General features: G+C 34.0%; 93 protein-coding genes and 1 pseudogene (2 of these 94 only partly in view). 50 read left to right on the top strand and 44 right to left on the bottom strand.

The window, feature by feature from the left end; all coding sequences use genetic code 11:
* From mgtE to DFQ09_RS03280, 6 genes are all read left to right on the top strand, one after another.
* Positions 1-500: the 3' portion of a magnesium transporter gene (gene mgtE / locus DFQ09_RS03255; protein WP_115808161.1), read on the top strand. The gene continues 874 nt to the left of window position 1, outside the view; only the last 500 of its 1,374 coding nucleotides appear in the window; the start codon falls outside the window, past its left edge; the stop codon is at positions 498-500.
* A gap of 48 nt (positions 501-548) precedes the next feature.
* A complete protein-coding gene (locus DFQ09_RS03260; protein ID WP_115808162.1) occupies positions 549-1,487 on the top strand; it encodes a 2-hydroxyacid dehydrogenase in 939 nt (312 codons plus the stop codon).
* 28 nt (positions 1,488-1,515) lie between these two features.
* The gene (locus DFQ09_RS03265) at positions 1,516-1,974 is read left to right on the top strand and encodes a DUF1801 domain-containing protein (protein WP_115808163.1); all 459 of its coding nucleotides are present in this window, start codon (positions 1,516-1,518) and stop codon (positions 1,972-1,974) included.
* A gap of 64 nt (positions 1,975-2,038) precedes the next feature.
* The gene (locus tag DFQ09_RS03270) at positions 2,039-2,425 is read left to right on the top strand and encodes a VOC family protein (RefSeq protein WP_115808164.1); all 387 of its coding nucleotides are present in this window, start codon (positions 2,039-2,041) and stop codon (positions 2,423-2,425) included.
* Positions 2,426-2,449: 24 nt separating this feature from the next.
* Positions 2,450-3,214, top strand: a complete 765-nt coding sequence (locus DFQ09_RS03275) for a sulfite exporter TauE/SafE family protein (RefSeq protein WP_115808165.1) — start codon at positions 2,450-2,452, stop codon at positions 3,212-3,214.
* A 90-nt stretch (positions 3,215-3,304) separates the two neighbouring features.
* The gene (locus DFQ09_RS03280) at positions 3,305-3,781 is read left to right on the top strand and encodes a YtxH domain-containing protein (RefSeq protein ID WP_115808167.1); all 477 of its coding nucleotides are present in this window, start codon (positions 3,305-3,307) and stop codon (positions 3,779-3,781) included.
* Between the two features lie 39 nt (positions 3,782-3,820).
* Here the strand turns inward: DFQ09_RS03280 and DFQ09_RS03285 are convergent, their stop codons facing one another.
* Genes DFQ09_RS03285 through DFQ09_RS03300 form a run of 4 tightly spaced genes read right to left on the bottom strand, consistent with a single transcriptional unit; the run spans position 3,821 to position 8,403 of the window.
* Positions 3,821-4,837 carry a carboxypeptidase-like regulatory domain-containing protein gene (locus tag DFQ09_RS03285; RefSeq protein WP_115808169.1) on the bottom strand — a complete coding sequence of 339 codons (1,017 nt, stop codon included), beginning with the start codon at positions 4,835-4,837 and terminating at the stop codon, positions 3,821-3,823.
* On the bottom strand, positions 4,824-6,656 hold the full coding sequence (locus tag DFQ09_RS03290; RefSeq protein ID WP_115808170.1) for a GNAT family N-acyltransferase: 1,833 nt from the start codon (positions 6,654-6,656) through the stop codon (positions 4,824-4,826). Before DFQ09_RS03290 ends, DFQ09_RS03285 begins: the two co-directional genes overlap by 14 nt.
* Positions 6,657-6,676: 20 nt before the next feature.
* Entirely contained in the window at positions 6,677-7,927 is a 1,251-nt protein-coding gene (locus DFQ09_RS03295) for an aspartate kinase (RefSeq protein ID WP_115808172.1), read from the bottom strand.
* The gene (locus DFQ09_RS03300) at positions 7,927-8,403 is read right to left on the bottom strand and encodes a GNAT family N-acetyltransferase (protein ID WP_115808174.1); all 477 of its coding nucleotides are present in this window, start codon (positions 8,401-8,403) and stop codon (positions 7,927-7,929) included. Before DFQ09_RS03300 ends, DFQ09_RS03295 begins: the two co-directional genes overlap by 1 nt.
* 125 nt (positions 8,404-8,528) lie before the next feature.
* Between DFQ09_RS03300 and fbp the strand changes: the two genes are divergently transcribed.
* A complete protein-coding gene (gene fbp, locus DFQ09_RS03305; RefSeq protein WP_115808176.1) occupies positions 8,529-9,539 on the top strand; it encodes a class 1 fructose-bisphosphatase in 1,011 nt (336 codons plus the stop codon).
* Positions 9,540-9,650: 111 nt separating this feature from the next.
* Here fbp and DFQ09_RS03310 read toward each other — a convergent pair whose 3' ends face one another.
* Positions 9,651-10,082 carry a tellurite resistance TerB family protein gene (locus tag DFQ09_RS03310; RefSeq protein ID WP_115808178.1) on the bottom strand — a complete coding sequence of 144 codons (432 nt, stop codon included), beginning with the start codon at positions 10,080-10,082 and terminating at the stop codon, positions 9,651-9,653.
* 116 nt (positions 10,083-10,198) lie between these two features.
* On the opposite strand from DFQ09_RS03310, the gene mfd reads away from it, so the two are divergent.
* From mfd to DFQ09_RS03335, 5 genes are all read left to right on the top strand, one after another.
* Entirely contained in the window at positions 10,199-13,528 is a 3,330-nt protein-coding gene (gene mfd, locus DFQ09_RS03315; RefSeq protein ID WP_115808180.1) for a transcription-repair coupling factor, read from the top strand.
* Positions 13,528-14,394 carry a DMT family transporter gene (locus tag DFQ09_RS03320; RefSeq protein ID WP_115808182.1) on the top strand — a complete coding sequence of 289 codons (867 nt, stop codon included), beginning with the start codon at positions 13,528-13,530 and terminating at the stop codon, positions 14,392-14,394. The genes mfd and DFQ09_RS03320 overlap by 1 nt, the downstream gene beginning before the upstream one ends.
* Positions 14,395-14,459: 65 nt before the next feature.
* Positions 14,460-15,173, top strand: coding sequence for a class I SAM-dependent methyltransferase (locus DFQ09_RS03325; RefSeq protein WP_115808184.1), 714 nt, complete (start codon positions 14,460-14,462; stop codon positions 15,171-15,173).
* Between the two features lie 22 nt (positions 15,174-15,195).
* Complete coding sequence (locus DFQ09_RS03330; RefSeq protein ID WP_115808186.1) at positions 15,196-16,497, top strand: TlpA family protein disulfide reductase; 1,302 nt, start codon at positions 15,196-15,198, stop codon at positions 16,495-16,497.
* A gap of 7 nt (positions 16,498-16,504) precedes the next feature.
* Complete coding sequence (locus tag DFQ09_RS03335; RefSeq protein ID WP_115808188.1) at positions 16,505-17,116, top strand: hypothetical protein; 612 nt, start codon at positions 16,505-16,507, stop codon at positions 17,114-17,116.
* A 143-nt stretch (positions 17,117-17,259) separates the two neighbouring features.
* Here the strand turns inward: DFQ09_RS03335 and DFQ09_RS03340 are convergent, their stop codons facing one another.
* Positions 17,260-18,204 (bottom strand): nicotinic acid mononucleotide adenyltransferase, encoded by a 945-nt coding sequence (locus DFQ09_RS03340; RefSeq protein WP_115808190.1) that lies wholly within the window; start codon positions 18,202-18,204, stop codon positions 17,260-17,262.
* A gap of 210 nt (positions 18,205-18,414) precedes the next feature.
* On the opposite strand from DFQ09_RS03340, the gene DFQ09_RS03345 reads away from it, so the two are divergent.
* Positions 18,415-19,416, top strand: coding sequence for an NAD(P)H-dependent glycerol-3-phosphate dehydrogenase (locus DFQ09_RS03345; RefSeq protein WP_115808192.1), 1,002 nt, complete (start codon positions 18,415-18,417; stop codon positions 19,414-19,416).
* A gap of 50 nt (positions 19,417-19,466) precedes the next feature.
* On the opposite strand, the gene DFQ09_RS03350 is transcribed toward DFQ09_RS03345, so the two are convergent.
* The 3 genes from DFQ09_RS03350 to DFQ09_RS03360 all read right to left on the bottom strand — a co-directional run bounded on the left by DFQ09_RS03350 (position 19,467) and on the right by DFQ09_RS03360 (position 21,312).
* Complete coding sequence (locus tag DFQ09_RS03350; RefSeq protein ID WP_115808194.1) at positions 19,467-19,862, bottom strand: hypothetical protein; 396 nt, start codon at positions 19,860-19,862, stop codon at positions 19,467-19,469.
* 3 nt (positions 19,863-19,865) lie between these two features.
* Positions 19,866-20,885, bottom strand: coding sequence for a phenylalanine--tRNA ligase subunit alpha (pheS, locus tag DFQ09_RS03355; RefSeq protein ID WP_115808196.1), 1,020 nt, complete (start codon positions 20,883-20,885; stop codon positions 19,866-19,868).
* 70 nt (positions 20,886-20,955) lie between these two features.
* Positions 20,956-21,312 carry a hypothetical protein gene (locus DFQ09_RS03360; RefSeq protein ID WP_115808410.1) on the bottom strand — a complete coding sequence of 119 codons (357 nt, stop codon included), beginning with the start codon at positions 21,310-21,312 and terminating at the stop codon, positions 20,956-20,958.
* 247 nt (positions 21,313-21,559) lie between these two features.
* Here DFQ09_RS03360 and DFQ09_RS03365 point away from each other — a divergent pair, with 247 nt between their 5' ends.
* Complete coding sequence (locus DFQ09_RS03365) at positions 21,560-22,087, top strand: CvpA family protein (protein ID WP_115808198.1); 528 nt, start codon at positions 21,560-21,562, stop codon at positions 22,085-22,087.
* A 31-nt stretch (positions 22,088-22,118) separates the two neighbouring features.
* Here DFQ09_RS03365 and DFQ09_RS03370 read toward each other — a convergent pair whose 3' ends face one another.
* The 16 genes and pseudogenes from DFQ09_RS03370 to DFQ09_RS03445 all read right to left on the bottom strand — a co-directional run bounded on the left by DFQ09_RS03370 (position 22,119) and on the right by DFQ09_RS03445 (position 39,089).
* Positions 22,119-22,745 carry a carbonic anhydrase gene (locus DFQ09_RS03370; RefSeq protein ID WP_115808200.1) on the bottom strand — a complete coding sequence of 209 codons (627 nt, stop codon included), beginning with the start codon at positions 22,743-22,745 and terminating at the stop codon, positions 22,119-22,121.
* Positions 22,746-22,756: 11 nt separating this feature from the next.
* Positions 22,757-24,622: a SulP family inorganic anion transporter gene (locus DFQ09_RS03375; RefSeq protein ID WP_115808202.1), complete on the bottom strand. Its 1,866-nt coding sequence runs from the start codon at positions 24,620-24,622 to the stop codon at positions 22,757-22,759.
* Positions 24,623-24,668: 46 nt separating this feature from the next.
* Positions 24,669-25,331 carry a DUF2490 domain-containing protein gene (locus DFQ09_RS03380; protein WP_394347260.1) on the bottom strand — a complete coding sequence of 221 codons (663 nt, stop codon included), beginning with the start codon at positions 25,329-25,331 and terminating at the stop codon, positions 24,669-24,671.
* 16 nt (positions 25,332-25,347) lie between these two features.
* Positions 25,348-25,983 (bottom strand): annotated as a pseudogene (locus DFQ09_RS03385) (carbonic anhydrase family protein); the annotation flags it as partial.
* A gap of 29 nt (positions 25,984-26,012) precedes the next feature.
* Complete coding sequence (locus DFQ09_RS03390) at positions 26,013-26,813, bottom strand: universal stress protein (protein WP_115808206.1); 801 nt, start codon at positions 26,811-26,813, stop codon at positions 26,013-26,015.
* A gap of 5 nt (positions 26,814-26,818) precedes the next feature.
* On the bottom strand, positions 26,819-28,411 hold the full coding sequence (locus tag DFQ09_RS03395; RefSeq protein ID WP_115808208.1) for a SulP family inorganic anion transporter: 1,593 nt from the start codon (positions 28,409-28,411) through the stop codon (positions 26,819-26,821).
* Between the two features lie 88 nt (positions 28,412-28,499).
* Positions 28,500-28,793 carry a hypothetical protein gene (locus tag DFQ09_RS03400; protein WP_245940297.1) on the bottom strand — a complete coding sequence of 98 codons (294 nt, stop codon included), beginning with the start codon at positions 28,791-28,793 and terminating at the stop codon, positions 28,500-28,502.
* 48 nt (positions 28,794-28,841) lie between these two features.
* Positions 28,842-29,600, bottom strand: a complete 759-nt coding sequence (locus tag DFQ09_RS03405) for a tetratricopeptide repeat protein (protein WP_115808212.1) — start codon at positions 29,598-29,600, stop codon at positions 28,842-28,844.
* Between the two features lies 1 nt (position 29,601).
* Entirely contained in the window at positions 29,602-31,371 is a 1,770-nt protein-coding gene (locus DFQ09_RS03410) for a BatD family protein (RefSeq protein WP_115808214.1), read from the bottom strand.
* Positions 31,372-31,516: 145 nt separating this feature from the next.
* Positions 31,517-32,371, bottom strand: coding sequence for an aerotolerance regulator BatC (locus DFQ09_RS03415; RefSeq protein ID WP_115808216.1), 855 nt, complete (start codon positions 32,369-32,371; stop codon positions 31,517-31,519).
* 153 nt (positions 32,372-32,524) lie between these two features.
* Positions 32,525-33,565, bottom strand: a complete 1,041-nt coding sequence (locus DFQ09_RS03420; protein ID WP_115808218.1) for a VWA domain-containing protein — start codon at positions 33,563-33,565, stop codon at positions 32,525-32,527.
* Positions 33,558-34,562, bottom strand: coding sequence for a vWA domain-containing protein (locus DFQ09_RS03425; RefSeq protein WP_115808220.1), 1,005 nt, complete (start codon positions 34,560-34,562; stop codon positions 33,558-33,560). The genes DFQ09_RS03420 and DFQ09_RS03425 overlap by 8 nt, the downstream gene beginning before the upstream one ends.
* Entirely contained in the window at positions 34,562-36,235 is a 1,674-nt protein-coding gene (locus tag DFQ09_RS03430) for a hypothetical protein (RefSeq protein ID WP_115808412.1), read from the bottom strand. Before DFQ09_RS03430 ends, DFQ09_RS03425 begins: the two co-directional genes overlap by 1 nt.
* A gap of 100 nt (positions 36,236-36,335) precedes the next feature.
* Positions 36,336-37,202 carry a DUF58 domain-containing protein gene (locus tag DFQ09_RS03435; protein WP_115808222.1) on the bottom strand — a complete coding sequence of 289 codons (867 nt, stop codon included), beginning with the start codon at positions 37,200-37,202 and terminating at the stop codon, positions 36,336-36,338.
* A 98-nt stretch (positions 37,203-37,300) separates the two neighbouring features.
* A complete protein-coding gene (locus DFQ09_RS03440) occupies positions 37,301-38,302 on the bottom strand; it encodes an AAA family ATPase (RefSeq protein ID WP_115808224.1) in 1,002 nt (333 codons plus the stop codon).
* Positions 38,303-38,522: 220 nt separating this feature from the next.
* A complete protein-coding gene (locus DFQ09_RS03445) occupies positions 38,523-39,089 on the bottom strand; it encodes a DUF4382 domain-containing protein (RefSeq protein ID WP_181897133.1) in 567 nt (188 codons plus the stop codon).
* A gap of 104 nt (positions 39,090-39,193) precedes the next feature.
* On the opposite strand from DFQ09_RS03445, the gene DFQ09_RS03450 reads away from it, so the two are divergent.
* The 4 genes from DFQ09_RS03450 (at position 39,194) to DFQ09_RS03465 (ending at position 42,522) form a co-directional block, all read left to right on the top strand.
* Positions 39,194-40,057, top strand: coding sequence for an aldo/keto reductase (locus tag DFQ09_RS03450; protein ID WP_115808227.1), 864 nt, complete (start codon positions 39,194-39,196; stop codon positions 40,055-40,057).
* 90 nt (positions 40,058-40,147) lie between these two features.
* On the top strand, positions 40,148-40,900 hold the full coding sequence (locus tag DFQ09_RS03455) for an SDR family NAD(P)-dependent oxidoreductase (RefSeq protein WP_115808229.1): 753 nt from the start codon (positions 40,148-40,150) through the stop codon (positions 40,898-40,900).
* A gap of 58 nt (positions 40,901-40,958) precedes the next feature.
* The gene (locus DFQ09_RS03460) at positions 40,959-41,348 is read left to right on the top strand and encodes a four helix bundle protein (RefSeq protein WP_115808231.1); all 390 of its coding nucleotides are present in this window, start codon (positions 40,959-40,961) and stop codon (positions 41,346-41,348) included.
* Positions 41,349-41,388: 40 nt separating this feature from the next.
* The gene (locus DFQ09_RS03465) at positions 41,389-42,522 is read left to right on the top strand and encodes an ATP-binding protein (protein WP_115808233.1); all 1,134 of its coding nucleotides are present in this window, start codon (positions 41,389-41,391) and stop codon (positions 42,520-42,522) included.
* A 214-nt stretch (positions 42,523-42,736) separates the two neighbouring features.
* Here DFQ09_RS03465 and DFQ09_RS03470 read toward each other — a convergent pair whose 3' ends face one another.
* The 3 genes from DFQ09_RS03470 to amaB all read right to left on the bottom strand — a co-directional run bounded on the left by DFQ09_RS03470 (position 42,737) and on the right by amaB (position 46,957).
* On the bottom strand, positions 42,737-43,924 hold the full coding sequence (locus DFQ09_RS03470; protein WP_115808235.1) for a DUF1501 domain-containing protein: 1,188 nt from the start codon (positions 43,922-43,924) through the stop codon (positions 42,737-42,739).
* A gap of 2 nt (positions 43,925-43,926) precedes the next feature.
* Positions 43,927-45,288: a DUF1800 domain-containing protein gene (locus DFQ09_RS03475; protein WP_115808237.1), complete on the bottom strand. Its 1,362-nt coding sequence runs from the start codon at positions 45,286-45,288 to the stop codon at positions 43,927-43,929.
* A gap of 115 nt (positions 45,289-45,403) precedes the next feature.
* Positions 45,404-46,957, bottom strand: a complete 1,554-nt coding sequence (amaB, locus tag DFQ09_RS03480; protein ID WP_020895597.1) for an L-piperidine-6-carboxylate dehydrogenase — start codon at positions 46,955-46,957, stop codon at positions 45,404-45,406.
* A 304-nt stretch (positions 46,958-47,261) separates the two neighbouring features.
* Here amaB and DFQ09_RS03485 point away from each other — a divergent pair, with 304 nt between their 5' ends.
* Positions 47,262-52,835: an Ig-like domain-containing alpha-2-macroglobulin family protein gene (locus tag DFQ09_RS03485; RefSeq protein ID WP_115808239.1), complete on the top strand. Its 5,574-nt coding sequence runs from the start codon at positions 47,262-47,264 to the stop codon at positions 52,833-52,835.
* 239 nt (positions 52,836-53,074) lie between these two features.
* A complete protein-coding gene (locus tag DFQ09_RS03490; RefSeq protein WP_115808241.1) occupies positions 53,075-53,926 on the top strand; it encodes an SH3 domain-containing protein in 852 nt (283 codons plus the stop codon).
* Positions 53,927-53,983: 57 nt separating this feature from the next.
* On the opposite strand, the gene DFQ09_RS03495 is transcribed toward DFQ09_RS03490, so the two are convergent.
* A complete protein-coding gene (locus DFQ09_RS03495) occupies positions 53,984-59,980 on the bottom strand; it encodes a T9SS type B sorting domain-containing protein (protein WP_115808243.1) in 5,997 nt (1,998 codons plus the stop codon).
* Here DFQ09_RS03495 and pbpC point away from each other — a divergent pair.
* Positions 59,979-62,330 (top strand): penicillin-binding protein 1C, encoded by a 2,352-nt coding sequence (gene pbpC, locus DFQ09_RS03500; protein ID WP_115808245.1) that lies wholly within the window; start codon positions 59,979-59,981, stop codon positions 62,328-62,330. The two genes, DFQ09_RS03495 and pbpC, sit on opposite strands and share 2 nt — an antisense overlap.
* Positions 62,331-62,346: 16 nt before the next feature.
* Here the strand turns inward: pbpC and DFQ09_RS03505 are convergent, their stop codons facing one another.
* Positions 62,347-64,344 carry a gliding motility-associated C-terminal domain-containing protein gene (locus DFQ09_RS03505; protein ID WP_181897134.1) on the bottom strand — a complete coding sequence of 666 codons (1,998 nt, stop codon included), beginning with the start codon at positions 64,342-64,344 and terminating at the stop codon, positions 62,347-62,349.
* Between the two features lie 666 nt (positions 64,345-65,010).
* Here DFQ09_RS03505 and DFQ09_RS03510 point away from each other — a divergent pair.
* Positions 65,011-65,451, top strand: a complete 441-nt coding sequence (locus DFQ09_RS03510; RefSeq protein WP_181897144.1) for a hypothetical protein — start codon at positions 65,011-65,013, stop codon at positions 65,449-65,451.
* A gap of 72 nt (positions 65,452-65,523) precedes the next feature.
* Here the strand turns inward: DFQ09_RS03510 and DFQ09_RS03515 are convergent, their stop codons facing one another.
* On the bottom strand, positions 65,524-66,576 hold the full coding sequence (locus tag DFQ09_RS03515) for an endonuclease/exonuclease/phosphatase family protein (RefSeq protein ID WP_115808251.1): 1,053 nt from the start codon (positions 66,574-66,576) through the stop codon (positions 65,524-65,526).
* A gap of 137 nt (positions 66,577-66,713) precedes the next feature.
* Here DFQ09_RS03515 and DFQ09_RS03520 point away from each other — a divergent pair, with 137 nt between their 5' ends.
* The 3 genes from DFQ09_RS03520 to DFQ09_RS03530 all read left to right on the top strand — a co-directional run bounded on the left by DFQ09_RS03520 (position 66,714) and on the right by DFQ09_RS03530 (position 71,510).
* Positions 66,714-69,494: a carboxypeptidase regulatory-like domain-containing protein gene (locus DFQ09_RS03520; protein WP_115808253.1), complete on the top strand. Its 2,781-nt coding sequence runs from the start codon at positions 66,714-66,716 to the stop codon at positions 69,492-69,494.
* Between the two features lie 78 nt (positions 69,495-69,572).
* Positions 69,573-70,976 (top strand): DUF5689 domain-containing protein, encoded by a 1,404-nt coding sequence (locus tag DFQ09_RS03525; protein WP_115808413.1) that lies wholly within the window; start codon positions 69,573-69,575, stop codon positions 70,974-70,976.
* Positions 70,977-71,147: 171 nt separating this feature from the next.
* Positions 71,148-71,510 (top strand): hypothetical protein, encoded by a 363-nt coding sequence (locus tag DFQ09_RS03530; RefSeq protein ID WP_115808255.1) that lies wholly within the window; start codon positions 71,148-71,150, stop codon positions 71,508-71,510.
* Positions 71,511-71,563: 53 nt separating this feature from the next.
* On the opposite strand, the gene DFQ09_RS03535 is transcribed toward DFQ09_RS03530, so the two are convergent.
* On the bottom strand, positions 71,564-72,079 hold the full coding sequence (locus tag DFQ09_RS03535) for a cation transporter (protein WP_115808257.1): 516 nt from the start codon (positions 72,077-72,079) through the stop codon (positions 71,564-71,566).
* Between the two features lie 73 nt (positions 72,080-72,152).
* On the opposite strand from DFQ09_RS03535, the gene DFQ09_RS03540 reads away from it, so the two are divergent.
* A complete protein-coding gene (locus DFQ09_RS03540) occupies positions 72,153-73,064 on the top strand; it encodes a DMT family transporter (protein ID WP_115808259.1) in 912 nt (303 codons plus the stop codon).
* Positions 73,065-73,121: 57 nt separating this feature from the next.
* On the opposite strand, the gene DFQ09_RS03545 is transcribed toward DFQ09_RS03540, so the two are convergent.
* On the bottom strand, positions 73,122-75,218 hold the full coding sequence (locus tag DFQ09_RS03545) for an insulinase family protein (protein ID WP_245940299.1): 2,097 nt from the start codon (positions 75,216-75,218) through the stop codon (positions 73,122-73,124).
* Position 75,219: 1 nt separating this feature from the next.
* Positions 75,220-76,539, bottom strand: a complete 1,320-nt coding sequence (locus DFQ09_RS03550) for a M16 family metallopeptidase (protein WP_115808261.1) — start codon at positions 76,537-76,539, stop codon at positions 75,220-75,222.
* A 298-nt stretch (positions 76,540-76,837) separates the two neighbouring features.
* Here DFQ09_RS03550 and rplU point away from each other — a divergent pair, with 298 nt between their 5' ends.
* Together rplU and rpmA are read left to right on the top strand one after the other, a co-directional pair.
* The gene (gene rplU, locus DFQ09_RS03555) at positions 76,838-77,491 is read left to right on the top strand and encodes a 50S ribosomal protein L21 (RefSeq protein WP_115808263.1); all 654 of its coding nucleotides are present in this window, start codon (positions 76,838-76,840) and stop codon (positions 77,489-77,491) included.
* 42 nt (positions 77,492-77,533) lie between these two features.
* Positions 77,534-77,794, top strand: a complete 261-nt coding sequence (gene rpmA, locus DFQ09_RS03560; protein WP_074936881.1) for a 50S ribosomal protein L27 — start codon at positions 77,534-77,536, stop codon at positions 77,792-77,794.
* 147 nt (positions 77,795-77,941) lie between these two features.
* Here rpmA and DFQ09_RS03565 read toward each other — a convergent pair whose 3' ends face one another.
* The 4 genes from DFQ09_RS03565 to DFQ09_RS03580 all read right to left on the bottom strand — a co-directional run bounded on the left by DFQ09_RS03565 (position 77,942) and on the right by DFQ09_RS03580 (position 83,271).
* On the bottom strand, positions 77,942-79,714 hold the full coding sequence (locus DFQ09_RS03565; RefSeq protein ID WP_115808265.1) for a MutS-related protein: 1,773 nt from the start codon (positions 79,712-79,714) through the stop codon (positions 77,942-77,944).
* Between the two features lie 100 nt (positions 79,715-79,814).
* Entirely contained in the window at positions 79,815-80,561 is a 747-nt protein-coding gene (locus tag DFQ09_RS03570) for a succinate dehydrogenase/fumarate reductase iron-sulfur subunit (protein ID WP_040757231.1), read from the bottom strand.
* A 10-nt stretch (positions 80,562-80,571) separates the two neighbouring features.
* Positions 80,572-82,584 (bottom strand): fumarate reductase/succinate dehydrogenase flavoprotein subunit, encoded by a 2,013-nt coding sequence (locus tag DFQ09_RS03575; RefSeq protein ID WP_115808267.1) that lies wholly within the window; start codon positions 82,582-82,584, stop codon positions 80,572-80,574.
* A gap of 12 nt (positions 82,585-82,596) precedes the next feature.
* Positions 82,597-83,271: a succinate dehydrogenase cytochrome b subunit gene (locus DFQ09_RS03580; RefSeq protein WP_040757229.1), complete on the bottom strand. Its 675-nt coding sequence runs from the start codon at positions 83,269-83,271 to the stop codon at positions 82,597-82,599.
* A gap of 399 nt (positions 83,272-83,670) precedes the next feature.
* Here DFQ09_RS03580 and DFQ09_RS03585 point away from each other — a divergent pair, with 399 nt between their 5' ends.
* Both DFQ09_RS03585 and DFQ09_RS03590 read left to right on the top strand, forming a co-directional pair.
* On the top strand, positions 83,671-84,963 hold the full coding sequence (locus tag DFQ09_RS03585; RefSeq protein ID WP_115808269.1) for an aminopeptidase P family protein: 1,293 nt from the start codon (positions 83,671-83,673) through the stop codon (positions 84,961-84,963).
* A 92-nt stretch (positions 84,964-85,055) separates the two neighbouring features.
* A complete protein-coding gene (locus tag DFQ09_RS03590) occupies positions 85,056-85,979 on the top strand; it encodes an EamA family transporter (RefSeq protein ID WP_115808271.1) in 924 nt (307 codons plus the stop codon).
* 67 nt (positions 85,980-86,046) lie between these two features.
* Here the strand turns inward: DFQ09_RS03590 and DFQ09_RS03595 are convergent, their stop codons facing one another.
* Genes DFQ09_RS03595 through DFQ09_RS03605 form a run of 3 tightly spaced genes read right to left on the bottom strand, consistent with a single transcriptional unit; the run spans position 86,047 to position 89,609 of the window.
* Positions 86,047-86,751, bottom strand: a complete 705-nt coding sequence (locus tag DFQ09_RS03595) for a DNA adenine methylase (RefSeq protein ID WP_115808273.1) — start codon at positions 86,749-86,751, stop codon at positions 86,047-86,049.
* Positions 86,751-88,055 (bottom strand): branched-chain amino acid transport system II carrier protein, encoded by a 1,305-nt coding sequence (locus tag DFQ09_RS03600; protein ID WP_115808275.1) that lies wholly within the window; start codon positions 88,053-88,055, stop codon positions 86,751-86,753. The genes DFQ09_RS03595 and DFQ09_RS03600 overlap by 1 nt, the downstream gene beginning before the upstream one ends.
* Complete coding sequence (locus DFQ09_RS03605; RefSeq protein ID WP_115808277.1) at positions 88,056-89,609, bottom strand: serine hydrolase; 1,554 nt, start codon at positions 89,607-89,609, stop codon at positions 88,056-88,058.
* Between the two features lie 93 nt (positions 89,610-89,702).
* Between DFQ09_RS03605 and DFQ09_RS03610 the strand changes: the two genes are divergently transcribed.
* The 3 genes from DFQ09_RS03610 to DFQ09_RS03620 all read left to right on the top strand — a co-directional run bounded on the left by DFQ09_RS03610 (position 89,703) and on the right by DFQ09_RS03620 (position 91,112).
* Positions 89,703-90,479, top strand: a complete 777-nt coding sequence (locus tag DFQ09_RS03610) for an alpha/beta fold hydrolase (protein WP_115808279.1) — start codon at positions 89,703-89,705, stop codon at positions 90,477-90,479.
* A gap of 78 nt (positions 90,480-90,557) precedes the next feature.
* Positions 90,558-90,800, top strand: a complete 243-nt coding sequence (locus DFQ09_RS03615) for a hypothetical protein (protein WP_115808280.1) — start codon at positions 90,558-90,560, stop codon at positions 90,798-90,800.
* A gap of 81 nt (positions 90,801-90,881) precedes the next feature.
* The gene (locus DFQ09_RS03620; protein WP_115808281.1) at positions 90,882-91,112 is read left to right on the top strand and encodes a hypothetical protein; all 231 of its coding nucleotides are present in this window, start codon (positions 90,882-90,884) and stop codon (positions 91,110-91,112) included.
* Here DFQ09_RS03620 and thiL read toward each other — a convergent pair.
* On the bottom strand, positions 91,096-92,148 hold the full coding sequence (gene thiL / locus DFQ09_RS03625; protein ID WP_115808282.1) for a thiamine-phosphate kinase: 1,053 nt from the start codon (positions 92,146-92,148) through the stop codon (positions 91,096-91,098). The genes DFQ09_RS03620 and thiL overlap by 17 nt on opposite strands.
* A 286-nt stretch (positions 92,149-92,434) precedes the next feature.
* Here thiL and DFQ09_RS03630 point away from each other — a divergent pair, with 286 nt between their 5' ends.
* The 14 genes from DFQ09_RS03630 to DFQ09_RS03695 all read left to right on the top strand — a co-directional run bounded on the left by DFQ09_RS03630 (position 92,435) and on the right by DFQ09_RS03695 (position 104,622).
* The gene (locus DFQ09_RS03630) at positions 92,435-92,674 is read left to right on the top strand and encodes a hypothetical protein (RefSeq protein WP_115808283.1); all 240 of its coding nucleotides are present in this window, start codon (positions 92,435-92,437) and stop codon (positions 92,672-92,674) included.
* A gap of 136 nt (positions 92,675-92,810) precedes the next feature.
* Positions 92,811-93,143, top strand: a complete 333-nt coding sequence (locus tag DFQ09_RS03635; protein WP_020897561.1) for a HesB/IscA family protein — start codon at positions 92,811-92,813, stop codon at positions 93,141-93,143.
* 14 nt (positions 93,144-93,157) lie between these two features.
* Positions 93,158-94,606, top strand: a complete 1,449-nt coding sequence (gene sufB, locus DFQ09_RS03640) for a Fe-S cluster assembly protein SufB (RefSeq protein WP_115808284.1) — start codon at positions 93,158-93,160, stop codon at positions 94,604-94,606.
* Between the two features lie 23 nt (positions 94,607-94,629).
* Positions 94,630-95,511 carry an N-acyl homoserine lactonase family protein gene (locus tag DFQ09_RS03645; protein WP_115808285.1) on the top strand — a complete coding sequence of 294 codons (882 nt, stop codon included), beginning with the start codon at positions 94,630-94,632 and terminating at the stop codon, positions 95,509-95,511.
* Positions 95,511-95,921, top strand: a complete 411-nt coding sequence (locus DFQ09_RS03650; protein ID WP_115808286.1) for a hypothetical protein — start codon at positions 95,511-95,513, stop codon at positions 95,919-95,921. The genes DFQ09_RS03645 and DFQ09_RS03650 overlap by 1 nt, the downstream gene beginning before the upstream one ends.
* Before the next feature lie 4 nt (positions 95,922-95,925).
* A complete protein-coding gene (gene sufC / locus DFQ09_RS03655) occupies positions 95,926-96,678 on the top strand; it encodes a Fe-S cluster assembly ATPase SufC (RefSeq protein ID WP_115808287.1) in 753 nt (250 codons plus the stop codon).
* A 152-nt stretch (positions 96,679-96,830) separates the two neighbouring features.
* Complete coding sequence (gene sufD / locus DFQ09_RS03660; protein WP_115808288.1) at positions 96,831-98,144, top strand: Fe-S cluster assembly protein SufD; 1,314 nt, start codon at positions 96,831-96,833, stop codon at positions 98,142-98,144.
* 118 nt (positions 98,145-98,262) lie between these two features.
* Positions 98,263-99,477: an aminotransferase class V-fold PLP-dependent enzyme gene (locus tag DFQ09_RS03665; RefSeq protein ID WP_115808289.1), complete on the top strand. Its 1,215-nt coding sequence runs from the start codon at positions 98,263-98,265 to the stop codon at positions 99,475-99,477.
* A 45-nt stretch (positions 99,478-99,522) separates the two neighbouring features.
* Positions 99,523-100,347, top strand: a complete 825-nt coding sequence (locus DFQ09_RS03670; protein WP_115808290.1) for an META domain-containing protein — start codon at positions 99,523-99,525, stop codon at positions 100,345-100,347.
* A 33-nt stretch (positions 100,348-100,380) separates the two neighbouring features.
* The gene (locus tag DFQ09_RS03675; protein WP_115808291.1) at positions 100,381-100,803 is read left to right on the top strand and encodes a SufE family protein; all 423 of its coding nucleotides are present in this window, start codon (positions 100,381-100,383) and stop codon (positions 100,801-100,803) included.
* Positions 100,804-100,875: 72 nt separating this feature from the next.
* Positions 100,876-101,202 carry a DUF59 domain-containing protein gene (locus DFQ09_RS03680; RefSeq protein WP_020897552.1) on the top strand — a complete coding sequence of 109 codons (327 nt, stop codon included), beginning with the start codon at positions 100,876-100,878 and terminating at the stop codon, positions 101,200-101,202.
* A 13-nt stretch (positions 101,203-101,215) separates the two neighbouring features.
* Positions 101,216-103,051: an ABC transporter ATP-binding protein gene (locus tag DFQ09_RS03685; protein ID WP_115808292.1), complete on the top strand. Its 1,836-nt coding sequence runs from the start codon at positions 101,216-101,218 to the stop codon at positions 103,049-103,051.
* A gap of 18 nt (positions 103,052-103,069) precedes the next feature.
* Positions 103,070-103,576: a DUF2480 family protein gene (locus DFQ09_RS03690; RefSeq protein ID WP_115808293.1), complete on the top strand. Its 507-nt coding sequence runs from the start codon at positions 103,070-103,072 to the stop codon at positions 103,574-103,576.
* Between the two features lie 116 nt (positions 103,577-103,692).
* A complete protein-coding gene (locus tag DFQ09_RS03695) occupies positions 103,693-104,622 on the top strand; it encodes a DUF3078 domain-containing protein (RefSeq protein WP_115808294.1) in 930 nt (309 codons plus the stop codon).
* 72 nt (positions 104,623-104,694) lie between these two features.
* Here the strand turns inward: DFQ09_RS03695 and DFQ09_RS03700 are convergent, their stop codons facing one another.
* Positions 104,695-106,965 (bottom strand): transglycosylase domain-containing protein, encoded by a 2,271-nt coding sequence (locus DFQ09_RS03700; RefSeq protein WP_115808295.1) that lies wholly within the window; start codon positions 106,963-106,965, stop codon positions 104,695-104,697.
* 13 nt (positions 106,966-106,978) lie between these two features.
* Positions 106,979-108,190, bottom strand: a complete 1,212-nt coding sequence (gene hflX / locus DFQ09_RS03705) for a GTPase HflX (protein WP_115808296.1) — start codon at positions 108,188-108,190, stop codon at positions 106,979-106,981.
* A 71-nt stretch (positions 108,191-108,261) separates the two neighbouring features.
* Here hflX and DFQ09_RS03710 point away from each other — a divergent pair, with 71 nt between their 5' ends.
* The 3 genes from DFQ09_RS03710 to DFQ09_RS03720 all read left to right on the top strand — a co-directional run.
* A complete protein-coding gene (locus DFQ09_RS03710) occupies positions 108,262-109,212 on the top strand; it encodes an endonuclease/exonuclease/phosphatase family protein (protein WP_115808297.1) in 951 nt (316 codons plus the stop codon).
* A gap of 222 nt (positions 109,213-109,434) precedes the next feature.
* Complete coding sequence (locus DFQ09_RS03715; protein WP_181897136.1) at positions 109,435-114,690, top strand: GEVED domain-containing protein; 5,256 nt, start codon at positions 109,435-109,437, stop codon at positions 114,688-114,690.
* Between the two features lie 45 nt (positions 114,691-114,735).
* Positions 114,736-115,343 carry the 5' portion of a PorP/SprF family type IX secretion system membrane protein gene (locus DFQ09_RS03720; RefSeq protein ID WP_115808299.1) on the top strand. It continues 301 nt past the right edge of the window, so 608 of the gene's 909 nt are visible here — the first part of the coding sequence; its start codon is at positions 114,736-114,738; its stop codon lies beyond the right edge, outside the window.

Below are 115,343 nucleotides of genomic sequence, written 5' to 3' on the forward strand. Positions count from 1 at the left end.
GACTGCCTTGGTTATTCATTGGTATGTTTGGTGGACTTGGCGCTGCTAGTATTATTGAGCAGTTTAATGACAACATGGGCAACTTTATTGTGTTGCTAAGTTTTGTACCTTTAATTCAGGCTACAGCCGGAAATGTTGGAGTACAGTCTTCAGCCATCGTTGTTCAGGGTATTGCAAATGGCACTATCGATGGTAAAATTTTAAAACGCTTATTTAAAGAGTTTTTATTAGGCTTGGTAAATGGTGTAGCGATTTCACTTGTTGCCATTCTTATTACCCACTTTATATTCGGAACACCATATATCGTATCGATAACGATAAGTATAGCCTTAGTTGCGGTAATTGTAATGGCGGCTATTATTGGGACTTTTATACCTATTTTTCTTGATAAAAGAGGTATTGATCCCGCTGTTGCAACGGGGCCATTTATTACTACAAGTAATGATGTTTTTGGTATTTTGATTTACTTCTTAATAGCAAAATTGATTTTAGGTATTTAAGAGCCTAAAAACATCTAATTATTATAACCTACGTAAACTGGTATTACCATGAAAATACTACACCTAGACTCTAACCACCCTCTACTTTTAAGTCAGCTCAACGATTTAGGATTTACCAATCACGAAGATTACATAGCCTCAAAATCTGAAATAGAAGCAAAAATTTCTGAATATGATGGTATGGTCATCCGAAGTCGATTTAGCATTGACAAATCATTTTTAGATGCGGCCACAAACCTAAAATTCATAGGTCGTGTTGGTGCCGGATTAGAAAATATAGATTGTGATTATGCCCAACAAAAAGGCATCCACCTTATTTCTGCACCAGAGGGTAATAGAAATGCCGTTGGAGAACATGCTTTAGGGATGTTGTTATCACTTTTTAATAAATTGAATAAGGCAGACAAAGAAGTAAGACAAGGAAAATGGCTACGAGAAGACAACCGTGGATTAGAATTAGACGGGAAAACTGTTGGACTCATTGGTTATGGCAATATGGGAAAAGCCTTCGCCAAAAAACTAAAAGGCTTTGATGTAGAAGTTTTATGCTATGACATAAAAACAGATGTTGGAGATGCCAACGCCAAACAAGTAATTCTTGAAGAATTAAAAGCAAAATCTGATGTTCTAAGTCTTCACATACCACAAACAGATTTGACGCTGAATATGATCAATTCAGATTTTATAAATGGGTTTAGAAATCCGTTTTGGCTTATTAATACAGCGCGTGGAAAAAGCGTGATTACAGAAGATTTGGTAAAAGGTTTAAAATCCGGTAAAATTCTAGGAGCAGGATTGGATGTTTTAGAATATGAAAAATCATCCTTTGAAAATTTATTTACTTCAAATGAAATGCCAGAAGCCTTTCAATATTTAATAGCAGCAGAGAACGTTTTACTCTCGCCACATGTTGCAGGTTGGACGGTTGAAAGCAATATTAAACTCTCACAAACTATCGTTGATAAGATAAAAGCAAAATTTTGTTAACTTAGAGCTTTACAATCTCCTTTTAAACATGACATACAAAGCCACGTCTCCGGAAGATTACATAAGCCAAGTACCGGAAGAGCGACAAAGCGCTATAAAAACTTTGAGACAAGTTATAAAAGATAATTTACCAAAGGGATTTGAAGAAGGCATACAATACAACATGATTGGTTATTATGTACCACATTCCGTTTATCCCGATGGTTATCATTGTGATCCCAAAACACCTTTACCATTTATGAGTTTTGCCTCTCAAAAAAACTCAGTCAACCTATATCATAGCGGTATTTATGCGAATCCAGAATTACATGATTGGTTTATAAAGGAGTATCCAAAGCATTGTAAACGCAAACTCGATATGGGAAAAAGCTGTATCCGATTTAAAAAAATGGATGAGATTCCGTTTGAATTAATTGGAGAACTCACTAGAAAAATGACCTGTGCCGAGTGGGTAGACATTTATGAGTCCGTTTTAAAGAAAAAGTAAAAAAAAGAGAAGTATAACTTTTAGGGTTTCAACTAATGAGATTCGGCAATAAATTCAGGATAAAATGAAAAAACGCGTCACAGGAATTGGAGGTTTATTCTTCAAAACCAAAGATCCAAAAGCAGCAAAAGATTGGTATAAAAAGCATCTCGGTTTTGATACTGATGATTATGGTTCTACCTTTTGGTGGAAAGATAAAGAAGGCAAAGATTGCTCTACACAATGGAGTCCATTTGCACAGGATTCAAAGCACTTTGAACCTTCAAAAAAAGACTTTATGTTTAACTACAGAGTTGAAAATCTAAAGGAACTATTAGAAACTTTAAAAGACGAAGGAGTTACCATTGTAGGTGATATGGAAGAATACAGTTATGGTAAATTCGGATGGATATTGGATAATGATGGCAATAAAATAGAACTTTGGGAACCGATAGACAGTGCTTTTCAATAAATTCAAATTTTTTAAAACTCATTGTTGTCGTACATAGAAATTCTTCAATCGTATAATTTAACTGCATTGCAATGGTTAGCCATTGGTTTTGCAGTTTTTTTATTAGGCATATCCAAATCAGGTATAAAAGGAGTAAGCATCATAATCGTTGTTATACTTGCCTTTGTTTTTGGCGAAAAAGCCTCTACAGGTATTTTATTACCTATGCTCATTTGTGCAGATATCTTAGCTGTTATACATTATAATAGACATGCCGATTGGGCTATTATAAAAAAGCTTATACCATGGATAATTGTTGGTGTATTAGTTGGCGTATGGGTTGGAAATGATATTTCCGAACTCATATTTAAACGATTGATGGCAGTGATAATATTGGCCTCAGTTTTAATAATGGTTTACTTAGAAAAACGAAAATCGACCAATGTCCCTAAGAATAAATTATTTTCTACAGGGATGGGTTTTTTAACTGGTTTTGCAACTATGATTGGCAATTTAGCAGGTCCTATTTCTAATATATATTTTCTAACCATGCGTTTTAAGAAAAACGAATTTATAGGCACTGCAGCATGGTTGTTCTTTATTATTAATATCATAAAACTTCCATTTCATATTTTTATTTGGGAAACCGTTAGCATAGAATCACTGGTTTTAAATTCCGTATTAATTCCTGCAGTGCTCTTAGGATTTTTACTAGGAGCATATATTGTAAAACTAATTTCTAATGTTAATTACAGGCGTTTTATTTTAATTGCAACGGCTATTGGAGGCGTCATTATGTTGTTTGGATAATGCAAAAATCACATAATTGATGCACCTAAAATAGTTAAGTGAGTTAATAATATTTCACTAACTTTAGGGTCTAACCAAAAACTAAAAAAAATGTCAGATGATAATAAAGATTTAGGCAATGATCTTAACGATATGTTAGATGATGCTAAAGATAATGCTCGTAAAGCCGGAGACAAAATAAGCCAAAAGGCTAATGAGTTTTCAGATGATGCCAAGGAATTTGGACGTGACGCAAAAAGAGCGGCTGATGATTTCGGTAACGACGCTAAAGAAGTATTTAGTGACGGTAAAAATGTTGCCATCATAGCACACATTACCTTTATTGGGTGGATTATTGCTATTGTAATGAATAGCAGTAATAAAACTGAATTTGGTTCTTTTTACATCAGACAAACGCTAGGTCTTGTGCTATTAATGTTTTTAGCATGGATTCCATTTTTAGGATGGATATTAGGACTTATAGTAATAGTAGCATGGATTATGAGTATAATTGCTGCATTAGGAGGTGAGATGAAACCAACATTTTTATTTGGTAAACAATTTCAAGAATGGTTTAAAGGCCTTTAAAAATATTAAAGCCCAGAATGTGAATTCTGGGTTTTTTATTTACTCTTTTTCACCTAATCCAAAATCTAAAGGTAAGGTGTCGCCTATTCTTTGACTTCCCATTGCTCCACTAAAATACACACCAATAACAGGCGTGTAATTACCATAGGTATCCACATAAAATTCTGGAATCTCTAGTTGAATTATAGATTGATGTTCTTTATCAAAAAGAATAGAGACTTTTTCTTTTAAAGTTATCTTTTTAAAATCTTGATTTTCTGTAGCCTCTACGGTAAAAAAAGACCATTCATCTACTCTAAATTTATCGTGAAAAATCCAATAGCCTTGCTCCTTTAAATTCTTATTATAAAGTGATTTCATAAAATGTTGCACAGAACCTTTATAAGCTCTATTTCTATGCTTTAAAGTTTTCTTATTTACAGTATCGAAACCTTTATAAAATGAGGTTCCAAAATAAGTTACAGAGTTTATTGTAAATTCTAAACCTGTAAGATCTGCATATCTAAAAATGATTTCAAAATCCATTAAATCATATGCTATTTCATACTGCAACGTTTTATTTAAAATCCTAAGTGGCACTGAAGCGCTTGCGTATAATGCTTTATTATGTTTATCGTATTTTAATATTAAGTCATCTTCATTTAATATTTTACATGACTCGCCAAACTTAGACGTTCCTAAAAATTCCTTTCGAAACAACCTTAGTTTCTGTCTCCGTGTTAAACCATCGTCATACTCTAAATGGACCTCCTCTAAAGCATTATCAGCTTCAACGAGTTCTACACTAATGTTACTTTGACTTCTATAATCTGAAATCAAAACCTTTTCAAAACCTAAATAAGAAATAACTAAAGTAGATTGTACGGCGTCGGTGTAGTCAATTGAAAATTCGCCATTACTATTTGTTGTAGTACCAATTGTGGTATTATTAAAATACACAGACACCGTTTCAACAGGTTGTTGTGTAATTTTATCAATAACTCTACCAGTAAGCGTTTGTGATACACAAAAAAAGGGTAACAAAAAGATTAAAATATATATCTTATTTGTCTTCATTGTTCTCTGTAAACTTGCGTTCTAGTTCCGCCTGAAATTCTTCCATTACAGGTCTAACGGTACTTTCTGGTAAGTCTGCAATTTTTATATACATTAAGCCATCCACTGCATTATTAAACAAAGGATCTACATTAAATGCGACAAGTCTCGCATTTTGTTTAATGTATTTTTTAAGTAAAACAGGTAATCGTAATGCGCCTGGCTCTACTTCATCTATAATTTTATCGAATTTATTTAAATCGGCTTCCGTAGCATCAAAAACAAAATCCTTATCGGCGTCTTGCAGTTTTACCTTAAACTCTTTTTTAGGATGAACGTATTGCGCTACATACGGATCGTAATAATGAGATTTCATAAACTCAATCATCAAACTTTTTGAAAAGTTAGAAAACTGATTACTTATACTCACTCCACCAATTAAATATTTGTGCTCAGGGAAACGTAAGGTGATATGTACAATACCTTTCCAAAGTAAAAACAAAGGCATTGGTTTTTGTTGGTATTCTTTTATAATAAACGCACGACCCATTTCTATGGATTGGCTCATCATTTTATGCAATTCTGGTTCAAAACGAAACAAATCTTGTAAGTAAAAACCATCGATACCAAAACGTTCAAAAATTTTAGAACCTAAGCCCATTCTGTACGCCCCTGCAATGAGGTTTTTTTCATTATCCCATAAAAACATATGGTGATAATAGGTGTCAAATTTATCTAAATCAATAGCTTCATTTGTGCCTTCTCCTACTTCTCTAAACGTAATTTCTCTAAGCCGTCCTATTTCTCTTAAAATATTAGGAATGTCATTTGCCGAAGCCAAAAACACTTCATAATTTTTACTCTCTAACAACCTACAATCGCTTACTCTAAGTTTATCTACCTCAGCAATCATTACTTTTGGTGCGATTGGAGTCACAATACGTTTTGGTATTTTTGTGACTTTTAATTGCGATTGTATATTATCTAAAATCTTAGGTTTATCTTCAAAAGTTTTAGACAACATATATGTTTTTCGCCTTAAAAACTCAGAAAATTCTGAAAGCGTTGGATGTTCATTTTGATCTTTTACCGAAATAGCCTTACCAACTCTTACTTTTATTATACGACGTTTTTGAGTTAATACTTCTGAAGGTAACTTTGCGGTTCTTAGCGTATCACTTAATCTAGAAAGTCTGTAAAACAAGCGACTATTCTTAGCATGAAAATAAATAGGAACAACAGGTACTTTCGCTTTCTGAATTAATTTCATGGCGGCAGCTTCCCATTCCTTATCAACGACTAATTTTCCGTCTTTATACGTAGAAACTTCACCAGCAGGAAACACCCCCAATGGATGTCCATCTCTTAAATGGCCAATAGCATTTTTAAAACCGGCAATACTACTTGCTGCATCCTTTCTGCCTTCAAAAGGATTTACAGGCATTATATATGGCTTAAGTGGCTCTATTCGATGTAATAAAAAGTTGGCGATAATTTTAAAATCACTACGTTGTTCTACCATTAGTTTTAATAGTAAAATACCATCAATACCACCAAGTGGATGATTAGAAATCGTAATATAAGGCCCTTCCTTCGGAAGACGTTTCATGTCTTCTTCAGGAATCTCAAACTTAATTTGAAACTCGTCTAAAATAGCATCAAGAAAATCAACATCACTAAGGTGTTTGTTGCGCAAATAGAACTTATTTATTGTAGATATCTTAAGGACTTTCATCAATGTCCAACCAAAAAAAGTACCCAAGAAACCATACTTATCAGCATTAATTGCTTTAGCGACTTCTTTTGCGGTAACTAAACCAGTATCGGATGCTTTCCCCATAAAACAAATGTAATAACTATTTATTTAGTAACTATTTGAACTGTCCCCTGAGCTAATTGCTTCAACAACACCTCTTTATCCTTCTCTAGCTCTTTTACCACAACATCATTATAGTGTCTAATCGTATAAAGGCTGACATTATTATGACAAACAACTTTAAATTTTGCTTTTAAATGTTGAAGCAATTTCTCTAAATTATCAAATAAATTATCAATACAAACAGAGAAACTAATAGCAGAATTCTGAATCACATCAACCTTCATTTTATACAAGTGTAGCAAACTAAATATTTCACTAATATTTTCTTCCATAATATATGAAAAATCTAAGGATGACAATGAAATTAAAGTCTGATTTTTCTTAACTATGAAACACGGAACCTCTGGCACTAAAGCTTTTCCTTTACTTACACATGTACCTGCTCCTTCCGGATTTAAAAATGATTTTACATACAACGGAATTTCCTTTTGTTGTAATGGCTGAAGCGTTTTAGGGTGAATTACAGAAGCTCCATAAAAAGCCAACTCTATAGCTTCTCTATAGGATATTTGATGTAATAATTGCGCGTTTTCAAAATATCTCGGATCTGCATTTAAAACACCTGGTACATCTTTCCAAATCGTAACACTATCTGCATTTAAACAATACGCAAAAATCGCAGCCGTATAATCACTACCTTCTCTACCTAAAGTTGTGGTAAAATTATTAGCATCACTACCTAAAAATCCCTGAGTAATATTGAGAATATTAGCATTTAAATGAGACGAAATGTTCTCTTGTGTTTTTTCCCAATTTACATTAGAGCGTCTGTAATAATTATCTGTTTTTACAAACTCTCTAACATCAACCCAATTATTTTTTAATCCAATTTCATTTAGGTAATGACTAATTATTGTGGTCGATATTAATTCACCGTAACCTATAACTTGGTCATACACATAATTATAATCTGGCGATTTATTGCTTTTAAAAAAGGCATTTAATTCATCAAAAAAAGACTTTACATCCGTAAAGACTTGATGACGATTATTCTCAAATAAATCGACTAAAATGTCATTGTGGCATTTAATAACATCGTGAATTGCACTTTGTAATTCCTCTTTATGTTCAAAATAATTTTTGATAACCAACTCCATTCTATTCGTTGTTTTTCCCATTGCTGAAATCACAACTAAAGTGTTATCATAACCTGTAGTTTGTAAAACTTTTGCTAAATTTTTTACACCATCTGCATCTTTCACCGATGCCCCACCAAACTTAAAAATGCGCATTATATTTTATTTAAATAATTTTCAATTCCATTTTCATCCAGATGTACCACATTCCAATCGCGTTTTACATCTGCACCTTTACTTTCGTAGAACTTTATAGCGGGTTCATTCCAATCTAAAACTTCCCAACTTACGCGTTTTACGCCTAATTGTTTCGCATGTTTTACAACGGCATCTAAAAGCTGAGTACCAACTCCTTTCCCTCTACATTTTTCACTCACAATAAGATCTTCTAAATGTAAAATTTTGCCTTTCCAAGTAGAATACCTCATATATACTAAGGCAATACCTTCAATCTTATGATCAAGCTCGCTAACAAAACAAGTAAATTTTGGATCTGCTCCAAAGCCATCATTTTCTAAATCAGATGCTGTAATTTCTACAGCATCCTCCTCTTTTTCAAACGTTGCCAATTCTTCAATAAGTTCTAAAACTCTTGGCATATCTTCGATAAGTGCTAATCTTGGTTGTTTCATTTTGCAAATAAAAGATTCAAAGATAATCTAATCTCAGTTTACAAAACAATTTTTTTAAAGTACGAAAACGTTGTAGTTTGCTAAAAAAGGCGATATTTGTGTGCTACTAATCAATATTATACTTAATGTCTAAACCAAATCAAACTTTAGGGGAATTCATAATTGAAAATCAAACGTCTTTTAAATATACCTCTGGAGAACTTTCTCGTCTATTAAATTCTATTCGTTTAGCTGCTAAGGTCGTTAATCACGAAGTTAACAAAGCTGGTTTAGTCGATATTATTGGTAATGCAGGTGATACTAATATACAAGGTGAAGATCAGCAAAAGCTAGATGTTTATGCTAATGAAAAGTTTATTCAAACGTTAACCAAAAGAAATATCGTTTGTGGTATTGCGAGTGAAGAGGAAGATGATTTTATAGCTATTAATAGCCAAGATGAAAATAACCAAAACAAGTATATTGTTTTAATTGACCCTTTAGATGGCTCTTCTAATATCGATGTTAATGTTTCTGTAGGAACCATTTTCTCAATTTACAGACGTGTTACTCCATTAGGAACACCAGTAACTTTAGAAGATTTTTTACAAAAAGGAAGCGCACAAGTTGCAGCTGGTTATGTGGTATATGGAACCTCTACGATGTTAGTATATACAACAGGAGATGGTGTTAATGGTTTTACATTAAACCCCGCAATTGGATCTTATTATTTATCGCATCCAAATATGCAATTTCCTGCAGATGGAAATATTTATTCAGTAAACGAAGGTAATTATTCTGATTTCCCTGTCGGAATTAAAAAGTATATAAAATACTGTCAGGAAGACGAAGGAGAAAGACCTTATACGAGTCGATATATTGGATCTTTAGTTTCTGATTTTCACAGAAATATGATTAAAGGAGGTATTTACATGTATCCAAAAAGTTCTAAAAATCCGAAGGGAAAATTACGTTTACTTTATGAATGTAATCCGATGGCCTTTATTGCAGAACAAGCTAATGGGAAAGCAAGTGATGGTTTTACAAGAATAATGGATATTGTACCTACAGAACTACATGAACGTGTGCCTTTTATTTGTGGTAGCGTGAATATGGTAGAAAAAGCAGAAGAATTTATGCGTAACGAGGAATTATAAATTACGCTTTTCTCTTAAGACTTCAAGTTTCACTTAACTTGAAGCAATAAAAAAGCGACTATATTTTAACGTATCGATGTTAAATATAGTCGCTTTTTATGCTATTACTATTTACTCATTCATTGACTTAATACCATCAATAAAGGTATCGAGATCTACTTTATCATGAGCCAAGGCTAAAGCCTTATCTGCTATATATTTAACGTTATTGGCACTAAATCCTAATCCAACACAAAGTTTCTCTAATAACCAATGCTGATTTGGACCTTCAATATCATCAACCCATACCATACGCGCCAAATCATAAAGACGCTCTAAACGCATATCATAAGATGTTGGTGGATTAATAGGATGACTTTTATAATCGATTAATATCTGTTTGTACTCTAACTCCGAAATATCTAATCGCGTTGCTAAACGATCTAAGAACGCTTTCTCTTTCTCTGTAATAACACCATCACTATTAGCAACTCTAACTATAGCTGCAAAATGATCTTCATTACGTTTTTTAAATCCGCTATCGAATAAATCTGAAAATGACATATATATACTTTATTTATTATCTAATTATTAATTCTGAACAAATATAATTCTATTCAAAGAATTATCATTAGTGAACACTTCAAAACTTTTATATTTGCAATTCCAAAATAAGAAACTTGAGTAAAGTATCTATTACCCAAACATTCGCACGGACTTTGCAACTGCAAAATCTGCAAACTGCTATTGCCCAACCTCAACAGAAAACACATTTAAAAGGTCTCGTCGGTTCTTCGTTTTCAATTACGGCTTCCGAAGCTTTTAAAACCGCAGACAAACCTTTTTTGCTGATTTTTGATGATAAAGAAGAAGCGGCTTTTTATCTTAATGATCTTGAACAACTGATCAACGATAAAGACGTGTTATTTTATCCAGGAAGCTACCGCAGACCGTACCAAATTGAAGAAACCAATAATGCCAATGTGCTCTTACGTGCCGAGGTTTTAAACCGAATTAATTCGCGTAAAAAACCGTGTATTATCGTGACCTATCCTGATGCGCTTTTTGAAAAGGTAGTCACCAAAAAGGAACTCGATAAGAACACCTTAAAAATCTCAGTTGGCAACGACTTAAGCATCGATTTTGTTAATGAAGTCTTATTCGAATATAAATTTAAACGTGTCGATTTTGTTACCGAACCTGGAGATTTCTCTGTAAGAGGTGGTATCGTCGATGTATTTTCATTTTCACATGATGAACCTTACCGAATAGAATTTTTTGGAGACGAAGTTGATAGTATTAGAACTTTTGATGTAGAGACGCAATTGTCTACGGAGCGTATTAAGAAAGTGAGCATCATTCCGAATGTGGCTAATAAAATGATTGCTGAACAACGCGAAAGTTTTCTAAAATACATTTCGAATAAAACGGTTATTTTTTCTAAAAATGCATCCCTTACGTTTTCAAGAATTGATGATTTTTATGGTAAAGCGGAAGAGGCTTATAATAATTTATCTAGCGAAGTTAAACATGCCTCTCCTGAAGAATTATTCTGTAATTCTGATTTATTAAAGCGTCAATTTTTAGAATACCCATTAGTTGAATTTGGAACAGAAGCTTTTTTCGCGCAGCAACTTATAGCCTTTTATACCAAGCCGCAACCAGCATTCAACAAACAATTCAATTTGTTGATTGAAGATTTAAATGAAAATAACGCTAACGGCATTACCAATTATATCGCTTGTGTAAGCGAGCAACAGGCCAAACGTTTTCATGATATTTTTGATGATGCAGAACAAACCGTTCATTATAAGACGGTGGTGCTTTCACTTTACCAAGGTTTTATAGATACCGAACATAACCTTGCCATTTATACAGACCATCAAATTTTTGATCGTTATCATAAATTTCACCTTAAAAATGGTTACGCCAAAAAGCAAGCCATCACTTTAAAGGAACTTACAAATCTCGAAATCGGAGATTACGTTACACACATTGACCATGGTATTGGTAAGTTTGGTGGCTTACAAAAAATAGATGTTGAAGGTAAAAAGCAAGAAGCCATAAAACTAGTATACGGTGAGCGCGATATTTTATACCTCAGCATTCACTCGTTACATAAAATCACTAAGTTTAACGGAAAAGATGGTAAGCCTCCAACGGTTTATAAATTAGGAAGCAAAGCTTGGGCGACGTTAAAACAAAAAACAAAATCTAGAGTTAAGGAAATTGCCTTCAACCTTATAAAACTTTATGCTAAACGAAAATTAAAGAAAGGATTTCAGTACGCTCCAGATAGCCATATGCAATTAGAGTTGGAAGCTTCTTTTATTTATGAAGATACTCCAGATCAAATCACATCTACAGCAGATATAAAAGCGGATATGGAAAGTGAACGACCAATGGATCGTCTTATTTGTGGTGACGTTGGTTTTGGTAAAACTGAAGTTGCAATTAGAGCGGCATTTAAAGCCGTAGATAACGGTAAGCAAGTTGCTGTTTTAGTACCAACAACCATTTTGGCTTATCAACACTCACGAACTTTTAAGGAACGTTTGAAGGATTTTCCGGTGACTGTAGATTATGTGAATCGTTTTAGAACAGCCAAAGAAAAACGCGAAACCTTAGAAGGATTAGAAAAAGGAAGCGTTGATATTATTATAGGAACACATCAACTGGCGAGTAAAAACGTAAAGTTTAAAGATTTAGGTTTACTGATTGTTGATGAAGAACAGAAGTTTGGTGTTGCTGTAAAAGAAAAATTAAAGACCATAAAGGAAAACGTAGATGTTTTAACGTTGACTGCAACTCCTATCCCGAGAACACTTCAGTTTAGTTTAATGGCTGCGCGAGATTTATCTGTCATTAACACGGCTCCACCAAATAGATATCCTATAGAGAGTCATGTTATTCGTTTTGGTGAAGAAATCATTAGAGATGCGGTGAGTTATGAAATTCAACGTGGAGGTCAGATTTATTTTATTCATAATAGAATCGAGAATATTAAGGAAGTTGCTGGTATGATTCAACGTTTAGTTCCTGATGCAAAAATCGGTATTGGACATGGGCAACTCGATGGTAAAAAGCTCGAAAATCTAATGCTCGCTTTTATGAATGGCGAATTTGATGTTTTAGTTGCCACCACTATTGTAGAAAGTGGCTTAGATGTACCAAATGCGAATACTATTTTTATCAATAATGCGAACAATTTTGGACTGAGTGATTTACACCAAATGCGAGGTCGTGTTGGTCGTAGTAATAAAAAAGCCTTTTGTTATTTTATTACTCCAGATTATTCTGCAATGACAGCCGATGCTAGAAAACGGATTTCGGCCTTAGAGCAGTTTACAGAATTGGGTAGCGGATTTAATATTGCTATGAAGGATTTAGAAATTCGTGGTGCAGGAGATTTACTAGGTGGCGAACAAAGTGGATTTATTAATGATATTGGATTTGATACCTATCAGAAAATATTAAATGAAGCCATAGATGAATTAAAAGAAACTGAATTTTCAGATTTATATAAAGACGATGGTAAGCCTAAACAATATGTCAAAGACATTACCATTGATACGGATTTCGAATTGTTGTTTCCAGATGATTATATAAACAACATTACCGAACGTTTAAATCTTTACACCAAACTCAACGAGATAAAAACAGAAGAAGAACTCGCTAAATTCGAAACTGAAATTATTGACCGTTTCGGTGAGTTACCAACGCAGGTTTCAGACTTATTAGACAGCGTACGCCTTAAGTGGATTGCTACAAAAATGGGGATTGAAAAACTGATTATGAAACAAGGCAAAATGATTGGTTATTTTGTACAAGATCAGCAAAGTGGATTTTATCAGAGTGACGCATTTACTAAAGTTTTACAATTTGTACAGATGAATGCTGGCAAATGTAAAATGAAAGAAAAACAAACCCGAAAAGGATTACGCTTATTAATTACGTTCGAAAAAATTAAAAACACCAAACAAGCATTAATGGCCTTAAAGGATATATAATGAATGAAAAAAGTCATTTAAATAACCTTTTATTGCTCATTATCGCCACAGTATGCCTCAGTACGTCTGGACCGTTAGGTAAATTTATAGAGATGCCAACACCGGTAATTATTTGGTGGCGTTCTATTTTAGCCGTAATTATACTTTTCTTTTTCTGCCTTTTTAAAGGGATTAATTTAAAGATCAATAATAAAAAAGACCGTTTCACTTTTTTTATTGCTGCTTTATTAATGGGAGGTCATTGGATTTTCTATTTCTATGCCTTAAAACTATCTAACGTAGCTATTGGAATGATTTCACTATTTACGTTCCCAGTGATTATAGCCCTTTTAGAACCTTTATTTTCAAAAGTAAAATTAGACCCTATCCATATTGTACTCGGGTTAATGGTACTTCTTGGCATCTATATATTAGCTCCAGATTTCGATTTAGAAAGTAGTCAGTTGCAAGGCATTCTATTTGGTGTACTTTCGGCGATCTGTTATGCCTTAAGAATCCTTATGCTAAAAGGACATATTGCGACGTATAATGGCACCATGCTGATGTTTTATCAAGTTGTGGTGTTAACGATTGTATTGGCGCCTGTTTTATATTTTATGGACACTTCTAATATCACCACACAATATCCTTATGTTTTACTATTAGCCATAGTAACTACGGCTATTGGACATACCATGTTTGTAAATAGTTTAAAATATTTTAAAGCCAGTACAGCGAGTATTATTGGCAGTACACAACCGATATTTGGAATTATAATTGCCTTCTTTTTTTTAAATGAACTACCTTCCCCTAATACATTTATCGGTGGCAGTTTAATATTGGCAACCGTAATTATTGAAAGTATAAGGTCTAAAAAGGTCAAATAGAATTATAATGGCTTAATTGTTGAAGATATTCAATGGTTGGCATTAGTTGTAAATAAGTCTTAAGTATGAAAGAAATTTACGAACCAAAATTCGTCGAAACGCTATTTGATAACATGTCTGGTTCGTATGCGTATATGAATTACATAACCTCGTTTGGATTTAGTGAACGTTGGAGAAAACGATGTGTAGAGGAACTACATATTGAAGATGGAAAAGTAGTCGTGGATTTAATGACAGGCATGGGAGAATGTTGGAAGCATGTATTCAATAAAAACACTATAAACTCACAACTTATCGCTGTAGATTTTTCAGCTGAAATGATTAAACATGCAGAGAACAACAAATTGAAATTTCCACATTCTAAAATTACAGTTTTAAAGGAGGATGTATTTCATAATTCAATAGAAAGTGAATCTGCAGATTATATTATTTCCGGATTTGGGTTAAAGACCTTTAACGCAGAACAAATAAATGCTTTAGCAAATGAAATTGACAGACTATTAAAACCAAATGGAACGTTTTCCTTAATTGATGTATCTGTTCCAAAAAATAATATTTTAAAGCCATTTTATATGTTTTACTTAAAAAAAGTCGTTCCACTATTAGGAAAGCTTTTTTTAGGAAGTCCAGAAACTTATAAAATGTTAGGTATTTATACAGAAGCATTCGGCAATTCTAAAAATGCTTTTCAAATTTTTAAAAGAGATAATTTTGAAGTCGAATATATCAATTATTTTTACGGTTGCGCCACCGGAATAAAAGGCCGAAAAATAAAGTAACAATTAGCAAACATACAATACCATGAAAAAATTATTAATCCTACTTTTGGTTTTACCCTTACTATTACAAGCTCAAAGTGTAAAAGGTACATTTTCACCAGCTGAAGATTTTAGTTATGCTTTTCTATATCATGCCACACCAGAAAGTGCTAATTATGTTAACAGAGGAGAATTAGATGGTGACGGTAATTTTGAGATTCAATTAGACTCAACTTTAACACCAGGTATTTATAAAATTGTTTATGCGACTCCACCAGAAGAAAATAATTTCGATTTTATCTACGATGGAAAAGAAACTGTAGCTTTTAATTTTAGTTACGAAAAAGGTGTTGAGTTTAAAGTTTCTGAAGAAAATAAACTTTGGAACTCTTACCTTAAAAGTATAGAAATGGTGAATCAAACCATTAGTAATTATTACTCTAAAGAGAATAATGATAAAAAAGGTTTTACTGCTATTTTTAAAACCTTAAAAGACACACAAACGGCTTATGAAGAATTAGCTAAGGATAAATTGGTTTTCAAATTCATAAAAGCCAACCGACCTTATATTCCAACACAATACGAAGGTATTACAACGTATTCTAAAAACCTTAAACAGCATTATTTAAGTCAGGTAGATTTTAGCGATTATCTACTACAAAGTTCTTCATACCTAATAGATCGCGTAACGGCTTATGTTTTTAACATGGTTGCAGATCCTAGTGAAGCCACCTACAAACAACATATCGATGATGTAGCAGCAGCTATTAGTAATGACGACTTAAGTATTAAAACGAGTCTATTAGAAATGCTTTGGCAGCGTTTTGTGGCATTAAACAATAACAATCTTGCCAATTACATTACAGATAGTTACTTATTAGAATTAGCAAAATCCACTAACAATAAAGTTTTAGAGGATATGGTTATTTCTTTTAAAAACACATCAATCGGATCTAAAGCACCCAATTTTGAAATCACTTTAGATGGCAAAAAAACAAGCTTACATCAATTAGAAAGCGCAGAAAATTACTTGCTTGTTTTTTGGAGTAGTGGTTGTAGTCATTGTCTAAGCGAATTACCACAAGTGAGAAAAATGGTAGCAAACAAACCCAATCTAAAAGTGGTTGCTTTTGGATTAGAGGATAACGCTAGAGACTGGGAAAGAGAAAAAGAGAACTTCCCGGCTTTTATTCATCAAATTGGATTAGAAAAATGGGATAACCCAATTGTAAATACTTATGGCATTTCTGCAACACCAATGTATTTTTTATTGGATGCTTCAAAACATATTATCGCTAAGCCTTATGGAATTGAGCAATTAGAAGTTTTATTGAAGGAGTTGTAAAATTTGAATGTATAGTATTGAAGAGGTAAGGAAAAACTATAAACGTTTTCCGGATGCGAAAATTGAAAATATCGCAAGAAACGAATCTAAAGGTTTAAGAAGAGAGATCCTTAATGTCTTAAAGGATGAAATTATAAGACGACAGCTAAACCTAAGTCTTATTAGTTGGATTGATGCAGAGACTAAATCATTTGAAGGTTTAGAGCGCAAAAATCTTATCCAAAAAATTCAATATCAACACTGTCCCAAATGCTTAGAAAAAACTAAATTATTTGGTTTTGAAACCCATACGGTAAAGTCATTTTTAATTGGAACTAGTTCGTCTAGGGATGAACAAATCCTTTGTGCAAGCTGTGGAAAAACAGCAAAATTAAACGCTATCGTAATCACATTTTTTGCAGGATGGTGGTCTGGAAAAGGTTTTCTATTAACACCATTTACTATTCTTAAAGACGCATTGAACTTCTTATTTATTGATAAAATTAGCGATAGAATACTTAATGCATTCGTCGATGACCGAACCGGTTCATTTAGAAGATACGGAACTGATGATAGCGTGTTAACGCGACTTATACAATGGAAAAATAATTCGGATGACAATTCATCATCGTATGAATAAGAAAACGCCCAGTAAAAACAAGTGTTTTAACTGAGCGTTTTGAAACTAAATAACCAACCAAATTTAGTTTCATATGTATAATTTTATTATTCTTTAGGGCTTAGGTGAAATTTTAAATTACATCTTGTAATTTATCTATAGCCTCAAATGCTTCGTGTACTTTCTCTAGTATTTTCTATTTTCTTTGTTTTTTGCTTACGTTTTTTATACCTATCAACTTCTGTAGTTGACTTCCCTTCTACACCTGTGCTTCTGTAATACTGTATGTATCCTCTTCCTCTAAATTCGTACAGGGTACCAGAGTTTGCATGAAACAACTCTATCGTACTATCATTAATAACGCTCAATTCGAAGTATTCATTGCTGAAGAAATCATAATCTAATGTTAATCTTTTTAAGTAACTATTTCCAGAGACATCTCTCACCTCATAGTCACCTATAAAATCCCAAAAGATATTGTTTGTGTTATAGACGTTTTGATCTTGAGAACTTCTAAATGTTGCATCATTTCCACCAGCTAAAAACTGTAAATAGTTCTCACTATCAAAATCATTTAAGGCTCCATAATTGCTTGTATACGTTTTTTCCCAAGCTTCATACTCTTGTAAGAAATAATGAATATTGTCATAAAACACATAGTCGTAATCAAAACTTGAACGCTGATAACCCTCTAAAAAATAAGAGGTATCATTAAAAGGATTGTATAATTCAATGGTATTATTATCTACTTGGTACACATCAAAACTGTCGTAACCATCAATAATATGATAGACATCTAAAATCCCGTCATAAGCGTTATAACTTCCTATTTCAACACCATAACCATTGCCTTGGCTTCCGATGCCAACTAAATTATTATTTGCGTACATACGACCATTATTAAATGAGACTGTAAATGCAACTTGTAAAAATGGTGTTTCTCCGTACCCTTGTGTCGCATTAATATCTACGTACCATAAATCATATGAATTTAGTAATTGATTTAATGAAACTGACGGTTCATCAACATAACGTGTTTCTTCTACATAACACGAGGTAAATAGTGTTGCAATAAATGCAAATCCTAATAGTAGTTTTGTCGTTTTCATAATCTAGCGTTTTAAAGGTTGTTAATTATAGCTTTTCAAAAGACGTGCCAAAAAATATTTTGACGCTATTTCAGAGCTTCCAAAGGTATGTCTATACTAATTGTTATCACATCTAAAACGCCTTTTAATATCGAAGGTTTAACATGATTTTAGCGTTAACGATTCTATAAATTTTCCGTAACTTTGAATTACAAATTTGATTAAAACACTATGAGTACTACTACAAAATATGCTGTTTTTGGTGCAGGAAGTTGGGCTACAGCCATTGTAAAAATGCTTTGCGAAAACTTAGATGAAGTTGGTTGGTATATGCGAAGCGTTTATGCCAAAGAACATATCTTAAAAGAAAAACACAACCCTAGTTATTTGAGTTCTGTAGAATTTCATACAGATCAGTTAAAACTAAGTAATGATATTAATGAAATTGCGGAATGGGCAGACGTGCTTATTTTTGTAATTCCATCGGCCTTTATTCATGGCGAACTAGAGAAACTAACTACAGATATTAGTCAAAAAACGATTGTATCTGCCGTAAAAGGTATTATGCCAGAAACAGGGAAATTAGTTGGTGAGCATTTTAATGATGAATATGCTATTCCTTTTGAAAACATTGCTATCATTGCTGGTCCTTGTCATGCCGAAGAAGTCGCTTTAGAGCGTTTATCTTATTTAACAATTGCGTGCGACGATGCTAAAAAAGCACAAGCTATTGCCGACAAATTATCGAGCGATTACATTAAAACAAAAACGAGCGATGATGTTATTGGTATAGAATACGCTGTAATGCTTAAGAACATTTATGCTATTGCAGCCGGAATGGCTCATGGATTGGGTTATGGTGATAATTTTCAGAGTGTTTTGATGAGTAACTCTATTAGAGAAATGAAACGTTTTATCAAAAAAATGCATAAGATGAAACGTAACATTAATAATTCGGCTTATTTAGGTGATTTATTAGTGACTGGTTATTCTGTTTTTTCTCGAAACCGTATGTTCGGAAACATGATAGGTAAAGGCTACACCGTAAAATCGGCACAAATGGAAATGAATATGGTGGCTGAAGGTTACTACGCCACAAAAAGTGCTTTTGAATTAAATAAAAAGAACAAAAAGAAAACACAGCTACCTATAATTAATGCTGTTTACGATATTCTTTATGACAATAAAGATCCTAAGAAAGTATTTAAGAAATTGACGGATAAGTTGGATTGACAATATAGCCTTTAGCTGTTAGCCGTTTGCTATTAGCTAAAGGCCAATAGCTACTTTACCAAAATACCACGTAATTGCATTAACGGAATAGCCTGTAAAGCCTTTTCGTTGATTGTATTTTTTCTGAATACATACGTTTTATCAAACATTTGGTTGCCTTCAAAAAACGTGATTTTAAACTCGTTGTTCAGCTCTAAAACCTTTTCTTGTAGATATTCAATTTTAGCGTAACTTCTTGCGGGTAGTTTTGCAATCGTATGGCGCATTATAGGTGTTACTTTAGTGTCACTATAACCTCTGGTAACAATAAGAACCGTATCTAAATCTTTATCGCTATTATTAATGATATAAGCATTCCAATCTTGAGTTTTATATTCCAAATGTTCTTCTTGCACCACGGCAACATGAACATCTTTTACTTCTGGTATTGTGATGTCTTTTTTCAAAGTTTATAATGCTGATTTAAACTGCTCTAAAAATCGAACGTCATTCTCACTCAACAATCTAATATCGCTAATTTGGTTTAATAACATCGCAATACGATCGATTCCCATTCCGAAAGCAAACCCAGAATAGACTTTAGAATCAATACCACAGTTTTCTAATACATTAGGATCTACCATTCCGCAGCCCATAATTTCTAACCAACCTGTACCTTTAGTAATTTTATAATCTGTTTCGGTTTCTAATCCCCAATATACATCTACCTCTGCACTTGGCTCAGTAAACGGAAAGTATGAAGGACGTAATCTAATTTTAGACTTCCCAAACATCTCTGTAGTAAAGTATTGTAAGGTTTGTTTTAAATCTGCAAAACTCACATCTTTATCAATATATAAGCCTTCCACTTGGTGAAAGAAACAATGTGAACGTGCAGAAATCGCTTCATTTCTATAAACTCTTCCTGGAGAAATTGTACGAATTGGAGGCTGATTGTTTTCCATATAACGTACTTGTACAGAACTTGTATGTGTACGTAATAAAATATCTGGATCGGTTTGAATAAAAAACGTATCCTGCATATCTCTCGCTGGGTGGTATTCTGGTAAATTCAACGCTGTAAAGTTATGCCAATCATCTTCAATTTCTGGCCCTTCACTAACGTTAAAACCAATGCGCGAAAAGATATCAATAATCTCATTTTTAACTATAGAAATAGGATGACGTGCACCAATAGCAATCGGCTCACCAGGACGCGATAAATCACCAAAAATCCCTTTGTCTTCCTCTTTACTTTCTAAAGCTTCCTTTAAATCGTTGACTTTAGTTTCTGCTGTAATTTTAAGCTCGTTAATTATCTGTCCGAATTCACGTTTCTGATCGTTCGCCACATTTTTTAATTCGCCATAAAATGCCTTTAAATGTCCTTTTGAACCTAAATACTTAATTCTAAAGGCTTCAACCTCTTCTTTAGATTGTGCTTTAAAAGCTTCTGCTTCTGCTATGAGTTCTTTTATCTTGTCTATCATGAGTTCTATTCAAAAACGAGTGCAAATTTAGTTTTTTTTTGCGAGATAAGGTAGCTGTATCAAGTCTTAGCTAATTGATATATTCTGTTTCCAAAAAATAGTTTACAATAGCCTCTTTCATCAACACACTTTGTTCACCAGCTTTTAGATGTGGTAATTGCGCTAATACTTTGTAGTGTGGCCAACCTTCTTCATCTACATAATCAAACTCATAAAACCCATAAGGTGCTAAAACCTTACAAATTGCTATATGCATTAAATCGAGTTTGTGATCTTTTTTATACTCGCGATGAAATTGACCAAGCTCCTGTACACCAATAAGATATATTATAGAGTCGAGATCTAATCGGTCTCCATCAGCAAATTGGTTTGAGAGTTTCTCTACCACCAACTCCCATCGTTCTTTTAATTGTTCGTCTCTTGCCATGTTCATTTCCCGTAAAACGGGAATCTCTTTAATTAATAATTCAAAGTTTTAAGTTGAAGAGTTCTCCTTCAAGTTCAACTTCTTATAAGGTTTCAAAGTTAATAAACTAAAGTAGGTTGAAATGCGTTATTATTTATAAATCAGAAAAAAAGTATAGTTTATCTTATTAGCCCTAAGTTTAAATTATTTTTTTTACTAAAATTTGAACTTAAAAAATTCATGTACTTTTGTTTAAACCGCTAGTTCTATGAGTATAATTGATATTATTTTAGCCTCCCTTTTATTATTTGGATTTGTACGTGGGTTATTTAAAGGGCTTTTTGTAGAAGTTGCTTCTTTATTGGCTTTAGTTTTGGGTGTTTATGGCGCGATTCATTTTAGTGATTTTGCCGCAGGCTTTTTAGAACCTAAGGTAGATTGGAATGAAAAAACCATTAATATCGTTGCTTTTGCCATCACTTTTGTCGTGATTGTTTTAGTCATTAGCCTAGCCGGAAAAGCATTAACCAAACTAGCCGATTTCGCCGCTTTAGGAATCATCAATAAACTCGCAGGCGCTGTTTTTGGAGCGCTTAAAATTGGATTAATTCTTAGTGTACTTTTAAGTGTTTTTCATAAAATGAATAACACCTTACCCTTTATGGAAAAAGAAGATTTGGAAAAAAGCACGCTTTACGAGCCTATAAAATCATTAGCTCCTATGATTTTTCCATCAATCATTAAAAGCGAATCAGAAGCAGACGTTGAGCCTGACACTACTGAGGAAAACGCATAAAAAAAACCATTCTTTCGAATGGCGTTTTTTACTAATCTAAGTGATAAATTTCCATAATATCTTTGAGATATTTTTCAAAGTCTATTTTCAAATCAATGAGTTTTCCGGTGTGTACATCAAATACCCAACCGTGTACTTTTAAACCACGATCTCTATATGCTTTTTGAACAGCAGCCGTTTTAATTAAATTAACGCATTGTTCTTTTACATTAAGTTCTACTAAACGATCGTATTTTTTTTCTTCGCATTCAATTGCATTTAATTCATTATGATGAATTCTATAGACATCTCTAATATTTCTTAACCAACCATTTAAAACACCTAAATCTGCAGATTGCATGGCTGCTTTTACACCACCACAAGCATAATGTCCGCAAACTACAACATGATTAACCTTTAAATGTGTCACAGCATAATCGACCACAGACATGGCATTTAGATCTGTACCAATAACCATATTGGCGATATTTCTATGTACAAAGACTTCACCAGGACCTAATCCCATCAAATCTTCAGCGGTGACTCTACTGTCGGAACATCCTATGTATAACAATTCTGGTTTTTGTCCTTTCCCTAAGTCTTCAAAATAATTAGAATCAACGGCAAGTTTATCTTTAATCCACTTTTCGTTATTTTTAAATACATTATTTAAGTCCATATTTATATCAATTAGAATTCGTCCTTTACATTATTTTTAATCCAGTTTAAGCAACTATCAAAATCCTTAAAAATATGATCTTTAGGAATTAAATCTGGAATAATATCAATACGTTCCATCATATATCTTGGTTGCTTTAACAACCCAACAAACAAGACTTGGATATTCCTTTTTGATAAATCCTGAAGCACATCTTCCATAGCGTAGAGCCCAGATTGATCCATATATTGCATACGTCCTAAACGAATTACTACGGTTTTAGCTGTAATAGGTATTTGATCTGCTAACGCTTGAAATTCACTAGTAGAGCCAAAGAACAATGGTCCTTTTAGGTGTTTAATAAAAACTTCTTCTTTTAGTTTTTCAGGAAAATCAGCTTCATCTGACCAAGCCTTCTCTTTCTTTAAAGATTTAACATCGGATCGCAAGGCCGTTAAATCACCTATTTTTTTCATGAACATAAGTGATGCTATTATTAATCCGATACCTACCGCATAGACTAAATTCCAAAATGTAGATAGTAGTAATACGACAATCATAATTAAAACTTCAGAACTTAATTTTAATGGGCCAATCTTAATATCCTTTGGTAGCGCTGGGATCGCTTTTAAACCTTTATAATCCATAACCCCAAAACCAACGGTAATTAAAATACCTGCTAAAACTGCAGCTGGGATTTGCGATGCAATATCACCTAAAACTAAAAGAATCAATAATAAAAAGACACCAGCAATCATTCCGGATAATCTAGTTTTACCACCTGCGTTAATATTTACAACCGTTCTAATAGTTGCACCTGCGCCTGGTAAACCACCAAATAAAGCACCAATAGTATTTCCTATACCTTGTCCGATAAGCTCTTTATTTGGCTTATGTTTTGTTTTAGTAACATTATCTGCAACCACACTCGTTAATAAGGAATCAATAGATCCTAATAACGCTAAGGTAAAAGCGGTAAAGAAATAAGGCATTAAATTCCCGAAATCAAATTCGGTGAAAATGGCCATATTTGGCACCGGAAAACCACTAGGGATTTGTTCGATTGGCCTGTAGTCTAAACCAAAGCCAAAAGCAATTCCTGAAACAATTACTAAAGCCACTAAAGTACTTGGTACCGCAGTAGTTATACGTTTAAATCCGTATATAATAAGTATGGTTCCAAGAGCTAGTAGCAATTCTAACCAATTTATACTTTGTAAGGCTCTTGGTATTGCCTTTAATGCTCCCAATGCACCAGAAGCAGAATTTCCTGCTAATATAGACGCTTCACTTTCCATTTCTTCAGGTGTAATTCTACTTGCTCTATCTACTGTTTCTTTAAAATTTTCAAGTACCAATATACCTTCACCAGCTTCTTCTTTTAGAATATCATTTAAAAGCATTTCTTCAGCATGAGGCATATGTTTTTCAATTAACGCGGCATCCTCACCTGCATAATAACCCACTGCTGGCAAAATTTGTGTGATAATTATAATGAGTCCAATGGCTGTCATAAACCCTGAAACCACAGGATATGGAATGTACTTAATGTATTTTCCGAAGCCGAAAACCCCTAAACCAATTTGCATTAACCCTGCTAGGATAAATACAGCTAGAATTATAGGAAGTGATTTACTAACATCTCCTTCATTAACAGCTAATAATCCTGCAATTAGAACCATACTTACCGCTGTCATTGGAGCCGTTGGCCCAGAAATCTGCGTATTAGTACCGCCAAAAAGTGCTGCAAAAAAAGCTAAAAAGATAGCACCATAAAGTCCTGCACTAGGACCAAGACCAGACGACACTCCAAACGCTAAGGCTAATGGTAGCGCAACAATACCTGCTGTAACACCTCCAAAAGCATCACCTTTAAGATGGGAAAAAAACTTTTTCATAATTCTATATTCTATTAAAATCTATTGATACAAATCTTGATTTTTTTTAGAAATTAAGGTACGTAATAATATTAAATTGATCTCTATTATTAGTTTCAAAAAATTGATTCATATAACCGGCTTCTATTCTTAGTGATTTATTCACCTTGTAACCTACGCCTCCATAAACTCTATTTCTATCAAAAACAGAAGATTCCGTATTTAAAAAAATCTCATTATATACGGAAAGATAATAGCTATTGCTTTCTTTTTTCGTTAACGGCACATTAATTCCTAAAAAATAACGAAAGCGCATTTTAAAATCGTCTTCAACAAAACGTTGTTCAAAACGATAGCGATGACTTAAGCCAACACTACCAAAAGTTTGTTTAGTTGTAAATTGTTGAAATATACGATGCTCATTTATAGAAATTTTATCTTCGGATTCATCAGTATAATTTTGAGATAGAATATAACCATAACCGAGTAAAATATTATTATTGTTTTCTGATAAATTATATCCAACACCTGTTCTTATAAGTAATTGCTCTAAATCATCAATAATATTGTAGCTTCTATATTGTACTTCATTATGGATATTCCATTTGGAATCTAGCTTCTTATTTCCTATATAAATAAGCCAATTACCAAAATTACTGTCTTGTGCATACGTAAAAAATGGTAGCACTAACAAAAGCGTTAGAGCTACCATATTTATTTTTTTAAACATATTATATTTTTACTTTTTATTCATAAAATTTTACTTCACCCGTATTTACATCGTACATCGCACCGATAATTTTAATCTCACCGTTTTTCTCCATTTCGGTAAGAATTGGGCTTTCGGCATGAATTCTATCAATCATTAATTGTACGTTCATGTGTGATACGTCATCTACAAAATCTAAGTTTTTAGAAGTTCTTAAACTTTCGTCCTTAGGCTCCGTAACTGCATTTACAGCTGGTGTTATTTTCTGAACTAACTTGGTTAGATTCCCCATTTCTGCATGGTCACAAGCTCCTTTTACAGCTCCACAACTTGTGTGTCCTAAAACGACGATAAGTTCTGTACCTGCTAACTTGCATGCAAATTCCATACTACCTAAAATGTCTTCGTTTACAATATTACCTGCAACACGTACACTAAAAATATCTCCTAATCCTTGGTCAAATACCAACTCAGCCGATACTCTAGAATCGATACAACTTAAAATCGTTGCAAATGGAAATTGCCCATCGCTTGTATCATTTACTTGTTCTAAAAGATTACGATTAGCCTTTAAATTATTTTGAAATCTTTGGTTTCCTTCTTTTAAGTATTGCAATGACTTTTGAGGTGTCATTGTTGCTTGGGTTTCTTTTGTATGTGCTTTCATAATGTTTTTTTCGTTTAATTTTAATTGTTATTTATCTATGCTTCCGAAACTAATAATGAAACATTCAATTTGCTCACCACTTCTCTTAATGAGGCTTCACCTGTATTTTTCGATTTACCTTCAGCTCTATCTACACACAATAAGTTAATATTGTTTTTCAACAAATATGAAGAAAGGGTATCCATAGCATCTGCATTTTGCTCAAATACATACTCTATGATTTTTTCTTCATTTTCAGTTGCTGTGTGTTCAGTTTCTTGTTGGCTGTTTATAATTTTGAAAGATTTTAACGGTGCTTTTGCATGCAGCATTAAATCTTTTGAAAATTCAGTATTAAAGATTTTATTAGAATCATTAAAAACCCCTAAAGACATTTTTTCATTTGGCACCAATGCGTTTTCATTGGATGAAATCATAATGACACCTTTAAAATTTTTCAAGATAAAACGTGTAATACTATCCCCAATGAGCTGTAGCGGATTAGAATCTCGTTGTCCTAAAACAATAATATCTGGCTTAGAAAGTGCGATCTGATTACGGATTTCTTCTTTAATTTTCCCAAAAGCATAACTATAATTGATGGTTATATTATACGCTTTTGAAATCGGATTAATTAATGCTTCGATATTCTTTTTAGTCGAAATCTGTTCATCATTTAACGTTCTAATTGCAGAGAGTTGATTATCTCTATCTACAATATCAATGTGTTTTTTAACATGAAATAATTCGATGTCTGCATCAATCATTTGTGCTAAACTCACACTACTTTTTATGGTGGTACTTGTCGTTTTGCTTAAATCAGAAAGTACCAATATTTTATATTTACTATTTTTCATGATTTCTAGCTTAAACTTATATTAGACTTAGGTCTTAATTGAAAGAACTCAATAAAACTCGGTGGATTTTCAACAACTCCACGTTTTGAAACTAATTTGATATCTATATTTCTCTCTTTTGCTTTAAAGGCAAAATCTTCGAGAATTTCAATAATATCATAATCTAGGTACCTCGTCTTTGTAACATCAAACTCTAAATACGTATCTCTTGGTAAACTATCTAGTTCTTTAAGAATTGCACCTTTATTAAAGAAGGTTACTTCTTCAGCAAGTGCCATCTTAATTTTGTGTTTTCCATTACTGTTATCTTCAATATGTAAGAAGTGAGAGTTTTGGTAGCTCTTTAATAGTATAACAACGATACCAACAGCTAATCCTAGACCAATACCAACTAATAAATCTGTAAAAACGATTCCTACTACGGTGGCAAAAAATGGAACTGATTGTTTCCATCCTAAATTATACATCTTTTTGAATAACGATGGTTTTGCTAATTTATAACCAACGATTAATAAAATTGCAGCTAACACTGATAAAGGAATCTTATTAAGTAACGTTGGAATTAATATTACAGAAATTAATAATAAAAATCCATGAATAATAGTTGACATTTTACTTTTCCCACCAGATTGTATGTTGGCAGAACTTCGAACAATTACCTGAGTTACAGGAAGACCTCCTATTAATCCTGAAAGAATATTACCTGTTCCTTGTGCTAATAATTCTCTATTGGTAGGTGTTACGTTCTTATCTGGATCAAGTTTATCTGATGCTTCAACGCTTAATAAGGTTTCTAAACTTGCCACTAATGCAATGGTAAAAGCGACAATCCAAACTTCATAATTTGTAATTACAGCAAAATTAGGAAAGCTAAATTGACCAATAAAAGAATCTAAATCATCAGGAATTGGAACACTTACCATATGTTTTCCTCCTATAGAAAGTATGTCGTGATTTTGTGTTAATGTAAAGAATATTATCCCTAAAACTACGACAACGAAAGGCCCTTGAATAATTTCAAATACTTTAGATTTCTTAGTCAATACCTTATCCCAAAGTATTAATAGTAATAAACTTATAATTCCTACTAAGGCAGCTCCAGGGTGTATGTTACTAAACATAGAAATTAGCTCTGAAAACGTATTACCGCCGTCAATTTCAAAAAATTCTAAATCCCAAGCAGATTCTTCATCATAGCCAAAAAAGTTAGGGATTTGTTTTAAAATAATGATGATTCCGATACCTGTAAGCATACCTTTAATTACCGAAGATGGAAAATAATAGCCAATAATTCCGGCTTTTAATACTCCAAATAGCAATTGAATAATTCCACCTAATACAACAGCTACTAAAAAGTTTTCATAACCACCTAAAGTACCAATGGCTGTTAGTACTATAGCTGCTAAACCAGCTGCAGGACCACTAACTCCTAATTTAGAACCACTTAAGGATCCTACTACAATTCCACCAATTACACCAGCAATTACTCCTGAAAAAAGTGGTGCTCCACTGGCTAAAGCAATACCTAAACATAAGGGTAGTGCAACGAAAAATACAACGACACTTGCAGGCAAGTCGTTTTTTAATGTTTTAAACATTTTATATAATGATTTTATCTATTGAATAGATTTCAATAGTTATTTTAATACTTTTTTTGGGGGACAATAAATGTCGGACGAAAAAATATTAAATAAAATCGGGAGGTGGAGAAATTAAATTAAGATGCGGTTTAGGGTAATTTTTAAACCTATAGCCTTCAAGATGTGTAATTTCTTGATCTTCTATTAAAAATTCTGAATCTTGATGATCTTTATCAAACAGAAGCTTAGCATGTGCGTTTTCTTCTTCTTCAGTTATACTAAAAAAACACGCCACATCAATTGAGTCATCAATAGACATGATAATTGTAGGTGCAGAAATAAGCGCCATAAATACTATGGTTAAAAAAATAGCTATTCTGTATTTGGAGCTTTTTTGCATAAGCGGCAAATATAATATGTTCGATTTTAACAGACTGTTAAATTAGTTCTAAAAAACCTTTAATAGTTTAATATCTTTAGAAGGAATCCAACCTGTAGAGTTATCAGATAATTGAATTTTATTCCAATCATCATAAGTTTCAACGACCTGCACTTTAGTGCCTTCGTGCAACCTAAACACCTCTTCACTAGTAGGATTAGGATCCGTTTTCACTCTGCTTTCTTGTACAAATACAATTGCAGGATTATCTTTTTTATTTAAACCTTCTTTTTGAAAAGCCATAGCTACTGCAAAAAAGGCAATACATAAACTAACAATACTAGTTACAAACGCAATTCTTTTTTTAGAACTCGTATATGAAAAGTGATAGGCTAAAAATATAATTACAAATAAAAGCACACCACCTACTGCGATTTTTGCCCAAACATCTGTGTTAAACGTATTGACTATATTATTTATTATTCTTGAAAACCCAACAACCGGAACCGTATCTATAGCATCAATCGTCATGTTTTGCGCAAAAGCCAAATTATTTTGTATGTCCTTATCGTTTGGATCTAATTGAAGCGCTTTTTCAAAATAATAAATACTAGGCGCAATATTGTTAAGCTTGTAATTGGCATTTCCTAAGTTAAAATAGAGCTCGGCAGAATGTTCTTTGGAATCTAAAATAGATTCGTACATATCAATCGCTTCTGCAAATTTGCCATCATTATATAAGGCATTTGCATCATTAAAACTTTGGTCATTTTGAGAAAAGCCAATAAGGCTAAAACAATATATAAGTAAGACGGTAATTGTTCTCATATTATCTTAGTTGCTTATCTATTAATGAAATTGTATTCGCTGCCTTATCATAATCATTCTGCATGGTAACCTGTGTAATTGGAGTATAACGTGCCAATTCGCAATTTTCTAATATTGAAATAAAATCTGAAACCACTTCTTTTGAAACCTGTCTCTCTATTAGTAGACTTTCAATTTTTTCTTTGTTAAAATCGCTAGTTTCAATAGTCAACTTTGCTTTTAAATAATTATGAAGTGCTTTTTCTAAGGCTAAGTAAAATGATTCTTTTTGCCCAAGTGCTTTTTTAGCTTCGCTTAGATACTTTTTAGCCAAACGATCTGCTTTTCTAATACGATTACCTTGTACATCTGCATCGCGTTCGTCCTTTTTGCGTCTCACAATGATTGCTAAGGGAATGGCCAAAAATGGCACCAATAATAAGGACCAAAACCCAGTAGACTTAAAGAACGGTTCTGATTTTATGCTCGTCCAATTAGAATTGGTTTTTATAAAGGCAAACGTAGTTGCACTTGTATTAACCGTCTGTTTAGTTGTATCTGCAGCGTTTTCCGTGGTCGCATTAGCTGCCATAGGACCTTCTAACACATCAATAACAATATCGTCTGAAGAAATACGCTTATAACTTTCCGTTTTTAAATCGAAATATGAAAATGAAATCGTCGGAACAGGATATTTCCCTCTGTACTGTGGCACTATGGTGTACGTATCAGAAATATTACCTTGCATACCACTTAGGTTAGTCCGAACATTTTCTTGGTGTTCTGGCTCATAAACTTCTAAGGAACTCGGAACCGTAAGCTTTGGCAATTCAAAAAGTTTTAAATTTCCTGATCCTGAAACTTCTATTTTAGCCTGAAGCGATTCCGTAGCATTTAACTGTGTTTTAGACGTTAAAACTTTGAAATCAAAATTACCAACAGCACCTTTAAAATCAGAAGGTTTTCCTTCTTCTGGCAATGCTTTTACATTAATAGTTCTACTACCAGCAGTGACCATTTTTGGCACTCTAGTTAATAATACCCTACCAAAAACATCTCTTCTATTTGATGGCACTTCTACAGTGACCTCCATCACTAACGGCTCTAATTTTAAAGCCCCCGTTTTTTGAGGGTAAAGCACTGTTTTTCTAAGAATAACATAACGGTACTCTTCACCATTATATTCGCCTGTATGAACAGTAAATCCTTTAACATCTATATTCTGACTCCAAAAATCATTAAATCTAGGTGTATCTTTTTCTCTCCAACTGCTTACTCCTGTATCTTTTGAAACGTATAATTTATAAACTACAGTGATGGCTTCATTTAAATATGGACTTGCTTTTGATACCTCAGCAACTAAATGAATATTCTCTGAAGCAACTTCTGAAGCGGTTGCATTTTCGTTAGGAGCACTCACAGCAGCAGTGACATTTACCGTTATTGGAAATGTTTTATAGGTTTCACCATCGATTTCAATGGTTGCTTGTTTGATCGTAAAGTTTCCTCGCGATTTTGGTGCTAAAAAATAACTATAGGTTTTAGAATAAGAACGTTTACCATTTCTTGAATAGTTACTCACGGACGTATTTGGCCCTCCAACGACATCAAAATTTGCAAAACTTGGAGGTACAAAATTATCTCCGTCTTCGTTCATTTCGAAATCGATACGTAAGCGCTCATTAATCCCTAATTTCTTCTTGCTGACTTTTGCTTCAAATTTAACTTGTGCAGAAGCGATACTTGTTGCAAGTACTAAGAATACTATTACTATGTTTTTAATTGATTTCATTTAATTTATTAATACACTTCGACTGCGCTCAGTGTGACAAAAATTTAAAATTTTATGAGAACCTACAAACTGTTTAATTAAAAAAACAAGCTAACCTATCACAGTAAGAGACCTCATACTGCGACTGAATACTGTTAACTGATTATTACCAATCCTTTTCTGTCTTAACTTTAGCTCCTTTTTGTTTCTCTGCATTCATTTTCTCTTGAACCTTTTGTTCTTGATTTTGCATCGCATCTAAAATATTCTTTATTTGCTGAGGAGACATTTGGCCTTGTTGTGGCTTCGGTTTTTGGTTGTTATCCTTATTATCTTCATCTCCTTTACCATCATCCTTTTTATCGTCTCTTGGCTTACCGTCTTCATCCTTATCCTTATCTCCGTCTTTTTTATCTTGGTCTCCTTCGTCCTTTTTATCCTGATCGTCTTTCTTTTCTTTATCGTCTTTATTTTCGTCCTCTTTCTTCTGCTCGTCTTCCTTGTTCTGCTCGTCTTCTTTATTGTCGTCCTTCTTATCATCTTCGCCTCCTCCATCATCTTTTTGCTGATCGGCACATTCTTTTGCTAAGGCAAAATTATAACGCGATTCTTCATCAAGTGGATTGTTTCTCAAGGCATTTTTATAAGCTTCAACTGCTTCTTTACATTGCTTATTTTGCATTAAAATATTACCAATATTATGAAACGCCCTATGCTTTTCATCTTTGGTAGTTGCATTATTTGCTGCTTCTTGACTTCTAAATAAGGCTTCATCAAAACTCCCTTTTGTGTAATACGAATGTGCTAAATTATAAGCACCTGTAGCTTTGGTTGGCGCTTCTGAAATGGCTTTTCTGTATTCCATTTCGGCTTCTACATAGTTATCTTCCCCGACCAACTCATTTGCTTTATACACAAAATTGGTTGCGTTCTTGTCAGCTTTTAACTGTTCTTTATTGAGATCTTGGGATATTCCAAAATTTCCAATAAAAATCGTAATAAGTAGTATATATAGTTTCATGTGTATCTCTTAATTATGAAAACGACCTCTAAATTACTAAAGCTCTAATTGACTTAGCGTTAAAAAAAATCTAAAAATTTTAATTCGTTCGCTTCTGTTGATTAAAAAAGTCGCATTGAACTTATTTTATAAGAAGCTTCTCAATTAATCCTTTTAGATATATGTTTCATTAAACAAATTCAACTTCTTTAACCAAGCTGTTTTTCGTTCTAAAAAGAAGATATCAATAAACAATAATAGAATTCCGAAAGCCAAAAACCATTGAAATTGATCTTTAAAATCTGCAATTTGTTTCGATTCAAATTCTTGTTTATCCATTTTATCTAGCTCTTCCTTTATAGTCTCCACAACTTTTGCCGTATTGCTTCCGTTAATGTAAACTCCATTGGCTTCTGCTGCAATCTCTTTTAATGTAGATTCGTCTAACCGGGTAATAACAGTCTCATTGTTATTGTCTTTCTTATAATTAAGAATTACTCCGTTGCGCTTTATAGGAATAGGTCCTCCTTTAACATTACCAACTCCAATAGTTAATATCCTTATGCCTTGTTCTGCAGCTTCTTCTGCAACACTTAAAGCCTCTCCATCATGATCTTCTCCATCTGAAATAATAATCAACACCCTATTGGCCTGGTCTTCATTATCAAAATAGGTTTTAGAAAGTTGAATCGCTTCACTAATTGCTGTTCCTTGTGAGGATAACATATCGGTATTCATGTTTTGTAAAAACATTTTTGCCGAAGCATAATCTGTTGTAATTGGTAATTGCGGAAATGCTTTGCCAGCATACGCAATAATACCCACTCGGTCGCTCACTAAACTATTCACAATTTGAGTAACTAACTGCTTGGATTTTTCTAATCGGTTTGGCGCAATATCTTCAGCCAACATACTTTTTGAAACATCTACGGCAAAAACAATATCTACACCTTCACTTCTAACCGTTTCTAATTTTGTACCTATTTTAGGATTCACTAAGGCTAAAGACAAACAAGCAAACGCCCCAGAAAGCACTAACATTTTTAAAACACTTTTAAATAAGGATTGATTTGGGCTAAGACGTTTTAGTAAGCCAGAATCTGCAAATTTCTTCTGTACAGACCGTCTCCAAAGCTGAAGTAGTATAAACAACAGAATGATTACCGGTATTACCAGCAACGTCCAAAACCATATTTTTTCGTCAATTCTAAACAAAGCTTCTAAATATTGTATTTCTTAATAATAATTCTATCAATAATAACAGTCCTGCAAAGAGCACTAATGGCCTGTATTTTTCGTCGTAATTGTAATATTTTGTTTCTTCAATTTCGGTTTTTTCGAGCTTATTAATTTCTTCATAAATCTCAGCTAACTTATCATTGTTTGTGGCTCTAAAATATTTCCCACCTGTTTCTGCTGCAATTTCCTTTAATAAAGCTTCGTCAATTTCTACTTGCATACGACCATATCTAAACGTTCCATTAGGATTAAAACCAATTGGTGACAATGCTGTACCATTAGTACCTATACCAATAGCATAGACTTTAATTCCATATTCTACAGCTAAAACACTAGCTGTTTTGGGGTCTAAGGCACCAGACGTATTAACACCATCCGTTAATAAAATAATAACTTTACTCTTAGCTCTACTATCTTTTAATCGGTTTACAGAAGTTCCTAAACCCATACCAATTGCCGTTCCGCCTTCGATAATAGAATTGTAATTAATATCTCTTAACGATCTTTTTACGATAGATTTATCACTGGTGATTGGTGTTTTAGTATAAGCCTCACCAGCATATTCTACTAAGCCAATACGGTCATTTGGGCGACCATCAATAAAATCGGCTGCTACTTCTTTTAAAGCATCTAATCGGTTTGGACGCAAATCTTTTGCCAACATACTTGCCGAAACATCAATTGCCATAACAATATCTATTCCACTAGTGGTTTTAGTCTTTGTAGACACATCCACAGTTCTGGGTCTGGCTAAAGCTGTAATTAAAAAGGCTAAAGCAAGTAAGCGCAATGCAAAGAGAACATGTCTAAATTTTGTCCAAAATGAAGATGCCCCTTTAAAACCTTTAATACTCGATATTTTTAACTCGGCCGTTTGTTTACTGTTTTTAAAGACATACCAAACTATTGCTATTGGCAAAAGCAACAGCAACCAGAAAAATTCTTTATTTAAAAATTGTATATTCTCTAACATTATTCTTTTTCTTCTACAGGCTCTTCAGGTTTTAACTCAACAGAATTCATAATACGCTCAATCATTTCGTCTGCATAATCATCATCTTTAGACCAAGTGATCACAATTTGCTGTAATACATTTTCATTAGAAAAACATAACAATACATATTCTGCATTCACAAAATTATCTGTTTCTGCTCCCTTTAGGTTTAACGTACCAAATGTTTTTAAGCCTTCAGCATTATTAGGGGTAATAAACTTATCTCTTTTAATCGTTATATCGGAAGCTCCTTTTGCTTCAAAACCTTTAATAGTTTCCTCTGACACCTTCAATAAATCAAAGGTAGGATTCTCTGTTTTTTCTCCTTGCGGTGCTTGCTTAGGCACTTTTAGTGTCGTGGTATTGATAACCACACTAAAAACATCTAACATGGTACCGTAAGCAAAAGTGGTCATGTTGAGTTTCTCTTTAGCTTCTTCCGGAATTTGAGGATCAACACGTTTTAATACTATTGGTGTCTCAATCCAAACAGGTGGAAAACCATAAGCACTTTTAACCCAATTACCCTCTAACAACTCTTTACTCTCGTGACCAATTATAGTATCTTTTACGTAACTAAAACCATATTTTATCCCGAAGCCAACAAAGGTTGCAATAATCAGAAATACTGAAATACCAACGGTAATCCATATTTTTGCACGCTTCTTTTTGCGCTCTTGGACTTCTTTATATTTCTGGTCTAATAACTTTTCTTCTTCGGATGGTTCTGGCAAACTCACCTTAACGTGATCTATGGCTTTATCTATTGTAGATTTATCCATTTCCGCAAGCGCAGTATCTGGCGCAGACTTCGCAAACTTAACTAAATCGGCACGTTGTAATATAGATTCTATATGTAAGATGGTTTCTTTTGAAAGCGGAATTTGATTGCCATCTTTTAATAAATTCAATCTTGTAATTAATTCTGATGTGGTACTTTCTAAAGCACGATCATAGACTTTTTCATCTAAATATTTTCTGACAATAAAGGTTAATTCAGAATAATATTCTTTAACCTCTGAGCGCATTAAAAATTGACTTTCATCAAGCTTTTTTAAGGCTAATTTTGCACGATCGTAAGGAGGTAATAACGCTATTTCTTCTTCCTCTGTTAATGGTTTTGTTCTCCAAATAAACCAATACAATAAAAATGCAACAACCGCAATTATGAATAATGCGATTAGAATCCATTTCCACCAATCACTTCCACTTTCTTCAACTTCAATAATAGGCTTAATATCGTAGAGTTTCTGTTTTGTTGTGTCGACCTCAATCGTATTAACCGAAACTTTTAAAGAGTCTGTAAAAAAGGGTTGCTCCCCTATAATTATTTTTTGCCTCGGGATTGTATATACGCCAGAATCAAATTGTGTTAGCTTATAAATTCTAGATAGTAGAAATTTTGCTTCGCTTTTAGTGGTATCTATTTTTAAAGCCTCTACATTTTCTAAAGGCATAAATGTTTGCCCTTCTGGAAACACAACCAGTGCTAAAGAATCTGCTTCTACATTAATTTTATAGTTGATTTGTTCACCAATTCTAATTTTTGTAGTGTCAATTTCAGAAGTAACTTGAGCTGAAGAGACGAGTGATGATAGAAAACAGAATATAGAAAATAGACCTAAAACGGTTGACCTAAGACGGCTGACCATTGGGCTTGTATTTCTTATTATGTTATTTTTCTTATTCATATTCTTTTCTTCTTTTCGCTAAACTCTTTTTTCTCTACTCTTTTTTCTCTACTCTTTTTTTCTATCCTCTTCTTTTAAAATACCCTAAGAGTTTCTTTACATAACTTTCATCTACACGGCAATCAATAACTCCTGCTCCAGATTTAGTGAAACTGTCTTTAAAATAGTTGACTTTTTCGTTATAAAATTGGTTATAATTCTGTCTTACCTTTTTAGATGACGTATTTACCAAAATTAATTCTCCGGTTTCCTCGTCTTGCATTTGAACCATGCCTAAATTTGGAATATCTTCCTCGTGCTTGTCATAAATTCTAATTCCGGTAATATCGTGTCTACCTGCTGCAATTTTAAGATTCTGCTTGTAATTATCGGCTACAAAATCGGATAGCACAAAAACAATCGCCTTTTTCTTCATGACGTTAGACAAAAACTTAAAGGCTTCTGCAACGTTAGTTTGTTTACTCTTAGGCTTAAACTCTATTAATTCTCTAATTATTCTAAGTACATGAGAACGTCCTTTTTTAGGAGGAATATAAAGTTCAATCTGATCTGAAAATAAAATAAGACCTATCTTATCGTTGTTCTGAGTTGCAGAAAACGCTAATGTAGCTGCCATTTCTGTAACTATTTCATTTTTAAATTGATTTTGTGTTCCAAACATTTCACTTCCTGAAACATCTACCATAAGCATCATGGTAAGTTCTCGCTCTTCTTCAAAAACTTTAATATGAGGCGAATTGGTTCTTGCTGTAACGTTCCAATCTATATTTCTTACATCATCACCAAATTGGTACTGGCGCACTTCAGAAAATGTCATACCACGACCTTTAAAGGTTGAGTGATATTCACCTCCAAATATATGATCAGACAAACGACGTGTCTTAATCTCTATTTTTCGTACTTTTTTAAGAAGTTCTTTAGTATCCATTTTTTCAGTTTGCTGTGAGCAGTCTTCAGTTAGTCGTTACGTATAAATCAGAATTGGAGTTAGCCACTGCCAACTGAATACTGATTTACTGACCACTATTATGGTACTTCGATTACGTTTACAATCTTATTGATAATATCTTCTGAAGTGATGTTCTCGGCTTCTGCTTCGTAAGTAATTCCTATTCTGTGACGTAAAACATCGTGAACAATAGCACGTACATCTTCTGGAATAACATAACCTCTTCGTTTAATAAAAGCGTAACATTTAGCTGCTGTAGCTAAGTTTATACTTCCACGAGGAGAGGCTCCAAACGAAATTAATGGTTTTAAATCCCCAAGTTTATATTTTTCAGGATAACGTGTTGCGAAAATGATATCGAGAATATATTTCTCGATTTTTTCATCCATATAAACTTCTCTAACTGCATTTTGTGCGCTTAGAATTTGAGCGATAGAAACTACAGGGTTTACTTTTTCGTAAGTTCCTCTTAAGTTCGCTCTTACAATTTGCTGCTCATCATCTATCGTTGGATAATCGATAACCGTTTTTAACATAAAACGATCCACTTGTGCTTCTGGTAACGGATACGTTCCTTCTTGCTCAACTGGGTTCATCGTTGCCATTACCAAGAATGGCTTGTCTAAAATAAACGTTTCATCACCAATAGTAACTTGTTTTTCTTGCATCGCTTCAAGCAAAGCCGATTGTACTTTAGCTGGTGCTCTGTTAATCTCATCTGCTAAAACAAAATTGGCGAAGATTGGTCCTTTTTTAATCGTGAAGTCATTCTCCTTCATATTAAAAATTAATGTACCAACAACATCTGCAGGCAATAAATCTGGGGTAAACTGAATTCTACTAAAAGAAGCATCAATCGCTTTTGAAAGCGTATTAATCGCTAATGTTTTTGCTAAACCTGGCACACCTTCTAGTAAAATATGACCTTGACCTAATAAACCGATGAGTAATCGCTCTACCATATGCTTTTGTCCAACAATAACCTTATTCATTTCAAAGGTTAATAAATCTACAAATGCACTTTCTCTTTCTATCTTTTCGTTAATTGACTTAATATCAACTGTACTCGTTTCTTCCATTATTTAAGGGTTTAAGAACAAAACTATGTTTTACACCAATTTCATTTTAAAGTAATTTTTTAATAAGAAATGGCTTCGTGTGTTTTAGAGCATGCAAAGTGTTAATTTTTTTTCTTAGTTGCTGTTAACAATTGGTTAAAAAAAAGAGCAACACCGAAGTATTGCTCATTTAAAGTTTAGAACTCGCCAAAACGAGTTCTATTAATCATGGATTAGATAATTAATATTGAATGTCTCTTATTTCTGTATACAATTTAGGATTTAATACCATCATATTATCAGACGCATTAAAGCTAATAGATTCATCGAGGTTAAGATCTATTACTATGTCATAAATATGATTAGATTCAAATTCTGTATTTACCAAGTTAGAAGGTGTAGCATTTCCTTTATCTGCAACATCTAAACTAAATAATGTTTGATCAATATCCATAAAATTATTGTCACCTAAAACGATTCTAATTTCATAAACATATGCCGATTTAATTTCAAAATAACTTACTAATTGCAATTGATTATCAGCATTAAGCGCGCTAACATTGTGTGTACCTGTGTTAATTGCATTTAGGCTAACCCAATTTGAAACACTTTTCTCCTCTGTAACACGTATTTGCACATCGGCTATATCTAAGTAAACTTTATTAAGGTCTTGTGTCGTGCTTTTTAAACGAACAGACACTGCTGCTAATTGATCGGTATTATCCATCTCATCTTTAGAACAACTTGTTGCGCTGATTAAAATGATAAATGTAAATGCTAAAAACTTAATGGCTTGTAAATGTTTCATAATTTGGGGTATTGAATAATTACAGAGCAATGATACCTCATTCGATATGTTTTGAGTATTTTTATGCATGAATTGCACAAAAACCTATATAAACTGAAAATAAAGTGAAATATTCTCGATTAATTGCAGGTACTATGACCTGGGGAAGCTGGGGAAAACAGCTCTCAAATAAAGAGATGGAAGCTTTAATGAACTTCTGTGTTTCTAACCACATTACTACTTTCGACCATGCTGATATTTATGGGGCTTATACTACTGAAGCCGACTTTGGTAAAGCATTTAAAAGCTCTAGTCTTAAACGTGAAGACCTTCAGCTAATTTCAAAATGCGGTATTCAAGAACTCAGTGATAACAGAAAAAATAAAGTTAAACATTACAATTACAGTAAAGATCATATTATTTGTTCTGTTGAAGACTCCCTAAAAAATCTCGAAACCGATTATTTAGATTTATTGTTACTGCACAGACCTAGTCCGTTAATGGTTGCTGAAGACATTGCCGAAGCGATAACCGTTTTAAAAAAAGACGGAAAAATTAGAGACTTTGGTGTGTCTAATTTTACACCATCGCAAATGGACATGATTGGTTTACGCATGGATATTGACGTCAATCAAATTGAATTCTCCATAACCGAACATTCTGCAATGTATAACGGCACCTTAGATTTTATGACCACTAGCGGCATAAAACCAATGGCTTGGTCGCCTTTAGGTTCAGTATTTAAAGACGACAATGAACAAACAAGACGTATCCATAAACAACTAGGTGAATTAATGGACAAATACAATGCAACAGAAGATCAGTTGTTATTAGCTTGGATCTTAAAGCACCCCTCAGGTATTCACCCTGTTATAGGAACAACGACTGAAAAACGATTAAAACTCGCTGTTGAAGCAGCGAAAATTGAATTAGAATTAGAAGATTGGTTTTTAATTTTACAAGCTGCACAAGGACATAACGTACCTTAGTGAATCCCTACAAAAAGTAGGAATCTTGTATTTAAAACTCAAATATCATAACAATAAAGAGATTACTGCTTTCGCAGGATTGACAGAAACATGAAAAAAATAGCATTAATAACAGGAGCAACAAGCGGAATCGGAAGAGCAACGGCTCATGTATTTGCGAAACATGGCATTAACTTAATATTATGTGGTCGTAGACAAGAGCGCTTAGATAGTGTTCAAAGGACACTTTCAAAAGAAACCGATGTGCATACGTTAAATTTTGATGTTCGCGATAGAGAAAAAACATTTGAAGCTATTGCGTCTTTACCAAAAGAGTTTCAACATATTGATATTTTAATCAACAACGCAGGAAATGCCCATGGCTTAGACCCCATCCAAACCGGAAATTTAGACGATTGGGATGCGATGATGGATATTAATGTAAAAGGCTTGCTCTATGTTAGTAAAGCTATTATACCAGGAATGACCGAACGTAAATCCGGACAAATTATTAATATAGGCTCTTCTGCGGGTAAAGAAGTGTATCCAAATGGTAATGTGTATTGCGGCAGTAAACATGCCGTTTTAGCAATTACGGAAGGCATGCGTATTGATTTAAACCCCTTCGGAATTAAAGTAGGTGCTATAAATCCTGGTTTGGTAGAAACTGAATTTTCTGAGGTTCGGTTTAAAGGAGATGCCGCAGCAGATAATGTATACAAAGGCTATAAAGCTTTGCAAGCGGAAGATGTAGCAGAAGTCATTTATTTTGCCATCTCTAGACCTGCTCATGTAAATATTGCAGATGTATTGATGTTTTGTACGGCTCAAGCCAATTCAACAACAGTAAAGAAATCTTTATAGTTTCTTCACTGTTGTTGAATATTATTTATTCTTATTAATTATTTTTTATTTCTACACCATGGCACATTATCGTTCATTTGAAGATTTAGAAGTTTACAAAAATGCTACAACATTTTGTGATGCTATTTGGGATATCATTATAAATACACCTTTACAAAAAGATTATAAATTGAGAGAACAAATAAATGGTTCTTCTGGTTCAATTATGGATAATATCGCTGAAGGATTCGGTAGAGGTGGAAATAAAGAATTTATTATGTTTTTGAGTTTTTCACGCGGCTCTTGCGCAGAAACCAAATCACAATTATTGCGTGCAAAAAACAGAAATCATATTACTGTAGAATTATATACTGAGCTTAATTCGAAAGCCGAAAATCTTATTGAGCAACTTTCAAAATTTATGAATTATTTAAAAAAATCTAATCGAAAAGGGCCAAAGTTCGATTAAGCCCTAATAAATAATAACAATAATTAATAGACAATAGTCCTTGATTAACAAACGCCTTCTCATAAAGCACTTACTTGCTCACAACGATGAGAACAGTTTTTATGATAAAAAGCGAAAAATTGATATTAGTCAAAAAGAAGGAAAAGCGAAGTTTTTAAAACATGTTTGCGCACTCTCTAACAGCAATCCAAAGAACAATTCTTATATCGTTATTGGAGTAGAAGATACCGATAACGAAATTATTGGTGTCGATTTTTTTGATGATAGCAAAATTCAGAATCTCATTAACGCTTACCTCAACAATCCACCAATTGTACAATACGAAAACATTCCATTTCCGCATTTACCAGACGACAAAGTCGTTGGTTTAGTAACTATTAGACCCCTTGATAGTATTACAGCTCTTAAAAAAAACATCTGGAAATATTATGGTGGCTCTGTGTTTTTTAGAGACGGAAGCATCAGCATGCCTAAGGTTTTTGATATTGAAATTGAAGATGTAAATTCAAAAATTGTTGCAGCGATTGAAAACAATGCACAAAATAATATTGAACTAACATTAGATGGTGTTTTCGATTTTATGAATAAACGTCAAGATTTTAGTCCGCAGTATAAAGTTTTTAAAGAATACTTTGTGTTGTGTTGGTCTGGCTACAAAAAGTATGTAAAAAATGAATTGTTCTTTTCTAGAGTAGATATCGAATTAATTAATGAACAGGTTCGTCTATTTTATTCGGCTTTAGATGAAGTTTCAATTTCATATACCGAAGATTCTTTTATAATTATTGAATATGTAAAACTAGGCTTGTATCAGTCTCATAAATACTACAAACTTGAAGAAAAGATTATTCACTTCGAAAACAACGCCAGTTATTCTATTGAAGTTAATCTCGTATTTGAGCCGCCTCAATTTGATAAAAAAGTGTTACACCATATTTACAATTCTAATAATTCAATTTTAGAAAAACTAAAAAAGACCATAACACTGTCTCAAAGCGAATCCCAAGATTTAAAGAATTTAGCTGCCAGCTATTTAATTTGTTATCTAAACGGATTTGAAATAGCATTGCAAAAATTGGAAGAGATAAAACCACATTTAAAAAGCTACAATTTAGAACTCTATTATTCGTACAAAGAAACCATGCGAATATTACGAAAAGTAAAATACAGTTAGTTCACCGATAATAAATGTTTTTAATCCCTGATTTTTGCGCTTTACCGAATCAAACTTAAAAACACTACTGATTATACATTTTTTTCGACCATTCATCAGAAACTTTGCTGACCCACCTAAATATTGTCCATATTTGTAATGCTATTAATCAATTACCAAACCTTGTTTCTCTAAAGCCAAAAGCTGAAAATTGAAACAAGGTTTTTTTATGCGCTTAAATAAAATTTAGTTGTTCTTGTTTATTTGGAATTATACCGTCAGCAGAAACACCCATCCATTTTGAAAGTATTGTAGCATAAATCGATCTAAAATCTGTAGTGTATTTTATATCTCCATTAGCGTCCAAGTCACTTAAACTCGCCAAATTATTATAGAAACCCGCCTTCTTTAGATTCTTACCGATTACAAACACATTATTAGCAGTACCATGATCTGTACCATTAGCTGCGTTTTGTTTAACACGTCTTCCAAACTCAGAGAAAGTTAAAATCAATGTATCTTTAAACGTATCATTTCGCTTTAAATCGCTTACAAATGCCGAGACACTTCCTGCATATTCTGATAATAATTTTGCTTGCTTGTTATTCTGATTCGCATGCGTATCAAATCCCCCAAGAGATGTGTAAAAAACCTTAGTGTCTAAACCCGAATTAATAAACTGGGCTACATTTTTAAGTTGTTTTGCAAATGCGTTTTGAGGATAGGTTTCTTGTGAAGTTTTTACATCCGTATTTTCATAAATATAATTCGCAGAGGATTTAGCTTCAATCATAGTTTGATACAAATACCCTAAGTTGTGTTCACTTAAATGTGTATCGTTATAATGGCTTAATACACTTTTAAAATATGGGTCTTTTGCCGAATTATACAAGACTCTAAAATCGTTAGTTGCAATGCCATTAAAATGATCACCCTTCATGGCTAAACTGAGCTTCTCATCAATTTCTATAGCATTGTAAGGCTGTTTTCCATACTGATCTAAATAACGACCCAACCAACCACTTTGCAAATATTCATCTGAGCTACTTGCCGTTTGCCAAATATCCATAGATCTAAAATGTGATCGTACAGGGTTTGGATAACCGACATTGTTGATGATGGATAATTCCCCATTATCAAACAACCCACGTAACGGACTTAAACTTGGATGAAATCCTAAATCGTCATTTAGTTTTATAATATCTTTAGTAATCGCTAATTTTGGCCTTGCGTTGTAATACAAATCATTGTTGTGCGGAATTATGGTATTAAGTCCATCATTTCCTCCAGCCAATTGCACAATAACCAAACGTTTATATCCTAAACGTTCTGAAGCCACAGCTTCGAATGCTTTTACAAAATCAGGAACAAAAAATAAGCTGCTCGCTAGTGCGGAATTTTTAAGAAATTTTCGTCTATCCATAATTAACACATTTGATATTCTGGTAATGACATCAACTGAACGCAATACTCTCGCTTAGACATTTTACTCAGTGTTTTTAAATAGTCAGCAGTCCCCTTATTAATAGTCCCCTGAAGGATATAATCTTGAAGATCTTCCGTGGCAACAGCCTCAAAATTCTCTAAAAAAGTAGTCCAATTGGGTAGGGTTTTAAAAGGTAATTTACCTTTATACTTTTGCATAAATTTCTTCTTGAATTGATCATTTTGGCCCGAATCAATTACGGAGTTATTCAAAATTACAGAAGGCAATTTTAAACGTATCATAATGGTATTGGCATCAATCCAAGCTTTATCACCTTTCCAACCTGCCACATTTGGTGGGTTTAACAAGGTTTGTCCCAATAATTTTTGAATTTTAATGAGGTCTTTTTCTTTTTCAAATACAACAGGCACTGTATTCGCCATACCCACTAAATACTCTATAGGAGATTTAATTTTTGAACCGATGTTATCGTCATCATAAAACCAATCGGATAGAAACACAAACCGCATTAAATTTTCGATATTATAATCCTTAAAGAACACATCTGCCATAGCAGCGATATGTTTTTTATTAGGTTTAGGATTTACAAAATGACGGTAGATCTTATCTGAAATAAATGCAGCACATTGTTTGTTTTTAAGAATAATATCAATAATATCATCACCATCATAATTGCCTATGCTATTAAAAAACAGCTTAGAATTATTATCATGACGGTTTTCTTTATATACAAAATCCCCTTCAAAATCATGACTATAGCCTGTAAAAGCTCGTGCGCACTCTTTAATGTCTTTTTCGGAGTACTGTCCTTCACCTAATGTGAACAGCTCCATTAATTCGCGTGCAAAATTCTCATTAGGTTTTGCTTTTCTATTTTGTTTTCCATTTAGATATTTAAGCATTGCGGCTTCTTTAGAAATAGCTTTCACAAAATCTCTAAAATCGCCTAAAGCAAAGTATCGAAGCGTATTATTATACCGCTCAGCATATAATGGATTTCTCTCTCTGCACACAAAATGATTTGCCCAAAATAACGTCATACGCTCTCTAAGTAACTCACTAGGATTAACTAATCGTTTTACCCAAGCTATATTAAACTCTAAAATTTTCTTGGTACCTTTTTGATTAATCTCTCGTGCTAATTCTGGAAAACTCTTAAGATCAACTGGTTTAATTCCATCTAAATAAGATAGATCAATATGTAGTGGAGTAAAAGCTTTAGAAGATTCAAAAAGTACTTCAACCACTGATGTTCTCTGTTTAGATATGATTGTATTGGACTTTGGATGCATTCCAAAACCTGCTCGCCAATACAAATGTTGAAGTTGTTGCTGTGTCATGTTTAATTAAGACTTAATATTTTTCTGATGGTTTAAAACTAAAATTGATTGTTAAGTTAAATAAAAAAAGCCATATCTAATGATACGGCTTCTTCTTAACAATTATAATTTAACTTTATAAATCAAACTTAATCCCTTGTGCTAATGGCAATTCATCAGAGTAGTTAACCGTGTTGGTTTGTCTTCTCATGTACACTTTCCATGCATCTGAACCAGACTCACGTCCACCACCTGTTTCTTTTTCACCACCAAAGGCACCACCAATTTCAGCACCAGAAGTTCCGATGTTTACGTTAGCAATTCCACAGTCAGAACCAGCATAAGATAAAAACTTCTCTGCTTCTTTCATTTCGTTAGTCATGATGGCTGATGATAAACCTTGAGCCACACCGTTTTGTTTTTCTATGGCATTTTCAACCTCACCAGAATACTTCATTAAGTATAAGATTGGAGCAAATGTTTCGTGTTGTACAATTTCGAAATGATTTTCAGCTTCGATGATTGCTGGTTTTACGTAACAACCACTTTCAAAACCTTCACCTTCTAAAACTCCACCTTCAACTAAAACGTTTCCACCTTCAGCTTTTGCTTTTTCAATAGCCGCTAAATAGGTATTCACAGAATCTTTATCGATTAATGGTCCAACGTGATTATTTTCATCTAACGGGTTACCAATTTTAATTTGTCCGTAAGCACCAACAATGGCATCTCTTACTTTATCGTAAACAGATTCGTGAATAATTAAACGACGCGTAGAAGTACAACGTTGACCACAAGTCCCCACAGCACCAAACACAGCACCAGGAACCACCACTTTTAAATCGGCAGTTGGCGTGATAATAATAGCATTGTTTCCACCTAATTCTAATAATGATTTTCCAAAACGTTCTGCAACTGTTTTACCAACAATACGTCCCATTCTTGTAGAACCTGTAGCAGATACTAAAGGCATTCTATGATCTGTAGTCATCATTTCACCTACTTTGTAGTCTCCATTAATAATACAAGAAATACCTTCTGGTAAGTTATTTTCTTTTAAAATGCCAGCAATAATATTCTGACAAGCTATTGAACATAACAATGATTTTTCAGAAGCTTTCCAAACACAAACATCACCACAAATCCAAGCTAAAGCTGTGTTCCAAGCCCAAACTGCTACTGGGAAATTAAATGCTGAAATAATACCAACAACTCCAATTGGATGCCATTGTTCTCTCATCACGTGACCAGGACGTTCTGAAGGAATGGTTTGTCCGTTTAATTGACGCGATAAACCTACAGCAAAATCACAGATGTCAATCATTTCTTGAACCTCACCGTAACCTTCTTGCAACGATTTACCCATTTCGTAAGACACTAATTTCCCTAAAGGTTCTTTTAAGTCTCTTAATTTATTACCAAACTGACGTACAATTTCGCCACGTTGTGGTGCAGGTACATCTCTCCAAGTTTTAAATGCGCTAGTTGCTGCATCCATTACTTTATCGTAATCGGCTCTTGTGGTTGTTTTTACTTTTCCTATTAATTTGCCATCTACAGGAGAGTAAGATTCTATAATTTCTCCGTTAGAAAAATTATTAGAACCTGTAGAAGATCCTTCATTTATATCTTTTACACCCAACTGTTGTAAGGCTTCTTTTATTCCGAAATCGGTAGCTACTGCTTCCATATTTGCTTATTTTTTATGAATTATTAAAATTTTATGCGAAGTTAGTAATAAATACTTAGTTAGCCGAAGTGTGGCATCTCTAAATTGAATAACATTAAGGCCTATGAGTTAGTCGAATAACAAATTAACGCTCTCTACAAAAACTATCTTAATTTCATTAACTCATTTGTGTATAATTATTAACTTTAAGACCAATTTAACAATTAACCTACGTCTAAAACTAAAAATCTAAGCGTACTTATTTAACAAGAAAGCACTTACCTTTGCTTCTTAGTCGAAACATTCAATTAAATCCATCAGCAACATGAACATCAAAAAGCACCTCCTCCTACTCCTAATTCTAGCATTTGTATGTTCTTGTGAAAAGAAGCCTGTTGAAACGGATAACATTTTTAAATTTAGAGACTATATCAGTTACACCACTTCAGGATTGGTGTCTGTTGCAGATCCTATAAAAATTACGCTTTCAGATACAGTAAGCGGATGGGAAATAGATAAAACATTACCAACTGACCTTATTAAATTAACACCTCACGTTCAAGGACAATTAAAAGCCATGAACAATCATACACTTTTGTTTACACCAGATGAACCTTTAGAACCTGCTACAGAATATACCGTAAACGTTAAATTGGGTGAAATTTATAATACCATACCAAAGGATTTTGAAGATTATACGTTTCAATTTAAAACCATCACACCAAGTTTCAATATTACCACTCAAAACCTACAATCGTACAGTAAGGAATGGCAGTATATGTTTGCACAATTACGATCGGCTGACGTGATTTCACTTAATGAGGCTAAAAAATTAGTCGCTGCTACTCAGAACTCAAAATCTTTAAACTTAGTATGGAATGAAGCTAATGAAACTTCAAAATTTTTCGAGTTTAAAATAGACAGTATTAACCGTTTAGTTGAAGACAGTAAAATTGATATCACATGGGATGGCTCTGCCATAAAAGCGGACAATAAGGGTGAGAACTTTATCACTATTCCTGGAAAAAATAATTTCACGATTGTGAATACAGAAGTTGTTCAGAGTCCGGAACAATTCTTATCACTTAACTTTTCAGATCCTTTAGTGAAGCAGCAAAATTTCGCCGGATTGGTATCGCTTCAAGGCGTTAAAAACCCAAAATATATTGTCGATGGCAATGTACTAAGAGTGTATCCAGACACTAAATTGGTTGGAGATATTCAAGTCGATGTCTTTAAAGGCATTAAAAACACCGATGGTTTCAAATTAAAGAAACCGTTTTCAGAACTGTTAACTTTTGAAGAATTAAAACCTGAAGTCCGACTTATTAGCAACGGAAGTATTCTTCCAAATTCAAAAGAACTAAAATTCAATTTTGAAGCGGTTAACTTGAGTAAAGTCGATGTCAGAATCATTAAAATATTTGAAGATAACGTCCTTCAATTTTTACAAGATTACGACCTTAATAGTGGTGACCAATATGCTATTAAAAAAGTAGGACGACGTATTGCAAAGGAGACCATCACTTTAATTCAAGAAGAGAATCAAAACACCGGAAAATGGAAAGCTTACAGTATTGATTTATCAAAATACCTTAAAGCAGATCCTGGTGCGATTTACAGAGTAGAATTGAGCTTTAAAAAGGAGTATTCGCTTTACGATTGTACGTCGAATGCTGAAACAACAACCATTGATGAAGATGATTACTACGACGATTATTATGAGGAAGATTACTACGCTTCTGAAGAAAGTACTGAGGAAGAAGAAGACTTACGAGAAGAACGCTATTGGGACAATTTAACCTATAGCTACAGAAACACCAATTACCGCTGGAGAGATAGAGACAATCCTTGTACGGACTCCTATTACAATTACGGCAATCGCGTGGTGTCTCAAAATTTAATCAGTTCAGATCTTGGAATTATTGCGAAACAAGGTGCGGATAATACTTATCTATTTGCGATAACGAATATTCTATCAACTAGTCCAGAAAGTGCTGCAAAAGTCACACTATATAATTACCAACAACAAGAATTAGCAAATGGCATTACCAATAAAGACGGTATTATAAAAATCGACGCTAAACACAGGGCTGCTTTCGCGATTGCGACTAAAGGTAGTAATGTGAGTTATATTAAATTACACGATGGTATGTCCTTATCGCTGAGTAAATTTGATGTGTCTGGTAACCGACTACAACGTGGACTTAAAGGCTACATCTACGCAGAACGCGGTGTTTGGCGACCAGGAGATAGTTTGTTTTTAACGTTTATGTTGAATGATGTTGCAAACAAACTGCCAAAACGTCATCCTGTAAAATTAGAAATCACAGATCCTGTTGGAAAATTAGTGTACAGAAAAATCTCTATCGATAACCTTAATAATTTCTATGATTTCACAGTACCAACCTCAACAGACTATAAAACCGGAAATTATAATGCGAAGGTTTCTGTTGGAGGAGCAACATTTTCTAAAGGTTTAAAAATTGAAACCGTAAAACCAAACCGATTAAAAATTAAAATCGATTTTGAAAATGATATTTTAACCAACGACAAGCCTCTTCAAGGAGATTTAAATGTGACGTGGTTACACGGCGCACCAGCAAAGAACTTAAAAGCGGAAATAAAAGCAAAATTCACATCAACTTATACAAGTTTTAAAGGCTATAAAGATTACGTTTTTAACGACCCTACACGAACATTCAGTTCTGAAGAAACCAATGTTTTTGAAGGTAATTTAGATGCAGACGGAAATGCTAACATTGACGCTAAATTAAATATCGGTAAAAATGCTCCTGGTATGTTAACGGCTCAATTTTTAGTGCGAGCGTTTGAAAACGGAGGTGATTTTTCACTAGATGCTTTTACCATGCCCTATGCACCTTACGAAAGTTTTGTTGGGTTACAATCACCAAAAGGCAACAATTATGGTTCCTACTTTACAGATGAAAACCACACGTTTGATGTGGCTACAGTTACAGATGAAGGACAACCTATTCAACGTAAAAATCTAGAAGTAAAGGTTTATAAAGTGGAATGGCGTTGGTGGTGGAATTCCTCTTACGATAACTTATCGAGTTACGTATCGAGCAATTACCACAGACCTGTGCAATCCTTTTCTGTGAATACAGATGCCAATGGAAAAGCAAATTTTAAACTTAAAATCCCAGAAAACGAACGCGGACGCTACTTAATTAGAGTGGTAGATCCGGTAAGTGGTCATGCCACAGGAAGAACGGCTTATTTCTATAAAAATTGGTGGTCATCAAATCCTTCGAACGATAAGGAAGCGGCTAAAATGCTCGTGTTTTCAACCGATAAAGAAAATTATAATGTTGGTGACACGGCAAAATTAACCTTCCCTTCAGGATCTGAAGGTCGTGCTTTAGTAAGTATAGAAAACGGTTCAGAAGTATTACAACATCAATGGGTAAAAACTAAGCCAGGTGAAACGACTATTGATATTCCTGTAACTTCAGCAATGGCACCAAACGTGTTTATTAATATTTCGTTATTACAGCCGCATGCTATTACCTCTAACGATTTACCAATTCGTTTGTATGGTGTGATCCCTATGATGGTTGAGGATCCTTCGACAAAATTAGAGCCACAAATTAAAATGCCAGATGTGATTCAGCCAGAGCAATCTTACGAGATAAAAGTATCTGAAAAGAATAACAAATCTATGACCTATACTATTGCCGTTGTAGAAGAAGGCCTATTAGATTTAACGCGTTTTAAAACACCAAATGCTTGGGATAGTTTCTATGCACGTGAAGCTTTAGGTGTAAAAACTTGGGATATTTTTGATGATGTTATTGGAGCGTATTCAGGAAGTATTGACCAAGTCTTCGCTATCGGAGGAGACGGCAGTGCTGCTGCTGGAAAAAACAAGAAAGCTAACCGTTTTAAACCTGTGGTGACCTATTTAGGCCCTTTCCTTTTAGATAAAGGACAAACAAAAACGCATCAGCTAAAAATGCCAAATTATATTGGTGCGGTTAGAGCCATGGTTGTAGCAGGTAATAATGCCACAGAAGCTTATGGAAGTGCTGAGAAATCGGTTCAGGTTAAAAAACCATTAATGGTGTTAGCGACTTTACCACGCAAATTGAGTCCTGGTGAAAAAGTAACACTTCCTGTGACGGTTTTTGCCATGGAAGACAAAGTGAAAAACGTGACTCTATCCTTAAAATTAAGTGATGGTATTGTCGTAAAAGGCGACGCTTCACAATCATTAAAATTCGATAAACCAGATGAAAAAATGGTGTATTTTGAATTGGATGTTACCAAAGCAAAAGGCATCAATACCATTGAAGTCATCGCTACAGGAAACGGAGAAAAATCAACCTACAAAGTTGAAATTGATGTAGAGAATCCTAATCCGTATACATCGCGTGTTATTGATAATGAATTAGAGGCGAATGCCAAACAAACAATAGACATCACAACCTTTGGTGTTGTAGGAACAAATTCAGCAACGGTAGAATTTTCAACCTTACCACCAATGGACTTTACGGGTAGATTGCAATATTTAATCCGCTATCCTCATGGTTGTTTAGAACAAACCACATCTGGTGTGTTCCCGCAACTATTCTTAGCTGATATATTTGATTTAACGGCTCAGAAGAAAAAAGAAGTCCAAAGTAATATTGAAAGTGGTATTAAACGTTTAGGCAATTTCCAACAACCTAATGGCGGCATGAGCTATTGGATGGGAGAAAACACCGCTAATGATTGGAGTACAAGTTATGCTGGTCACTTTATGATTGAAGCTGAGAAAAAAGGCTTTGTATTGCCATTAACGTTTAAGAGCAACTGGATTGCTTACCAACAACAAGCCTCTAGAAACTGGAGACCTAGCTATCGTGTTTATCATTCCGATTTGGCACAAGCCTACCGTTTATACACTTTGGCTTTAGCTGGTAACCCAGATTTAGCAAGCATGAATAGATTGCGTGAGTTTGAAGAACTATCTAACGAAGCCAAATGGAGATTAGCAGCAGCTTATGCTTTAGCAGGACAACAAGAAGCGAGTGATGCGATTTCTAAAACGGCAAATATCAATTTCCAACCGTCTAAATCGAATTATTACACCTATGGTTCAGTAGATAGAAATAGAGCTATGGCTTTAGAAACGATGATTATTACGGGCAACCCAAAAGCGAGAGATTTAGCAAAAACTATTGCTAAAGATTTATCAAGTAATAATTGGATGAGTACGCAAACGACGGCTTATAGTTTATTAGCCATGGGAAAAATGGTTGTTAAAAATGGCGGTAAAGATTTAAAACTGACCTATAATATTAATGGTAAATCAGAAATTATAGACACTAAAAATGCCATTGCACAACGTCATATTCCTATTAATGATGGTACCAATCAACTTACCATTACGAACGCAAAAGACAATTTGGTTTATGTGAGAGTATTAAACTCTGGTAAATTGAAATTAGGCGAAGAATTAGCTGAGCAACGTGGCTTTACTATTTCAACAGTATACAAAGATTTACAAGGCAACAAAATAGATATTAAAACGCTTCAACAAGGACAAGATTTTGTAGCGACAGTAAGCATTTCTAACTTAACTAATGACTATGTACATGATGTGGCTTTAACGCAGATTTTCCCTTCAGGTTGGGATATTGTCAATACAAGATTTACAGCATTTGGAGATACCACAGTAAGTCAAGCGAGATACACAGACATTAGAGATGACAGAGTGAATTTCTATTTCGATATGAATCCGAAAGGCAAACATGGTACCAAAACGTTCACCGTATTGCTGAATGCCTCTTACCTAGGCACCTATTATTTACCAGGCTCACAAGCTGAAGCCATGTATGATAATGATTATTTGGTTCGACACAAAGGAGAATGGATCACTGTTGAGAAGTAGCACAACAAATTCCTGCGCAGGCAGGAATCTCATTCCAGACCTGCAAGGTTTCAAAAACCTTGTAGGTCTAATTAACCAACCTAGAAAATTAATACCTACATGGTCAAAAAAAAGACCTTACTGGTCTAATAATAACAGATGCTGAATCAAGTTCAGCATAAACTAAATACTCGCCGTCCGGAAGGCAAGAATCCTAGAAACAAAACCGCTAAAAATGTTTAACCTTAAATCACAAAATTATGAGAAATTTAAAGCAGATTTTAGCGATCGGAATGCTCTTCACTGTCGCATTAGTAACAGCACAACAAAATGCTTACGTAGCAGCAGAAAGCGGATTATCCCTTAGAGACCAGCCCGATGTCAGCGGCAAAATGCTAAGCAAATTAGCCTATGGCGAGGCCATCGGAGTACTTGAAAAAACAGACAAAAAATTAGTCGTGCTCGATGGCGGAAAAAAAGTAAGTGGAGAATGGGTAAAAGTTGAAACTCGAAATCATATTGGTTATGTGTTTAATGGCTACTTATCTTCAACAAAAATTTCTAAAACCATTCGATTAGATTTAGACCAATTGAATGTTGAAATAAAGAACTTAGCCACAAGTGATTCTAAAAGACTTCATAACTTAAAACAAACCGACTCTACAACAATCCATGTCGATTTAGGAGCGTCACCTGAAAAAAAACAAATTGTTTTAGTTGATAATGACTATAAGCATGTGAGTATTTTTCAGCGTTACGAAAATAGCATTTCGTTTATGAGCGTCGATAAGAAATGTGATGCCAATGACTGGAAACATTTTGATTCGGAATGGAAGCCATTAAAACAAACGAGATCTAACACGTTTGAAACGTTAGCGTATTCTGAAAATGATTGGAAACAATTTATTGACACTTCCGTTGAGGATTTAAAAACTGAAGTTATTGACCAATGTGGAGCAGATTGGTTAGACTATTTTAAGACGATAAAAAACGTGAAGGATTATCCTATTGGAGTTTCAACAAATCGTGTTTTTCTTAAAATCATCTTGACCGATTTTGAAGATAATATCACTGAAAAAATAATTGAGTTTGATATGCCTACAGGTTGTTAGATTGAGGTAAGACCTGACAGGTTTTAAAAACCTGTCAGGTTTAATTAAAAAATCTACTTATCGTTTTAAAGAAAAATGAGCTCTAAACTCTTTACGAACACCACTACTAGGCTCGTCGTACTCTACTGTGAACCAATAGTCGCTTGTTGGTAAAGCATTACCGTTGAATGTTCCGTTCCAACCCTCTCCATCCGGACTTAGTTGCTTTAATAACTTGCCGTAACGGTCAAATATGTAAATTATAGCATTACTTCCAATACCTTCAATATTCCAAGTCTCATTATTACCATCTCCATTTGGTGTGAAATACAGCGGGTAATCGATAATAAACTTTGATGTTACCGTTAATCCACAGCCATTCTTGTCTCTTGCCGTGATTTCATGGTCTCCAGCTGATACGTTCGTAAATGTTCCTTCATCTTGCCAAGGCCCACCATCTAAACTGTATTCATAAACACCAATTCCTATAGCTAAAGCTTCTAAAACATGATTATCGGCAAAGGCTTGTGTTACTCGTTCAATAGTTAAACTTGGTGGTTCACTTTCTATCACTAATGTTGAATCTTCATTTTCACAACCTGTGACTATATTCGTTATATATACCGCATAAGTTCCACCTTCAGTTGGCATAATACTAGATCCTGTTTGGCTTATAAGTGCACCTTCATACGTCCATATAAAACTATAATCTGCTGTAGACAAACCTGTGTCAATTACTAATGGTTCTAATATTTCTGTTCCATTAGTATTTAAACACAATGTATAATTCTCTTCTAAATTAAACTTTGGTAATGGATTTACTTGTAACGTCAATTCGGCCACTTCATAACAGATTGATGTGTCATTTCCGGTTGTATCAAGTGTGTCATTATCTACTCTTGCATAAATCACTTGTGGATTAACGCTGTTTTCATACAATGTTGGTAGAGGGTTTACATTTAAATCCGCCTCTTCTTGTGTCGCGAAATACGTCACGATATAATTCAGTGGATCTTGCCCGTCTAATACTTCTGGATCTCTTGTTGTAAGATCAAACTGCGTACTATCGTTAGTTGAATCACCATCAGTTTCCATATTGTCATCACATGTTTCATAAACAATAGGTTCCATATTTGGATTGGCCTGAGCTGCTTCTTGTACTTCGATATTAAAACTTTGCGTGCTAATTGAACAACCCGTAATAGTGTTGGTGATGGTTACAAAGATTTCTTGTGGATTACTCAGATTGGTATATGAACCGGCAATTCCGTTAATTCCTGCCTCGGCATCCGCTAGGTTTTCATGGTAACTCACTATAAACTGTGTTGGGTCTTGACCGTTTAAAACTTCTTCGTCTTTTGTCGTTAAGTCAAAATTATCAAAGCCATCGGTAGATAATTCACATTGTATAAAATCTGTTACAGCTACCACTTCTGGTAAGGGATGCACTACAATAGTAAAATCTACTAAGGCATAGCAACCTGTAGCATCCTTAGTCACCCTAACATAGATTTCTTGCTCAGAAGCTTCTATATTTGTGTATTGTACTGGATCTGGTATTGCATTTGTTCCGGAATTAGCATCATCTGCACTCTCATAATATGTTACAGTAACTCCAGCTTCACCGTTTCGGATTAGGATTTCGTTTTCCGTGAGATCAAATAGCTCTACACCATCTCCTGTATTGATGTCATCACACAATTCTATATTTGGTAACAAACTGCTTTCTGTAGGAGTTGGATTAGGTAATACTCTTATTGTTAAAGTTACAAAATCTACACAACCCGTATTAGTATCGGTAACCACTGCATAAAGCGTCTGTGGATTTGCTACTTGTCCATTTACAGACCTATTGTTATAATTTGTTGGATCTGATATCGCATTCTCTTGGGCTTGCGCATCTGTATTCGTTTCATAATAAGCCACTGACCAACTCGTATTCCCACCTGTAATTTCTGCGTTTTTTATTGTAAGGTCAAATGCTGTTATTTCATCACCAGGCACCTCACCTAAGTCATCACATTCACTTAATTGTGTCGGCTGTATCGCTTCTGGTGGTAATGCGACAATCAATTCAAATTGCCCTGTATCATAACACCCTGTAATAGGGTCGTATAAACGCACGTAAATAGTTTGAGGATTACCCGTATTCGTATAGTTTCCTATATTGATGATTGGATTCGTTCCCGTCTCAGCATTGACAGCACTTATATGATAAGTTAAAATCACATTTAGCGGATCTTGACCATTAAGGATTTCTTCATCTTTAGTCGTAAGATCAAATTGAGCTAAACCATCATTATTACTATCACAGATTGTATATGTTTCTAGATTTACGGGCACTTCTGGTGCTGGATTTACAATAAGCTCTAGCGTATTCTGAGTAAGACTATAACAACCTGTTAACGTATTCTCTGAACGCACATATATTAATTGATTATGAGCAACAATATTATTATACAAGCCGACAATAGCATTACTTCCCGTCTCTGCATCATTCTGTGTTTCGTGATACGTAATTACAACATCGGATTCACCATTTGTAATTTCTACCGTACGGATTTCTAAATCAAACTGACCAAAACCGTCATTGTCAACATCACATATTTCTATTGAATCTGGATTTGGTTCTGGTGATGGTATTGGATTAACTCTAAGGGTTAATGTACTTGTATTGTAACACCCTGTAATATCGTTTTCTGCTCTTACAAAAACAGTTTGCGCATTACTTGTGTTTACATACGGACTTACAATTGGGTTGGTCGCATTGTCTGCATCCAATTGAGTCTCATAATGCGTTAGCGTTATACCTGTTTGACCATTAAGTATATCGTCATTTACATTCTCTAAAATAAAACCTTCTTGTTCATCTCCTGAATTATTAACATCACATAATTCTAATGGTGCTGGTGTTACTAATACGGGTAATGGGTTAACGATTAACTCTAAACTTGTTATTTTATAACAGCCTTCTACCGTTGTATTATCTTCAACGCGTATCCAGATAATTTGGTTAAAATCGTCTGTATTGACGTAAGCTAATGGATTTGCTATTGGGCTAATGTTATCTATTGCATTTGCCTGTGTTAGATAATAGCTCAGTATATATTGCGTTGGATCTTGACCGTTTAATATCTCACCTGATTTACTTGTTAAATTAAAAGTAGCATAACCGTCAGCAGATATATCGTCACATTCCTGCAATGCTGTTGGATCAACGAGTTGCGGTGTTGGCTCAACGATTAACTCTAACAAAATTATAGTCGCACAGTCTGTAGCTATAGTTGAGCTTTCTACTCTTACATAAAGAATTTGACCATTTTGTACAATGTTATTATAGCTTACTGTAGTGTCTATAGCATCTACTCCAATATTGGCATTAGTTTGAGTCTCGTGATACGTTACCGTAAGACCTGAAGTAACACCTCCAGTGATTTCATCATTGACATCTGTAAGCGTAAACAAACCATAACCATCATTATCCGGATCACAATATATTAAAGCTTGTGGCGTATTAGCAATTGGTGCTTGTTGCACTAATAATTCTAAAGTTGTAATTGCATAGCAACCTGTATTGACATCCTTAACTTTTGCAAAGATAATTTGACCGTTGCTAGTATTAGTATAAAGTGTCGGTAACACATTTGTTTCAGCTTCTGCTTCTGCTAACGTCTCGTAATAACTTATAGAATAGTTAGGATTACTTCCTGTGATTTCTGCATTTTTTAAACTTAAATCTATTACTGTAAGTCCATCTGGTGTACCATCGTCACAAACTTCTAGTGGAGTTGGTGCGATAGGTGTTACCGCCGAATACACTGTAACTGATTGTGTACTTGTTGAAGGGCAAGTACCACTTGTTGTATATTCAAGAGTATAAGTTGCATCTGAGGCACCTCCACTTATAAGACCTGTATTCGTATCGATTGAAGCTCCATCCGTTGGTACTGGATTAAATGAAAAACTACCTCCTGAATTTCCTGTAATAGTAGATACGCCACCATCACATGTTGGAGTTATTGAAAATGAAGCATCATCCGCCACTAATACATTAAATGTTTCCGTTTTGGTGTCCGAACACAATCCAGGTGTTACATATTCAATAGTATAACTCGCTCCTGATGTTCCGTTAGTAACTGTTCCCGTATTAGAATCTATAGTTGCTCCGTCTGAAGGCGAAGGATTAAAACTAAAAGTTCCACCTAAGGTATCATTAATAATAACTGTAGCGCCATCACAAGTGGCCGTAATATTAAAAGAAGCAATATCATGAGTCAAAATATCTCCGTTCACAGCTGTTCTCGTTGCAGAAATACAACCTGTAATTGGATCTGTTGCTTGTGCGTAATAAGTTCCTGATGTACCCACAACTAAAGTTGTGCTGTTAGATACTAATAAGTTTCCTGCAGTTGCCGCATCAAACCAATCTACAATAATTCCACTTGGGACTGTCACAGATAAAGTGGCTTCAATTGAATTACAACCTGAATTAGCATCACCATCACTAATCGGTGTCTCTGGTAAAACAGTAGATGTCGTAACACCAACTCTTGTTAACGATATACAACCTGTTACTGTATTTACAGCCTCAGCGTAATATGTTCCTTCCATTGCAGTGAGATACGAAACACTATCTGATTGCAATAAAGCACCACCCGTTGGCGCATCATACCAATTTACAACAATCCCAGTTGGAACTGTAACTGAAAGCGTTGCATCATTCGTTATACAACTAAAATTAACATCACCATCACTAACTGGAGTTGCAGGAAAAGTCGCGCCCGAAGCATTAACAGGCACTCTTGTTATAGACACACATCCTGTAATTGCATCAACAGACTCCGCATAGTAAATTCCTGGAGCTGTTGCTAAATAAGATTCAGAATTTGATTGCACCAAAGTACCACCTGCAGCGGCATCATACCAATTAATATTTATGCCACTTACAGCCGTAACAGATAGAGTTGCTTGGCTACTAATGCAATCGAAATCAACATCTCCATTACTAACAGGAGTTATAGGATTTGGATTAATAAATACTTCATATACATCTGAAAATGTATTACAATCTAAATTATTAATATTGGTAGCATATTCAGCAACTTTCGTTCTGTAATAAGTTCTCGTGGTAATTCCTGAGATAGAAATAGAGGCATTTGTCTCACCAGCAACATCTGTCCAATTTACACCATCAGTACTGACTTGCCATTGGTAAAAATGATTACTAAATACTGTAAAATCTGGTATTGCCGTAATAACATCAGAATACGGTGTTTCTGAATTACAAATAGAAGCTGAATTATTATTACTAGTATCTTCGACAGCAATTAAATCCCCACAACTCTTAAATACGATATCATCAATAGCTAAATCATTACCACAACCCCCTGCACCATTATTAATCATTTTGAGTATAACCGACGTCTGCCCTGGTAAAGTTTGAAAGACCAATCCATACTGCTCCCATGTTGGTGTAACTTCACTATATATATCTCCTGTATCACCAGATGCTAATAAATTAGTATTGGTATTATCCCAAATTTCGAATTGTACATTTACAGGTATTCCATTACCACCACAGCCAGAGAGCGGTAATATGTTCATTAACCATGATGAAAATTCGTAAGTTGTATTTTCACATAAACCATCAATAGGTGTGGTGTAAAATTCTCCTGTAGTAAAACTCGCATTTACAATTAATGCTTTTCCATTAACATCACCTGTATGGTCACTAGGCATACTCCAACCATAATGAGATGTTTGCGGCCCAATTGTATATTGACCATCTTGAGGTCCTGGGTATCCGACAAAAGTATAAGTCGTTGTGCCAACTGGCAATTGCGGAATATAACTGGTACCTGTTCCAAAATCTTCTACAAATATCGGATCACCAGAATTTCCTTGACAAAACCCTAATTGCGCATGCACTTCTTTTGTAAAAAAAGAAACACAAAAAATTATGATTATTTTAAGATTGAATAAATTGTTTCTCACGTTCAAATATATATATAAGTTTGTGTAATAATTTTGGCTTTTAGCCGAAAAAGGCCCAAAAACCACATATGTATAGGTCATGTATAGTTTAATTAAGCACTTTAAGAAAAATAAAATTACGTTTGTAGTGCTCTTTGTGCTTCTAATTGTCTATTATTTCTGTTTACCGAAGAAATTATTTAAAGATCCTACGGCTACAATTATTACAAGCCAATCAAATGAACTGCTAGGAGCCTTAATTGCAGATGATGGTCAATGGAGATTTCCTGCTAATAATACTGTTCCAGAAAAATTTAAAACGTGTATTCTTCAGTTTGAAGATGAATACTTTTACCAACATCCTGGATTTAATCCTGTTTCAATTTTTAAAGCTTTAAAAGACAATTTAAGTTCTGGTAGCGTCAAACGAGGAGGAAGCACATTAACACAGCAAGTCATTCGACTCTCTAGAAAAGGACAATCGCGCACCTATTTTGAAAAACTAAAAGAACTTATTCTGGCGACACGTTTAGAGTTCAGATTATCTAAAGATGACATTTTGAATCTCTACGCGAGTCATGCTCCATTTGGCGGAAATGTTGTTGGTATCGACGCGGCATCTTGGCGTTATTTTAATAGAAATGCCTCTAACCTATCGTGGGCAGAAAGTGCCACTCTAGCTGTTTTACCTAATGCTCCGAGCTTAATTTACCCAGGAAAAAATCAAGAACGGTTATTAGAGAAACGAAATCGATTATTAAAAAAATTGTTTAAAAATGGAACCATAGATGAATTAACCTATGAATTATCGATAGCAGAAAACCTACCACAAAAACCATATCCGCTACCACAAATCGCTCCACATTTACTTCAAAAAGTAGCTAAAAAAAACAGAGGAGAGCGCATAAAAACGACGATTAGTATTGAACTTCAAGAACAAACAAATGCCCTTGTAAAGCAACATTACGATCTCTTAAAGCAAAATGAAATTCATAATCTTTCCGTTTTAGTTTTAGATGTAAAAACAAGAGAGGTACTCACCTATATTGGAAATTCCCCAACAGATAAAACCCACCAAAATAGTGTAGATATTATTGACAAGCCCAGAAGTACAGGTAGTATTTTAAAGCCCTTTTTATATGCTGCCATGCTTGATGCTGGAGATTTACTACCAAATACTTTGGTGGCAGATGTGCCTACACAATTTGGAAGTTACCAACCTGAAAATTACAATCAAACTTACGACGGAGCTGTAAAAGCCAACGAAGCATTATCGCGATCACTGAATGTGCCTATGGTTAGGATGCTTAAAGAATTTGGATTAGATCGGTTTTATCATTACCTCAAAGCACTTCAACTTAAAGATTTAAAATATAATGCCAATCATTACGGGTTATCTTTAATATTGGGAGGTGCAGAAAGCAACCTATGGGATTTGTGTAAAAGTTATGCTAGTATGGCATCGACTTTAAATCATTTTAATAGCAACTCTAGTCAATATTTTACAAATGAATTTTCTCAACCTATTTACAATTCTAATGAAACTGTTGACTTCGGAAAATTAACATCTGAGAAAGGGGTTTTTGATGCTGCTTCTATTTTTTTAACTTTTGAAAGCATGAAACAAGTAAACCGACCAGAAAGCGATGAAAGTTGGAATTACTATGATTCTTCGCAAGAAATTGCATGGAAAACAGGAACAAGTTTTGGCTTTAGAGATGCTTGGGCAATTGGCACAACAAAGGATTATGTCGTTGGTGTTTGGGTAGGAAATGCTGATGGCGAAGGGCGACCAGGCTTAGTTGGCGTGCAAACAGCTGCACCAATTATGTTTGATGTTTTTGATTTATTACCTAAAAGTGAATGGTTTGCTAAGCCTTATGACGAAATGCTTGAGGTGAGTATTTGCAAAAAAAGTGGCTATAGAGCGTCACCAGTTTGTGATGTTACAGAACTAAAATATATACAGACAAGTGGAAAAAAAACAGAACCTTGCCCGTTTCATAAATTAGTACACGTGAATGCTTCAGGACACTATCAGGTCAATTCATCTTGCGAAGACATTTCAAATATTACAAATACATCTTGGTTTGTTTTGCCTCCGCTTCAAGCTTACTATTTCAAGAATAAAAATCCGTTTTACAAACCATTACCTCCATTTAGAATAGATTGTACTGAATCTTCAAGAATTAGCATGGAATTCATTTACCCCAACCAACAAAGTACTATTTATTTACCTAAAGGTTTTGATGGCAAAACTAATGAGTTCATATTAAAAGTGGCACATTCTAAACCAGAACTAGAAATCCATTGGTATATAGACAGTAACTATATTGGCAGTACTAAAGACATACATGATTTAGCTGTTTTGCCTGAACCAGGTAAACATATTATTACCATTGTAGATGAATTAGGGAATGAACTAAAACATCATATTACAGTTTCAGAATAAGATATAGCTTATACTATTATCTGTTAATATAAATCCAACCACTATGTTGTTTTGCACCTCCATCGTAAATCATAGTGTAGAAATAAGTACCTACAGGTAACTCGTCACCATTGTTAGTTTGACCTTCCCATTCGTCCTTATAGTTATTTTTTGAATAAACTAAAGTTCCATTTCTATTGAAGATTTCTATTTTTGAAACATCAAAATTACTGAGATCAAAGTTATCGTTTTGCCCTGGGGAAACACCTGGTGATATACCTTGAGGTATAAAACAATCTTGAGGCCCCGAGTCTACAGAAATACTTACCGCTGTTCTAAAATCTGAAATGCACCCTGTAAGATCATTAACGGCTTCTGCATAATATATTTCTTGATCGCTCACCTCATATATTGTGCTATTTGCAAGTACTAAAATTCCTCCTATTTCTGAATCGTACCAATTTACAGTAATCCCTGATGGTACACTAACCGACAATACGGCTCCTTGAGCGACACAATCGTAATCAACATCACCATTACTTATAGGTTCATTCGGCGCAAATACACTTGTACCGACTGCTGTTCTAGCACTAGAAACACAACCTGTAATATCATCTACTGCTTCCGCATAAAAGGTTCCTTCTAAAGTGGTCGTATAATTAAGACTATTAGCCAATAAAAGGTTTCCTCCTACAGCATTATCATACCAATTTACAGTCACTCCTGCTGGAGCAGAAACGGATAAAGTAGCTTCATTAAAATTACAATTGAAATCTTCATCACCATTACTAATCGGTGGTTCTGGCACAGCACTTAATGCGATTACCGCTGTTCTGGATGTAGAAACACATCCGGTTAAAGTATCTACAGCTTCAGCATAATAAGTACCTAAAGCTGTTGCTGTATAATTAAGACTATTTGCTTGTAAAAGGTTTCCAGCTACAGCATTATCATACCAATTAACTTCTATATTTGACGGCACTGTAACAGATAGTTGTGCTTCGCTTATATTACAAATAAAAGGCATATCTCCACTACTTGTAGGTGCGTCTGGATTTGCATTTACTGTTATCTCAAAAACGTCAGAGAACAATAAACATTGATCATTATTTAAATTAGTTGCTATTTCAGCAATCTTAGTTCTATAAAATGATGATGCTGTTACTGATGCCACAAGCGTTTGATTTGTTTCACCCGCAATGTCTGTCCATGTCACACCATCGTTACTTTCTTGCCACTGGTAAAAATGAGAAGTAAATACAGCATAATCTGGAGTGGCTGTTAAGGCTAATGAAAAAGGTGTATCGCTATTACAAATATCAGCAGACGTGTTATCTACTTCATCTGTAACAACTACAATATCTCCACAAGTTTTAAGCTCTATATCATCGATAGCTAAATCGTTACCACAACCACCATCACCATTGTTAATCATTTTTAGAATTACTTCATCTTGCCCCGCTAAGGTTTGAAATACTAAACCGTACTGTTCCCATGTAGGATCTGCCGCACCATAAACATCACCTGTATCTCCACTTGCTAATAAATTAGTATCCGTACTATCCCAAATTTGAAAACGAACATCAAAAGGAATCTCTATACCTAAATCATGACAGAAGCCTGGTATTTTAACTAAATTAAGTAACCATGCTGAAAACTCATAAGTCGTAGCCTCACACAACCCTGTAATCGTTGTTCTATAAAATTCACCGGCACTGAAGCCCGCATTTACCATTAAAAATTTCCCGTCGGTATCATTAGGCGTATGATCCTCAACCTGATGCCAATCAAAACCATTTCCAAAAGAACCATTACCTAGTGTATAAAATCCATCATCAGGAAATCCATCTGTATAATAATAAGTTGTTGTGCCTTCTGGTAAGACTGAATTAATTGTGCCCGTCCCAAAGTCTTCGGAAAAAATAGGATCACCTGAGCTTCCTGTACAAAAACCTAATTGTGCATTCGCTTCATTTGAAAAAGAAAAAACACATAAAATAATAACTACTTTAAGACTTAAGAATTTGTTTAGCATGTTCATAGAATTTGATTAACAGGATACATTAAAAATGGTTTAACCCGTTCAAATATATATATAACCTTGTGCAATAATTATAGCTTTTTGGCAAAAAGAACCCTGAAAACCCCTTTTGTATAGTTCATGTATAGTTAACATAACGTTAAATTTATTATTTTAAAAAAAACGGATGGGAACTTGTTGAAATGTTCGCCAAATTTTAAAGCAATCCGTTTCTTTTCATCTTGTTTTAAACCCAATTTTTACGGGTTAAATAAAAAAACACATTTAAAATTGAGAAAAGTTTAGAAATACATTTCATAAAGTAATTATTTCATAGTAGAAGTAAAACTAGAGAATGTCGGTTTAGGTCCAATTTTTCATTTATGGATTCTTAGAATAAACAGAAAATGTAAGTACTTAAATAAGCTATAATGTTCACTGGCATTTTAGAACTCCAATAATTTATCAGACGTTAAAAGAAATTATAAAATTCCTACTAAGAACATAACCGAATGCATAATAACATTGTTACTAAGTAATGTTATAACATAACCTCCATTTTAAGTAGTCTATATAATAAGAGTCGTCAAAAGTTAAACAGATTCTTTTTTTGCTAAATAATTAAATTATTATCCATGTAAAATTCTAATGTGTATTTTTACAGAAATTAATTAACTTATCATTATGGAAACCGTACAGTTTATACATTCAATTTGGGCCTATCTTGTACTTTTAGTCTTAGTACTTGCAACATTTAACGCATTAATTAAATTTTTGGGCGACAAGGAATTCGATGCAAAAGATTTTAGAATTTCATTATTCGCATTAATTACAATGCATATTCAATTACTAATTGGTATTATATTGTATTTCACTAAAGATTATTTTTCAGTGATTGAACAAGTTGGTGGTATGGGAGAAGTGATGAAAAACTCAGGATTGAGAAAATTAATTATAGAACATCCTTTCGCCATGATTATTGCTGTAGCTTTAGTTACAATAGGCTATTCTAAACACAAAAAGAAATTGACCTCTAAGCCAAAATTTAAGCTACTGGCTATTTTTTATACTTTAGCTTTAGCTTGTGTTTTATATATGATTCCATGGAACCTTTGGTTCTAAATTTTAAATCATAGCACATAAAAAAAGCGTCTAAATAGTATTGAGACGCTTTTTTTAGTTTCAAAATTTCGTTTATAATTCTTTAACTAAGTATATATATACAGGAAAGTGATCACTATAACCTCCTGAAAGACCTGCATCAATCATTCTTAAAGGATAGTCTTTATAGCGTCCTTCTTTATTCGTTAAATACGACTTATTAAAAATTCCTGCTTTATAAAATCTAAAAGACGAATAATCCTTTTCTAAAAAAGGTTGTGTAAACAAAATCATATCAAATAAACTCCATGAATCTCTATAACCAGTTGTCCCTAATCCTTTTTTCTTATATAGGTTTTCATAAGGATTATAAATACCTTTTAACTTCACCTCTTCTTTATCTGCTTCCGTTTTTAATTCCTCTTTCATACTGTCATTTATAGGGTTATCATTAAAATCTCCCATCGTCATGATTTTAGCATAAGGATCTATAGATTGCAAAGAATCAATTATACGTTTATTTAATTTTCCGGCTGCAACACGTTTAAATCGACTTCTTGCTTCACCTCCACTTCGAGATGGCCAGTGATTAACAATAATATGAATTAAATCTCCGTCTAATTCACCACTAACTAATAACTGATCTCTCGTATATACACGCTCTCTTGAAGAATCATCATATATAAGTAATTCATGAGAACTAGTTTCAATAGGTCTAAATAGTGCTTTTTGGTACAATAGAGCGACATCAATTCCTCTTTTATCAGGAGAATCAAAATGAACGATACCATAATCCTTACTCAATAATTGTGGATCATTCACCAAATCTACTAGCACTTGTCTGTTTTCAACTTCAGAAACTCCAATAATCGCAGGTGAGTTTTTGGTATCTTCATAACCAATATCAGCAACTACCTTTGCCATATTTTTCACTTTCTTCTTATATGCCTCAGCTCTTAAACCTTGATTTAATTCCATTATAGGACTAGCCTCATCATATTTAGTGGTGTCATTTATGGTATCAAATAAATTTTCTAAATTATAAAATGCTACGGTGTGAATTTTATACTTTTTCTTTTCCTGAGCATTTACACTTATAAATACAAAAACGAATAATACTAATAAGCTGTGTTTTAAATTTTTCATTTAGCGCATGTTATGTTAACATTAATTACTTTACAAATCTTGAGCCAAAAGTAGATATTTATTATAAATAATGTAAATTTGCACGCCTTAAATAACTTTTATTTAATGTACCAAGATTATTAACTTTAAATTTAGATATGAAAAAAAGTTTAATTATTTTACTATTTGGAGTTTTAACTTCCTTTACCATGATGGCACAAAGTACCATTATTAAAGGTAGTGTAAAAGATGCCGCATCTTCTGAACCAATTCCAGATGTAACAATTACTATTGAAGAAACCCAACAATCAACTTTGACCAACGGTTTTGGTGAATTTATTTTTTCTAGCAATGTGCCATTAGGCGAACAAGTCTTAAGAATTTCTAAAGCTGGTTATGCTACAAAACGTTACCCTATTATTGTAAATGAAGGACAAACCGTAGATATTACGGATATGACTTTAGATATCGATGTCACAGATGTACAAGATATGTTTACAATTACGTTATCTGATGATGAACTTAATGATGACACAAGTGGTGCAGATAACATATCTGGATTATTATCATCTTCATTAGATGTTTTTCAAAGAACAGCAGCTTTTGAGTTTAGTTCTTCTTTCTTTAAAGTTAGAGGTTTAGATTCTGAAAACGGTTCTGTTTTAATGAACGGTATTGAGATGAACAAACTTTACAACGGGAGACCACAGTGGAGTAATTGGGGAGGATTAAACGATATGATGCGTAACCAAGTTTTAACAACTGGTCTTACGCCCTCTGACTATAATTTTGGTGGTGTTTTAGGAACATCAAACATTATAACTAGAGCGTCTTCTTACAGAAAAGGTGGACGTTTTACCTATTCATCTTCTAATAGAAGTTATACTAACCGTGTAATGGCAAGTTATGCATCTGGTTTATTAGATGGAGGCTGGTCTTATGCGCTTATGTTAGGAAGACGTTGGGGAGAAGAAGGTTTTGTGGATGGAACATTATATGATTCTAATTCATTCTTTGCTTCTGTAGAAAAGAAAATAAACGATAAGCATAGTATTAACTTTACTTCAGTTTACACACCTAATAGAAGAGGAAAGTCGTCACCAAACACGCAAGAGATTTATGACCTTAAAGGGATTAAATATAATGAGTACTGGGGAGACCTAGATGGTGAACAACGCAACTCTCGTATTAAAGAAGTTGAAGAGCCAATCTTTATGTTAAATCACTATTGGGATATATCTTCTAAAACAAGATTAAACACTAATGTTGGTTACCAATTTGGAAAACTAGGAAACAGTAGATTAGATTATAGTGGTGGAGGTAACCCAAGTGCTGCTTATTACCAACTACTACCTAGCTACCACGAACAAAGAGATGATCTTGCTGGCGCGTATTTAGCAGGGCAAAAATTTATAAATGATGGTCAATTAGATTGGAATCGTATTATAGATGCTAACGTTACTAATAATATAGGTGACATTACTTCTGCTTACGCTTTATACGAAGACAGAGCTGATGACAAACAACTAACGGTTAATTCTATATTTACTTCTGAAATTAATGAGCACATCGTTATTAATGGAGCGGTAAACTACAAAAACTTAAAATCAGAAAACTTTGGAGAAGTTCTAGATTTATTAGGCTCTGATGTTGGTTTATTAAACGTAGATTCTTTTGACGGGTACCAATACGATAACCGTAATCAAGATAGAATAGTACAAGAAGGAGATAAATACAGATATAACTATAACTTATATGCTGATGTCATTTCAGGGTATGCTCAAGGACAGTTTAAGTATAACAAATTTGATTTCTATGCTTCTGCTAATATAACTAGCACAACATACCAAAGAGAAGGGTTATGGGAGAATAGTAGATTTGATGGAGTTGACGGACGACCAGCATCTTTTGGAAAAGGAGAAGAACTTTCTTTTACAGGCCTTGGTGCAAAAGCAGGATTCACATATAAAATTACAGGAAAACACTTAATTGATGTTAATGGAGGTTACCTTACTAGAGCACCAAATTTACGTAACACGTACTCTAACTCTAGAGAAAATCATTCTGTTGTAAATAATATCAGTGAAGAAATAGTAACATCTTTAGATGCAAGCTACATATTTAGATCACCTATAGTTAATGCTAAAGTTACAGGATTCTATACAAAAATAGAAGATGCTAACGAAGTTGGCTTTTATTATGCTGATGGTTTAAGTGGTGGTAATGATATCGCAGATAACGATACATCTGCATTTGTACAAGAAGTTTTACAAGGTATAGACAAAAGCCATTTAGGAATGGAATTAGGAATTGAAGCACAAGTAACACCAACTATAAAATTAAAAGGTGCTGCTTCTATTGGTCAATACACATACGACAACAACCCTAATTTATACTTAACGTCTGCTAGTTTTCAAACAGCAGATGGATCCGGTTCTATTGATTATGGTAAAGCGAATTTAAAAGATTATAAACTTGCAGGAGGCCCACAAAGAGCTGCTTCTATTGGTTTTGAATATAGAGATCCAGATTTCTGGTGGTTTGGAGCAACAGCTAACTTCTTCTCTAATGCTTATATAGATGTTAATGCATTAACAAGAACAGAGAATTTCTATTTGGATTCAGACGGATTACCAATAAATGACTATGATGAAGATATAGCTACTGACTTATTAAAACAAGAGAAAATTAGCGACTATATGGTTATTAACCTTGTAGGTGGTAAATCTTGGAAAGTTGATGAATATTATATTAGTCTATTTGCTAGTGTTGGTAACATCCTAGATGAAGTTTACAAAACAGGTGGTTTTGAGCAAGGTAGAAATGCTAACTACAGAGAACTTAGAGATGATAATGCTGATGGCAATCCTCAATTTGGTTCTAAGTACTGGTATGGACGTGGAGCTAACTATTTTGTTAACCTAAACGTAAGATTCTAAAAAGAAAAATTAACAAATAATATCACAATTATGAAATGTTCAAATTTCATAGATTCAATAATTATAAATAAAAAAGTTATGAATAAAGCGATTAAATCTTTAAAATTAATATTAGTCTTAATAGCTTCTGTAGCTATTACATCTTGTGTCCAAGATGATGACTATACTATTCCTAATAGCTTAGGAGACGAAGAAAATAAAAGTCTTACATCATTGTTAGAGACTGGAAATGAATTGACATTTGCAGAAGTTAAAGCATTGTACCAAGGAGGAGAGTTCATCGAAGCTGTAGATACTAACGACTATGTAAAAGGTTATGTATCTTCATCTGACCAAACAGGGAACTTCTTTAAAGAATTTTTTATTCAAGATAGTCCTACGAACCCAACATCAGGTTTAAAAGTAATTTTAAACCAAGTTGATACTTATAACCAATTCAATTTAGGAAGAGAAGTTTATATTAGTCTTCAAGGTTTATTCATTGGTGAAGAACGTGTTGGAAATGGGGTTACTACTATTGGTGGAGGAACTGAAACTGATCAATTTGGTACTACTGTATCAAGTTTAAATGAAATTCAAATTAGACAAAAAGTTTTAAGATCTACAGTTACTGAAGAACTTACTCCTTTAAATTTAGGTTTAACTGCAATTAACGCTAGCCATGTAGGTGTTTTAGTAAATGTTCAAAATGTTGAATTTGCTGATAATTTAGCTGGTTTAAATTATTTTGACCCAATTGAAGTTTTCGATACTCAAAGAATCTTACAAGATTGTAGTGGTTTTACTTACCCACAATTTATATTAGAAACGAGTAGTTTTTCTAGTTTTAAAAATGAGCCTTTACCAATTGGAAACGGTTCTGTTACAGCTGTAGTTAGTAAAACTTTTGATGGAGCTAGCTTAATATTAGCTCTTAATTCTACGGATGATGTAGATATGGACAACCCGAGATGTACTTTATTAGACATTTCAGATTTCGAAGTTGTTTATCATGAAGGTTTTGATAGTGGTTTAGGCGACTGGGAAGTTATAAACACATTAGGTACAGAGGAATGGTACGCTAGCAGCTTTAGTGGAGAAGGTTATGTTAGAGGTTCTGCATTTGAAAATAATACTACAACCTTAGAAATGATTAGCTGGTTAATCTCTCCTTCAATAGATTTTGATGCTCAAGATAATGAGAGACTTATATTACAAATTGCAGATGCTTTCAGTAATGGACAACCATTAAAAGCATATTATTCTAATGATTATACAGCAGGATCTAACCCAGATGATGCTACATGGACTGAAATAGGAGCATCTGAAATTGCTGCTTTACCAGAAAACACAGGCTTTTTCAACAATGTTTATGATGCTACTGGATTAATCAATATTTCAATGATTACAGGTAACGCTGTTTTAGCGTTTGTTTATGATAGTGAAAACGCTACAATATCTACTACTTTAGATTTAAGTGACGTACAAATCATAGCGCAATAAAAGTTTTTCTTAAGAACATAAAAAAAGACTGCCTTTTCAGGCGGTCTTTTTTATATAAATATTTGATGCTGCAAACGAATGGTAAGTATGACTATTATATCTTATTTAATTCATACGGATTTATTGTAAATCACTATATTTATCACCCTTAAAAAAAAGGATACAATCTTTATGTTAGACACCTTATACATCTCTATATTTAGCCATTATAAAAAAACTTTAGGCAAAAAAAGCATCAATATAGCTTTACTTTATATTAGTGCTTTAGAAGTGTCTATTGTACTTGTAATAGCTGCCTTTCTTATGGCGTTTGCGAGCCAAATGAACATGCAAGTGATGTCTTCTACAAAATTTTGGGTATTATTTTCAATAGTCGCATTGTTTATAATTTCTAAAAACTGGATGCGTTACAACGGAAAGAAACGAATGATTCTTAACGCTAAATCTAAACGCAGTGACACTTCTATATACTTACTATGGCTTTTCCCTCTAGGGTGCTTTGCAATAGCTTTTATACTACTTCAAGTTCAATAAAAAAACGCCACCCTTTCGGATAGCGTTTTTATACTATTTTATGTTATCTGAATTTATTCAGTTACTTTCTCTTTACTACAACATTCTTTTTTACAATCTGCTTTACAAGCTGTTTTTTCGCCCTCTGTTTTATTTGCACAACAAGCCTCTTTACAGTCTGCTTTACAAACTTTCTTATCAGCGCCAAAATCATCTACAGCATGCATGTCTTTAACCTTATAAGTATCTGACACTTTACCAACTGCTTCTTCTAAAGATTTAGGCGTTACTTTAGCCTCATCATACTCTACCATAGCTAAACGCGCATCAAAATCAACTTTTGCAGATTTTACACCTTCCATTTTCGCCATCTTCTTTTCAATAGTTTTAGCACAACCCATAGCACAAGTCATTCCGTCTATTCCAAACTCTACTTTAGCATACGTTGCATTAGGATCTAGAGTTTTAGCAACGTCTTTTTTAGCAACTTCTACATCTACAGTTTTTACTTCTGGTTCTGATTCATTTTTACAAGAGGTAAAAACCAAAGCCACAATTGCTACTATACTTATTGTCTTAAATATCTTCATTGATTTAAAGTATTAATATTTTGGTTAAAACTAACAAATATTGACGTTCCTTGCGAAACAATTAACGAATTTTATGACTCAATTACAGCGTTTTTGTACGAAAACCCCTAATTTGAAATGGATATACCTTATAATACTATCCATTATATGGGGAAGCTCATTTATACTTATTAAGAAATCGCTTTTAGGACTTACAGCTTATCAGCTCGGAGCGCTTAGAACTATTATAACAGGACTACTTCTTTTGGCTTTTGGTTTTAATACACTAAAAACAATTCCAAAATCTAAATGGAAATGGTTGTTAATTTCGGGGCTTTTAGGTTCATTTATACCAGCATTCTTTTTTGCCATTGCAGAAACAGAAATTGATAGTGCTGTAGTATCAATATTAAACTCATTAGTGCCATTAAACACGATTTTATTAGGCTTTGCTGTTTTTAGAATCACATCAACCAAGCGCCAAGTTTTTGGCGTCATTATCGGCTTTATTGGTACGGCAATTTTAATTTTAAAAGGATCTGAATTAAACCCCAATCAAAATTATTTATATGCAGGCTTTGTAATTGCATCAACAGTAATGTATGCCGCAAACGTCAATATTATAAAACGCTATTTACAAGACGTAAAACCATTGGCTATTGCTGCTGGCAATTATGCCTTCATTGTTATTCCTGCACTAATTGTATTACTATTTAGTGACTTCTTTACGGCAGAAACGCTCTCTAATCCAAAGTTATTAGACGCCTTAGTTTATGTTGCTATACTATCTGTTTTTGGTACTGCACTCGCCAAAATATTATATTTTAAATTGGTACAAATGTCCACTCCAGTTTTTGCGTCTTCTGTAACTTACATTATGCCTATTGTCGCTTTAATTTGGGGAGTTTTAGATGGCGAGAATTTAAGTTATATACAAGGTTTAGCGTCAATACTTATTTTGATTGGTGTCTATTTATCTCATAAACCACAGTCTAAACCAAAATAATACCCATAAAAAAACCGAAGCGAAAGCTTCGGTTTTTTTATTAATATTTAAATGTGATTAGTTAAAATCTGCATCTGATACTCCTTCGTTAATTTTAACTTCTGTAGTCTCAAAAGATAAAACTTGAGGTCCTGTTGCTATTTTCATAGTGTTAGGAAACTTCACACCGTCTACTTCTTTATAGTTAGAATAATCAGTAATCGTTGTCATTGTTTGTCCTCCCATCTCTGCAGACTCTTCTGTTCTTACCAAATAGTTAGTTTTAGTATCGTAATATCTATAAGATGCAACATCTCCATTTGTTACTTTAACCTTATAAACATCTGCACCATCAATAGTCATAATACTTTCTAATTCTAAGCTAGAAGCATCAAGATACAATTCTGGAAACAATCCTTTTTCAGCTTTCTTAACTGATAGCATTTTATCGTCCATAACAGTTTTTTGCCCTTGTTGAACCATATAGCCGCTCTCACCGTTAAAACTTTGTTGCATTACAGCACCCATACCTTCTACAACAATTTCCATATAAGATTTGTTTGGTGCCATTTGCTTAACTGTCGCTTTTGGCTTAAATGGTGCTCCTTGAATAGTTACATCAGAATTCACTAAAATTGTATTAATCTTATTTAAATTCGCTTCACCACCAATTGCAGTAATATAATTATTGATAACAGCATCGGCAGTTAAACCTGCTGGTAATGGCTTAGAAAACACAGGCTTTTCAGTTGCATTTGCATATTTATCAAAGTACTTGATTGGAATTCCTGTTTTTTCTAAATTCTCTAAAACTTCAGCACCATTACCTACAACAATAATTCTTAAGTTATCTTCTTTAAAATATTTGTTGGCCACACGTTGAATATCTTCTACAGTTACATCATTTATTTTTTGTAAATATGTAGTGTAAAAATCTTCAGGCAAATCGTTTAACTTAATATTTAGTGCATAGTTTGCAATAGTTTGCGGACGCTCTAAAGCCATTACAAAGTTACCTACATATTTCGCTTTAGCATCTTTTAAAAGCTGAGCATCAACTGGTTCTGTTCTAATTCTTTTAATTTCTTTTAAAGCTTCAATAACAGCACTATCAGTTACTGCATTTCTAACTTTAGCAGTTGCATTAAAACGAGATGCGCCATATCTGTCTGTTCCTAAACTAGAATAAGCACCATATGTATATCCTTTATCTTCTCTAAGATTTTTAAATAAATAACCTTCACCACCACCACCTAAGATGTTGTTGGTAATTAAAGCGATATGATAATCTTCATCATTCATCTTTAAATTAACATTATTTGTAATAGAAAGATTAGATTGTGTAGCATCTGGTACATCAACAAAGTTAATTTGTGTGTACTGTACGTTAGCGCTTGGTTTTGGTACTGTACTGTTAACAGCTACAGACTGTGACCAATTTTTAAAATATTTTTGAATTTGCTTTTTAACGTCTTTATATTTTACGTCACCAATCACAACTAAGTAAGCATGATTTGGGTTAAAGTACTTTTCATAGAACGCAACAGCATCTCCAAAAGTTACATTTTTGATAGTCTCTTCAGTTACAAATTCTCCATAAGGGTGATTTGTTCCATAAGATAAAGCCAAACCAACTCTCCCAGAAATAGCATCTGCACTTTTAGCATCTGCTTTTAAACCCTCAAGTAATTTTGTTTTTTCTTTATCAAACTCTTCTTCTGTTAATAATGGATTGATAGCTGCATCTGCCATTAATTCTAATACTCTATCAGAATACTTCGTTAATGAACTTGCAAAACCGCCACTAATTCCAAAGTTTAGACTTGCTCCTAAGAAATCAATTTCTTCGTTAAAGTCATCTTTAGAAATAGTTGTCGTTCCATTACCTAACATACTTCCGATTAAGCTTTCAATACCTGCTTTTTTCCCTGTTGCCACAGGAGCATTATCGATTCTTAAAGAATAAGATACTCTTGGTAATTTATGGTTTTCTACCACAAGTACCTTTAAACCATTCTTTAATGTAAACTCTTCTGGCTTATCAATTGAGATTTCTGGTTCTGGACCCGCCACAGGGGGCTGAGATCTATCTATTTGTGCACTGGCGCCAATAGTCATTATAAATAATGCGAAAAAGGCTACTATTTTATTGTTCATGTTAATTGCTGTTTTCATATTATTGATCTTCTTTTTTTGGTAGATATTCAATTTCTACTCGTTGGTTAGGGCTTAAATATTTTTTAGCCGCTGCCTGAATGTCTTCTCTAGTAATAGATCTATAAGTGTCTAACTGATTGTTAATTATATTTACATCACCATATAATAAGTAGTATGTTGCTAAAGAACCTGCAATACCTGCAACACTAGAATTTGAGCTTACGAAATCATTTTCAAACTGATTTAAAAGTTTTTGATAATCACGCTCACTAATTAATTCATCTTGAAGTTTTACAATTTCCTCATCAATCTCAGCCAATAATGTATCTAAACTAACCTCTCCTAGTGGTAAAGCGAATAAAGCAAAAATGTTATAATCTACTTGACCAATATTAACCGCTTGTACTGTTAAAGCCTGTTTTTTCTCGTCAATTAACTTTTTGTAAAGTACAGAACTCTTTCCTCCACTTAAGTAACTAGAAATCATATCTAACACATAAGCATCTTTAGTAGATTGACCAGGAAGTCTGTATGCCGCTATAATTGCCGGGATTTGAATATTCTTATCAAAAGCAGTTGCTTTTTTGGTTACAGTAATTGGTGTTTCTTTTGGGAAATTACGCACTACGTCTGGACCTTTTTTAACAGCACTAAAATAATCTTGTACTAATTTTTTAGTTTTAGCATAATCAATATCACCTGCGACAACCAATACAGCATTGTTTGGCACGTAATATTTATCGAAATACGCATTGAACTCTTCTAAAGTAGCAGCATCTAAATGTTCTAATTTACCAATATTTTCATCCTTGTAAGGGTGAACTTCAAAAAGATTCTCACCTATAGTCTTTAGAAGACTTCCATAAGGTCTATTATCGTAACTCTGACGTTTTTCTTCTTTTACAACTTCGTTCTGTGTATCTACACCAACTTGGTCAATAACAGGATGTAACATACGCTCCGACTCTAACCATAATCCTAACTCTAATTTATTAGAAGGGAAGATTTCATAATAGTACGTTCTGTCTTGAGACGTATTTGCATTAAATGTACCTCCATTTGCAGGTATAATTTTCATAAATTCCCCACGACCAATATTTTCAGAACCTTCAAATAAAAGGTGCTCAAAGAAGTGTGCAAATCCTGTACGTTCTCTATCTCCATCTTTTCCTCCTACATCATACATTACAGATGTAATAACAACTGGCGCCGTATTATCTTGGTGCATAATAACGTGTAATCCGTTGTCTAAATCAAATTCCTCAAATTCAACTTTTTGTGCTATTGCCTGATGGCTAATAAACAACAAAGAAGCCAAAGCCAGTAAGTAGTTTTTCATTGTAGTCTTGTTTAAAATTTAAATTGTTTAACTGTTTGTCTCTACTAAATGCATATTGTTACAAAAAGTCTTACAAAAATAAACAATGATTTAACTTTTAACATAATATAACGTAAAAACTATCCCTTATACAGATGGTAATTTTAATGAATATACCTAAACTATCAATTATTTAAAGTAAAAACAGCTCTAAAACCTTTAAAACGCTTGCCTATTAATAATTTAGAAGTATATTTGCATCCGCTTTCTGAGAGGAAAGCTCATTTTTTAATAAACAAATTAATAAAAACGTTACGCTATGTACGCAATTGTAGAGATAGCAGGGCATCAATTCAAAGTTGAAAAAGACCAAAGAGTTTTTGTTAACCGTTTAGCAACAGAAGAAGGTAAGAAAGTAGATTTCGACAACGTTCTTTTAATTGCTGATGGTAACAATATTACTTTAGGCGCCCCAGCTATAGATGGAGCACTAGTAGGTGCAAAAGTCTTAAGACACCTTAAAGGTGACAAAGTAATCGTCTTCAAAAAGAAAAGACGTAAAGGTTACCGTGTAAAAAACGGACACAGACAATCTTTAACTGAAATCGTAATTGAAGGTATTACTGCTTCTGGAGCTAAAAAAGCTGCTCCAAAGAAAGAAGCTAAAAAAGCAGAACCGAAAGCTGAAAAAGCTGCTCCTAAAAAAGCAACTGGTAAAGCTGACGATTTAAAGAAAATTGAAGGTGCTGGACCAAAAGCTGCTGAAGCATTGGTAAACGCAGGTTTCGAAACTTTCGAAAAAATCGCTGCTGCTAAGCCAGAAGAATTAAGCACTGTGCTTACTGAAGCTAGCTCAAGATTAGCACACATCGTTACTGATACTTGGCCAAAGCAAGCTAAATTAGCTGCAGATGGTAAGTGGGACGAGTTACAAGAATTACAAGACAGATTAGACGGTGGAATTGAAAAGTAATTTTCAATTGCATTAATATTAACAAAATAAAACCTTAAGATCATGGCTCATAAAAAAGGAGTTGGTAGTTCGAAGAATGGTAGAGAATCAGAATCAAAACGTTTAGGCGTTAAGATATTTGGTGGACAAGCTGCTATTGCTGGTAACATTATCATAAGACAACGTGGAAACACGCACCATCCAGGTGAAAACGTTTACCAAGGAAAAGATCATACTTTACATGCTAAAGTTGACGGCCTAGTAAAATTTACTAAGAAAAAAGACAACAAGTCTTACGTTTCTATCGAAGCTTTTGAAGCTTAAGAAATAAATTTCTTATCAAATATTAAAACCCTTTCTATTTTTAGAGAGGGTTTTTTGTTTCTATCATTCTAAGCAAAGCGAAGAATCTCATAGTTACATCCTTATTATAGAATAAAAATGCTTCGCTTCGCTCAGAATGACATATTCTTATATAATCTCCATCTTCTTCAAAAGAAAACTCGCATTCATATTTTGACAAACACCTTGTTTTAATTTATAATCGAAAAAGAGTTCGTCGTTTATGATTTCGGCATCGAAGTAATAGTTTTTTACGGCTTCTAACTCGGTTTCAATTTCAGTAAGACTTAAGTCGTGTGTTGCTATGATTCCTGTGGCATGTTGTTTTACTAGTTTCTCAACAAATTTTCGGGAGCCAATCGCTTTGTCTGTACTGTTGGTTCCTTTTAGAATTTCATCTAAAATGACGAAGTAGTTTTTATCATTTTCAATCGTATCTACCACAAATTTCAATCTAGTAAGCTCACTAAAGAAGTACGAGCTATCATCCGTTAACGAATCCGTTGTACGCATACTTGTAATTAACTTAATAGGCTTGTATTTACTTTGTCTAGCACAAATAGGCAATCCAACATTAGCCATGACGATATGAAGCGCAACGGTTCTTAAAAACGTACTTTTACCAGCCATGTTAGCTCCTGTAACAATAAAAAATTGTTCTTCTTTTAATTCTAAATCACTGTCAACACGCTTATCAGCATTTAACAATGGATGCCCTAAACCTTCTGCTAAAATCGTAACGGGTTCATCCGTTAGTACTGGATAGGTAAATTTTTGATGATTAAATGCATAATTTCCGAAGCTATTAAACGCATCGAAGAAGGTAACCACCTCAAACCAATCATCTACTTTATGGCCGTATTTAGAAATCCATTTTTCAACGTTATAACTGTTTCTAATATCTAGCAATAGATAACCATTGCCTAAAACCAATGAAATAAGATTATTTCTGTTATCTAGAGCATCCAGTGCTTTTGAAAACTTTGAGAATATTTCGGATGCTTTCTGGTCTTCGGACCTGATCAATTTTTGTTTCTCTTGTAATAGTTCAGAGTTAAATTCTGTCGTTTCAATAGCTTCTAAAAGCAATGCGTATTGCCTAAACGTATCTTTCGCTCTTCCAGTATGATGTGCTACGGTATCAATCTTTTTCCAATATATACCGGTAATTCCAAGTCCCACTAATAACCAATACCCAATGGTTGTAACTGGGATAATTTCCGCAATTCCCAATCCTAAGATCACCAACGATACGATACTAAAACCAATAGTTAATGCAAGCTGTGTCTTACCTAAAAAAGGGTTATAGTCTTTTAACCATGAAATAATAGAGGCTGCAGAATGTTCTATTTCTACTCCTTGCGCTACAGCAACATAGTTTTGTCTCCATTTAGGTAAATCTGCTAATTCCTTTATAGCGTCTTGTCGTTCTTTAATGTTGGTAATATCGTTAGAAAGCAAATTGGCACTTAATTTCTGAGCTCCTTCTTTAAGCGCTGTTCTATTCATAAATTGAAAGAAAGATCCTTTCCCAAATAAATCGATATCTAAACTAAAAAAATGTTTAGGATCCTGAAACTCTGAACCCTCTAGACGATCATGAAAATCACCTTTTTCTATTTTTAATTCCTCTTCATTAATCGCAATTAATCGTTTGTGTAGATTTCGCTTCGATTTTAAATCTGTGTAGCGCGCTAGTAAAAAAAGAAAACTAGAGATACCTAAAACAGCAATTCCTGCGGCAATTTTCCAATTCTCATAAGTGAAATAAATTCCAATTCCTGAAAGCACAAAAATGGCAAGTCTAAGTAAACTATATAAGCTTAGCTGTTTAAATATACGTTTAGAAGCTACCTGATTTAATTCTAATTGCTCTTTGTAAAAAGATGCTGGGTTTTGCATAAGTCTATAATAAAATTGAAATATAAGAAAAGTAAAAATCCCAAGTCATGATTAGGCTTGGGATTTTGTATAATAAGATTTCTGCTTTCGCAGGAATTTGTTAACCTTTTAAAGTCGCAGATAAATACTCACGATTCATACGTGCAATATTTTCTAAGGAAATACCTTTAGGACATTCTACTTCACAAGCACCTGTATTTGTACAGTTACCAAAACCTTCTAAATCCATCTGCGCAACCATGTTTTTAACACGATCTACGGCTTCAACTTGTCCTTGTGGTAATAACGCATATTGCGATACTTTGGCACCAACAAATAACATGGCTGAAGAGTTTTTACAACTCGCTACACAAGCACCACAACCTATACAAGTTGCAGCATCCATAGCTTCATCTGCTGCATGCTTAGAAATAGGAATACTGTTAGCATCTTGAGTGTTACCAGAAGTGTTTACAGAAATATAACCACCTGCTTGTTGAATACGCTCAAAAGCCATTCTGTCTACAACTAAATCTTTAATTACAGGAAACGCTGCTGCTCTAAATGGCTCAATAGTAATTGTATCACCATCATTAAACATACGCATGTGCAACTGGCATGTTGTTACACCTCTATCTGGTCCGTGTGCTTCACCATTAATGTACATAGAACACATACCGCAAATTCCTTCACGACAATCATGATCAAATGCTACAGGTTCTTCACCAGAGTTTACTAATTGCTCATTCAAAACATCCATCATTTCTAAGAAAGACATGTGTTCTGAAATATCAGTAACTTTGTAATCGACCATTTGACCCTTAGCTTTTGAGTCTTTTTGTCTCCAAATTTTAAGTGTTAAATTCATATCGTCTTTCTTATTTGTATGAACGTTGTTTTAGTTCAATATCTTTAAATTCTAATTCTTCTTTATGTAATACAGCATTAGCCGGTTCTCCTTTATATTCCCAAGCAGCAACAAAGGCAAAGTCTTCATCATTACGCTTCGCTTCTCCTTTTTGAGGACCATCTAATTCTGCAGATTCTTCTCTAAAGTGTCCACCACAAGATTCTTCTCTCATTAAAGCATCTTTTGCAAACAATTCTCCTAGTTCTAAGAAATCTGCAACACGCCCAGCTTTTTCAAGCTCAGGATTCATTTCATCTGCTGTTCCTGGTACAGAAACATCTTTCCAGAATTCTTCTCTTATGGCTTTAATTTCTGCCATAGCCTCTATTAAACCTTCTGCGTTTCTAGACATCCCTGCCTTGTCCCACATTACTTTCCCTAATTTCTTATGGAAATAATCAACAGATTTTGTTCCTTTATTATTTACGAAAAAGTTAATTCTATCGCTTACTTCTTTTTCTGCTTCATCAAATTCTTTAGTATCCGTTGGAATTTTCCCAGTACGAATATCATCAGATAAATAATCACCTATAGTATATGGTAATACAAAATAACCATCTGCTAAACCTTGCATTAAGGCAGAAGCTCCAAGTCTGTTTGCACCATGATCAGAGAAATTAGCTTCACCAATACAATAACAACCAGGAATCGTAGTCATTAAGTTGTAATCTACCCAAACACCACCCATTGTATAGTGTACTGCAGGATAAATCATCATCGGTGTTTTGTATGGATTTTGATCTATAATCTTTTCATACATCTGAAATAAGTTTCCATATTTCGCTTCTACGATCGCTTGACCTAATTCGTAAATTTTTTCGTCTGAAGGATTTGTGATATTATGAATTTTAGCTTGCTCTCTTCCGTAACGTTCAAAAGCAGAAGCAAAATCTAAATATACAGCTTCACCAGTTGCATTAACACCATAACCAGCATCACAACGTTCTTTTGCTGCACGTGATGCTACATCACGAGGTACTAAGTTACCAAATGCAGGATAACGTCTTTCTAAGTAATAATCGCGTTCATCTTCTGACAAATCAGTTGGTTTTTTACGACCTTCTCTAATTGCCATAACGTCTTCCATATTTTTAGGAACCCAAATACGACCATCATTACGCAATGATTCTGACATTAAAGTCAGTTTCGATTGGTAATCTCCCGAACGTGGAATACATGTTGGGTGAATTTGTGTATAACAAGGATTTGCGAAATATGCTCCTTTTTTATGAATTTTCCAAGCTGCAGTTGCGTTAGATCCCATAGCGTTTGTTGATAAGAAATATACATTTCCGTATCCACCAGAACCAACAACAACAGCATGTGCCGAATGTCTTTCTATTTCACCAGTAATTAAATTACGAGCAATAATACCTCTTGCTTTTCCGTCTACAATAACAACGTCTAGCATTTCGTGACGGTTAAACATTTCGATCTTACCACGAGCAATTTGTCTATTCATTGCAGAATACGCTCCTAATAATAACTGTTGTCCTGTTTGTCCTTTAGCGTAAAATGTTCTAGAAACTAAAACACCACCAAATGAACGGTTGTCTAATAATCCACCATAATCACGTGCAAAAGGAACACCTTGAGCCACACATTGGTCAATGATATTAGCAGACACCTCAGCTAAACGATAAACGTTAGCTTCACGAGAGCGGTAATCACCACCTTTAACGGTATCGTAAAATAATCTATAAGTAGAATCACCATCACCTTGGTAATTTTTTGCTGCATTAATACCACCTTGAGCTGCAATTGAGTGCGCTCTACGAGGTGAATCTTGGTAAGCAAATGCTTTTACATTATAGCCTAACTCGGCTAATGTTGCAGCAGCAGAGCCACCAGCTAATCCTGTTCCAACAACAATAACATCAATATGACGTTTGTTGGCAGGATTTACTAAATCGATGTGATTTTTATAATCGGTCCATTTATCTTTAATTGAACCCTTTGGTACTTTTGAATCTAAAGCCATATTAGATATGTTTTAATGATTAAGGTGATGAAATAATGCAATAAATATAAATCCTAATGGAATAATAATTGCATATGCTTTTCCAAATCCCTTTAATCCTTTTGTGTATTTATTATTTGCACCAACCGACTGAAAGGCTGAGCTAAATCCGTGTAGTAAATGTAATGCTAAGAAAACAAAAGCAATTACATAAAGTACAACTCTCCAAAGGTCTACAAACTTGTGTTGAAGCTCTTCGAAATACCTAAATTCTCCGTTAGCAAGTTGCCCAGACATATCACCAACAATATATTTGGTGTTTATTTCTGGAAACCAAAAATCGTAGAAATGAAGTCCCATAAAAGCTAAAATTGCAGCTCCACTCCAAATCATATTTCTACTCATCCAAGTAGAATTTGCAGCACCATTATTTTTAGCATAAGAAATATTTCTTGCTTTATTGTTTTTTATCTCAAGTACAAATCCCATTACAAAATGGAAAATAACACCAAAAATTAATACAGGTTGCATCAGATATTGAATGACCCAAAACGTTCCCATAAAGTGTGATACTTCATTAAAAGTATCTGCACTGAAAACAGATAATAGATTAATTGCAAAGTGTTGTAATAAGAAAATCATTAGGAAGAAAGCCGAAAGTGCCATGGCAAATTTTCTTCCAATCGACGAATTTAGAATTCCGCTCATTGTATATTTTGATTTATTTAGTCTAACAAAGATACTGCGCAATTAACGTTTTCCCAACTACGCATTAGTATTATTAATTTATTTAGAATGAATTTAATCTAGTTACATGACGATTTAATCTTTAAAATAGATCGTTAATAGTCTGCACAAAAAATCTATAACCGATAACATTTTTAGAGTTCTTACTTAAAGGTTACGCTTTTAATATTTCAAAATTAGTATTTCAAACTGAAACTTCATAAATATCTCTTAATTTCTAACAGATTCTAGCTTCTGACTTTTGCCTACAGTATTAGTTTCACTACTTTTGATATTGAACTGAAATCACAACATTTCACACGCATACATAGAATTTATTTCGACTGCACTCAGTGTGATAACATTTAAAATTTTACTCTCATGAAATACGATTTAATAGATAAGCAACTATTTATAAAAAACCGTAAAAACTTTATGGCTCAAATGAAGTCAAGTAGTTTAGCTGTTTTTAATTCTAACGATATTTATCCTATAAGTGCAGATAGCACGCTTCCTTTTGCGCAACACAGAGATATATTTTATTTAAGTGGTGTGGACCAAGAAGAAAGTATTTTGGTATTATTTCCAGATTGCCCTAAGGAAAAGCATCGCGAGATTCTCTTCTTAAAAGAAACGAATGAACACATTGCTGTTTGGGAAGGCGAAAAACTCACTAAAGAAAAAGCATTTGAAACTTCTGGAATAAAAACTGTGTATTGGTTAAAAGACATGGAAAAGGTGTTATTTGAATTAATGACACAATGCGACACCGTTTACATTAACACCAACGAACATTACAGAGCCAATGTAGAAACAGAAACACGCGAAGACCGCTTTACAAAATGGCTATTAGACAAATATCCTGCACATAGTGTTGCTAAAAGCAATCCAATTTTGCAACGTTTACGTTCTGTAAAAGATCAAATAGAATTAGATTTAATTCAACAAGCCTGTAACATTACCGAAAAAGGATTTAGACGTGTTTTAAAATTTACAAAGCCTGGCGTTTATGAATATAACTTAGAAGCTGAGTTTATGCACGAGTTCCTTAATAACCGTTCTAAAGGCTTTTCTTACACACCAATTGTTGGTTCAGGAAACAACGCTAACGTTTTGCATTATATTGAAAACAACCAACAATGTAAGGCTGGTGATTTAATATTGATTGATGCTGGCGCAGAATACGCTAATTATGCTAGTGATATGACGCGTACCATTCCGGTTTCAGGAAAATTTAATGACCGACAAAAAGAAGTTTATAATGCTGTAAATCGTGTAAAAAATGACGCTACAAAAATGCTTGTTCCTGGTACATTATGGGAACAATACCATGTTGAAGTAGGAAAACTAATGACATCAGAACTTTTAGGCTTAGGTTTATTAGACAAAGCAGACGTTCAAAACGAAAACAAAGACTGGCCTGCTTACAAAAAGTATTTTATGCACGGCACATCTCACCACATGGGATTAGACACTCATGATTATGGGATTTTAACTGAGCCAATGAAAGCTAATATGGTCTTTACTGTTGAACCCGGAATTTACATTCCTGATGAAGGTTTTGGTATTCGCTTAGAGGATGATGTCGTCGTACAAGAAAAAGGAGAACCATTTAATTTAATGCGCAATATTCCTATTGAAGTTGAAGAGATTGAGGATATCATGAATTCTTAGTTTTAAAATATCCTTAAATATTAAAAAACTTGCAAGCTACATAATGTAGCTTGCAAGTTTTTTGATTACTACTAATTTCTAAATTAAACGGTATGAAATTGACTAAAGAACGTCTTTATATACTACTAGCATTTTTTTCGATTTATGTTATTTGGGGCTCCACATATCTGTTGAACAAAATTTTAGTTAGTCAATTAGCTCCATTATACGCTGCTTCTATCCGATTTATCACAGCAAGTATCTTGATTTTTACTATTGCCAAATTTTTAAAAATTCCTTTAAAAATCACAAAGCGACAACTACGAAATACAGCAATTGCCGGTTTTTTGTTTTTAACGATTGGGAATGGTTTAGTCGTTTGGGCATTAAAGTCTGTTGATAGCGGTTTTGCTGCTTTAGAAATTTCGGCGCAACCTTTAGTTGTATTAATTCTATTGCGAATTTTAGAAGGTAAAAAGATTCAACCTATGTCTATATTAGGTGTTGTAATTGGCTGTATCGGTATTTATTTGTTAGTGAGTCAACGTGAAATGATTGGACAAGAAGGCATGGTTACCGGAATGATTATGATTTTTATATGCATGCTAAGTTGGGCCTATTGTAGTCTTTTTGTTTCAAAAGCCGACTTACCTTCAAACTTTTTTGTGAATACAGGTTACCAAATGCTATTTGGAGGTAGCCTATTATTAATCGGCAGCCTTATTGTTGGCGAAGAACGACTCCCTTTTTCGAGCTGGAATACCGAAATCATCAACTCTATGGGAATGCTTATTATTTTTGGAAGCATTGTTGCTTTTACGGCGTTTAACTACTTATTGAGCAAAGTGTCTCCAGAAAAAGTAGCGACCTCAACGTATGTAAACCCAATTGTGGCTTTAATTTTAGGATGGTATTTTTTAGATGAAACCTTTTCGGCGCAATCTTTAATTGCCGCGGCTGTTTTACTTACCGGTGTGTATTTTATTAACACCAAAAAGACCATTACGCTTTTTAAACGCTTCAAAAAAGAAATTTAAGCGACTAGAACTAAATACATAATGATTGACCTTGTTTCATTACAAAACGTCAAATTTCTAATACGGTTTAGCCTTCAAAAATAAACAAGCGCTCCAAAGCAACTTTAGGAGCTAAGTTCTCAGCATGCCAAGAAAATGTTGTTTTTGCAGGTTTTTCCCAAACACATTTAAAATCTTCTGGCGCATTATACTCACTAACAAATACTTGGTGATCCGCTTTACTTTGTTGCCTGCACCATTCCCAGAATTTCTCATGATCAAAACCGTCTCGATACTTCGTTGTAGAAGCATAAGGAGGATCGCAATAGATGATACTTTGTTTTGGAATTTCTAATTCGGTATACGATTTACAAGATAGAATTACGCCTTCTAAGTTTGGGACTTGCTTCGTAATATTACGATAGTGTTCTCCCCAATAATCGCGTTTACCTTCCTTATCGCGTCTGTAACCCGCAAACCATTTTCCACCGAAAGAATTAAACCCAACATAACCCACGACATGTTTTGGGTATTGCTCTTGGTTATATTTGATATGCTTGTAGTCTTTTTCAGTAACCAATTGCGGTGGATCCCAATTTTCATTGACCAAAGCTTGCCACATCTCCATAAGTTCTTGGTGCTGATCGTTGGCAATCCTAACACCATCAACCTTGTCGATCATATTCATACCACCTGCAAAAGGCTCAAGATAAGCTTGGTTTTCTTTTCTGTCTTTCAGAATAATTGGCAGTAAATCTTTGGCAAAACGCGCCTTGCTTCCCATGTACTTCATTATCTAGTTGTCATTTTTTGTTGCACAAAAGACGAAATCACAAAGACTAAAAAAGCGGGTAACACCCAGCCTAAACTTTGACTAGAAAACGGAATATAATTGGTAACCATTGCTAAATCTTCAGACGGACTAATAAAACCAACAACATCTGGAATACTAAAAAGAAAGGTCACAAGAATCACCATTCTAAACACTAATGGCGTTGCTATTTTTTCGGGCAATACATTCAATAAAATAAGTACAATCGTAATAGGATAGATAAATAATAATACTGGAATCGCAACAACTATAATGGAATTAAAATCTAACTGACCCATAGCAACTCCTAGAACACTTGCTAAAACAGCTGTAATAACATAAACCGTTTGAGAATCGTTTAACAAGCCTTTAAAATAATCTGCCGTACCAGCCACAATACCAATGGCCGTTGTAAAACACGCTAGTGAAATTAGAACACTCAAAACGGTATTTCCAAATTCACCTAACGCCGAGATACTGATATCTCGTAATAAATTGGCACGTTGCATATCACTACTTAAATCTGCATTAATATTAATTTCAGAACTATAATAAGCTCCCACAGAAATTAAACCGGCATAAATAACAAATAAACCCAAACCTGCTATAAAACCTGATTTACGAATCAACGTCCGCTTAGAACTGTACGCCTCAACAGCCATGTTTTTAAAATTCAAGGAAATAATGATTACAGCTCCAACAACCACCGCTCCAATAGCATCAAAAGTTTGATAGCCTTCTAGAATCCCTGTAGCAATAGGCGTTTCAAATTGAGAAATCCCTGTACTAAATTCAGAAGAAAATAAGCCAATACTAATGACTGCCAAAAGCATGATAACAATAAACGGCGTTAAAAATTTTCCGATAAGACTTAATATTTTTGAGCGATTAAGCACAAAAACCAACACAAGCGAAAAATAAATAAAGCTCGTTAATAAAGGTGAAGTTCCAAAAGCTGGAAAGATTGCAATTTCATGCGTTGCCGCAGCCGTTCTTGGCGACGGAATGGCCACTGCAATTATATAGATTAAAATACAGTAAATTAAACTAAAGCTTGGAGATACTTTTTTACCAAAATCGAATAACGTCCCTTGAAGTCTGGCATGCGCAAGAATCCCAAGTATTGGAATTACCACAGCGGTAATCATAAAGCCAATAGTCACCAAAATCCAATCGTCACCAGAGTTATACCCCAATAAAGGTGGTAGCAGTAAATTACCCGCTCCAAAAAATAATGAGAACAATGCAAAACTGGTAATTAAAAGTTCTTTGCGTTTTATATCCACCTAGTTCGTTTTCTTAAGTTCTAAATCACCAAAATCGAAACTAAAATCAGTAATTGGTGCAATATAGTTCATGGTCGCTGAAACCGCTTCTCCTTTTTCGTTAAAGGTAAATTTCACGTAAACATCTGCATCATAACTTCTATCGTTCCATTTCGCCACAAAAGTAGTCGCATTAAATGGCAACAACTCACCAAACAATCTTGATGAACGCTTACTCTTTATAGTGTATCCTTTTTTTGAATCGTGAGAAATCATCACATCACCAAACCAATCGTCTGTATAAGTCCCGATAATTTGTTTTGGTTTCGGAATTGATTTAAGCGTTTTTGCCTTTTCAACTTTTGAATACACTGCAGCTTTTATACTGTCGTTATAAATAATATTATCGGCATTAGATTTGCCGTACTTCTCTAACCAATTTCGATTTTCATAACCGAGATAAGCATCTTTAATTGTATTTGTGATGGTATTAAAAGCAGAACCATTCATTTGATTTGTTAACACCACAATGCCTAAATCTAAATCTGGGATCATAGTAAACTGTGTTACGGTTCCCAACAAACCACCTGTATGATACACTTGTTTAAAACCACCTTTAACATCGGCAACAAACCAACCTAATCCGTAGCCTTTAAAATTAGAATCGTATGAATCATTTGGAGATACATTTAAAGGAGTTTGCAATTGCCAAAGTTCATGAAACTGCTTAGTACTTAATAAACGTTCACCATTTTGGGTAACCGCATCATTCATTAAAAATTGAGCCCAAGTTAACATATCTGGAATATTACTCACAATTCCTCCTGCAGGATTAGCTGTTTCACTCCAATCGTGTGGAATCTGAATTACCTTTCCTTCTGCCATCGTATGCGCATCAATGATATTCGATTTATCTGAAACACGATTATAAGATGCTTTACTACTTGTCATTCCAACTGGTTTCATAATCTTGGTTTCAATAAAGTCTTCCCAAGACAAACCACTCACCCGTTTTAAAACTTCACCTGCTATAATGAACATATTGTTGTTATATGCAAATTTGCTTCTAAATGAACTTTCAGGTTCTAAATATTTTACATTATTAATAATGTCCTCTACTGTAAAATCACTGCCTTCAGGAAAAAACATTAAATCTCCAGCACCTAATCCCATTCCACTGCGGTGTGTAACCAAATCTCTAACCGTAAATTCTTCAGTTACCCAAGCATCGTGTAATTGAAATTCTGGAATATGTTTACGCACTTTATCATCCCAATTCAACGCCCCAGCATCAACCATCATCGCCAATGCAAAACACGTAAATCCTTTACTATTAGATGCGACACCAACTAACGTTTCATCGTTCATGTCTTTTTTATTGGTTAGCGAACGCACACCATGACCTTTAGCATAAACGACTTTTCCATCTTTATAAACACCAACAGAAATACCAGGGACATCAAAGGTTGTTAAAGTTTCCTTTATAAGCTTATCGAGTTGTTGCTCTTTAATCTGAGCATTTAATAAGAAAGCAGAACTCAAAAGAACTATTGAAAAAAAGCGTTTTAAACCCATTAGATTTTTAATTTAATTTGAAAGATTTCAAAGATACTAAAATGTTATAATGATTAGTAGACAGTAATACCTTCAAAATTTATATTTGCAAACATGATTTTAAATTACAAAAATAGCAGCATTCATTATACGACGGAAGGAGAAGGAAATCCTATTGTATTACTTCACGGTTTTCTCGAAAGTGTTGCGATGTGGCAAGATTTAGTCACTGAGTTTTCTACAACTAATAATGTTATTTGTATTGATTTATTGGGGCATGGCGAAACAGACTGTATTGGCTATGTGCACACCATGGAAGCTATGGCGGAAGCCGTTTTAGCAGTTTTAGAGCATTTAAATATTGAGAATGCGCATGTCGTTGGTCATTCCATGGGAGGTTACGTAGCCTTAGCCTTAGCAGAACAGAAACCGGAATTGTTTAAAGGTCTATGCTTAATGAATTCTACATATGAAGCTGATGATAACGCTAGAAAGTTAATTAGAACACGTGCTTCTGAAATGGCACAGCAAAATTTTGAGGTTTTAGTAAAAATGTCTTTTGCTAATTTATTTGCGCCTGAAAGTAAAGTTAAACATGAAGCTGCCTATCAAAAAGCACTTCAATTAGCATTAAAGACACCACTTCAAGGTTATATTGCTGCCCAAGAAGGCATGAAACTTAGACCAGATCGTTTTGATATTTTGAAAAACTTAAAATGCAAAAAAATAATTATTGCTGGCAAAAAGGATAGTTTAATTGACACAGTAAAAATCACCGAGAACATAAGAGGCACAGACATTGATTTTATAGAATTTTCAGAAGGCCATATGAGTTACATCGAAAACAAATCAGAATTATCTTACAATATTTTACACTTTGTCGAAAAATAACCCCTTTAAACGCTTTATTTTGTTTTATTTTTTAAGTTTACCAGAGAGATTAAAAAATAATTTGTAAACCAACCTATTATGACACCTAACAAATTTTATTGTGATTTATTTGGACACAACTATCAGATTACCAAAAAAGTCACTAATCACGTCAATGAATACACTTGTAAATGCTGTAAAAAACAACTGACAACAAACAGCAATGGTCAACTCACAGAATTAACAGCTAAATACCAGGAGATTAATTCTGCTTTAGAACGCATTTACAACAATAAATCGATGCGTTTAAAGCGAAAAACACTCAGTTCATCGATTTGTTAATTGTTAATAACTTCTAAGTAACTAATTTTCTTATATTTAAATCCCTATAAAAAGTGATAATATCTCTAAGAAAACTAGTTAATGAAAAACATTTATTGCTCATTGTTTGGTCACGATTATAAAGTGTCCAAAAATGTTACTTATCATGTTAAAGAATATAAGTGTAAAAACTGTAAAACAGAAATGACCATTGATGGCGATGGAAAATTTATTCCCTTAACCCCAAAATTCAAAGAAATCAATCGCGTATTAAATCGCGTACATAACAAGCGCCTAGAAAAAGGGCAAAAGCTTTTTATGCTTGATCTGTAAGCGCATTCCAACCTTTAGCTATAATCTGAATTTTCTCATCAGCTCTTGTAACTAAGTGCATACCTCTGTCTTCTTCTGTCATGTAACCAATAACTGTTAGATTTGGATTACCTTTTATTTTTAGAAAATCCTCTTGAGAAATTGTCATTAACAGTTCATAATCCTCACCACCATTTAAAGCAATTGTAGTGCTATCTAAATTAAATTCCTCACAGGTAGAAATCACTTGAGGATCTAATGGTATTTTCTCTTCATAAAGATCTACGCCAACTTTACTTTGCTTACATAAATGAATAATTTCAGAAGAAATTCCGTCACTAACATCTATCATACTCGTTGGTTTCACATCTAAATCCTTCAATAATTCCACAATATCTTTTCGAGCTTCAGGTTTTAACTGACGTTCTATAATGTAGGTGTACATTGATAAATCAGGTTGGTTATTTGGGTTCACTTTAAACACTTCTTTTTCGCGTTCTAACACTTGTAACCCCATAAAAGCTCCACCAATGTCACCAGTAATCACTAATAAGTCATTTGGTTTTGCACCTGATCGCAATACCTCTGTTCCCTTTTCAACTTCCCCAATCGCAGTTACAGAAATAATTAAACCAGAAGTAGATGATGTTGTATCACCACCAACCACATCAACATTGTAAAATTTAGCTGCCATAGTAATACCAGCATACAATTCTTCTAATGCTTCTAATGGAAAACGATTAGAAACCGCTATAGAAACGGTCACTTGTGTCGCCATAGCATTCATCGCATAAATATCAGATAAATTAACAACGATAGCTTTATAACCTAAATGTTTTAAAGGAGCATAGCTCAAATCAAAGTGCACACCTTCTACCAACAAATCCGTAGAAACAACCACTTGCTTTTTACCAAAGCTTAGTACTGCAGCATCATCACCAATACCTTTTACTGTTGATTTTTGGGTGACTTTAAAATGATCGGTTAAGTGCTCAATCAATTTAAACTCTCCTAATTCACTCAAAGGAGTACGCTGTGGGTTTTTATCTTCTATCATAATGCAAAAATATTGTGCTTTTTTTGAATAGGTTGCATGAATAGAATTATTTATTCCTAATTTAATTCAAATCAAAAACTAAAACCACATAAAATCATGATATTCATCTACATGTTTGCAGGTTTTTGGATGCGATTATTTGTACCATTTCTTTTTTAAAAATTCCCGTTAAACGGTATATTTTATTCTAAAAATATCAAAACCATATGCATTTCATCGAAAAAGTAGGCATTTTGACATGATTTAGATATGGTTTACTAAATTGCTCTACCCTAAGTCAATAAAAATGAAACCTAACTCTACTAAAGCATTACCATGTGCTATTTTTGGCCATAACTATCAACGATCTAAAACGAATATTGATCACACCATTGAAATGACCTGTTCGCATTGCGATACAGTTGTGGTTACGGATCGTCATGGAAATTTTGAAACTATTACCGTTTCTAACACTCAAATCGCAGATACATTACGGGAATTATACCGTCTTACTAGACGTATACCTAAAACAAAAGTAGCTGTATAATTACACATTCTTCTCGGTTTACCTTGAATAGCCAAACCCTATCAAACCATATGCTAATATAATGTTAGTACCTATGGTAAAACCTTTGTTATATCGTATATTTGCATTCTATTTAGAACAAATCTAGTTAAACGATATGATTAAAGTATCTGATCACGCAAAAAAGAAAGTCATAGAACTTATGACTGATGATGGTTACGACCCAAGCACAGACTACGTTAGAGTTGGTGTTAAGAGCGGAGGCTGTTCTGGTTTGTCATATGATTTAAAATTTGACAAAGAACAAGCTGCTGAAGATGATAAAGTATTTGAAGTTAATGATATTAAAATCATTGTTGACAAAAAGAGCTTTCTCTACCTCATTGGTACTACACTCGAATATTCTGGAGGCTTAAACGGAACAGGTTTCGTTTTCAACAACCCAAATGCCAACCGAACTTGCGGTTGCGGTGAATCTTTTTCACTATAAAAAATAAAACACACATGTCAAAATATACAGAAGACGATCTTAGAGAAGAATTAAAAACCAAAGAATACGAATACGGTTTTTTCACAGATATAGAATCTGAAACATTCCCTATTGGATTAAATGAAGACATCGTTCGCGCTATTTCAATGAAAAAAGAAGAGCCCGAATGGATGACAGAATGGCGATTAGACGCTTTTAAAATTTGGAAAGAAATGGCTGAGCCTGAATGGGCAAATGTACGTTACAAAAAACCAGACTTTCAGGCAATTGCTTATTATTCTGCACCTGTTTCTGTAGATCCAAACAAAACCTTAGACGATGTAGATCCTGATCTTTTAGCTATGTATAAAAAGCTAGGAATTTCAGTAGATGAGCAAAAGAAAATGAATAATGTTGCGATGGACATCGTTGTTGATTCTGTTTCTGTTGCCACAACATTTAAAAAGACATTATCTGAAAAAGGTATCATTTTTATGAGTATTTCTGAAGCTATAAAAGAGCACCCAGAACTTGTAAGAAAATATATAGGAACCATTGTCCCAACAAAAGACAACTTTTATGCGGCTTTAAATTCAGCCGTTTTTAGTGATGGTTCTTTCTGTTATATTCCAAAAGGCGTTAAATGTCCTATGGAATTATCAACGTATTTTAGAATAAACCAAGGTGGAACAGGTCAATTTGAAAGAACACTTCTTATTGCTGATGAAGGCAGTTACGTTTCTTATTTGGAAGGTTGTACTGCACCAAGTCGTGATGAAAACCAATTACATGCAGCGGTTGTAGAACTAATCGCCATGGATGACGCCGAAATAAAATATTCTACTGTACAAAACTGGTACCCAGGAAATGCAGAAGGAAAAGGTGGTGTTTACAATTTTGTTACTAAGAGAGGACTTTGTGAGAAAAACGCAAAAATCTCTTGGACACAAGTTGAAACTGGTTCTGCGGTAACTTGGAAATATCCATCTTGTATCTTAAAAGGTGATAATTCAGTAGGAGAATTTTATTCTATTGCGGTGACTAATAATTATCAGCAAGCAGATACTGGTACTAAAATGATTCACTTAGGTAAAAACACAAAGTCAACAATTATATCTAAAGGAATTTCAGCCGGTAAATCACAAAACTCGTATCGTGGATTGGTTCAGATTGGTCCTCGTGCAGATAATGCACGTAACTTTTCGCAATGTGATAGTTTATTAATGGGAAATGAATGTGGAGCACATACCTTCCCCTACATAGAAGCTAAAAACAAAACTGCGATGATTGAGCACGAAGCTACGACCAGTAAAATTGGTGAAGATCAAATTTTCTATTGTAACCAAAGAGGTATTGATACCGAAAAAGCAATTGCACTAATTGTAAATGGTTTTAGTAAAGAAGTCCTCAATAAATTACCAATGGAATTTGCTGTGGAAGCTCAAAAATTATTAGAAATTAGCTTAGAAGGTTCTGTAGGATAACATCTAAAAAATAGCTATCAAGCATGAAAAAAACACTATTCATATTAACCTTAGCTTTAGCATTTGTATCGTGTAAAGACTTCAAAGACGGAGTTAAAGACGGTTATAATGATGCCAAAGCTGAAGCTGAAGCAACTCAAAAGGAAGGTGTAAAATTATATGCACTAGACGGAGGAACAGTACAAGTGAACATGTTAGAGATTTTTTCTCAAGACACAACCTACCAAGGACAATCAAAAACTTTTGCTGATGCTTTTTATATTATTGAACATCCAAAAGGTCGAATGCTTTGGGATGCTGGTTTAGCTGAAGGTTTGGTTGGTCAAGATCCATTTACAACGCCAGATGGAGCATTTACAGTGTCTCGTAAGGATTCTGTAGTCTCTCAACTTAAAGCGTTGAATTTAACACCAGAGGATTTTGATTTTATTGCTTTGTCACATACGCATTTTGACCATTCTGGTTCGGCTTCAAAATTTGCTGATGCTACTTGGTTAGTCCAAACCGCAGAATACGATTTCATTACGAGCGAAGAACAAAAACAAGATGATAACTATGCTGCAATTGCCGCTTTAACTAATGTTAAAAAACTTAATGGAGAATATGATGTTTTTGGTGATGGAACGGTAGTAATTAAATCCATGCCAGGGCATACTCCTGGACATCAGGCGTTATTCTTAAAATTAGAAAACGCTGGCAATATATTATTAGCAGGTGATTTATATCATTTTCAAGAAAATAGAGATAATAAGGGGGTTCCAAGTTTTAATTACGATGTAGATGCCACCCTAAAAAGCATGGACCTTTTTGAGGCTTTCGCAAAAGAAACTAATGCCGATGTTTACATTCAGCACAGTGCCGACGATTTTAACCGATTACCAAAATATCCAAAATATTTAGACTAATGTTAAGAAACTCACTCGTAATACTAATGTGCCTTGCACTATTTATTTCTTGTAAAAACGAAACAAAACAAGAGGTTAACCTTGAAGAAAATCGTGCAAAATCCTTCGATCAAAATGATGGATTTATAACACTAAAAGGAGACTTTGTATATTTCGCAGATGCGGCAGTTTTACAAACATCAACAGAAATTTATGGTGTTGTAATTGATATGAATATGCACAAGTTAGATGCGCAAACAAAAGCATTTAAAAAAGAAGCGACTGATATGGTTCCTGTAACCGTAAGAGTTAGAAAGTTCGAAAAAAACAAAGACGAAGAAGGCTGGCAATACAAAGTAGAAATCAAAGAAATCTTAAAAGTAGAAGCACCAGACCCAAATAAAGAAGACGTTATAAAATTAGCAAATTAAGACTATGTTAAAGATCAATAATTTACACGCAAGTATAGAAGATAAAGCCATTTTAAAAGGTATTAATCTCGAAGTTAAAGCAGGAGAAGTTCACGCAATAATGGGCCCAAATGGTTCAGGAAAAAGTACTCTAGCTTCAGTAATTGCAGGTAAAGAAGAGTACGAAGTTACAGAAGGAAATATATTATTAGAAGGCGATGACATCGATGAATTAGCCGCTGAAGAACGTGCACATAAAGGTGTGTTTTTATCATTTCAATACCCAATTGAAATACCAGGAGTTAGCGTAACTAACTTTATAAAAACAGCCATCAATGAAACGCGTAAAGCAAAAGGTTTAGGTGACATGCCCGCAAAAGATATGCTGAAAATGATCAGAGAAAAATCTGAGCTTTTAGAAATTGATCGTAAATTTTTATCGCGTTCATTAAACCAAGGGTTTTCTGGAGGAGAAAAGAAACGTAACGAAATCTTTCAAATGGCAATGTTAGAACCAAAATTAGCCATCTTAGATGAAACGGATTCTGGTTTAGATATTGATGCATTGCGTATTGTAGCCAATGGTGTAAATAAATTAAAGTCTAAAGACAACGCTGTAATTGTTATTACGCATTACCAACGTTTATTAGATTATATCGTTCCAGATTTTGTACATGTATTACTCGACGGTAAAATTGTTAAATCAGGAGGTAAAGAATTAGCCCACGAGTTAGAAGCTAAAGGTTACGATTGGATTAAAGAAGAGGTTAACGCTTAATTAGTAGGCAGTGGTCAGTCTTCAGTAAGCACTAACTTACTCGGATATGACTATTTGTAGCAAAAACATTAAATCAAGTACTAATTCTTCAACTTATAGTTTGCGATTGAGCAACCTGAAGACTGAGGACTTATTACTGAAGACTTAAAAACATGAGTTTAAAAGAAAAATTAGTATCGTCATTTATGGCATTTGAGGACACGGTCGATGTGCACTCGTCAGTACATGATATTCGTACTGAAGCTATAAAGACTTTTGAAGCTGAAGGATTTCCTTCTAAGCGTCAAGAAGATTGGAAATATACATCGTTGAATTCTATTTTAAAACACGACTATAGTGTATTTCCTAAGCACGACAATGACATAGAATTTAAAGACGTAAAAAAATATTTTATTCACGATATTGATGCGTACAAAATCATCTTTATCGATGGAAAATACGCCTCTCATTTATCACAAACCACGCATGATGGTTTAGATGTTTGTTTAATGTCTGCGGCTTTAACCAAACCTAAATACAAAGTAATTATTGATAATTATTTCAATAAAATTGCGAAAAAAGATGGTTTATCTTCTTTGAATACAGCATTTTCAATGGAAGGTGCATACATCAATATTCCTAAGAATAAGGTGGTTGACAAACCGATTCAAATCATTCATTTTTCAACAGGAAACGAAGCTGCCGTAATGTTGCAACCTCGTAACTTGATTGTTGTAAATGAAAATTCGCATGTTCAGATAATAGAACGTCACCAGAGTTTAACGGATAACCCTGTTTTAACGAATAGTGTGACAGAAATTTTCGCGAACAAACGTGCGATTGTTGACTATTATAAAATTCAGAACGATAGACAAACTGCGTCATTAATAGATAACACTTTTATCAATCAAAAGCAGGAAAGTTTAGCCAAAGTGCATACCTTTTCTTTCGGTGGAAAATTAATTAGAAACAACCTTGAGTTCTACCAAAACGGAGAGCGTATAGATTCTACCATGAAAGGTATTACCATTATTGGTGATAAACAACACGTAGATCACAACACATTAGTACATCATATTGAACCAAATTGTGAAAGCCACCAAGATTACAAAGGTATTTTTGACGATAGTTCAACAGGAGTGTTTAATGGTAAAGTTGTCGTTGAAAAATTAGCACAGAAAACCAATGCATTTCAGGCAAATAATAACATTTTAATTAGCGATAAAGCCAGCATAAATACCAAACCTCAACTTGAAATTTTTGCAGACGATGTAAAATGTTCTCATGGTTGTACTATTGGTCAGCTAGATGAAAGCGCAATGTTTTATTTACGTTCTAGAGGAATTCCTGAAAAAGAAGCCCGCGCTTTATTAATGTTTGCTTTTAGTAATAACGTTTTAGATTCTGTGAAAATCCCTGAGATTAAAAATAGAATTACTAAAATTATTGCGAATAAATTGGGTGTAAATATTGGGTTTGATTTATAAAGTATAAATATAACTAGTGAGTTTCATTATCTAACTAGGCCAATTATACTAGAAATTTTAATATAAAAAACCTCAAAGATTTTTCAAACCTTTGAGGTTTCAGCTTTAAAAGAAACACATGTTAGACGTACAAAAAATAAGAAAAGACTTTCCAATACTTCAACGTGAAGTCAACGGGAAACCACTCATATATTTCGATAATGCTGCAACATCGCAAACACCTCAGCAAGTCATTGATGTTATTGTAGATTATTACAGTAATTACAATGCTAATATTCACAGAGGTGTACATAGCTTGAGCCAAGAAGCAACAGATGCTTATGAACAAGCACGACTAAAAATCCAGAAGCATTTTAATGCCAAGCAAAGTCATGAAATAATTTTCACTTCTGGTACCACACATAGCATTAACTTAATTGCTAATGGTTTTTCTTCACTCTTAAAAAAAGGTGACGAAATTATTGTTTCAGCTTTAGAGCATCATAGTAATATTGTGCCATGGCAAATGCTTTGTGAACGTACAGGAGCTAGTTTGAGAGTCATTCCCATGAATGAAAATGGAGACTTAATACTTTCAGAATACGAGGCACTTTTAAATGAAAATACAAAACTGGTTTTTGTAAACCATATTTCGAATGCCTTAGGGACTATAAACCCAATTGAATATATTATAGAAAAAGCACATGCCATTGGTGCAGCTGTTTTGGTTGATGGAGCACAATCTTGCCCCCATTTAAAACCAGACGTTCAAGCATTAGATGTGGATTTCTATGTGTGTTCTGCCCACAAAATTTGCGGACCAACAGGCGTTGGAATGCTTTACGGAAAAGAAGAATGGCTAAATAAATTGCCACCTTACCAAGGAGGAGGAGAAATGATTGCAGAAGTGTCGTTTGAAAAAACGACTTATGCTGGCCTACCACATAAATTTGAAGCGGGTACACCAAACATCTGTGGAGGCATCGCCTTCGGAGCGGCTTTAGACTATATGAATGCTATTGGTTTCGAAAATATCGCTGAATACGAAAATGAATTGTTAGAATACGGAACAGCAGAACTACAAAAAATTGAAGGCTTAAAAATTTACGGCACGGCAAAAGAGAAAACTTCTGTTATATCTTTTAATGTTGGGGCTATTCATCCTTATGATATTGGGACTATATTAGACAAAATGGGCATCGCTGTACGAACAGGTCATCATTGCGCACAACCTATTATGGACTTTTACAAGATTCCAGGAACCATTAGAGCGTCTTTTATGTTTTATAATACAAAAGAAGAAATTGATGCTTTTATTACGGCTTTAAAGAAAGCAATTATGATGCTCTCGTAGACTTTGGCATTAAAAGTGTATTTACCTATTTAAAAACTATAAATCATGAAATTTATACTCAGTTTAGTCGCGCTTTTAATTACTGTAAGCTCATGTAAATCGAATACAGAAGTTGTTGAAAACAGCAAAACCATGCAAGAACATCTTTCAGGAACGTATTATATAACGCAATTAGAAGGTAATGATATTACTTTAAACAAACTCGAAATAACTTTTGATGAAACTTCAAATAAAGTTAATGGAACAGCTGGCTGCAATAGTTTCTTCGGGAATTATTCAAAAGAAAATAAGACTATTACATTTGGAGATATTGGAGCGACAAAAAAATTATGTTCTAAAAACATTATGGCCATTGAAGCGTATTTTTTAAAATCTTTGAGTTTAGTAGATTCGTTTTCCGTAGATGCTAATGGTGGGATTTCACTTCTAGCAAACGATAAGATTTTAATTACAGCGACTCGTACTGCTCAGACAACTAAAAAAAGTGATGAGATTAACGATAATTATATAACGGCTGTTAAATATCAAACTTCCACAAGAGGTTTTTTTAATTTCATTCTTATTTCGAAAAATAAAATCGCTATTTCTGAAGATCGAAGTCTTCAAAATATTAAAAATTATAACATTGACGCCACTCAGTGGAATGAGCTTAAAAGTTTAATCGATGCTACAGATTTAGAAGGCCTATTTAAACTAACACCACCGTCTCAAAACCATCAGCACGATGGAGCTGCACACGCCACTTTAGCGTTACAAATAGGTGATATAGAATATATGACACCGACATTTGACCATGGCAATCCTCCAAAGGCCATTGAAGCTTTAGTTAATAAAGTGTTATCCATTAAAGAAAACTCCGTAAAACAGTAGCGATTTTGTAATTTTGCACAAAAGGATGAGACTATGACTATTGAAGACGTACAAAACGAAATTATTGATGAGTTCGCTATGTTTGAAGATTGGGAGGAACGCTACCAATACATGATAGATTTAGGTAAGGACTTACCAATAATAGACGAAAAATATAAGACCGAGGATAATATTATAAAAGGTTGCCAAAGTAAAGTTTGGGTTCATGCCATTATGGAAGATGACAAAGTGAACTTTACTGCAGATAGCGATGCCGTTATAACTAAAGGTATTATAGCGATATTGATTAGAGTATTTTCTAATCAGCATCCTAAAGCCATTCTTGAAGCTAACACAGATTTTATTGATAAAATCGGACTAAAAGAACACTTATCACCAACTAGAGCAAACGGCTTGGTTAGTATGATAAAGCAATTAAAAATGTATGCCATAGCATACCAAACACAATTAAACTAGTTTATCTTTTTTGTTTAAAAGTTAAAAACGAACTCAGAACAATTAAAATTATAAACGCACAAATTTAAAGACATGAGCAAACCAACTATAGATACAGCAGCATTAGGAGAAAAAATCTTAAGAGTTATAAAAACTATTTACGATCCAGAAATCCCTGTAGACATCTACGAATTAGGATTAATCTATGATGTTTTTGTAAACGAAGATTTTGAAGTTAAAATCTTAATGACCTTAACGACGCCAAATTGTCCGGTAGCTGAAACGTTACCTTTAGAGGTTGAAGAAAAAGTGAAGTCTATTAATGAAGTTAAAGATGCTGAAGTAGAGATCACTTTCGATCCACCTTGGTCACAAGAACTTATGAGTGAAGAAGCTAAGTTAGAGCTTGGGATGCTTTAATTAAAATGAATACATGCCAAGACGCAGTCCAAACTCTTTAAAAGACGATAAAAAAACCAGTATTAAATCGTCATTTAATGCTTTAGTTTACATCCCTAGATTTTTTAAAGAAATTTGGAGAGTTAACAAAAGTCTTTTCATATTATCTGCATTCTGTAGACTCATTGGGGCTTTGCTTCCTGTTATCATTTTGTGGATAGGGAAACTAATTATAGATGAAATTATACTACAAATTTCATTAGATGTACCAGACTATACTTCGCTGTGGACCTATGTTGCAGTGGAGTTTGCATTAATTATCCTTTCTGATTTAGTAAGTAGAGCCATTTCCTTAACTGATGGCTTGCTTGGCGATGAATATAGTATTGCGACATCAATAACTATAATTAAGAAAACCAATCAGATTAATATTAGTTTATTAGAAGATTCTGAATTTTACGATAAACTAGAACGGGCCAGAACACAAACTAATGGCCGTGTTGGCTTAATGTCTAATGTTCTTGGGCAAGCACAAAGTGCCATTTCTATTGCAACACTTGTTGCTGGTTTAATTTACTTTGAGCCTTATTTAATTATTCTGTTGGTACTAAGTATTATTCCTTCATTTATAAACGAAGTACGTTTTAGCCAACAACAATATTCTTTAGCAAGAAGCTGGACTTCAGAACGCCGCGAGTTAGATTATTTAAGATTTATAGGTGCAAACGATAAAACAGCGAAAGAAATTAAACTTTTTGGCTTAACCGATTTTGTGGTAAATCGTTTTAAAAACCTATCCGAAGAATATTACCAACTCAATAAATCATTAGCGATAAAGCGTTCTGCTTTAGGTTTTTTATTTAATGTTTTAGGCTCATTAAGTTATTACGGAGCTTATGTATTTATTATTTACCGTGTACTTTCAGGTGCTATTACATTGGGTGAATTAACCTTTTTATCCGGTTCCTTTAATCGCTTAATGCGAAATCTTCAAGATTTCTTTTCAAAATTCACACGTATTTCTGAAAGTGCTTTATACCTAAAAGATTATTTCGATTTTATAGATATTTCAATTGTTTCAAAAGTAAAAGAAGACATTCCGCTACCGAAGAAAATCACTAAAGGTTTTGAGTTTAAAGATGTTCATTTTGCCTATCCAAATTCTGAAGTCGACATTTTAAAAGGCATTACCTTTAATCTGAAAGCCGGTGAAAAACTAGCATTTGTAGGACAGAATGGAGCCGGAAAAACCACTTTAATAAAATTACTATTACGCTTTTACGAGCCTACTTCTGGCGAAATACTATTAGATGGCATAAATATTAACCGTTTCAATATTGCAGAATACCAAGAATACTTCGGAGTCATTTTTCAGGATTTCTTTAGATATGAATTTACCGTTAAAGAAAATATAGCGATTGGAAATATCGATGAGCTACATAATCAAAACAAAATTGAAAATGCCGCGGAATTAAGTTTAGCAAACGAAGTGGTGTCTGAATTAAAACACGGCTACAACCAGCAATTAGGAAAACGTTTTGCTAACGGACAAGAATTATCTGGTGGGCAATGGCAAAAAGTAGCTTTGGCAAGAGCCTACATGAAAAATGCTGAAGTGATGATTTTAGATGAACCAACATCAGCCCTAGATGCCAGAGCAGAAAGCGAAGTATTTGAACGATTTATAGGTCTAACCGAAGGCAAGACCAGTATTATTATTTCGCACCGATTTAGTACGGTTCGCCAAGCAGACAGAATTCTAGTGTTAGAACATGGAAGCGCCTTAGAAATTGGCACACATGACGAACTTATGAAAAACCAAGCCTTGTATTCTGAATTGTTTACACTACAAGCTGAAGGCTATCAGTAAATCATTTACCTTTGTATTATGGCAGAAGAAATTATTAATAGAATTGCAAACAGCAAACTAAAAGTTATAGATTTAGAAGACTATTACCCAAAGGGAGAACGTGTTCTTTTTGATATAAAAGATTGGTTAATGGAAGGCTTAGTACTTCGAGAAAAAGACTTCAGAGCTTTTGTAGCAGAGCACAATTGGTCGCAATACCAAGAGTGCTATGTGGCTTTACATTGTTCTACCGATGCTATAGTGCCAGATTGGGCTTATATGCTAATTTCTATAGAACTTCAACCCTATGCTAAACTCTCTGTAATAGGTTCATTAAGTGATTTAGAGTCTATTTTATATGCTGAAATTATTTCAAATTTAGATATTTCAATATACGAAGGTTTACCTGTAATTATTAAAGGATGTTCTCATAAGCCTGTACCTTCAAATGCCTTAACATTACTATCGCAAAAATTAAAACCTATAGCAAGATCTATTATGTTTGGTGAGGCTTGTTCTTCTGTTCCGCTCTTTAAAAGAAAATAATAACCCCATAAGTGTGACTTTTTAGTGATTATAGGGTCTAAAAAGTGATTTCGTAACTATAAACAGAAATCATTTAATACTTATATTTGCAACTTAAAAATTTAACACAATTGATTATGAACAAAAAACTATTATTAATAGCTATTTTAATGCTATCTGTTACTTTTGGTTTTTCTCAAACTAAGGAAGAATTACAGGCTCAAAAAGCTGAAAAACAAGCAGAAGCCAACAAGTTTCAAGGAGAAGCGAATGCTATACAAAAACAAATTGATGCTTTACCAGGCTGGAGAATAGGTGCTTTTGGTACTATTGGTGGTAGCTTATCTGAATTTAACGATTGGTATTCTCAAGGAACACCAAATAACAGTTCTGGTAATATTGGTATTTCATTTAATGCATTTGCTAATAAAATTGAAGACAAATATTTTTGGAGAAACGCTTTAACTACAAATTTTGCATGGGTAAAATTAGACAATAAAGATGATGCTACGGACAGTGATTCTTTTGAATCTACGACAGATGTTTTTAATATTTCTTCGCTTTATGGTTATAAATTAAGTGAAAAAATTGCTATATCTGCTTTAGGGGAATACAGAACAACAGTATTAGATAACTTTAATGACCCTGGATATTTAGACCTTGGTATTGGTGCAACTTGGACACCTCTTGAAAACTTAATCGTAGTGGTTCACCCTTTAAACTACAACTTTGTTTTTGCTGATGATAGCACTATTTTTGAATCTTCTTTAGGTGCAAAAATTGTAGCAGATTATACACGACAAATTGGTGCTATAAGCTTTAAAACGAATCTTTCTGCATTCCAAAGTTATGAATCTTCTGATTTATCTAACTTTACTTGGACCAACTCATTTAGCTACAAATTATGGAAAATGATTGGTGTTGGTTTCGATTTTGGCTTACGTAGTAATAAGCAAGAAGCATTAGATTACTCGGTTAACACTTTAGGTAATGCTACTGAAACTTTTGATTCTGTAGACAACAAAATACAATCATACTATACCGTTGGTTTAAGCTACGCTTTCTAACAACAACATTTTTAAAATAAGAAACCTGTCTAGATTAAATTTAGACAGGTTTTTTTATACAATTATATTACTCTAATTAAACTTTTTCTTTTTCTCTTTTTTCTTGAAGAGTCGTTTAATAAACCCGTCGCGTTTTGTGGGCTCACAATCTAGATCGCTAAGAACTTGTTCTGAAGGTTTTTCAAATTGTGCTCTGGTTATTGATTTGTAATCACTGTCTTTATTCAATTTCTGATAGAACTTCGCAAAAATAGGTAAGGCTGAATTAGCTCCTTGTCCCATACCTGTAGATTTAAATCCGATGCTGTGATTATCATTACCAACCCAAGTTATAGTTACTAAATTAGGTGTTAAGCCAACAAACCAACCGTCTTTGTTATTTTGTGTAGTTCCTGTTTTACCTGCAATATCATTCTTTAATCCGTAGGTACTTCGCAATCGTGATGCCGTGCCTTTATTAACCGTAGATTTCATCATCTCTAGAAGTACTTGTCTTGTATAATCGCTATAGGCTTGTTCATTAGAAATTTCAGGCTTAAATGTTGCGATGACATTTCCAGATTTATCTTCTATTTTAGTAATATAATAGGGGGTTACAGCTTTGCTTTTATTTAGATAACTCGCATAAGCACCTGTTAAATCCTTCAAACTAATTTCTGCAACTCCCAAAGCTAATGAAGGCTCATTGGGTAGTTTTTTTAAAATTCCTAACTTTTCAACTTGCTCTAAAACTTTCGGAATACCTACCGTTTCCAAAACCTTAACAGAAATAGTATTTACAGAATTACTTAACGCATTTTCTAAAGTGTAGTTAGTATAAGGATCTTCTTCATCACTTCCAGAATTCGTAGGTGTCCAATCGTCATAATTGGTATACGTTACTTTATTTAAAGAAAAATAGGTGCATGGGTTTAAATCATTATTTATAGCAGCAGTATATACAAAGGGTTTAAAGGTAGATCCGACTTGGCGTTCACTTTGTGAAATATGATCGTATTTAAAATATCTGTAATCAATACCACCAACATAAGCTCTTACCGCTCCTGTGGTCGGCTCTACAGACAACATTCCTGTGTTTAAAAATTTAAGATAATGCTTTAAACTATCTATAGTAGATATATTTTTAATGGTGTCGCCTTTCCAACTAAATACATCTGTAGGTCGCTTAATATTTAAAGAATCTTTAATTTGCTGTTCCGTTAATCCTTGGTCTTTATATCTTTTTACTTGGTCTAATTTAGAAATCGCACGTTCTAATAGTTTAGAATTTGTTTCCCAAGGCGAATTATTACCATACGATGTTTCAAAATCGGCTTGAAGTTTACTCATGTGCTCCTTCATGGCGGCTTCCGCTAATTCCTGCATTTTGTAATCTAACGTAGTATGTACAATAAGTCCATCTTTATAAAGATCATAGTCTTCGCCTTCAGGATTTTTTAAAGTATCTAAAATAGACTCTAGTTGTTTCTTTACTTCAGCTCTAAAATAAGGAGCTAAACCTAAATCGTGATTAAAAGAGCGGTACTCTAATTCTAAATCTTGACTTGAATAATACGCTAACGAATCCTCTGAAAGGTAACCATAATTTTTCATCTGATTTAAAACCACATTTCTTCGATTTTTACTACGATCTAAATGCACCCTTGGGTTGTAATAGGTATTGGCTTTTAATGTACCGACTAAAGTTGCCGCTTCAATAATGGAAATATCTTGTACTGATTTATTGAAAAATTTAATGGACGCGCTTTCTATACCATAGGTATTATCTGAAAATGGGACGGTATTGAGATATAAGGTTAAAATTTCGTCTTTAGAATACACGTCCTCAATACGCTGCGCTACAATAGACTCTTTAAATTTATTAATTAGCATACTGAAAAACGCATAATTTTCCCTTCCATATAGATTTTTCGCCAATTGAAGGGTTATCGTACTTCCACCACCTGCAGATTTATCTTGAAGGATTAAATTCTTAACAAACACGCGCATTAAACTAATGTTATCTATACCATCGTGCTCATAGAAACGAGAATCTTCTGTGGCTACTAAAGCTTCAATAAGATGTTTAGGTAAATCTTTAAACGCTACAGGCTGCCTGTCATAGATATAGTACTTTCCTATTAATTTTTCGTCTTTGTCTAAAAGCTGTGTGGCTTGCTCTTGCTTAATAGAACTGATATCTTCTATCGTTGGGACTTTGCCGAATAAGCCTACATATATACTAATATATAGACCAAATAGAAATAACAAAATGGCTGCTATGAGAATAACGAGCCATTTTATCCATTTATTTTTTAATATCTTTTTAATCGAAGTTGTAAAGCGTGATTGGGAAGCTTTCATATAAAAGACCTTTTTATTCTATATCTTCAACGTCGGGATATAGGAAATGATTGTATGGAAAACGCGTTACATGGATTTCTCGCACTTCTTTATAAACACGTTTTCTAAACTCTTCCATATTCTCCTTATTTAGAGCAGAAATAAACAAAGCGTTATCACCAACTCTATTCATCCAAGTTTTTTTCCATTCTTCAATAGTATAATTGGCTTCTGTACGAACCTCTATTAAATCTTCTTCATCAAACGGTTCGGCTTCATAAGCATCAATCTTATTAAATACCATTATCGTTGGTTTGTCCTTGCTTTCAATTTCGTCTAAAATCTGATTTACAGATTCAATATGTTCTTCAAAATTAGTATGTGAAATATCTACAATATGAAGTAATAAATCGGCCTCTCTTACTTCATCTAAAGTACTCTTAAACGATTCTACTAATTGTGTAGGGAGTTTTCTAATAAACCCAACTGTATCACTTACTAAAAAAGGTAAATTACCAATCACTACTTTTCTAACCGTAGTATCGAGTGTTGCAAATAATTTGTTTTCTGCAAATACGTCACTCTTACTAATAACATTCATTAATGTAGATTTCCCTACATTGGTATAACCTACTAAAGCTACGCGTACCATTTTTCCACGATTACCGCGTTGCACAGCTTGCTGCTTGTCTATCGTTTTTATCTTGGCTTTTAATAAAGCTATCTTATCTCTAACAATACGTCTATCCGTTTCAATCTCGGTTTCACCAGGTCCACGCATTCCAATACCACCCTTTTGACGTTCGAGGTGTGTCCACATTCCTTTTAATCGGGGTAATAAATATTCACATTGCGCTAATTCTACTTGCGTTCTGGCATAACTTGTTTGTGCACGTTGCGCAAAAATATCTAAGATAAGATTCGTTCTATCGAGAATCTTACAGTTTAGAATCTTACTAATATTTCGTTCTTGAGCCGGAGTTAATTCGTCATCAAAGATTACAGTACCAATATCATTTTCTTGTACAAAGCTAGCAACCTCTTCCATTTTCCCTGTACCAATAAAAGTTTTAGGATTAGGTAGCGCCATTTTTTGAGTATATCTTTTTATGACTTCACCACCTGCTGTATAGGTTAAAAACTCTAATTCATCCAAGTACTCTTGTGACTTCTCTTCATCTTGATTTTGGGTAACAACACCAATGAGTACGACTTTTTCTAAATCTATATTTTTCTTTTCTATCATAATATATTAAAGTACAAAGTTAAGCAAATGGATTAGTCCTATTAATATTTTAAAAACCTATATTTAATCCTATGAATAATAATATTGACCCTTATACAATTGCATTTTATAATATCGAAAATTTATTCGACATAAAAAAAGACCCTTTAACAAATGATAGAGATTTTTTACCAACATCTCAAAAACGCTGGACTTTAAAACGCTATCAAAATAAATTATTGAAATTAGGAACAGTGATTCCTAAAATAGGTAATGAAGATAATCAATCAGCACCAGTAATAATTGGTTTAGCCGAAGTTGAAAACCAAAACGTCCTCTCAGATTTAGTAAATAGCAAAAACCTTATTGATGAAAATTATAAATACATTCATTTTGATTCTTTAGATGAAAGAGGCATAGATGTAGCCCTATTATATAAACCTGATATTTTTAAAGTAACGCATTCTGAAACCTTTTCGGTATATCTTCAAAATGAAAAAGGAGAGCAAGATTATACTAGAGATATTCTTTTGGTACAAGGAGAACTAAATAATGAATCTATTAACGTAATTGTTAATCACTGGTCATCTCGTAGAGAAGGTGTACGAGAAACTGAATTTAAACGCATAGCATCGGCAGATGTTGTGAATTCTATAATTAAGAAGCTTAAACAGGAAAACTTAAACGCTAAAATTATAGTAATGGGTGACTTTAATGATAATCCTAATTGTAATAGTTTATTGTTACTTGAAGAAGAAAGTGGTCTCTTTAATCCATTTAAAACCGTTTGGTCTCGAGATAACGGAAGTCTAAGTCATAATTTTCAATGGAACTTGTTTGACCAAATTTTAGTCTCTACTAACTTTTTTGATACTAGCAATTCTAACTTAGTATACAGCGATGCTAAAGTTTTTAATAGTAAATTTCTTACTCAATTTGATGGAAAATACAAAGGTCAGCCATTTAGAACCTTTGTAGGCAAAAAATATAAGGGAGGTTACAGCGATCATTTCCCTGTTTTTATCGAATTGAAGCCTTCATAAAAAATAGCCAACCCATTTATCGATTAATACGGTAGTTAATCTATTTTAGCAATGTTAACAACATGTTAATAGTCATTTTTTATATATTCGGGTTCGGATAGAAAAATCGTCTAACCAACGGTATCTATACGATTTGCAACTCTTTTTTTTTGCCAAACAAACAAATATCTTTGTAATCAGATGATTACAAAGGCAATGAACCATTTAACAAACCGATTAATAATGAAAAAAATTACTCTATTTTTAATCATGCTAAGTTTCTTCCTGACGGCTAGTGCACAATATGATTTCCCCGCACTTACAGGCACCACAAATGTGGAAAACTTATCACCTATTACTTTTAATCTTAATAACGCAGCCAATGTAGCTGGCGTACCAGCTTCATCTTCGGGATCGTATTATTCGTTTCTGTTAACTGCAGATTGGACTGCAGGCGGTGGAGGACCTTGGTCTTCCGAAGCAGGTCTCGTAATTACAACAGCTTCAGGGTCTATTACAATGATTGAGCCACCAACCACTTATGGCGCAGCCGGGCAAGATACCGAGATTACATTTTCAGGTCTTCTTCCTGGTTCATATGACCCTACTTCAAATGGTTTTTTAGACATTGAAATAAGTCAGAGTTATCCAAATTCTGATGCTAACTGGTCTAATATTGTTCTTACAATATATGAAAGCCCAACTTGTTTTGAGCCATCAGAAATGGCTACAACGATGTTAACAACTACGACTGTAGACTTAACCTGGAATGCAGGAGACGCAGAAACAGCATGGAATTTAGAATATAATACTACTGATTTTACTCCTGGAAATGGTGAAGCATCAGGAACAGATACAGCTACTGGCACACCTGCAATTTCAATTACAGGTTTAACAGAATCTACATCATATTTTGTTTATTACCAATCTGATTGTGGTACGGCTGACGGTGTTAGCGAATGGGTAGGACCATTTACTTTTTTTACTGGTTATTGTGAATCTTTACCGACATCTGTTGATGGAGATGGTATTGGACAAGTAGAATTAGGAACTGAAACTTTTATTTCTGCGGGTGACGATGTTACCTATGAAGATTTTACCGGAACAACTGTTGACTTGCAGTCTAGCGTAACGGCAAATATGCAAATTACATTTACTACAGGTCCAACCTATAACACGAATATTTGGATAGATTTCAACAATGACTTAATATTTGACAATGACACCGAAATCGTTTTTCAAGGTACAAGTGTAGCAAATAACCCAACTGTATTTAATGCATCTTTTTTAATGCCAGATGTACCTTTAGGTATGTATAACATGAGAGTTGGTACTGCTGACTTTAATCAAACAGCTGCGGCACCAGACCCTTGTTATAGTGGCACATGGGGGGTTACAATGGACTTTACTATAAATGTTTTACCTGCTCCAAGTTGTATTCCACCTAGTGCATTAGCAGCAAATGGAATTGGTGCAAATAGCGCAGAACTTAGTTGGTCTCAAGTAGGAACAGTACCACAATGGAATATTGAAATTGTAACAAATGGCACTGAACCAACAGGATTAGCAACCGATACTGGTATTTCTAACCCCTATAATGCTACAGGATTAACTGGATTAACAAGTTATGACTACTACGTTCAAGCCGATTGTGGCGCAGGTGACCTAAGTGCATGGACTGGACCTTTTACATTTACTACATTATGTGACGTAATAACCCCAGATTATATTCAAAACTTCGCAGATGTTACTTTTACCGTAATCCCAGAATGTTGGAATGAGGCTGATGATGGTAATCCAACCACTGGACCTACAGATTTAGGAGCGAGCTCTTGGACTTCTGATGGATTTCTTAATAACGGTACCACAGGCGCATATAAGTTAAATCTTTACACTCCATTTTTTGGTGATCCTTTAAATGAATGGATATTATCACCGCAATTTGATTTAACTGGTGGTCCTTTTCAAGTAGAATTTGATTTTGGAATTATGGATTTCGCTAGTTCTACACAACCAGGTGTTTTAGGTTCTGATGATGTTGTACAATTTTTAATGTCTACTGATAATGGCCTAACATGGACGGCTTTAATTACTTATGATAATACATCTGCACTACCAATTACGGGCGTACACCCTGTAATAGACTTAACACCATATGGGGGTCAAATAGTACAGTTTGCATTCTACGGTACTAGCGGAACTGTTTCTGATAGTGAAGACAATGATATATTTGTAGATAACTTTAGAGTAAGAGGTATTCCAACCTGTCCTGAACCTACAGATTTATTAGGTACAAACCTAAGTCTAACTTCTACTGAATTAGCTTGGACAGAAAATGGAACTGCTACAACATGGAATATACAATATGGTGAAGCTGGTTTTGCTTTAGGTGACGGTACACTTATAAACGATGTTGCTTCAAACCCTTATATCTTAGAAGGTTTAACATCAGATACTAGTTATGAGTATTATGTACAAGCCATATGTGGTCCTGGTGATATAAGCTCATTTAATGGTCCATTCGAATTCTTTACAGGTTATTGTGCCTCTTTTCCAACATCTAATGATGGTGATGGTGTTAATAATGTTACAATTGGCGTTACAGATTTCCCTAGTGCCGGTGATGTAACTTACGAAAATAATACATCTCCTGCTGTTAATGTTTTTAGAGGACTTGATACTAATATTGAAATTGAGTTTGGACATAGCGCAACATACAATACTATTATGTGGGTTGATTTTAACGATGATTTAGTATTTGATGCTACTGAGATTGTATACCAAGGTGTATCATCTGGTGGTGGCAACCCTCATACACAAGATGCCTCATTTCTTATGCCTGTTACGGCTCCATTAGGTGAGCATAGAATGCGCATAGTCTCAACAGACTTTGCTCAAGCAACTCCAAACCCTTGTTACAATGGCAGTTGGGGTGTTACCTTAGATTTTACGCTTAATGTACAAGAATTAAATTGTACACTAGCAGAAGCAGAATATACAGTAGTCACAGATTGTACCACCGACTCATTTTCTATTGAAGTTAATATTACCGATGTAGGTGATGCAACATCTTTAGAAATTGCGAATAGTTTTAATACCGACACAACTCAGGCGTTTGATGCTGGTATCTATCCAATAGGTCCATTTGATTTTGGTACTGAGGTAAAAATATTTATTACTAACGAACAAGATAACAATTGTACAATTAGCAGTAATAATTATGTGGTTGTAGGTTGTCCTCCAGTTAATGATAATCCATGTAACGCTACAGTAGCAGTTGTTAATGACGACATACTCTGCGCAGTTAGAACCTCAGGGACAATATTAGCGGCAACTACGTCTGATATTCCAGACCCTTCATGTGGTGGATCTGCTGACGATGATGTTTGGTTCCAATTTGAAGCACAAAGTGAATCTCAATTAATTGCTTTAGCAAATATTGCAGGAAGTGATACTAACCTAGGACATGCGCTTTATGAAGGAACTTGTGACAGCTTAGTTGAAATAGCTTGTGCTGAAACTGGCTTTTTTAACGCTGAATTATCTACTGCTACACCGCAACTTACGATAGGAAACACATACTATATTAGAGTATTCTCTTTTGGTACTTCAAACGAAGACACCACATTTGATTTATGTATTACACCTTACGTTGCGCCTGTTAATTTAACGTGTGACTTAGCAGACAATTATTGTAGTGGTAGTGATGCAAGTGATATATTATATACTTACAACACTATAAATGAACTTCCTGGTGATGGCCAAATTGAATGTCTATTTACAACACCTAATCCTACTTACAGTGTTTTAGAAGTTGGAACCTCTGGTGATCTTTTCATTCAAATGGTTCAAAATACTGCTTTTGACGAAAATGACAATCCGATTGGAGATGAGCTAGATGTCGATTTTGTTCTTTGGGGCCCATTTGCACCAGGTGATAGTTTATGTGATTTATCATCAGAAGTAGATTGTAGTTATTCTGCAGCTCCGGTAGAAGATGTAACACTTACAGGTGCTGTTCAGGGTGAAATATACCTTTTACTAATTACTAATTATGCAGAAGGCGCTGGTGTTATTCAAGTGAGACAAACAAATGTTGGTCAACCTGGCTCTGGTAGTACAATAGCAGATATTAATGCCTCTATTGTTAGTAACGAAGTTCCTATTGATCCTACTAATGATCCAGATGAAACGGATGAAGTATCAGTTTGTGGTTTCGAATCTATAACTCTAGAAACGTACTCACCATTTGCAGATGATTTTGTATGGACAAAAGATGGAACTGTAATACCAGGTGAAAACTTAACCTCTCTTGTTGTTACTGAATCAGGTAGCTACCAAGTACAGGCGTTCGATTCACAGTGTAATGCTAATGCATTATCTCAAGTTGTTATTGCAAATCTTTATAAGGATCCAGAATCATTAGCTCCACAAACCATTACAGCATGTGATGGACCAGAAGCAGATGGATCAGAACAATTTGATTTAGACGCTCTATCAACATCTCTCGCTTTAGATGGCTTTACAATAACTTACTATACAAGTACTGCTAATGCTAACCAATTGATTGACGCTGTAGCATCACCATATACCTCAGTTGGAGAAACACTAATTATGAGAATAGAAGATACTGCTGCATATAACAATGGATTTATTGGATGTAGAGAATTATCTCAAGTAGAATTAATTGTAAATGCAAGACCAGTTATTAATCAGCCTGACGATTTTGTTGTCTGTGATGATTTAGATGGTGTTGTAGATGGTGAAACCGTATTTGATTTAGTCTCAATAAATGGTGATGTTACTGCAGATCCAAACATGATTATTTCATATCACACATCACTTGATGATGCAGAGGCAGGAACAGCTGCATTACCTAATTCATACGCTAGTGGAGGTAAAACAATCTATGTAAGAGCACAAGATCCTGTTACAGGTTGTTACGAAACAACATCATTTGCTTTAGAAATTAATTTAGTACCGTTGGCTGAATTTGATCTTCAGTATGATTATATCGTTTGTCCTCCTCCATCAACAGCAACTAAGACGATAGGTATCATACCTACTAACTTTACAGAAGCTGATGTAACTGTTACTTGGACTCTAGATGGTGTTGACTTTAATGGTAGTGGTTTAACATTAACTAATGTTGTGGTTGCAGGTGAATACGCGGCTACAATAACATTTAATGCGAGCGGTTGTTCTAATACAATTACTCAAACGGTTGAAGAAGCTGAAACATGTATTTTCCCAGAAGGTATTTCGCCAGGTGTTTCAATAGGTCAGAATGACAGTTTTGATTTAAGTAGCTTTAATGTTACTAAACTTGAAATATTTAATAGAAACGGAACCCTAGTATATTCAAAAAACAATTATAGAAATGAATGGGTTGGTCAAACTAACGATGGCAATGAGTTACCAGTAGGTACTTATTTCTATACCGTTGTATACGAAGGTGGTGCAAAAACAAAAAGTGCTTGGGTATACATAAACAGATAAATCAATTAACAGAATTAACTTAACTAACAGAATCAACTTATTATAATGAAAAAACTCTCTATTATAGCGGTTTTGCTTTTAGCATTTCAGATGCATGGGCAACAAGACCCTCAGTACACGCAGTACATGTATAATATGAATGTCATTAATCCTGCGTATGCAGGCTCAAAAGAAAATCTTTCTTTTGGACTATTATACAGAAATCAATGGACTAAGATTGATGGTGGACCAGAAACAGGAACGTTCTTTGGGCACACACCTATAGGTAATAACCTAGGTATAGGTCTATCTGTAATTTCTGACCGAATTGGTCCGGTTAAAGAAACAAATGCTTACGTAGATGTTTCTTATACGCTACAATTAGGTGGTGAACACCGTTTAGCATTCGGGGTAAAAGCTGGAGCTACATTTCACGACATTGGTTTAAATTCTGATGTAAGTGTTGTAGATAATACAGATCCATTTTTCGCACAAGATATTAGTAGTACAACACCTAATATTGGAGCAGGTTTCTTTTATTATACGGACAAGTACTATGTATCCTTATCAGTACCAAATTTATTATCATCGGTTCATTTAGATGCTGATGGTTATAAAATAGGATCAGAAACACAGCACTATTTCTTAACTGGTGGTTATGTGTTTGATCTTTC

It is taken from the genome of Winogradskyella pacifica (genome assembly GCF_003386275.1).
GTDB classification, from domain to species: Bacteria; Bacteroidota; Bacteroidia; order Flavobacteriales; family Flavobacteriaceae; genus Winogradskyella; species Winogradskyella pacifica.

Excerpts from the sequence above, each read along its gene's own strand:
- DFQ09_RS03610 (WP_115808279.1), top strand. The coding sequence starts at position 89,703 with ATGATTTTAAATTACAAAAATAGCAGCATTCATTATACGACGGAAGGA.
- DFQ09_RS03665 (WP_115808289.1), top strand. The coding sequence starts at position 98,263 with ATGTTAGACGTACAAAAAATAAGAAAAGACTTTCCAATACTTCAACGT.
- DFQ09_RS03430 (WP_115808412.1), bottom strand. The coding sequence starts at position 36,235 with ATGGTCAGCCGTCTTAGGTCAACCGTTTTAGGTCTATTTTCTATATTC.
- DFQ09_RS03405 (WP_115808212.1), bottom strand. The coding sequence starts at position 29,600 with ATGAGAACAATTACCGTCTTACTTATATATTGTTTTAGCCTTATTGGC.
- DFQ09_RS03685 (WP_115808292.1), top strand. The coding sequence starts at position 101,216 with ATGCCAAGACGCAGTCCAAACTCTTTAAAAGACGATAAAAAAACCAGT.
- rpmA (WP_074936881.1), top strand. The coding sequence starts at position 77,534 with ATGGCTCATAAAAAAGGAGTTGGTAGTTCGAAGAATGGTAGAGAATCA.
- DFQ09_RS03370 (WP_115808200.1), bottom strand. The coding sequence starts at position 22,745 with ATGGACTTAAATAATGTATTTAAAAATAACGAAAAGTGGATTAAAGAT.
- DFQ09_RS03435 (WP_115808222.1), bottom strand. The coding sequence starts at position 37,202 with ATGGATACTAAAGAACTTCTTAAAAAAGTACGAAAAATAGAGATTAAG.
- hflX (WP_115808296.1), bottom strand. The coding sequence starts at position 108,190 with ATGATAGAAAAGAAAAATATAGATTTAGAAAAAGTCGTACTCATTGGT.
- DFQ09_RS03285 (WP_115808169.1), bottom strand. The coding sequence starts at position 4,837 with ATGAAGACAAATAAGATATATATTTTAATCTTTTTGTTACCCTTTTTT.
- DFQ09_RS03505 (WP_181897134.1), bottom strand. The coding sequence starts at position 64,344 with ATGCTAAACAAATTCTTAAGTCTTAAAGTAGTTATTATTTTATGTGTT.
- DFQ09_RS03585 (WP_115808269.1), top strand. The coding sequence starts at position 83,671 with ATGAAATACGATTTAATAGATAAGCAACTATTTATAAAAAACCGTAAA.
- DFQ09_RS03630 (WP_115808283.1), top strand. The coding sequence starts at position 92,435 with ATGAAACCTAACTCTACTAAAGCATTACCATGTGCTATTTTTGGCCAT.
- DFQ09_RS03490 (WP_115808241.1), top strand. The coding sequence starts at position 53,075 with ATGAGAAATTTAAAGCAGATTTTAGCGATCGGAATGCTCTTCACTGTC.
- DFQ09_RS03335 (WP_115808188.1), top strand. The coding sequence starts at position 16,505 with ATGTATAGTATTGAAGAGGTAAGGAAAAACTATAAACGTTTTCCGGAT.
- DFQ09_RS03440 (WP_115808224.1), bottom strand. The coding sequence starts at position 38,302 with ATGGAAGAAACGAGTACAGTTGATATTAAGTCAATTAACGAAAAGATA.
- DFQ09_RS03650 (WP_115808286.1), top strand. The coding sequence starts at position 95,511 with ATGTTAAGAAACTCACTCGTAATACTAATGTGCCTTGCACTATTTATT.
- DFQ09_RS03605 (WP_115808277.1), bottom strand. The coding sequence starts at position 89,609 with ATGGGTTTAAAACGCTTTTTTTCAATAGTTCTTTTGAGTTCTGCTTTC.
- DFQ09_RS03410 (WP_115808214.1), bottom strand. The coding sequence starts at position 31,371 with ATGAAATCAATTAAAAACATAGTAATAGTATTCTTAGTACTTGCAACA.
- amaB (WP_020895597.1), bottom strand. The coding sequence starts at position 46,957 with ATGGAAGCAGTAGCTACCGATTTCGGAATAAAAGAAGCCTTACAACAG.
- DFQ09_RS03530 (WP_115808255.1), top strand. The coding sequence starts at position 71,148 with ATGTTAGACACCTTATACATCTCTATATTTAGCCATTATAAAAAAACT.
- DFQ09_RS03375 (WP_115808202.1), bottom strand. The coding sequence starts at position 24,622 with ATGAAAAAGTTTTTTTCCCATCTTAAAGGTGATGCTTTTGGAGGTGTT.
- fbp (WP_115808176.1), top strand. The coding sequence starts at position 8,529 with ATGTCTAAACCAAATCAAACTTTAGGGGAATTCATAATTGAAAATCAA.
- pheS (WP_115808196.1), bottom strand. The coding sequence starts at position 20,885 with ATGATAGACAAGATAAAAGAACTCATAGCAGAAGCAGAAGCTTTTAAA.
- DFQ09_RS03270 (WP_115808164.1), top strand. The coding sequence starts at position 2,039 with ATGAAAAAACGCGTCACAGGAATTGGAGGTTTATTCTTCAAAACCAAA.
- DFQ09_RS03290 (WP_115808170.1), bottom strand. The coding sequence starts at position 6,656 with ATGGGGAAAGCATCCGATACTGGTTTAGTTACCGCAAAAGAAGTCGCT.
- DFQ09_RS03445 (WP_181897133.1), bottom strand. The coding sequence starts at position 39,089 with ATGAAACATTTACAAGCCATTAAGTTTTTAGCATTTACATTTATCATT.
- DFQ09_RS03395 (WP_115808208.1), bottom strand. The coding sequence starts at position 28,411 with ATGTTTAAAACATTAAAAAACGACTTGCCTGCAAGTGTCGTTGTATTT.
- DFQ09_RS03575 (WP_115808267.1), bottom strand. The coding sequence starts at position 82,584 with ATGGCTTTAGATTCAAAAGTACCAAAGGGTTCAATTAAAGATAAATGG.
- DFQ09_RS03360 (WP_115808410.1), bottom strand. The coding sequence starts at position 21,312 with ATGGCAAGAGACGAACAATTAAAAGAACGATGGGAGTTGGTGGTAGAG.
- DFQ09_RS03580 (WP_040757229.1), bottom strand. The coding sequence starts at position 83,271 with ATGAGCGGAATTCTAAATTCGTCGATTGGAAGAAAATTTGCCATGGCA.
- DFQ09_RS03620 (WP_115808281.1), top strand. The coding sequence starts at position 90,882 with ATGAAAAACATTTATTGCTCATTGTTTGGTCACGATTATAAAGTGTCC.
- DFQ09_RS03390 (WP_115808206.1), bottom strand. The coding sequence starts at position 26,813 with ATGAAAAATAGTAAATATAAAATATTGGTACTTTCTGATTTAAGCAAA.
- DFQ09_RS03330 (WP_115808186.1), top strand. The coding sequence starts at position 15,196 with ATGAAAAAATTATTAATCCTACTTTTGGTTTTACCCTTACTATTACAA.
- DFQ09_RS03400 (WP_245940297.1), bottom strand. The coding sequence starts at position 28,793 with ATGCAAAAAAGCTCCAAATACAGAATAGCTATTTTTTTAACCATAGTA.
- DFQ09_RS03645 (WP_115808285.1), top strand. The coding sequence starts at position 94,630 with ATGAAAAAAACACTATTCATATTAACCTTAGCTTTAGCATTTGTATCG.
- DFQ09_RS03475 (WP_115808237.1), bottom strand. The coding sequence starts at position 45,288 with ATGACACAGCAACAACTTCAACATTTGTATTGGCGAGCAGGTTTTGGA.
- DFQ09_RS03520 (WP_115808253.1), top strand. The coding sequence starts at position 66,714 with ATGAAAAAAAGTTTAATTATTTTACTATTTGGAGTTTTAACTTCCTTT.
- DFQ09_RS03550 (WP_115808261.1), bottom strand. The coding sequence starts at position 76,539 with ATGAAAAACTACTTACTGGCTTTGGCTTCTTTGTTGTTTATTAGCCAT.
- DFQ09_RS03540 (WP_115808259.1), top strand. The coding sequence starts at position 72,153 with ATGACTCAATTACAGCGTTTTTGTACGAAAACCCCTAATTTGAAATGG.
- DFQ09_RS03340 (WP_115808190.1), bottom strand. The coding sequence starts at position 18,204 with ATGAAAACGACAAAACTACTATTAGGATTTGCATTTATTGCAACACTA.
- DFQ09_RS03455 (WP_115808229.1), top strand. The coding sequence starts at position 40,148 with ATGAAAAAAATAGCATTAATAACAGGAGCAACAAGCGGAATCGGAAGA.
- DFQ09_RS03590 (WP_115808271.1), top strand. The coding sequence starts at position 85,056 with ATGAAATTGACTAAAGAACGTCTTTATATACTACTAGCATTTTTTTCG.
- DFQ09_RS03425 (WP_115808220.1), bottom strand. The coding sequence starts at position 34,562 with ATGTTAGAGAATATACAATTTTTAAATAAAGAATTTTTCTGGTTGCTG.
- DFQ09_RS03300 (WP_115808174.1), bottom strand. The coding sequence starts at position 8,403 with ATGAAACAACCAAGATTAGCACTTATCGAAGATATGCCAAGAGTTTTA.
- DFQ09_RS03380 (WP_394347260.1), bottom strand. The coding sequence starts at position 25,331 with ATGTTTAAAAAAATAAATATGGTAGCTCTAACGCTTTTGTTAGTGCTA.
- DFQ09_RS03265 (WP_115808163.1), top strand. The coding sequence starts at position 1,516 with ATGACATACAAAGCCACGTCTCCGGAAGATTACATAAGCCAAGTACCG.
- DFQ09_RS03470 (WP_115808235.1), bottom strand. The coding sequence starts at position 43,924 with ATGGATAGACGAAAATTTCTTAAAAATTCCGCACTAGCGAGCAGCTTA.
- DFQ09_RS03675 (WP_115808291.1), top strand. The coding sequence starts at position 100,381 with ATGACTATTGAAGACGTACAAAACGAAATTATTGATGAGTTCGCTATG.
- DFQ09_RS03695 (WP_115808294.1), top strand. The coding sequence starts at position 103,693 with ATGAACAAAAAACTATTATTAATAGCTATTTTAATGCTATCTGTTACT.
- DFQ09_RS03365 (WP_115808198.1), top strand. The coding sequence starts at position 21,560 with ATGAGTATAATTGATATTATTTTAGCCTCCCTTTTATTATTTGGATTT.
- DFQ09_RS03715 (WP_181897136.1), top strand. The coding sequence starts at position 109,435 with ATGAAAAAAATTACTCTATTTTTAATCATGCTAAGTTTCTTCCTGACG.
- DFQ09_RS03700 (WP_115808295.1), bottom strand. The coding sequence starts at position 106,965 with ATGAAAGCTTCCCAATCACGCTTTACAACTTCGATTAAAAAGATATTA.
- DFQ09_RS03535 (WP_115808257.1), bottom strand. The coding sequence starts at position 72,079 with ATGAAGATATTTAAGACAATAAGTATAGTAGCAATTGTGGCTTTGGTT.
- DFQ09_RS03710 (WP_115808297.1), top strand. The coding sequence starts at position 108,262 with ATGAATAATAATATTGACCCTTATACAATTGCATTTTATAATATCGAA.
- DFQ09_RS03325 (WP_115808184.1), top strand. The coding sequence starts at position 14,460 with ATGAAAGAAATTTACGAACCAAAATTCGTCGAAACGCTATTTGATAAC.
- DFQ09_RS03495 (WP_115808243.1), bottom strand. The coding sequence starts at position 59,980 with ATGACCTATACATATGTGGTTTTTGGGCCTTTTTCGGCTAAAAGCCAA.
- DFQ09_RS03280 (WP_115808167.1), top strand. The coding sequence starts at position 3,305 with ATGTCAGATGATAATAAAGATTTAGGCAATGATCTTAACGATATGTTA.
- DFQ09_RS03460 (WP_115808231.1), top strand. The coding sequence starts at position 40,959 with ATGGCACATTATCGTTCATTTGAAGATTTAGAAGTTTACAAAAATGCT.
- thiL (WP_115808282.1), bottom strand. The coding sequence starts at position 92,148 with ATGATAGAAGATAAAAACCCACAGCGTACTCCTTTGAGTGAATTAGGA.
- DFQ09_RS03680 (WP_020897552.1), top strand. The coding sequence starts at position 100,876 with ATGAGCAAACCAACTATAGATACAGCAGCATTAGGAGAAAAAATCTTA.
- DFQ09_RS03595 (WP_115808273.1), bottom strand. The coding sequence starts at position 86,751 with ATGAAGTACATGGGAAGCAAGGCGCGTTTTGCCAAAGATTTACTGCCA.
- sufB (WP_115808284.1), top strand. The coding sequence starts at position 93,158 with ATGTCAAAATATACAGAAGACGATCTTAGAGAAGAATTAAAAACCAAA.
- DFQ09_RS03320 (WP_115808182.1), top strand. The coding sequence starts at position 13,528 with ATGAATGAAAAAAGTCATTTAAATAACCTTTTATTGCTCATTATCGCC.
- rplU (WP_115808263.1), top strand. The coding sequence starts at position 76,838 with ATGTACGCAATTGTAGAGATAGCAGGGCATCAATTCAAAGTTGAAAAA.
- DFQ09_RS03570 (WP_040757231.1), bottom strand. The coding sequence starts at position 80,561 with ATGAATTTAACACTTAAAATTTGGAGACAAAAAGACTCAAAAGCTAAG.
- DFQ09_RS03345 (WP_115808192.1), top strand. The coding sequence starts at position 18,415 with ATGAGTACTACTACAAAATATGCTGTTTTTGGTGCAGGAAGTTGGGCT.
- DFQ09_RS03515 (WP_115808251.1), bottom strand. The coding sequence starts at position 66,576 with ATGAAAAATTTAAAACACAGCTTATTAGTATTATTCGTTTTTGTATTT.
- DFQ09_RS03295 (WP_115808172.1), bottom strand. The coding sequence starts at position 7,927 with ATGCGCATTTTTAAGTTTGGTGGGGCATCGGTGAAAGATGCAGATGGT.
- DFQ09_RS03635 (WP_020897561.1), top strand. The coding sequence starts at position 92,811 with ATGATTAAAGTATCTGATCACGCAAAAAAGAAAGTCATAGAACTTATG.
- DFQ09_RS03615 (WP_115808280.1), top strand. The coding sequence starts at position 90,558 with ATGACACCTAACAAATTTTATTGTGATTTATTTGGACACAACTATCAG.
- sufD (WP_115808288.1), top strand. The coding sequence starts at position 96,831 with ATGAGTTTAAAAGAAAAATTAGTATCGTCATTTATGGCATTTGAGGAC.
- DFQ09_RS03545 (WP_245940299.1), bottom strand. The coding sequence starts at position 75,218 with ATGAAAACAGCAATTAACATGAACAATAAAATAGTAGCCTTTTTCGCA.
- DFQ09_RS03415 (WP_115808216.1), bottom strand. The coding sequence starts at position 32,371 with ATGAAACTATATATACTACTTATTACGATTTTTATTGGAAATTTTGGA.
- DFQ09_RS03485 (WP_115808239.1), top strand. The coding sequence starts at position 47,262 with ATGAACATCAAAAAGCACCTCCTCCTACTCCTAATTCTAGCATTTGTA.
- DFQ09_RS03565 (WP_115808265.1), bottom strand. The coding sequence starts at position 79,714 with ATGCAAAACCCAGCATCTTTTTACAAAGAGCAATTAGAATTAAATCAG.
- DFQ09_RS03690 (WP_115808293.1), top strand. The coding sequence starts at position 103,070 with ATGGCAGAAGAAATTATTAATAGAATTGCAAACAGCAAACTAAAAGTT.
- DFQ09_RS03260 (WP_115808162.1), top strand. The coding sequence starts at position 549 with ATGAAAATACTACACCTAGACTCTAACCACCCTCTACTTTTAAGTCAG.
- DFQ09_RS03670 (WP_115808290.1), top strand. The coding sequence starts at position 99,523 with ATGAAATTTATACTCAGTTTAGTCGCGCTTTTAATTACTGTAAGCTCA.
- sufC (WP_115808287.1), top strand. The coding sequence starts at position 95,926 with ATGTTAAAGATCAATAATTTACACGCAAGTATAGAAGATAAAGCCATT.
- DFQ09_RS03310 (WP_115808178.1), bottom strand. The coding sequence starts at position 10,082 with ATGTCATTTTCAGATTTATTCGATAGCGGATTTAAAAAACGTAATGAA.
- DFQ09_RS03525 (WP_115808413.1), top strand. The coding sequence starts at position 69,573 with ATGAATAAAGCGATTAAATCTTTAAAATTAATATTAGTCTTAATAGCT.
- pbpC (WP_115808245.1), top strand. The coding sequence starts at position 59,979 with ATGTATAGTTTAATTAAGCACTTTAAGAAAAATAAAATTACGTTTGTA.